Source organism: Streptomyces xiaopingdaonensis (assembly GCF_000262345.1).
Lineage (GTDB): Bacteria > Actinomycetota > Actinomycetes > Streptomycetales > Streptomycetaceae > Streptomyces > Streptomyces xiaopingdaonensis.
This window is the reverse complement of record NZ_AJTQ01000276.1, coordinates 1-90,606: the sequence shown is the minus strand read 5'-3', so window position 1 is coordinate 90,606 and position 90,606 is coordinate 1. Positions and strand designations below refer to the sequence as shown.

Sequence of the window (90,606 nt, the reverse complement as noted above, 5' to 3'; positions counted from 1 at the left end):
CTGCCGCAGACCGCGCCCCTTCGGGAGCGGCGGTTGCGGAGGGCCGGGTCGGCACGCGCTCCGGTTGTCAGTGGGCCGTGCAAGGCTGTCCGAGACCCACCACACGCAGCAACGGAGTTCAGGTATGACGACCCCTTCGCCCCTGACGGTCGCGGAATGGCGCGCGTTCCTCGACGAGTACAACGCCAGGAACATCGACTCGGACGAGGTCCGTGAGGCCATCGAGGAACACCGGATGGTCATCAGCCAGGAGCGGCTGGACGCCGGGTGGGCAGGCGCCGAACCGGCAGGTGAGGAAGCGATCGTGGCCGCAGAGGAGCGGCTCGGAGTGAGGCTTCCTCCCTCCTACCGCAACTTCCTCCAGGTCACCGACGGCTGGGAGAACCTGGGTCCCGTCGACCCGTTCCGGGTCGGGGAGATCGGCTGGTTCGCCGATCTGGCCGCCGACCTCATGCGCATATGGTCGGAAAGCGGCACGTTCGCCGAGTACTTCGCCATACTCAAGCGGTGCCTGCTGATTGCCGACGACAACGGCGGCAGCGGCTGCTACTGGCTGCTGCATGCCGACAGCGCCAGGGAGGACGGCGAGTGGACCGCGTACGAGTGGTGGCCGGGCGACGGGGACGACCCCGAGCCCTGTGACGACTTCGCCGCCATGGTGCGGCAAGCCGTGCAACCCTGAGGTTCCGTCCGGCTGATCATGGTCGGCGCCCGTACGGTCCGGCCGACTGCCTGGGGTGACCGCCCTGCGGGCGGGAGACACGGGCGCCCGGATCGACATCCCCCAACACCGCATGTGCCCAGGGTCCTGCAACGCGCCGCCTCACCAGGCGCGTCGACTCCTACGGCTTCGACCACACCGGCTCGACGCCGACCGCGCGGCACGCGGCGATGTAGAGGAGCAGCGGGTGGGTGTAGGGGACGGTGTCCTTCGGCAGGTGGAGCAGCCGCGGGAGGTCGCCGTCGCCGCGTCCGGGGGCGATGAGTGCGCCGACCGAATAGTCGGCGACGGGCCGCCAGTCGAGGCCTATCTCGGCCTGCGCGGGGACGAGCCACCACCATGTGCCGCGTTGGGCGTAGATGCAGCCGACGCGCGGGAGGCTGCGCCTGATGCGTTCGCCGTAGGCGGCGTCGACACCGACGGCGTCGTGTCCGAGCGGGGCGTTGAAGCCCTGGGGGACCGGTAGGCGCAGCGGTGCGGACTCGGTGCCGGCGCGGGGGCGGCGGTTTGCGCGCTCTTTGGAGAGCCGGGCGAGCAGGTCGAGCGGAAGTGTGTTCATCGACAACGTGCTTCTGCCGGAGGGCGGTTGACGGGACGCGCGGGCGACGCGGCGGCTGCCGCCGGGCCTCCCGTGCGGGGAGCTGGGCGCTTCACGGGCGGTCCCCGGGGCGTGTCAGGTGGGCCCACACCGACCATCCGCGCTCCTGGCCGCCGTCCTCTATCCCCCAGGCCGTGCTGAGCGCCTCGACGAGCATCAGCCCGCGTCCGTGCTCCTCCTCCGGTGCGAGGCGTCCCGGTTCGGGCGCGCCGCAGCCCTGCCCGCCGCGGACCCGTACCTGGAGCCGCTGCCGCTGCCGATCGTCGACGAGTTCGCAGAGCACGGTCGAACAGGCGCTGTGCACAACGGCGTTGGTGAAGAGCTCGGAGAGTATGAGGGCGGCGTTGTCCCTCGTCTCCTCCTGGACGCACCACGCCGCGAGACGACTTAACGTACGGTGCCGCGCCTCGGCGACGGAGGAGGCACAGGAGGGGAGTTCGAACGCCTCGCGACGCTGCTCCGCGTGTGCGTCGGCCTGCCGGCCGGCCGGCACGGCGGTGCTGCCGGAGTGGGGAAGCATGGTGTAACCGGGTGCCACGGCCGCGGGTCCTAACGGTGGGAGTGCCGGGGGCGGAGCGGGCTCGGACCGCACCGCAGTGGAGACGGTGGGGGCCGTCCGCACCCCGTCACTATCCCTGCGGTCAGGTTCAGTTGGCAAGGCCCACTGTGAAATTTTCAGAGTTACAGGTGCAGGGTGTTCGGTTCTCTGAGCGGCGTGGCACACTGCCGACATGAGCACGACGCAAGCGCCGCGGGAGGTTCCGGGTGAGTGAGCCCAGGTCCGCCCCTACGGTCGGCCAACTCGTCCTCGGTAGAAGGCTTCAGCAGTTGCGCGAGCGCGCCGGCCTGAAGCGGGAGGACGCCGCCCGGGTGCTCCACGTGGCCCCGGCGACCGTGCGGCGCATGGAGACGGCGGAGGTCTCGCTCAAGATTCCGTATGTCAAGGCGCTCCTGGAGACGTACGGCGTCCAAGACCCCGCCGACATCGAGGGGTTCGTCAGCCTCACCCAGGAGGCGAACCGACCGGGCTGGTGGCAGCGGTTCCACGACGTGCTCCCCGGCTGGTTCAGCGTCCATGTCAGCCTGGAGGGTGCGGCCAGTCTGCTCCGCGCCTATGAACCGCACTTCGTCCCCGGTCTGCTCCAGACCGAGGACTACGCCCGCGCCGTGCTGCGCAGCGGAGCCGTCGGCCAGACGAAGCCGGACGACATCGAGCGGTACGTGGCTCTCCGTATGGAGCGGCAGAACCTCCTCGCCGCCGAGGACGGGCCCCGGCTGTGGGTGCTGATGGACGAGACCGTGCTGCGCCGTCCGGCGGGCGGTCCGGGAGTGATGGCCGCCCAGGTCGAGCGCCTTCTGGAGGCCACGGAGAACCCCCGGATCACGTTGCAGATAGCCGAGTTCGCAGCGGGTCACCACCCGGGGACGTACGGGCCGTTCGTCCTCTTCCGCTTCGAACTGGCCGAACTCCCCGACATGGTGTACGTGGAGTACCTGACCGGCGCCGTCTACCTGGAGGAGCGGTCCGAAGTCGCATCCCACCTGGAAGTCCTGGACCGCATGTCGACCCAGGCTGCAACAGCACGACGCACAAGGGAAATCCTGGAGGATTTCCGCAAGGAGCTCTAATGGACGGCATATACAACGGCATGTGCGCCCGCGACCTCGGCAACGAGGGCTGGCGCAAGCCGTGGAGCGGCGGCAACGGCGGCAACTGCGTGGAGGCTATGAAGCTGCACGACGGCCGCGTCGCCCTGCGCCAGTCAACCGATCCCGAAGGCCCCGCCCTGATCTACACCCACGGTGAGATCACCGCCTTCCTCCAGGGAGCCAAGTCCGGTGAGGCGGACTTCCTGATCTCCTGAAGCGCCCCCGGGCGCCCGGCTGCCTCCCGGGCGCCCGGGCCTGCGACCGCACTGCGCGGCCACCCACCCCTGAGCTCTCCAGACCCCCGCCGCCGCGGGGAGCACACCACCGGAGCGACGCATGACCGCACAGGACGGGCGCGACGACCCCGCGGCCGCGCAGCATCAGGACGGCCCCACCGCCGCCGACTACACCATCGACACCAGCCGCCCGCACCCCGCGCGCGTCTACGACTGGCTCCTCGGCGGCCGCAGCAACCACCCGGCCGACGAGGAACTCGCCCGCCGCATGGTCGCGATCGACCCCCGGGTCGTCTCCAGCGTCCGGCTCAACCGCGCCTTCATGCACCGCGCCGTCCGATGGGCCGTCGGCAACGGGGTGCACCAGTTCCTCGACCTCGGCACCGGCATCCCGACGGAGCCCAACCTCCACCAGATCGCCCAGCGTGCCGAGCCGGCGAGCCGCGTCGTCTACGCGGACAACGACCCCATCGTCCTCGCGCACGCCGCGACGCTCCTGCGCAGCAGCCCCGAGGGCGTCACCGAGTACCTCCAGGCCGACGTCAGGGAGCCGGGGCCGATCCTCTCCCAGGCGCGGGAGTTCCTCGACTTCTCCCAACCCGTGGCGCTCTCCCTCCTCGCCTGCCTCCACTTCGTCCCCGACGAGGACGGCGCACACGAACTCGTCGCCAGGTACCGCGAGGCGCTCGCGCCCGGCAGTCTCCTCGTCCTCTCCCACGGAACCGGCGACTTCGCCCCCGAGGGCGCCGAACGCGCGCGGGACCACTACGGCGAGGGCGGCATCCGCCTCGCGCTGCGCAGCCGCGCCGAAATCCTCCGCTTCTTCGCCGGGACGGAGCTCGTCGACCCCGGGCTCGTCTCCGACCCGGCGTCCTGGCGACCCGAGTTGGGGGAGCCGTCCGGTACGGAAAAGGTCGCGGAGCACGGCTACGTCGGCGTCGCCCGCAAGCTCTGACGCGTCACCTCCGCAGGTAGTGGCCGGCCTCCCCGCCGCAGGGCGAACCCTCCCGGGCGGCGAGCGCGGCGACGGCCTGCTGAGCCGTGGCGACGTCGGCCGCGGCCCCCTCGGCCCCGGTGCGCGGCGGTACCCCGTCGACGGCCATCGCGTGGAAGGCGACCAACTCTTCCTCGAACGCCTCCGCGACGGAACGGAACTCCGCGCGGTGCTCCCCGCCGCCCACCGCGGAGGTCTCCGTCAGCACGGTCGGCGCGTTCATCAAGTAAGGGCTGGGGAAGGCGAGTTCGAGCGAGCCCTGCTCGTGGTGGACGCGGACGGTCTCGCGGTAGGCGGCGTGCTCGGGGAGGAAGTGCCAGCGCACCGCGTACCGTCCGCCGCTGGGGAGACGGCCGTCGAGCGCGAGTGAACCGGTGGCCTCGCCTTCGTCGGCCCAGGCGGCGGCGAACTCGACGCCCTCGGGGGGACCGTCGATCTGCCGGAGCAGCGAAAGCTCGTGGCAGACCGAGGAGTTGACGATGCCGTACAGGGCGCGCATCCGTTCGGACGCCAGGGGGCCCAGAGCTTCCTCGACGAGCGAGTCGTCCCGGCTGCGGAGCGCGCCCAGCTCTCCGTCGGGGACGTCTCCGCCGGTGCGCGGCAGCCGTGCGAACGCCAACTGGGCGCCGCTCGTGGGGTGCAGAACGCACACCTCGACCGAGCGAACGGCGCCGGGGCCGCCCGCGTCCTTGAGCAACTCGCTCAGGCGCACGGCGGCCGGGTCGTACTGCTTCATGTAGCCCACCATCAGCCGCGGCCCTTCCCCCGCCGCCCGCTCGGCGGAGGCGACCTCGCGCACTTCGGCCCTGGTGAAGGCGAGGGGCTTCTCGCAGAGCACCGGGTACCCGGCCCGGAGTACCGAAGCGGCGTCCGCGCCGTGCGAGCCGGAGGTGAGCAGGATCAGCGCGTCGAAGCCTCCGGCGGCGAGGAGTTGGGCGAGCGAGGTGTGGCGCCTGCCGGGCGGTACGCCGTGGCGGGTGCCGACGTCGTCGAGCGCGCTGCGGGAGAGGTCGCAGAGCGCGGAGACCTGGAAGAGGTCCCGCCGGCGCTCCAGCAGCGGCAGGTGTGCGGTGCGCGCTACGGCGCCGAGTCCGGCGACGGCCACCCGCAGCCGGGGGCGGCGCGGCCCCGCTGAGGAGGAGTCGGAGGGGGAGGGCGAGGCGGCAGGGTGCGGCATGCGGCGGTCCTTCCTGCTCCGGCCCGCGTCGGGGCCTGGCTGGCTCTCCAGGGTGCGTCAGCCGGGGATTGTTGATCAAGGGGTGGCCGCTCGGAGTCCGACCGGCTCGGGACGCGCCCCGTCCGACGACGTGCGTACGTGTCACGGTGGCGGGCCCGACGCCGTTGGCCCGTGCGGAAGTTGCTCACCGTCCGAGAGCGGCCGCCGTGCTCACCCGCAGAGCGCCACCGTCTCGCAGTCGTACCGCTCCAGCCGGTGCATCCCCTCGCCCGCGGGGAACACCGCGTGCCCCCGCCGGACGACCGTGCGCTCTCCGTCGGGGCGCACGAGGACGGTGTCTTCGGCGTCGAGTGCGGTCAACTCCCCGCCGTCGCGCAGGAGAAGAGGTCCGGCGAGGTCCCGGCTGACCGCCGTACGGCCTGCCGCAAGCGCCGCCAGCAGTGCCTCGGGGGTGTTCTCCTCGGCGAGTACCCAGGTCGTCGGCTGCCCGGGAGGGCGGCCCTCCTCGGGGCGGTGGAAGTCGCTGCCTCCCAGCGGCACGAGGGTCTCTCCGCCGAGCCAGGCGCCCGCCCACGCCAGCGGTGCCCCGTGCCGCCTGTCGAACCAGCTGTGGTGCCACACCTCGGCGTGGCGCGGCCTGCGTCCGGTGAACGGCAGCTCCCAGGCGCAGTCGGCGGCGAGCGGATGGTTGACGGAGAGGACGCCGCCCGCGGACTCCGCGTGCGCGAACCAACTGCCGGCGTCCGTGCGGAAGTCGACCCATCCGATGTCCCCGAACGCGTTGGCGTGGCCGAGGTCGGTGGTGACCTCCTGCCCGGGGAGGAGCGTGATGGACTGCCGCCGGGCCGCCTCCGGCAGGTGCGCGTGGTGGCTGACCGTGTTGTGGTCGGTGACGGCGAGGAAGTCGAGGCCGCGCGACGCGGCGAGCCGCGCGAGCTCGTCCACGCCGAGGGAGCCGTCGCTGTGCACGGTGTGCGCGTGCAGGTCCCCCGCGAACCAGCGTGCGCCCTCGCGCGCGGGGAGCCTCCGGCGCACCGGCCGGTCGCCGATCGGGAACGGGTCGGGCAACTCTTCTTCGGGCGGTGCCGGGGCGCTGCGCGAGAGGTCGACGCGCACCTCGAAAGGGAGCCCCTCGGGAGGGACCCGGTGGAGCCGCAGCAGCACCTGCCAGTCGCCTGCCAGTCGGCCCGGCAGGTAACCGGGGGTCGCCCACTCCTCGGAGACGGTGAACCCGTCGCGGGCACCGCCCGACCACCCGCGGAAGGCGCCTCCCGGCCCCAGCGCACCGAGATCGAGGACGCCCGCGCCCCGCGGGTGGTCGAGGCTGACCGTCAACGCCCCTGCCTGGCGCGGCACTTCGAAGGGAAGCGGGCGCAGGACGGAAGCGGCGCGCTCCTCCATCGTCCACACGCCGGAGTGCACCGCCCCCTTCACGCGGGCACCCTGCTCTCCTCGGCGCCGACGAGGACGCCGTCGCGGTAGAGCAGCGCCCGGTCGCTCCGAGGCGCGGCCCAGCCCGGCTCGCCGGGTGCGGGATCGTGGTCCTCGGAGACCACGACCTGCACCGTCCTGCCGCCGCACTCCATCGTCACCAACTGCGCGCTGCCGAGGTTCTCCACGACGGAGACCGTACCGGCGAGCGCGTCCGGCAACGGCGAAGCGGACCAGCGGAGGTATTCGGGCCGGATGCCGTAGACGAATCCTTCGCCGCCTTCCACCTGCCCCTGCGCACCGGACGGCAGGGGGAGGCGGCACTCGGCCGCGAGGACCGCGCCCTCGGAGAGTTCGGCCGGCAGCAGGTTCATCGGCGTCGACCCGATGAACGAGGCGACGAAGGTGCTCGTCGGCCGCCTGAAGACCTCGGCCGGGGTGCCGACCTGCCGTATGCGACCGTCCTCCATCACGGCGATCCGGTCGGCGAGTGCGAGGGCCTCCGCCTGGTCGTGGGTGACGAAGACGGTGGTCACGTCGAGTTCGCGCTGGAACTTCTTGAGGAAGGTGCGGGCCTCCAGGCGAAGCCGCGCGTCGAGGTTGGAGAGCGGTTCGTCGAGGAGGAGGACGTCGGGCCGTGCGGCGACGGCCCGCGCCAGGGCCGCGCGCTGCTGCTGCCCGCCGGAGAGCTGCGCGGGCCGGCGCGCCGCGAGCTCCTCGAGGCCCAGCTCCGCCGCCGTCCGGACGGCGCTCTCGCTCCGCTCGCGGCGGGCGACCTTGCGGAGCTTCAAGGGGTAGGCGATGTTCTCCTCGACCGTCATGTGGGGGAAGAGGGCGTAGTCCTGGAAGACCATGGCGAGTCCGCGCTCGCCCGGAGGCAGCGCGGTCACGTCCCGGCCGCCGACGCTGACGCTGCCCGCGTCCGGGGTCTCGAGCCCGGCGACGGTGCGCAGCAGCGTCGACTTGCCGCACCCCGAAGGGCCGAGCAGCGCGAAGAACTCCCCTTCCGCCACGTGGAGTTCGAGCGCGTCGAGAGCACGGACGCCCCCCGGGTAGACCTTGCCGATCCGGCTGAGTGCGATGTCGGGCATCAGGCCTTGATCCCTCCGTGGAAGCGGAATCCGTACCGGCGGCTGACGAAGAGGAACATCAGTACCACAGGCAGCGAGTACAGCAGCGAGAAGGTGGAGATGAGAGCGAGGTCCGGCTGTCCGCCCTCGGTGTAGAACGTGTACATCACCACGGCGGCCGGCGACTTGTCGGGCGAGCGCAGCAGCAGGAACGGAATGAGGAAGTTCCCCCACACCTGCGCCACCGTCCACACGCCGACGGTCGCCAGCCCCGGCCGCACCACGGGAACGACGACGTCCCGGAGGACCCGCAGCGGCGAGGCGCCGAAGACGCGCGCCGACTCCTCGTAGGAGCGCGGCACGGTGTCGGTGAAGTCCTTGAGGATGAAGATCGCGGCCGGCAGCAGCCCGCCGGAGAGGACGAGGATGACGCCCGAGTACGAGTCGACGAGGCCGAGTTCGCTGGCGAGCAGGAAGACGGGGACCATCGCCGCGGTGCCGGTGACGATCGACGAGAGCAGCAGCAGGAGGTAGAGCAGCCCGTCCCGCCCGGGGATGCGCACGCGGCTGAGCGCGTAGGCGGCGAGCGCGGAGAGCGTGACGACGACCACGGCGCTGCCGACCGCGAGAACCACGGACGACGCAAGGGAGTTGACGGCGTTGGGGTTCTCCCACAGCCGCCGGAAGTTCTCCAGGGTGAACTCCGGCAGCGAGGCGGTGACGCGCGGGTTGCGGTCGAAGGGTGCGCTCGCCAGCCACAGCATGGGCAGCGCGAAGAAGGCGAGCACCAGCGCGAGCAGGGTGTACCGCGCCACCCCGCGCAGCAGCGCGCCCACGGGCCCGCTCATGCGTCCACCTCCCGTTCGGCGCCCGCCTGCCGGGCGTGCGCGGGCGGTGCGTCGTCGACGCGTTCCTCCTTGCGCTTGCGGCCGAGCAGGCGCAGATACACGACGGCGACGACGAGGTTGATGAGGAGCATCAGGAACGACAGCGCGGCCCCGTAGCCGAGTTGGCCGCTGCCGAGCGCGGTCTGGTAGATGAAGACGGGGAGCGTCTCGCTGCGCCCGTCGGGTCCGCCCGCCGTGATGAGGAACGGCGTGAAGTCGTTGAACGTCCACAGGCTGATCAGCAGCAGGTTGGTGAGGACGTGCCCGCGGATGGCGGGGAAGACGACGTCGCGGAGCTGTTGCAGCGGGCCCGCTCCGGCGAGCCTCGCCGTCTCCAGGTGCGAGCGGGGGACGTTGCCGAGCGCGGCGCTGTAGAGCATCATCGAGAACGCCGTACCGCGCCAGATGTTGAAGACGATGAGCGAGAGCATCGGGTGGTCGAGGAGCCACGCCGCTCCCGGGGTGTGGAGGAGCGCGTTGAGGGTGCCGTCGTCGCGGTCGAGGTAGGCGATCCAGAGGAAGGCCACCACCGAACTCGGCAGTATCCACGCCAGCATCACCAGCGACTCGAGTACCGCACGCAGCGGGCCCGTTCGCTCGCGCATCCACCACGCGAGCGCGAATCCGCCGATCGCCTGCCCGAGCACGGCGGAGCCGACGACGAAGAGCAGCGTCAGCCAGAGGGAGTTGAGGAACCCGTCGTCGCCGAGCGCGTCGGTGAGGTTCTCCACGCCGACGAACTGCGGGTCGACGGCGGGGATTCCGGTGAGACGGTAGTCGGTGGAGCCGAGGTAGAGCGTCCAGAGCGCGGGCAGCACCAGGAAGAGCGCCACGACGAGCAGCCCGGGCGCCACGAAGGCGAGCGCACGGCGTGCCCCGAGCCCCGCGGCGTCCTGCTCGTGCGGCTTGCGTGCGGCGCGCGGTGCCGCGCCCTCCTCCGGTTCAGTCGACGATCCGGTCGCTGCCACCGAGCACCTCCTGGAGCCTCCTGCCGTAGGCCGCCGCCGCCCGCTTCGGCGCGGTGCCCGACACCACCTGCGCCGTCGCCTCCTGGAGCGCCGACGAGACCTCCGTGTACGCGGCGAGCGGCGGGCGGAAGACGGTCACGGCCATCGCGTCGTCGGCGGCGAACCGGAGCATCGGGTCCCGGTCGAGCACGGCGGCGTTGACGTCGTCCCGCTCGGTGATCTTGGCGGTGCCGTCGAGCTGGGCCCGCAGCGCGGCTGCCGAGTGGAGGGCGGTCAGCAGCTCGAACGCCTGCTGCGGGTGGCGCGTGTGCGGGTTGAGGACGTGCACGCCGCCGCCGGAGAGGCTGACGTGGTCACGGCCGCCGAGCGCCTCGCCCGGGGCGCGCGCGGGGAAGAGGGTGTAGCCGACTTCGCGGTCGCGGTGCGGCATGGGGCTCGTGCCGGTCCTCGGTGCCACCACGTCGCGCCAGAAGTAGTCGCCCTCCGCGAGGATGCCGAGCCTGCCGTCGGCGAAGGCGGCGAAGGACTTGTCGCGTCCCTTCGCCTCCTGCTGCAACTTCGGGTCGCCGAGGCCGCCGCGGTAGACGCGCCGGTAGAAGTCGAGGACCGCGCGGAGCGCCGGAGTGTCCCCGTACCAGCGGTCGCCCTTCGCGACGGCGCCGCCCGCACCGGTGAGCAGGGGGAGCACGCCCTGCATCGTCGTCGCCTCGCCCATCGGGGTACCGGCGTTGATCTGGAGCGGGACGACACCGGGGAGGCGCTTGAGGCGGCGGGCCGCGTCGAGGATCTCCGCCCAGCTACGCGGCTTCCACTCCTCCGGGAGGCCGGCCCTGCGGAAAAGCGGCTTGTGGTAGAAGAGCAACCGCGCGTCGGTGCCCGCCGGTATTCCGTACAGGCGGCCCTCGAAGCGGGCGAGCGCCTGCACCCGCCGGTCGATCTGCCGCCAGCCGGGCCACTCGGCGAAGTCACCGCCCACCACGTCGCGGAGCGGGCGTATGTACTCCGCCTCGGCGAACTCCCCGAGCCAGATGCCGTCGAGGGCCATGACGTCCGGTGCCGCACGGGCCTTCAGGTCGAGCGCGAGCTTCGTCTTGTACTGCTCGTCGTCGAGGCCGCTCGGCGCGAAGTCGACGCGTACGTCCACCCCTCGGGCGCGCTGCGCCCGGACGAAGCGGGGGATCACCCATTCCGAGATCCACTCCGCTTCTTCGGAGTTCTTGCCTCCGGATATCGCGTTGACCGCGACGGTCAACGCGATCCCGCCCGCGTCCTCCCGCGGGTCGAGCGGTGTGCCGCACCCGGTGAGGCCGACGGCGCCCGCACCGAGCACCGCGAGTGCGGTCCGTCTGGGAACGCCTGCCATGCGGAACCCCCTCTGCCGCCGGCCGGAGCCGGGCGTGACCGTGCGGTGCGGGTGGCGGAGCACACCCGGGCCGCGCGGGGCGCCCGAGCGTGACCGAAGGTTGGCATGATCCGCGGATGACGGGAAGACGTGGGCCGCACATTCGCCCCGAGGTGACGGCCCTGCCGAGGCGGCCGGCGCGGCAGGCGGCCGCGGACCGAAAGGGTTCCGTAACTCGCGTGTCTGCCGGGGCCATTGACGCTGTATCACACTGCTGCGCACCCTGAGGTCATGCCCCCCACACACAGATACATCACAGCAGCGGCAGCCGTCGCGATGGCCGGGTCGCTCCTCGCCGTCCCCGCGGTCGCCCAGGCGGACCCGGCTCCCTCGAGCAGCGAAGCGAGCGAATCCCCCCACGGCATCGCGCACTTCCAGTCCGAACGCGGGCTCGCCCCCACCGGACACCTCGACGGCCGCACCGCCGAGCACCTCGCCCGTGCCTCCGACGCCGAGCGCCGGGCGACCTTCCGCACCGCGGCCGACCTCGACGAGGAGCAGATGGCCAACGCGCGGACCGTGATCGGCGTCGGCAAGGGCGCCGACATCCCCGAACAGGGACAGGTCATCGCCCTGATGACGGCGATGCAGGAGAGCACCTTCATCAACTACCTGGAGCCCGTCGACCACGACTCCCTCGGGATCTTCCAGCAGCGCCCGAGCATGGGATGGGGGACGCCGGAGCAGATCACCGACGTTCCGACCTCCAGCAAGTCGTTCTACGGCGTCGCGCCGTTCGGCACCAACCCGGGACTGCTCCAGATCGACGGCTGGGAGACGATGCCTCCGGGCGACGCGGCCCAGGCCGTGCAGCGCTCGGCGTACCCGGACAGGTATGCGCAATGGGAGCAGTTCGCGCGGGACCTGCTCGCCCAGGAGGGGCCCGGGGTCGACCCCGTTCCGTAAGCCGCTTGGTCGGTTGACGCGCGTAGTTTCCTGGTTTGCGTTGCGAGTGGTGCAACTACCGTCGTTTCTACGCGTGTTGACCTTTCCGTTCGTGTCCACCCGGTGCGCCGGCGGTATCCCGCCGGCGCACCACTGCCTGGGCTTACACGCTCGTGACCGCAACTCACCGAACTCCCGGAGCGGTCCCTCCTCGAAGAGCGACCCGCAGGCGCGGCGATCACACGACCGAAGCCAGGGGCCCCGACCTCAGACGCGGATCACGATCTTCCCCCGCGTGTGCCCGCGCTCGCCGTACGTGTGCGCTTCTGCGGTCCGTTCGAGCGGGTAGGTGCGCTCGACACGCGGCGTGTACCGGCCTTGCCGACCGAGCTCACCTGCTTCGGCGAGGAGTGCCGAGTCGTTCTCCGCGTTGGCGAGGTGCACGCCCAGGCGGTGCGCGCCGGCGTGGTCGGCGATCGTCGACACGCGCGCAGGCTCGCCCACGATCGCGACGAGTTCGGCCAAGGACCCGGAGGCCGCGGTGTCGAGCGCGAGGTCGACACCGTCCGGAGCCAGAGCGGTGAGGCGCTCGGCGAGACCGGCGCCGTAGGTGGTGGGGACGGCTCCGAGGGAGGCGAGGAACTCGTGGTTGCGCTCGCCGGCGGTCCCGATCACGGTCGCGCCCCGCGCCACCGCGATCTCGACCGCAGCGCTGCCCACGCCTCCGGCGGCACCCTCGACGAGAAGGGTGCGCCCCCGCAGAGGGCCGAGCGCCTTCAATCCGCCCATCGCGGTCACGGACGCCAGGCCCGCACCGGCGGCCTCCTCGTCGGTCCACCCGGTGGGCGCCGGGGCCCAGGCCGAGAGCACGGCCAGCTCCGCCGTCGCGCCGGTGACCCCTCCCAGTCCGAAGACGCGGTCGCCGATGCTCACCCCCTGCACCCCCGCACCGGTCTCGTCGACCACGCCGACGGCATCACGTCCGGGGATCGCGGGCAGCTCCACGGGCAGTACCTCGCGCACCGCACCGGAACGCACCTTCCAGTCCACGGGGTTGACCGAGGCCGCCGCGACGCGGACGCGGATCTCGCCGGGCCCGGGACGCGGCTCCGGCACCTGCTCGACCACGAGGGTTCCGACGCCGCCGTACTCGTGATACCGGACTGCACGCATGACGTCCGCCTTTCCATGCGGCCTCAACCGCCGTTCGCAAGACTGGTGATCGCCGGTGAGCTGCCGGCGTGTGCCCGTTACGGTAAAAGCTGACGTTGGTGTCAGGTGCAAGTCGAGCTGGTCGACCGGCAGGAGGAGAGACCGATGCGCATCGGTGAGGTTGCCGACAAAGCGGGAGTGAGCGTTCGGGCGCTGCGCTACTACGAGGAACAGAACCTGCTGGAAGCGTCCCGCACCCCCGGCGGGCAGCGGCACTACCCCGGCACGGCCGTCGGCCGGGTCCGGCTGATCCAACAGCTCTACGCCGCGGGCCTCCCGAGCAGAGTGGTCCGCCAAGTGCTGCCGTGCGTCGACACGGGCGAAGCGCCCCCGGCGCTTCTGGGCCAGTTGGAGGCCGAGCGCGTCCGCGTCGACGAGCGGATCACCGATCTGCTCGCCGTCCGCGACCGCCTCGACGACGTCATCGCCCTCGCGCGCGACCCCGATGCCGACTGCTCCCACATGCAGTGACGACCAGTGGAGCAGGCGACGCTTGCTGCCCCGTCCCGCTCCGGCCGGCGGGCCCGTCCTGCGTCCCCTCCCCACACCCTCCGCCCGGCGCGCCGCCCGCCGTTTCAGGGGCCGGCGTGCCCCGCCGCCCCCGTTTCAGGCACACTTGCTGCCCGGGGAACCCGTCCCTCGCGGCGTCCGTTCCCCCGCAGACACGACAACCGACGAGGGGGCGGGGTGGCTTACCCATCGTCCGAGATCCTCCCGCTGTTGGAGCTCAGCGGCGTGAGCCGCGACTACGGGGGCCACCAGGCGCTGCGCAGCGTCGACCTCCGTGTCGCTTCCGGCGAGTCGGTGGCGCTCATGGGCGACAACGGCTCGGGGAAGTCCACCCTCATGCGGATCGCCGCCGGCCGCGACCGCCCCAGCACCGGCACCGCCGTCTTCGACGGGCTGCCCTTCACCGAGGACGACGCCAGCGTCCGGGCCCGCGTCGCCGTCGTCGGCGACCCCGTGAGCTGCTATCCGGACCTCACCGTCCGCCAGCACCTCCTCCTCGTGGCGCAGGCCCACGACGTGCCCGACGAGGAACGCGTCATCGCCGACGCGCTCGCCGAACAACGCCTCACCGCACACGCCGACGCGCTCCCCGATTCGCTCTCCTCCGGCCAGCGCCAGGCGATGCTCCTCGCTGCCGCTCTGCTGCGCCCTCGCGACCTGCTCCTCCTCGACGAGCCGGAGCAGCGCCTCGACCCCGCTGCCCGAGCCCGCCTCGCCGAGCGGCTCACCGCGGAACGCCGCGCCGGCACCGCGGTCCTCTTCGCCACCCACCACCGTCAACTCGCCGAGACAGCCGACCGGGTGCTCCTCCTCGCAGAAGGCTCCCCCGTGGCCCACGGTTCTCCCGACGAGGTCCTCGACGCGTGACGCAGTCCAGCAGCCACCACCCGGCGCGCCGTTGTGCCCCCGCCTCCGGGCCGTACCGTGCTCCCGTCTCGTACGGCGGGATCGTCGGCAGGGGACGGTGCCCCCCGGGCTCCCGCCGCCGGGGACGGCAGCGACGGCGTACGACCACCCGCCGCGCAGGGCAACTCCCTTGCCGACACCGGGTTCTCGGGCATCGGGCCCGAGCGGAACCCCCGTGCGCCGGCAGGTCGTCGACGCCGCTCGCCGCGACGACCGTGCGGCTGCGGCGCGGACTCCGGGTGCGCCCCGTCTGCGAACCAACCGACTGCCGGGACGACCGGCTCGGGACCGGCGGCATCGCAAAAACCGTTGAAAGACGCGCAGTTGCAGCAGACGGGGGAACAGCATCGTGACGTCACCGAGCGACCGGTCCGACCCCGGCCCGTTCCCCGGAGACGTGGGGGAGGTCCGTGAGGAGGGGGCCGCCGCTCGCGGGCACGGCAGCGACGGGGACCGTACGGCGGACGGCGAACCGGCCCACATATCCGTGGACGCTCCGGCCCGCTCCGTCGTGGGTGGAGCGGTCCGGGCGCGGGTTGCTTCCCACGAGACCGGGGAGTGCGCGGGAGTCCCGCACGTTGACGAACCGGGCGGCGCAGTGGACCGGTCGACGGGTGCTCCCTCCACCGACGTCGAGGCCGATGGTGAAGTACCGGCTGCCTCGCGCGCGCCCGAAGCCGGCGGCGGAGACGGCGCACGCGCCGAGGAACCGGCGCGCACACCGGGCGCAACGAGCGCGCACAGCTGCCCCGCCGTGTCCGACACGCACGAGAGCGCACCGCCCGCCTCGCCCGAGCCCCGCCCGGACGTCGACGGAGCGGCCGTCACGCACGCCGGCGCGCCCGACGGCGAGGACGCCGACGACCGGACGGCCGATCCGGTCGCCCACGACGAGACCGCCCCGGTCCTCGCCTGGCTCCGTACCCTCCGCGGCCGACGCCGCGCGCGCACCTCCGCGTACGTGGCGTACGTGGTCGTCCTCCTCCTCGCCGGCTGGTACGGGCTGTACGCGGCCGGCCTCGCGCTCCGACTCCAGGACGACTCACTCGCCCAACACGCCCCTCTGATCGGCGAGTTGCTGCCCTCCGGGCTCACCGCGGTCGGACTCGCCGCGTTCCTCCTCGCACTCGCGGACGGCGTCTGGCGGGGCCCGGTGGCCCTTCCGCGCCCCGACACCGACTGGCTGCTCGCCCTGCCCATCCGCCGGCGCCCCGTCCTCCTGCGCTGGCTCGGGCTCGCCGCCGCGGGATGGGCGCTCGCCGGTGCGCTCACCGGTCTCGCCGTCGCGCTCCTCGTCGCCTCCGCCGGGCTCGGCACTCCGAACGTGTTGACCGCCGCGGGGTCGGCCACCGGTGCCTGCACGGGCCTTCTCGCCGCGGCGGTGTCCGTCGCCGTGCAGCGCTCACCGCGTGCGCCGGAGCAACTGCACCGCCTCGGCCCGCTTCTCGTGCTCCCCTGCGCCCTCGTCTGCCTCCAGTTCACCGCCGCGTACGCCGGCCGCCGGCTTCCGCTCCTGGAACAGGTGGAGAGCTGGTCGGGCCCATGGGGCTGGGCGGGGCAGCCACTCCTCGCCGCCGCGGGCGTGGGCGGCCCCGGATGGCCGGTCGCCGCGGCGCTCCTCGTCGCGCTGACCGGCCTGGGCGTCGTCTACGCCGTGAAGGCGGTCGGCAACATCCCCGCAGCGAGGCTCCGTTCGGCGGCCCGGACCGGCGCGGGGCTCGCCGCTGCGTTCCTCGCCGCCGACGTGCGCGCCCTGCGTTCCACCCTTCCCGCCCCTCCGCGCGCCTCCCCGCGCGTCCGCGCCCGCGCCGCCCGCTTCCGCCCGCGCCGTCGCGCCCTCCTCGTGCTCTGGCGCGACGTCGTGGCCCTCGTCGCGGCGCCGCGCCGGCTCGCCGCGGCCGGGGTCCTCACCGTCCTCGCCGCCGCCGTGCTGTTCTCCGGCGCGCCCGCGGCCTCGTTCGCCGCCGCTCTCCTCGGCTACGCGGCCGCCGGCGCGCTGCTGGAACCCGCCCGTCTCGACGCCGACGACGTGCGCCGATACGCCTGGTCCAGGCGTCCGTTCGCGCGCACCGCACTCCACCACGGCGCGGTCCCGGCCGCCACGCTCCTCGTCCTGGGCACCGTCTGCGCCCTGCCCGCGACGCTCCACGGCGACGAGGGCGCGCTCCTCGCCGTCGCCGGCGCGGTCCCGGCACTGACCGCCGCGGCCCTCGCCGGCGCGTACCGCGGCCCCGTCCCCGTCCGCCTCCTGTTCGCCGGGGCCGCCCTTGCCGACTGGGGCCCCTTCTTGGCAGCCATCTGGCAGGCTCTGCCGCCGCTCGCCTGCGCGACGGGCCTCGTCCTCGTCGGACATGCGGGTCCGTCCCATCTGCCGGCGATCGTCAGGCTCGCTCTCGCCGCGCTCCTCGCCTGCGCCTTCGCGTACTGGGCCCGCAGACGCGCAAGAGCCCTAGTACGCCCCTGAGTTCGCCGAGGCGCCGGCGAACGGACGCGGCCGCTCGCCGCGTCAGCCGAACCGTCCCTGGATCGCCTTCCGTTCGACCGCGGTCACCTGATCGAAACCTTGAACGGGTGGTGCGCCAGGGGAGGTTGAGCCGACAATCTACGCGCGTATGCAACCGGGCGGCCGAGCAGTCGGACGCACCGCGAACAGCGCCTCCGCCCACCCACCGAGGGGATGACGTACATGACGCTCGACCGCAGATCCTTCCTCAACCGTTCGGCAGCGGCAGGAGCGGGCCTCGCGCTCACCGGGGCGGCCGCCGTCCCGGCGGCGGCGCAGCCCGCGGGAGGAACCGCCGCCGGTGGACGTCCGGGCCGCAAGCGGTACGCCTTCACCGTGATGGGCACGACGGATCTGCACGGCCACGTCTTCAACTGGGACTACGTCACCGACGACGAGTACGACGACGCCGACCACAACGACGTCGGCCTCGCAAAGGTCGCCACCCTCGTGGAGCAGGTCCGTGCGGAGAAAGGCAGGGCCAACACCCTCCTCATCGACGCGGGCGACACCATCCAAGGCACCCCGCTCGCCTACTACTTCGCCCGCATCGACCCCATCGACGCACCGGGCGGCCCCGTCCACCCGATGGCCGCCGCGATGAACGCCGTCGGCTACGACGCGGCAGCCCTCGGCAACCACGAGTTCAACTACGGCATCCCGCTCCTGCGCACCTTCGAGAAGCAGTGCGACTTCCCGCTCCTCGGCGCCAACGCCGTCGACGCGACCACCACCCGCCCGGCGTTCCCGCCCTACTACATGACGAAGCTGCGCCCGCCGCAGGGCCCGCCGGTCAAGGTCGCCGTCCTGGGGCTCACCAACCCCGGCATCGCCATCTGGGACAAGCCGCACGTCCAGGGGGAGTTGGACTTCCCCGGCCTGGAGGAGCAGGCGGCACACTGGGTGCCGCGGCTCCGGTCGATGGGCGCGGACGTCGTCCTCGTCTCCGCCCACTCCGGCACCGACGGTACGTCCTCCTACGGCGACCTCCTCCCGCACACGGAGAACGCGGCGGCCCTCGTCGCCGAGCAGGTTCCGGGGATCGACGCCATCCTCGTCGGCCACGCGCACACCGAGATCGAGGAGCAGGTCGTTCAGAACAAGCGGACCGGTGAGGGCGTCGTCCTCTCGGAGCCGCTGTGCTGGGGCCAGCGGCTCACCCTCTTCGACTTCGAGTTGGAGTTCTCGCGCGGCAGGTGGGAGGTGGTCACGGTGGGCTCGCGCATCCTCAACTCCCGTACGGCGGAGGAGGATTCGCGGGTCGCCGACCTCCTCTCCGGGCAGCACGAGAAGGTCGTGGAGTACGTCAACACGGTCATCGGCACCAGCACGGAGGAACTGCGCGCCGACGAGGCGCCGTACAAGGACACCCCGATCCTCGACTTCATCAACCGGGTCCAGACCGACACCGTCAGCGCGGCGCTCGCGGGCACCGACCACGCCGGACTGCCGCTCCTCTCGCAGGCGTCGCCGTTCGCCAGGTCCGCCGTGATCCCGCGGGGCGAGGTGACGATCCGCGAGATGTCGGGCCTCTACCCGTTCGACAACACCCTGGGAGCGAAGCTCCTCACCGGCGCTCAACTCCGCGAGTACCTGGAGTACTCGGCCGGGTACTTCGTGCGGACGGCGCCGGGCGACGACATCGACCCGGACGGGCTCACCAACGCCGAAGGCCGTCCCGACTACAACTACGACGCGCTCAGCGGCGTCACCTACACGATCGACATCGCACAACCGGCGGGCTCGCGCATCGCGGACCTCACCCACGACGGACAACCCGTCGCCGACGACGCGCAGTTCGTCCTCGCCGTCAACAACTACCGCTCCAGCGGCGGCGGCAACTTCCCCCACATCGCCGAGGCCGAGGAGGTGTGGGCCAACTCGGACGAGATCCGCAACACGATCGTCGAGTGGGTCGAGGAGCACGGAGCGATCGACCCCGCCGACTTCTACGAGGAGACGTGGCGGCTCACCCGGGACGGGGAGCCCGTCTTCTGAGACGGGCCGCACGGGTGCCGCCGCGGGGCCGGCGGCACCAACCGGGTGCCTCGACTCGGCGGTTCCCACGCGCACTTGGCGCGGTGCGCTACTGTCCGACGCGGCCGTCGATGCGCTCCCGGAGCAGATCGGCGTGGCCGTTGTGCCGCGCGTACTCCTCGATCATGTGGACGAGGACCTCGCGGAGGCTGATCTCCTCGCCGTCGACGTTGCCGCGGAGGCCGAGATCGGGGGCCGCCGCGACGAGCTGCTCGGCGAAGGCGCACTCCGCCCGCCAGACCGCCCAAGCCTCCTCCACCAGCGCGGAATCGGGGAGGGCCTCGTCGAAGTCGGCGTCCGGGGCCTCGGCGGTGACGTAGAGCCTGGGAAGGTCGAGCCGGTCCGACATCACGCGCCGGAACCAGGAGTGCTCGACCTTGGCCATGTGCCGTACGAGACCGAGCAGCGACAGGGTGGACGGTTCGACGGAGCGGCGCGCGAGCTGCTCCGCGTCGAGACCCGAGCACTTGATCTCCAGGGTGAGCCGCTGGTAGCGCAGGTACTCGCCGAGAGTGGCCCGCTCGTCCCCGAGGAGCGGAGCGGCCTCGCGCGGGTCCTCGGCGAGCGGAAGGAACACGTCGGCACGGTTGCTGGGGCTGGTCATGCGAGCATGATGGGCGGCCACGGGTTGAGGCGCACGTCGTTTTCCCCGGCACACCGGGGTGTTGGCGCCCCGCGGCGGAAGCCGCCCGGTGGCGGCGATCAGCGGCCCGACTCCCCGCCGTCCAGGTCCAGTTCGCACCAGACGGTCTTGCCGACGATCCGCGGCTCCGTCCGCCAGCGGTCGGCGAGCGCGTCCACGAGGAGGAGACCGCGCCCGAACTGCTCGTCGAAGGACGGGAATCGGGGGCGCGGCACGGCTTCGCTCCGCGCGTCCGAGACGGCGATCCGCAGACTGCGGTCACCGAGGCTGACCACGACCCGGAAGAGCCGCCCGCGAGGGGAGCCGTGCAGCACCGCGTTGGTGGCCAGCTCGGAGACCAACAACGCTGCTGTGTCCGCCAGTCGAGGGTGCCCCCAGTCGGCCACCAGCCGTGCGGTTCGGACGCGCGCGACGTGCACGGAGGAAGGAAGAGGTGTGTAGTCGAGCTGATCGCGGCGGAGCGGGTGACCGGAACCTGAGGGCGAGGGATGCATGGGGTGCCTCCGTGCGGAGTTGGTTGTGCACGAACCAGGGCATGACTGGCAACGCCGCACGCGGAGCGTTCCGCTGAGCAACCGGCGCAAAACAGAGCGTAGTTGGAGGAGTGCTAACCGTTCAAGACGACTCGGGGAAAATTCTCACCGGCTTTGCTCTCGAAGGCACACTGGAACGAGACTGGCGACCACGGACAAGGATGGTGAAGATGTCTCCAGGGAGCATGGAGAAGCCCGGCCGCGTGTCGACAGTGCTGGGGCGGCGGCTGGGCAGCGAATTGCTGAGACTGCGTCTTGCCGCCGAGTTGACGCAGGGACAGGCTGCCGCTGCGATCACCGCGTCGACTGCCAAAGTGGCCAAGATGGAGACCGGTTGGGTCCCGATGCGCGATCCCGACCTGCGCGAGCTGTGTGCTGCTTATGGAGTCGCCGACCCGACGATCATCGCGGACCTGCTGGAGATGGCCCGCGTCGACCGCGAGCGACGGAAGGCGAGGGGCTGGTGGGACGACGTGCCGGGCCTTGCCACGCACGTTACGGAGTACGCCTCGCTCGAGGATGCCTCTCGGTCCGTGCGCTCGTGGCAACTGACGTACATCCCAGGCTTGTTGCAGACGGAACGCTATGCCCGCGCCCTGCGCGAGGGTGCGGGCGGTGACGAGTCGGTCGTGACCGCCCGACTCGAACGGCAGCGGAAACTGCGGGACGCGACGTTCGTTCTCCGCGCCGCGGTGTACGAGGCGGCGCTGCGTCAGCGAGTGGGAGGCCGTGGCGTCATGGCCGAGCAGTTGCAGCAGCTCCAGGCGATGTCGCAACGGCCTCAAGTGTCGCTGTCGATCCTGCCGTTCGAGGTCGGAGCGGTGGAAGGACTGGAGTCGGCCTTCTCGATCCTCTCGTTCGCCGCTCCAGGGGCCATGGACGTCGTCTACATGGACGGCAGGCTCGGCGGGCGCTGGTTGGAGAACGACGCGGCCGCCACCGAGAGTGCAGAGTTGTTCGAGAGAATCGTCGCGCGCAGCCTCAATGCCGAGGAGGCCGCCGTCTTTATCGCACGGTTGCTGGAGGAGAACGAAAGATGACACTGCCCCGCTTCGAGTTCCGCAAGTCGAGCCGCAGCAATCCGACAGGCGAGTGCGTAGAGGTCGCCCTCAACGTCCCCGGCACGGTCGCCCTGCGGGACTCGAAGGCGGAGTCGGGACCGGTCGTGGTGTTCGGGGCCGGCGCCTGGGCGGGGTTCGTGCGGGAGTTGGCGCGGTAGGGCTCACGGGCGGTCGAGGGCGGGGAAGAATTGTCGGTGAACCCCAACCCCCTCGCATGATCTGGGGCTTCGCGGTGTGTCTCGGGAGAGCTGCGGGAGTAAACCGGGGCGGTCGTGCCGGGCGAGAGCGTCCCCGAAGCGGCCGCGGTGGTCGGTGACGCTGCACCACCGGGCGTCGAGTTCGTCGTGCGGGTCGCCGGTGGTGATCCGGCCGTCGCCGAAGCGGGCGGCCACGTCCGTCGCCTTGGGGTCGATTGCCGTGACGACGAAGGGCGCGAACGGCTGCTGGACGCAGTCGGGGAGGGTGCGTGTGTCGACAGCGGTGAAGTGGGAGCGTCGTAGTCGACGTGGTCGCCCGTGAGGAGGGCGCCCGTGCACACACAGGCTTCCGCGCACCGGGGCGGAAAATCTTCCGGGCAGCGATGATTTCCGGTGGCGGGCCCGGTCGGTACCGGACGAGTACAGGCACGCCGCCCGTTCACGGAGGCGGCGTTCGCCACGTCAACGAGAGACGAAGGGCAACTCGCATGAAGGCAGAGGCAGTTCAGGAGAACGTCACCGGCTTCGGCGTCGTCCTCGGCGCCACGCACCCGGAGCGGCTCGTCGAGTGGTACCGGGCGGCGCTGGAGCCGCTGGGCGCGCGGTGGGAGGGGCACATGCTGGCCGTGGGAGAGTCGATCATCGGCTTCGACGCCCGCGACGACGTCGCGGAGAAGGCCGCCGAACCCGGGAGGCACCTGATCAACATCCTCGTCCGCGACCTCCGCGCCACCGAGCAGCACCTCGGCTCCCTCGGGGTCACCTGGGTGCGGCCGGTCGAGGAGATGGGGGGCGGGTGGCTGGTCTGCACGGTCGCCGACCCGGTCGGCAACCACCTCCAGTTCCTCCAAGCCGCGCAAGGGGACTGACGGCGGGGCCGCCACCACCGAGTCTCGGCCGCGATCCGATCATCAGGGGGAGGTGAACCGCGCCTCGCTTCTCTGCCCATATAGACACCCGTCGAACTTGACACCCCCTTCGCCCCGCTGCAAGTATCCACCGCGAATCCGCCGCTCAGGGGCGTACCAACAGGCCCGTAGGGCGGCCGAGTTGGCCCCGGTGGCACCCTGCGAGTTGCCTGGGAGGGCCTGCGATGTCCACGGCCGTCGTCACCGGAGCCGGGAGCGGGATCGGTGCTGCCACCGCGCGCGCCCTTGCGAGCGAGGGGTACCGCACGCTTCTCGTCGGTCGCCGTGCCGCGCGTCTGGAGGGCGTCGCAGAGGAGATCCGCGCGGCGGGGGGCGAGGCCGGTGTGCATCCTCTCGACGTCACCGATCGCGAGGCCGTCGACGCCTTCGCCGGTGCGGTCGGGGAGTGCGCGGTGCTCGTCAACAACGCGGGCGGCGCCTTCGGCGCCGACTCCGTCGAGGAGGGCGACCCGGACGACTGGGCGAGGATGTACGACGTCAACGTCCTCGGCACCCTCCACGTCACGCAGGCGCTTCTCCCGAAGCTCAAGGCGAGCGGGGACGGTGTCCTCGTCGTCGTCTCCTCGACCGCCTCCTACGTCAACTACGAGGGAGGCGGCGGCTACAGCGCCGCCAAGCACGGCGCGCACGCCCTCACCGAGACGCTCCGCCTGGAGCTGTGCGGCGAGCCCGTACGCGTCGTCGAGATCGCGCCGGGCATGGTGCAGACGGACGAGTTCTCGCTCAACCGCTACAACGGCGACGAGGCGAAGGCCGCGCAGGTCTACGCCGGCGTCGACGCCCCTCTCACGGCGGAGGACGTCGCCGACACCATCGCCTGGTCGGTCACCCGGCCACCGCACGTCAACGTCGACCTGCTCGTCCTCCGCCCGCGCGCGCAGGCGGCGCAGCACAAGGTGGCGCGCGGCAACTCCTGACCGCCGCACGGATGTCACATCCCGCGGCGCCCTCCCGTCCTGATGGTGAAGGACCGGAGACAGGAGGAGACACCGTGCAACCTCAACCGCGTATCAAGAACCCCGCAGCCGTGCTCTCGGGCGCCTACCCGGCGATCCAGGAGCTTTTCCGGGCCAGCCGCCAGGAGGGGACGGCCTCGGCGACCGTCCTGGAGCTGGCCCATCTGCGCGCCAGCCAGGTCAACGGGTGCAGCTTCTGCGTCGACCTCGGCGCCCGCGAGATGAAGAAGGGCGGCGAGACCGACGAGCGGCTCTTCGCGGTCGCCGCCTGGCGCGAGGCCCCGTACTTCACCGAGGCCGAGCGCGCCGTGCTCGACCTCACCGAGTACACCACCCGCCTCGCCGACCACAGCGGCGAGGCGGTCCCCGACGCCGTCTGGGACGAGGCGGCCCGCCACTTCGACGAGAAGGAACTCGCCTCGATCGTGTTGACGATCGGCCTCACCAACCTCTTCAACCACGTCAACGCGGCCACTCGGCAGCCGGCGGGGGCGGCCTGGTAGACGCTGCGGGGGTCGTGCGCCGGGCCGCCCGGTGCACGACCCCGGGCGGCACGACGCCAACGCCCCGCCCGGCCCAGCCGGTTGGCCGCGCACCGTACCGCCGCCAAGCGCGCGTTCCTCCCTGGTCCAACCGGAGGGAGCCGTACCGCACCTGGTTTGCGCCACGGCCGTGCGCGGGTAGCGGCAGCCGAATGGATGCCCACGTCACGCTGCGGGTGGACGGCGAGGAACGCTCGTTGACCGTCGACACCCGCACGAGCCTGCTCGACGCCCTCCGCGACCGACTCGGCGTCACCTCCCCCAAGAAGGGCTGCGATCACGGCCAGTGCGGCTCGTGCACCGTGCTCCTCGACGGGCGACGTGTCGTCAGCTGCCTCGCCCTCACCGTCTCGCACGACGGAGCCGAGGTCACCACCGCCGCGGGACTGCCAGGTCCCGACGGCCGACTCCACCCGCTCCAACAGGCGTTCTGGGACCACGACGCCTTCCAGTGCGGCTACTGCACACCCGGCCAAATCTGCTCGGCCGCCGGCATGCTCGAGGAAGCGGACGCCGGCAGACCGAGCCACGCGACGGCCGACCTCGACCCCGCGGCCCGTACCCCGCTCACCGACGACGAGATCCGGGAGCGGATGAGCGGCAACATCTGCCGTTGCGGCGCGTACGTCAACATCGTCGCCGCGATCCGCGAAGTCGGCGACGTCAGCGAGGTGACCGAACGGTGAAACCCTTCGCCTACGAACGTGCAGGCTCCGTACGCGCCGCCGTCACCGCGGCCGTCGACGACCCGGGGGCCGTCTTCCTCGGCGGCGGCACCAACCTCGTCGACCACCTCCGGCTCGGCATCACCCACCCGGGGCGGCTCATCGACGTGAGCCGGCTGCCGCTGGAGGACGTCGAGGAACTGCCCGACGGCGGCCTGCGGATCGGTGCCACCCTCCGGAACAGCGATCTCGCCGCCCACCCTCTCGTCCGCACCCGCTTCCCCGTCCTCTCCCGTGCGCTGCTCGCCGGCGCCTCGGGACAGCTCCGCAACGCCGCCACCACGGCGGGCAACCTCCTCCAGCGCACCCGGTGCCGCTACTTCCAGGACCCCACCACCCCGTGCAACAAGCGCGATCCAGGCAGCGGTTGCTCAGCGCTCACCGGCTACACCCGGCAGCACGCGGTGTTCGGCGCCTCCGAGGAGTGCATCGCCGTGCACCCCTCCGACATGGCGGTGGCAGCCGCCGCGCTCGACGCCGTCGTCGTCACCACGGGCCCCGAGGGCGAGCGGCGCATCCCCGTCACCGAGCTGCTGCGGCTGCCGGGCGACGAGCCGCAGCGCGACAACACCCTGCTCCACGGGGAGCTCATCACGGCGCTCGAGGTGCCGCCCCTGCCGGCCGGGGCACGCTCGGGGTACCGGAAGGTGCGGGATCGCGCCTCGTTCGCGTTCGCGCTCGTCTCCGTCGCCGCCGTCGTCGAGACGGAGGGCGGCACGGTGCGGTGGGCGCGGATCGCGCTCGGCGGCGTGGCGCACAAGCCGTGGCGTGCGACCCGCGCGGAGGACGCGCTCGCCGGCGCGCCCGCGACGGAGGAGAGCTTCCGACGCGCCGCCGAGGCCGAACTCGCCGCCGCCGAGCCCCTCTCCGGCAACGCCTTCAAGGTGCCGATGGCCCGCAGAACGCTCACCGCCGTGCTGAGCGACCTGACCGCAGAGGAGCCGCAGTGACCGAGACCGAACAGCCGCCGCCCCTCGCCGCGCACGCCGTCGGCGTCCCCACCCGCAGGCTCGACGGACCCGCGAAGGTCAGCGGCACCGCCCCCTACGCGTGGGAGCACCGGCTTCCCGAACCGGTGTACGTCCACGCCGTCCAGGCCGGCATCGCGCGGGGGCGCATCGTCCGCGTCGACACCGCGGCGGCGGAGGCCGTCGACGGTGTGCTCACCGTCCTCTCCCACCGCACGGCCCCCCGCCTCGCCGACACCTCCGACCACGAACTCGCCATCCTCCAGGGCCCCGAGGTCGGGTTCCGCGGGCAGATCGTCGGCGCGGTGCTCGCCGAGACGCCGGAGGCCGCGCGGTACGCGGCGTCCCTCGTCCGGTTCGCGTACGAGGAGGAGCCGCACCACACCGAGCTGCGCGACGACAGCCCGGACACCTACACACCGGCGAAGGTCAACCCCTCGTTCCCCTCGGACACGGAGCAGGGCGACCCCGAGGCGGCCCTCAAGGAAGCCGCGTGCACGATCGACGCGACCTACCGAACCCCGATGCAGTTCAACAATCCGATGGAACCGCACACCACCGTCGCGATCTGGGAGGAGGGCGACCCGGAGGACCCGTCGGCCTCGCCGCTCCTCACCCTCTACGACTCGACGCAGGGCTCCCACACCGTACGCACGACGCTCGCCCCCGTCCTCGGCCTCGGCGCCGAACGCGTCCGGGTCATCTCACCGCACGTCGGCGGCGGGTTCGGTTCCAAGGGGATGCCGCACGCGCACGACGTCCTCGCCTGCCTCGCCGCCAAGGTGCTCCGCGGGAGGCCGGCGAAGCTCGCGCTCACCCGGCAGCAGCTCTTCTCCCTCGCCGGCCACCGCACCCCCACGGTGCAGCGCGTCCGGCTCGGCGCCGAGCCCGGCGGACAGCTCACGGCGATCAGCCACGAGGTGCTCGAACACACCTCCCGCGTCAAGGAGTTCGCCGAGCAGTCCGCCGTCGCGACGCGCATGATGTACGCCTCGCCGAACCGCCGGACCTCGCACCGGCTCGCGGCCCTCGACGTACCCGTCCCCTCGTGGATGCGGGCGCCGGGCGAGACGCCGGGGATGTACGCGGCCGAGGTCGCGATGGACGAACTCGCCGAGGCCCTCGGCCTCGACCCGATCGAGCTCCGCAAGCGCAACGACCCCACCCAGGAGCCCGAGACCGGCAAGCCCTGGTCGTCGCGGCACCTCGTCGAGTGCCTCACCACCGGTGCACGGCGCTTCGGTTGGGACCAGCGCACCGCACCGGGGGCACGACGCGAGGGGGAGTGGCTCGTCGGACTCGGCGTCGCTTCCTCGACGTACCCCGGCTACGCCATGCCCGGCTCCGAAGTGGAGATCGTCCACCGCGGCTCCTCGCGTTACACGGTGCGCATCGGCGCCGCCGACCTCGGCACCGGGACCTGGACGGTCCTCAGCCAGATCGCCGCCGACGGACTGGGCGTCGCAGCCGAGGACGTACGCATGGAGATCGGCGACACCGCCTACCCCATGGCCACGGTCGCCGGCGGCTCCTCCGGCGTCTCGTCCTGGGGCTCGTCGCTCCTCAACGCGGTGCGCGCGTTCCGCGACCAGTACGGGGACGAGCCCGAGGCGGGCGCCCGCGTCCGCGCGGGCTACCCGGAGAACCCCGCGCGCGAGCGGTACGCCGTGCACTCTTTCGGTGCGCACTTCGCCGAGGCACGGGTGAACGCGGTCACGGGAGAGGTGCGGGTGCCGCGGATGCTCGGCGTCTTCTCCGCCGGCCGGATCATCAACCCCCTTCTGGCGCGCAGCCAGTTCATCGGCGGCATGACGATGGGCCTCTCGATGGCGCTCCACGAGGAGGGCGTCTTCGACCACACCACGGGCCACGTCGTCAACCAGGACCTCGCCGACTACCACGTGCCCGTCTGCGCCGACATCGGCGACATCGAAGCCGCCTGGCTCGACGAGGAGGACTTCGTCTCCAACCCCATGGGCTCCCGCGGCATCGGCGAGATCGGCATCGTGGGGAGCCCCTCGGCCGTCGTCAACGCCGTCTACAACGCCACCGGAATCCGGGTGCGCGAACTACCGCTGACGCCGGACAAATTGCTCGGCGAGTAGGGCCCCGCACGCCGCTGCCCGCCGGTTGGGTAGCGGCGTGCGGGCTCTCGCGGGTCTCGGCGGGGGCGCTTGCGGGGTGCGGCGGACGCGGCGGCTTTGGGACCGGGTCGGAAGGCGGTCAGAAGTTGCGTGGCCGGCTCCGGAGGGCGCGTCGGCGGCCGAGCACGCCGGCGGAGTGCTCGATGCGGCGGTGGCTGAGGTGTGCGACGGGGCTGCCGCGGTGGGGACGGGGGCTGCCGGGAGGGCAAGCCGTCCGGGTTCTGCGGGAGGAGGGCGCTGCGGCGTGCGGGTACGAAACGTGCGGGCACGGTGTTGGTTCCGCAGGCGGGGCGCCACACTCCTCCCCTCGACATGACGCCGCACGTTCAGCGGCGTGAACGGCCGGCCCGAGCGCCGCACGAGCCGAGGCGGACGCGGTGGCCGCGCGCTCTGTTGGACGGCGCGTACGCCGGTGGTTCGGGCAGGTCAGAGCTCGACGGCCCATGCCAGGAAGTAGGCGGCGAAGAAGGCGACGAGCACGCCGAGGGCGACCACGGGCCAGACCGACCAGCCCTTGGCGGGGTTGTACGTCTCCTGCGGACCGGCCCAGGCCGTACCCGCCTCGGCGGGGGGCGTCTCGCCGGGCGGGACCGTGCCTCCGCTGTCGAGCCCGGGCGTGCGGTAGGGATCTGGGTCAGGGTTGGCTGTCGTCATGGGTTCCGGGTGAACCCGAGCCCGGGCGTTACACCTAGGTCGGCCCACTCTTCGGGGATGCACGAGTGCGCTGAAGGGAGCACCCTGGTGGGGCGTGTGCGCCCCTGGCGGTACGCCGGCGCACCGATCGCAGCACCGCGGCCGCACTCCGTGTGCGGCGGAGGAGAGAGGTGGTCCGGCATCACCGGTCTCATCGAGCCCTTGTACGGCGCGCCGTGCTGGGTGAACCTGGCGACCCGCGACCTTCCGGCGGCGCGGGAGTTCTACACGGCCGTCCTCGGCTGGACGTTCCGCAGCGCGTCGCACGAGGACAACTATCTGATCGCCTTCCTCGACGACACTCCGGTCGCCGGCCTCGTCGACGCGTCGGCCGCGATCGGCGGACCGCTCGCGTGGACGCCGTACTTCGCCGTCCCCGATCTGGGCAGCGCCGCAGGGAACGCGCAGGACCGGGGCGGGATGGTGGCGGTCGGTCCGCTCGGGGTCGCGCACGGCCGGGCGGCGATCGCCGCCGATCCGCAGGGGGCGCGTTTCGGAATGTGGCAGGGGCGTGCGCCGGCGAGCTGGCACCCGCGCCACGGGGGGCCTCCGGCCCGGCTCGACCTGCACACCAGGGACGCGTTCGCGGCGGCGATGTACTACGGGGAGCTCTTCGACTGGGAGAACGAGGACTCCGAGTGCTGCTCGGTCGAGTACGAGCAGGAGACCGTCGTGGTGCGCTCGTGCCGCCACGTCATCGGCACCCTCTACAGCGGCAGCGCCGAGCAGCCTCCCGACCCGCGCGTCACGACCTGGTGGGAAGTGACGTTCTACGTCGTCGACCCCGAGGCAGCCCGTTCCGCCGCCGGCGGCGCCGGCGCGCACAGCCCCGACCGCCTCCACCCCGACGCCGCGGACGTACGGCTCACCGACCCGAGCGGGGCCCCGTTCTCCGTGCGGAAGTTGCGCTGACCCGGCGCCGGGCGCGCACGGCGGAAGTGCGGGCGTGCGCCCATGAGCAGAGGGCGCCGACACCGAAACGCGAGCCGGCGCCCGGGGGCGCGTACCGCGCGGTCGGCGACGTGTGCCGGAAGGGCGCGGACTCGGTCCGCCTCCGGTGACCGGACGCCGCCCGTCCGCGCTCCGGCGCGCACCCCACCGTCCGCACGGGATGCGCGCGTCACGAGCGCGCAGGGACGGGAGCGCGCCGGCGCGCTCCCGTCGCCGGCCGCGTTCACTGCTGACCGGAACCGGGGCCCACCCACACCGTGGTGGCGTTGCAGAACTCCTTGATCCCGTGGCCGGCGAGTTCTCTCCCGTAACCGGAGCGCTTGACGCCGCCGAACGGGAGCGCGGGGTGCGAGGCGGTCATGCCGTTGAAGTAGATGCCTCCGGCCTCCAGGTCGCGGATGAACACGGCGCGCTCGTCCTCGTCCTGCGTCCAGACGTTCGAACTCAGGCCGAACGAGGTCGCGTTGGCGAGCCGGATGGCGGCACGGAGATCCGGGACGCGATAGACGGAGGCGACGGGGCCGAACGCCTCCTCGCGGTGGATGCGCATCTCCTCCGTGACACCGGTGAGGACGGTCGGGGCGTAGAACCAGCCACGGTCGAGCCCTTGCGGGCGCCGGCCACCGCACTCGACCCGGGCCCCCTTGCCGACCGCGTCGTCGACGATCCCCGCCAGGTCGTCGCGGGCCTGTTCGCTGGAGAGCGGCCCCACGTCGGTCGACTCGTCCATCGGGTCGCCCACGGTCAACTCGCTCATCTCCGCGGTGAACCGCTGGAGGAACACGTCGTGGACGTCGGCGTGGACGAGGAACCGCTTCGCGGCGATGCACGACTGCCCGTTGTTCTGCACACGCGCGGTCACCGCGATCCGCACGGCGGCGTCGAGGTCGCCCGAGGGCATCACGATGTACGGGTCGCTGCCGCCGAGTTCGAGCACCGTCTTCTTGACCTCGTCGCCCGCGACGGCGGCGACCGAGCGCCCCGCCCCCTCGCTGCCCGTGAGGGTGGCCGCGACGACACGCGGGTCCCGCAGCACCGCCTCGATACTGCTCGAGGAGACGAGCAGCGTCTGGAAGCAGCCCTCGGGGAAGCCCGCCCGGTGGAAGAGTTCCTCCAGGTAGAGGGCGGTCTGCGGGACGTTCGAGGCGTGCTTGAGGAGCGCGGTGTTCCCTGCCATCAGCGCCGGGGCCGCGAACCTGATCACCTGCCAGAGCGGGAAGTTCCACGGCATCACCGCCAGCACGGGACCGAGCGGACGGTAGACGACGCGTGCCGCGATGGCGCCGCTGTCCTCCACGTCGGCCCGGGAGGGGTGCTCGTCGCCGAGGAGCGCCTCGGCGTGCTGTGCGTACCAGCGCATCGCCTTGACGCACTTCGACGCCTCGGCGCGGGCGGCGCCGATCGTCTTTCCCATCTCGGTGGTGAGCATCCGGGCGGTCGACTCGTTCTCCTGCTCCAGCAAGTCCGCTGCCGCGCGCATGAGTTGGGACCGCTCGGCGAAGCCCCTCAGGCGGTACTCCTCGAAGGCGGACGCGGCGGCGGCGATCCTGCGCCCCGTCTCCTCGGGCGTGAGCGGGTCGTACGTCCTGAGCGTCTCGCCGGTTGCGGGGTTGACCGTCGCGATGGCCATGGTCCGGTTCTCCTTCGCGGTGCGTGCCCGCAGGGCGCTGCCGCGCTACCGCACGGCGGGCGTGCGACGGTGGCGCAGGGGGCGCGCGCGGGTCAGTCGTCGTAGCGGGTGGGCGGGTACGGACGGCGGTCGCGGCGGCTCCGGAGCTGATCGGGGTCGAGTTCCCCTTTTTTCAACTCCACCTCGACCTCCGTGCGTTCGTCCCGGTACTCCTGGGAATCGCGCAGACCGGCGTGCGCCTCCTCGCCCGGGCTGCGCTCCTCGTCGCCCGTCGCCGGCGGCACCTCTTCCGGGTCGTAGTCGTCCACGCCGCTCTCGACCCGCTCTGACTCCGTGAGCCTCGCCAGCTCGTCGTCGTCGGGGTGCGACGGCATGCCGGCGCCGGCGCGCGCACGGTTGTCGTGGGAGCGGTTCGGCTTGTGCTTGGACATCGTGGCTCCTCGGTTCGGAGGCGTTGCGCGCGCAGAGGCACGGCCGCCGCGGCGCTGCCCAACCCAAGGAACACCTCGGCGTTGCCCGCGGCAAAGCGGGCGGGGCCAACCGGGCGTCGGAGACGTTCGCGTGCGGCTCAGGCCGGCGTCGACCGGCTCCTCGTCCTCTCATGGCCGGGCTTCGAGCCCTTCGGGGGGTGCACGGCGCGCCCGAGACGCCGGCCGACGAGCAGGTAGCCGAGGAGCGCGCCGGCGCTGTTGAGGATCGCGTCGTCGACGTCGAAGGCGCGACCGGTGAGGAGGGTGCCCTGGACGAGTTCGACGAGCAGCATCATGGCGGCGGTGAGCAGCGAGACGCGCACGGCACCGCGGACACGCGGCGCCAACACCGGCAGGAGCAGCCCGAACGGGACGGCGAGGAGCAGGTTGCCGCCCAACTGCCGGAAGGCGTCGCGGGTTCGCGGCTGCCCGAGGTAGTCGCGGATCGAGTCGCCGGGGTGGAGGTTGTTGTGCGTGAGGGGTTCGGCGGCGTCGGAAGGCTGCAACGTGAGCCGGGAGAGCACCGCCGCGAAGGCGACCATCGCCGCGAACGCCGTCGCCACTGCGAGCAGCCGCAGGGCCCCCGCAGGGCGCGCCTGCCCCGTCCTCCGCCGTGCTTCTGCCTGCCGGGCATGGGCCCACCCCCGGTGCTCCGGTTCGCGGTGCGCCGACCGTCGTGTACGCCGTTTACCCGCGGCGGGGAGGCGCATGCGGCCGTTGTCGGCGTAGGCGTATGGGTGGAGATCGACGGAGACGGAGGTGGCGCCGGACACGGTGAGCCCGAACTCCGGTAGGTGCACCGCGGATTGGTCCCCGGACTCGCCCAGGTGCGGAAGCAGCCATCCGCCCATGCACGCGTCCACGAGGCACAACGTGCCGCTCTCCGCTGCGAGTCGGCGCTCTCGGGCGCGGGGTCGAGGACGTCGTGCGGATAGCTCGGCGCCGAGGCGGCGACGAGCACCGTCTCCGGGCCATGGCCGAGGTCGTCGCCAACGTGGCTCTCTCCGCCGCGGGTTGGTGGAGCGGCGGCTGCGCGGCCATCGGGGCCGTACACGCTGCACGCCGCGCTCACCATGGGGCGGGGTCGTCAGGCGTCGGCCGCTCTGGGCTCCAACTCGAAGGTGTCGGCGATGAGTTCGTACGAGCGCTGCCGGTCGGACGGGGAGGCGATGAGGTCCTGGAGGACGAAGCCGTCCGCGCCGACCTCCTCGGCCATCGCCTCCAGCATCTCCCGCAGCCGGGCGGGGGCCGCGGAGAACTGCCGAGGCCACTCGCCCGGGACGTACTCGGTCGGCTCGGGAACGCCGCCGAGCTCGGAGACGGCGGCTCCGGGAAGGGGCATGCCGTCGCCGAACTCGCCGCGGGAGAGGCGCTGGTAGAAGAGTTCGACGCTTGCCCGCAGGCGGGCCGCCGCCTCCTCGGTCTCCGCACAGGAGACGTTGATCCCCACCATGGCGCGCGGCGCCTGCAGGCCCGTGCGGAACGGCGAGGGCGTGAAGGCGCGACGGTAGGCGTCGAGCGCGGTCCTGACGGCGCGGGGGTTGATGAACGCGGCGAAGCAGTAGGGAAGTCCGAGCTCACCCGCGGCGGCGGCGCTCGACGGGGTGGAGCCGAGCACCCACGGCTCCGGGTTGCCCTGGACCCCCGGCATCACCGGTACGTCGGCGAAGGGGTGGCGGTCGGGCCAGGAGCCGTCGAACCAGGTGAGCACCTCGACGATCTGGCTGCCGTAGTCCTCGTACCTGGCCAGTTCGGAGCGTTCGCGCTGGAGGGCGAGATCGACCGCGGGCATGCCGTTGGCGCGTCCGATGCCGAGGTCGATGCGGCCGGGGAACATGCTGTGCAGCAGGCGGAACGTCTCTGCGATGCGGAAGGCGCTGTGATGGTTGAGGAGGACGGTGCCGGAGCCGACGCGGATGCCGGTGGTGAGCGAGGCGACGCGCGCGATCATGACCTCGGGGCTGCTGCTCGCGTTGAGCCGCCCGGCCCCGTGGTGCTCGGCCAGCCAGTACCGCGCGTACCCCAACCGGTCGGCGAGGACGGCGAGTTCGCCGGTGGCACGGAGCGCATCCACCGCCGTCCCGCCCTCGGTCACCTGCGAGGTGTCGACGATCGAAAGCTCCACTGCCCTCTGCCTCCCGTTCGAAGCGGAGCACCTGCTCCGGTGGGCGACGCTAGCACGCACGCCCGTTCGGTAGCGTGGACGGGTGCCCGCACCCTCGAAGAACACCGAAGCGCACGGCGGCTCCCGGCGCCCGGCGCCCCCGCACCGCAGCGACGCGGCGCGCAACCGCCGGCGACTCCTCACCGCAGCCGCCGAACTCCTCGCCGCCCACGGCACCGGCGTCGACGTGCGGGAGATAGCCCGGGCCGCGGGCGTCGGCATGGGCACCCTCTACCGCCACTTCCCCACCAAGGAGCAACTCCTCGACACCGCCCTGGAATCGGCGTTCGCCGAGTGGGCGGCGGAGGCACGTGCGGCCTTCACCGACGATCCGTGGGCCGACCTCGCCCGGTTCCTCGACGACGCCCTGGCCCGCCAGCACCGTCACCGCGGCCTCCTCGACGGTTACGCGGCCCCGTCGCCCGGGAGCCCCGTCGACGCGGGCACGGCACCGGGCCTCGAAGACGGCCCGCCCGCCGCCCACTGCCGGAACCTGCTGCGCCCCGTCGTGGCCGAACTCGTCGAGCGGGCCAAGGCGTCGGGGCGGCTCCGTCCCGACGCCGACGTCGACGACGTCTCGCACCTCCTGCTCTCCCTCGGCACGCTCACCCGGCTGGGGCCGGACGCCTGGCGGCGCCCGCTGCGGGTGGTGCTCGACGGGCTCGACGAGCGGAACCCGGACGGGCTTCCGCAACGGGGCGAGGGGAGTGGGGAGTTGGGCGGCTGAGGAGCGTCGCTCGCTGAGGACTTTCCTGTGCCGGGCGGCTTGCGGGTGAGCGAGACCCCGCCCACCTTTCGCCAAGTCGCTGCCGTTCGGGTCGGATGCACTCGGGCCACGCGGAGTGAGAGGGAGTGCCCTTCCACCGCCGTCGGCTATGGACGCCCCCGGCGCCTCTCATGCCCCGCGCCTCGAACTGACCCGGTGTTTCGTCGGCACAACAGCAACAGGCGTGAACGGAACTTCTCCGTAGTTGCGTTGGGCCCGTACTCTGCCGAGTGACCGGCGCGGACCACCGGTGCGCCGCCGTTCCCGCACGCGTCCGCTCCACGCCGACACCGACCCCGGCACGCGGCGACGCACGCGTCAACCTGACGCACGCATGACGGACGCGCCTGATCCACTGAGGACTGGCGGGAACGTGACTGTGGGCCGGGACCGTCACGCCGTGACCGAGCGGTCGGCTCTCCCGGTATGCTCCACAAGTGGCTTCACGTAGTGAAGGTGCGACCCCGAGGTAACGGCCACCCGGGATCGCACCGTCGAGACCCTTACCCTCAGTAAGGGATGCAAACCAACGGTATCAGGATGTCCGCCGAGGATGCCGGGTCCGGGAGATGTACCACCTTTGCCCACTTTCTCTTGCAGGTTCAAGTCATGCAGGGGCAACGAAGGGCGGTGCAGGTGCAACCACCGTGCTCGTCGCGCGGAAGCAGCAAATCACAGCCGCCCGTGCGGCGCACGGAGTTAGATCAACAACTTCGGTCACACGCCCAAGAGTTGACAGCGAGAGCTCGGCCTTCGGTACCGTAAGGTCCGAGCAGTCGCCGCGTCAGACCCCGCTGGACCCCAGCGAATCGGCCACTCGCGCCATGTCCGCCTCGATCTCGGCGACCTGGGTGCTCGACCCGATCTCGAACGCGAGGTCGCGCGCCTCCTCGAGGTGGCTGCGTGCGCGCGCTCCGAGGCCGGCGGCCGACTCGGCGGTGCCCAGGCGGTGGAGTGCCTCGGCCTCTTCGTTCCGCACGTGGAGCCGGTGTGCGAGAGCCCGGACCGCCTCGAAGTGGTCGACCGCCTCTTGAGGGCGGTCCGTGAGCAGGAGGGACCTGCCGATGCCGAGCTGCGCGATGATCTCCGTCCGGCGGTCGCCCACGCGCCGTAGGACGGGCAACGCGGCGCGGTAGAGCTCGTCGGCCTCCTCCAACCGCCCGGACTCCAGGCACAGGTTACCGAGGTTCGTCTTCAACACCGCGGACTTGCCGGGGTTTTGTACGGCGGCGGGTCGCTCCATCGCCTCGCGGTAGTGCTCTTCGGCCTGCGCGAAGTTCCCCGACTTCCGCTCCACCTCCGAGAGGTTGTTGAGTGCGGCGAATTCTCCGCGATTGTCATGTACGCCCCTGAAACGGGCGAGAGCTGCCAGGAAGTAGGTCCGTGCCTCTCCTGGGCGGCCGAGGGCCAGGCTCAGCATGCCCAACATGTTGAGGCTGCGGGCCTGTTGGAGTGGATCGTCCTCGCGCATACGGACGCGCAGAACAGCCTGTTGATTCTCGGCAGCCGACTGGTACTCGGCGGTGTGCCAGAAGGTGATGGAGAGTTGGTGCAGTGCTTCGACCTCCACGCCGCGCGTGGTCTGCGGGTGCTGACGGGCGAGGCGGAGTGCCTCTCGCGCCGCGTTGGCGGCCTCCTCGTAGTGGGATGTCTCGTTCTCGAAGGCGGCGAGGTCCAGCAGGGCGAAAGCTCGGAGTGCGTCGTCGCCGGTTCTGCGCCAGTGGCTCACTGCCCGGGACAGCGTCGCGCCCGCCCAGATCAGGTCCTCGCTGCTGTGGAGGGAATCCGCCAGCGTGTGCGTGAGAACGGCGAACTCGTGGTGCTGGTCCGTGTTCCACAGGTGCTCGAGGACCGCCGACAGATTCGGCCTTTCGAGGCGGAGCCAGTCCTCGCATGCTCCCTCCGCCGTCGGTGGGGCGGATTTCTCCGCCGTGAATCGTGCACGGTGTGGGAAGCTCCGACGGTCCGCTGCGTCGGCGTGAGCCGTGTAGTGCACCACGAGGCGGTGCAGGGCCGCGCTGTTCTCTTCGTCCTTCTCGGCGCCGAGGGCCCTGGCGTACTCGCGCAGCAGGTCGTGAAAGCGATAACGGTGTGGGGAGGGCTCCGTGAGCAGGTGCGAGGTGAGCAACTCTTCGAGCACCCGCTCGGTGGCGCGTATGGAAAGGCCCGTGAGGGCGGCGGCGGCCTCGTCGTCGAACTCCGAACCCGGGTGGAGGGCGAGGCGCCGGAAGGCCAGCTGCTGCGTAGCGGTGAGGGACCGGTAGCTGACCGCGAAGACGGTGGACAACTCGCGTTCGGCGTCGTGCAGTTCGGGCAGGCGCGAGTCGCTCCGGTGCAGGAGGCGAAGGAGGTCGGAGGGCGTCCACGACGGTCTGGCGAGGAGACGGTTGGCAGCGATGTCGAGAGCCAGTGGGAGCCTCCCGCAGGTGCGCGCCAGCTCCACCGCCTCGCGCCGTTCGGGGACGCGGTCACCGAGGAACTTCGTCAGCAGGGCGACGGCGTCGTCCTCGGAGAGCTCGTCGAGGGCGAGGGCGCGCACCCCGGAAAGCCCCGTGAGCCGGCACCTGCTGGTGATCAACACGAGGGCGGGGGAGGACGACCCGGGAAGGAGCGGACGCAGCTGCTCGGTGCCTGCGGCATCGTCGAGCACGGCCACGAACCTTCTGTCCTGCACAGTCGTCCGCCATAGCGCTACGAGGGCCTCGAGTTCCGTGGGGAGCACGGCGGGGCCGACGCCCAGGAGGTGGAGCAGCTCGGTCAGGCTCTCGACGGGCGTCATCGGGGCGCGTTCGGAAGAGTTGCCGCGCAGGTCGACGAAGAGCCTTCCTTCCGGGAAACTCTCCCGCAACAGGTGTGCGACGTGCACGGCGAGTGCGGTCTTCCCCGACCCGGGCATGCCCGTGATCGTCGCCACGCCGCTCGGTCCGCCGGAGTGCGCGTGCGCCGAGGTGAGTCGCAGCACCTCCTCCTCGCGTCCCGTCCAGAGGGCGTCGGGTGGCAGGTTGTCGGGGCCCGGAGCGCGCGGCGAACTCCTCTCCGAAACAGGAAAGTTGAGAAGAAGGCCGGCGGGTGTGCCGTTGAGGATTCCCTCGTGCACGCGACGCAGCTCCGCGCCAGGGGAGCGGCCTGCGACGGCGTGCAGTCGCTTGGTGGTGCGTTGCAGCAGGTGGCTGGCCTCCTCTGTGCGGCCCGCACCGTGCAGCGCCAGCGCGTACTGGCACGTCAACTCCTCGTTTTCCGGCGGCTGTTCCACCATGGGCCGGAGGGCGGTGACGGCTTCCGCGTAGCGCCGCTGGCGTAGGGCCGTCCGCGTGCGCAACAGCACGGCGGCGAGCCTGTGTTCGCCGACCTCCTTGCGGATCTCTTCCGGCCAGGCGCCCGCCAGCCCGGAGAGGGGATCACCCGTCCACAGGGAGGTCGCGGTGTCGAAAAGGGACAGGCCCTCGGCTGTGCTGCCCGCCTCGACGAGACCGCGTGCGCGGTCGAGCAGACCGAGGTAGCGCTTCACATCCACGGCTTCGGGGTCGACGCGGAAGATGTAGTTGCCGTTTTTGCGGACGAGCCACTCGTGCGCGTCCGCTATCCCGAGTTCCTTCATCCTGGACCGAATGCGGGAGGCATACACCTGGAGGTCCTTCCGCGGGTCCTGGGGGAGTTCGCCCTCTCCCCACAGGCGATCGACGAGTCTGTCGTCGCTCACCGCGCGTCCGGCCGACCATGCCAGGGAGGCGAGGACCAACCGCTCCTTGGTGGAACCGAGTTCGGCGGTACGGCCGTCCGCGCTCAGTTCGACCGTGCCCAGTAGCTGTATCCATAGCTCCACCAGCGACCTCCCGCCGGTTCGGGATGTGCAGCAAGCGGAGCCCCTCCGGGGCTCTCGACGGTCAGGTCACTGTTCTCCGCCCAGTGACCTGACGAGCATGCAATTCTTATGTGGATGAACGATTGTGGTCGAGAATTGACCGACTGGGTAGAGGATGAGGCTTAGCGGGTACTCGGCCTGTGATGTTCCGGGTACGCCAGCCGACACTCGTCCGGCCGGCCGAGGGGGCGTGAGCTGAAGCGTGCGGGACAAGAGTGGCCTCGAGAGCCGGTTGCGCAAAGCCCTCTTCCACGCGTCGATCGACCCCGGAGCGTGGGCGGAGCTGGAGCGGCGGCTTCGGGAGCGCGCCGCGAGCACCGGCTCCGTGGTCGATGACGACCCTTTGTGTGCACCTTGGTACCTCCGGGCGTCGACACGTGAAGAAGGGGCAAGGGCAGCAGCGGAGTTGGCGCGTCTGGCAGCGGCGGACGACGGCATCCGGCGCCTGGTGGAAAGGTGGCTCGGCGGTGTGGAGAGCGACGATCGACGCGTTGACGCAGCCCCAACGGACGCCGTCAATACCGTCTCGGGCGCCGACCGCATCGCAGGACCGGTCGTACAGGCCGCCGGCGATATCTCCGGCGGTGTGCACTTCCACTTGGCAGGTGGCACGGATCGGACCGACTCGCCGAACCAACTCCCGGCCCCACGGGGTCACTTCGTCGACCGGGCGCAGGACGAGCTGACACTCGACGCCTTTCGCGAGGAGGGAAGGCAGCAGGCGCAGACGATCGTGGTCACCGGGCTCGCCGGAGTGGGAAAGACGGCACTCACCGTCCGTTGGCTCCAGGAGCACCGGGCCGAGTTCCCCGATGGCCTGCTCCACGCCGACCTCAAAGGACACGCGAGCGGCACCGGACCGCGCAGCCCCGGCAGCGTCCTCGACCACTTGCTGCGCTCGATGGGCGTGACCGACCCGCCTGCCCACGACGACGAACGCGCGCTGCTGTGGCGGTCGTCCACGCAACGGCTGCGCCTTGCCGTACTGGCGGACGACGCGTTGAGCGCCGCGCAGGTACGCCCGCTGCTCCCCACCGGCGCCGGAAGCCTGCTCGTCGCGACGAGCAGGAACAACCTGAGCGGACTGTTGGTGGACGGCGCTCGACTGCACCGACTCGGTCCCCTCGACGACACGGCCTCGCTGGCGCTGCTCGCTTCCGGCGCGGGCTCGCGCATCGGCGAGGACCCCGAGGGAGCGCGGCAGGTCGTACGCCTCTGCGCGCGTCTGCCTCTGGCGCTTTGCCTTGCGTCGGCCCAACTCGCCGTGCGCCCGCGCCGCCCCGTTGGAGCGCTCGCCACCGCGCTCGCCGCAGGTAAAGGGCCGTTGCACACCCTGCGGGTGGACGGCGAGCCGACGGTCGGTGCTGCATTGGAGGAGAGTTACCGGGCACTGCCGGACGATGTCGCCCGTGCCTACCGGCAACTCGGCCTGCTCCCCGCGACGTCTTACGACCGCACGTTGCTCGACGCCGTCCTGGGCGTCGAGCGCACCGAACGCGCGGTGCGGACACTGGAGGAGAGCAACCTGTTGGAGGACGACGGACCGGAAGGGCACCGGTTCCACGATCTGGTGCAGGCGCACGCACGCCAGCGCGGTGAGGCGGAGGAAAGCCCCGAGTCCGAGGCGGAGACGGTAGGACGTTACGTCGACTGGTGCCTGGTGAACGCGACGGCGGCAGAAGCGGTGCTCACCCCGAGCCATTGCAGAATCAGCCGCACCTACTGCCAACCCGCGCCGCCGGCCATCGTGTTCGCCGGGCAGGCGGAAGCCCTCGAATGGCTCGCAGGCCACCGGTACGAGTTGGAAGCGGCCGTGCGGTACTGCGCCACCGAAGGGTGGGACCGGGCGTGCTGGCAGCTGGTGGACGCCATGTGGCCGCTCTTCCTGCGGCTGCGTCCGACCGAGTGGTGGGTCGAGGCACACGAACTGGGCTGGGCCGCGGCTCGGAGGGTTGGGGCCACCTTGGGCGAGTCGCGCATGCTGACGTCGGGGGCGGCGGGCCTGCGCAATGCGGGCCGCCATCGCGAGGCGGGCGAGTGGTTCGGGGCGGCGCTGCGCCAGGCGGTGCGCGACGGCGATGTCCGACAGCAGTCGCAGGCGCTCAACGGTTTGGGCAACGCGCACCTCGCCCTGGGCGAACTTCCCGCGGCACAAGACCACTTCACTCGGGCACTGGCGTTGCGGCAGGACATCGGATACCGACGCGGGGTGGCTCTCTCCCGGGTGTGCCTGGGGAAGACCGCCCTCGGAGCAGGCGACCCGGAGAGCGCCGTGGACCACCTCCGCCGGGCACGCTCAGAGCTGCTGGAGGAGGCCGACGCGTACGACGCGGCACGGGCGCAGGCGTTCCTGGGCCGTGCCCTGCACGAGGCCGGTCGCCACAAGGCGGGGGACGAGCAACTCCGGCATGCGGCGGCGGAGTTCGACGCCGCCGGCGCAGCCCACTGGTACGCCCGCGCCTGGGAGTTCCTGGCAGACGGCGCACGTAGCGGCGGCGAGCGCACCGAGGCACGCCGCCGCTACGCCCGGGCACGGACGCTCTACGAGCCGCTCAGTCCCGCGGACGTCGGACGCATCGAGGAGCAGATGCGCCACCTGTGAAAGGAGCGCCCGTGCGCCTCGTCCCTTGCTGCCCCCTGCGAGGAACTGCCCCAGGGGAAGCGGACATCGACGCCGACTCGATGCAGCAGGCCGAGGGAGGCCCCCGCCACGAGCCAGGCATGGACAAAAGAGCCCAGGACGGCTGCGTGCGGCGGGCCCACGGCCTCCAGTCCACCGCCTCCGCGCACGCGCACAGCCGTCCGCCCTTCGGCGTTGCCGGCGGCGGCGACGAGGCAGCCCGGGTATCGCCGCAGCCACAGTTCCGCGCGAGCGCCGAGACGGGCGTGGGAGGGGCTCAAGATGGCGCTCAACACGTCTGCGCAGCAGGCGAGTTCGGGCTCTCCCTCGACCGCGTGCAGGTGCACTTCACTGCCCCGCCGTATCGTGTCGACGGCAGGTGCGCGGACTTCCGCCGACCTTGCCCCGAAGGGCTGTGCGACGAGCGTGGTCCGGAACGTGGCGCTCCCACCGGCGACGTCGGTCCAGGACACCCGGACGAGGCCCGCACGCCTTGCCGTCGTGAGCCCGGCGCCCGTCATGACCATCCACCCTGCCATGCGACGCTCTCCAGCGCCGGCGGGTCCGGCAGCGGAGGTACCGGAGGCGGACAGGCCGGTTCTCCGAGGCCCAGCATCCGGTAGATCAGTGCGCGCATGCGCTGATGGAAGCCACCGGGTACCGACGTCAGCGCCTCGGCGACCAGGCGGTACTGCCCGGGCCGGAAGTTCTCGACCGTGTACCTCACCTGCTCGCGAAGCGGCCGCAGCGGAGTAAGGCTCGGGGCACCGCTCGCCAGCAGCGCGGCCGGTGACCCGCCCACGATCTCGCGGTGTGGTACGTGCGTCAGCAGGACGGGGACGTCGGCGGACGCGGCGTACGCGGTCAACGACCCGTGGTCGCCGACGAGCAGGTCAGAGGCGAGGAGGAGCGCCTCCCAGTCCGTCTCGGGCGGCAGGAGCGCGACGCCGTGCCGTACGCACTCCTCCAGCCAGGAGCGGACGTGCCAACTTCCGTGCGCAGCCCAGACGTTGGGATGCAGCAGCACGGCGACCCGGTGTCCTTCCGTCGCGAGCTGCTTCAGCAGTTGCGGAAGGAGGGCGTGGAGACCGCCGAAGAAGGACGTGCGTCCCCAGGTCGAGCTGAAGAGCAGGAGGCTCTCGTCGTCGGAGACCCCGAGCGCCCGGCGGAACCTGCTTCGACCGGCCGAGTGCGCCGTGAGGCGGTCGATGCTGGGGTCCCCCACCACCTCGGCGACGGGAACCGCCTCCGGGCAACTCCGTCGGAGTTCCTCCAAGTCTCGCTGGTGTGAGAGCGCGACGGACGCCGGGAGCAACCGGCCGCCGCGCATGAGGCGGCTCCGGCTGAGCATCCCCGGCGGCCTGCGCCCCGGCGCCTCGGCGCCCGGCACCTCCACCCCGGTACGCAGCGGTTTGCTGTGCCCGGCGCCGTGCGCGAGCCGGAGCAGCGGTGCCTTGATCTGCTCGGTGCCTCGGGTGCCCGCCGCGACCGCGAGGTCGAAAGGTGCCTGGACCGCCTCGTGCCACGGCAGCAGCGGGAGCCCGAGGCGCCGCAGGTACCTCTTGGTGCCTTCCCCGAACGGGTGGGGCGGAACGGTGAACGAGACCTGGACTCGGAGGTCCCCGCGAAGGAGAGGGGAGATCTCGCGCATCCGCTTGGCATACGTCATCGTGGACGCGACGACGAGAACGTGCTTGCACACCGGTACGGTGAGTAACTGTCCACGTTGGACCGAGGCTGGTGTGAAATGCCTGCCTGGTGCAGACATGTGTCCCCCTGAGAAGCTCGGTTGTCTGTCTTCTCAGGTCTTGCCCGACGGGCCCGGCAGAGGCGTTGCAGTCGGCCTGCAGAGACCTTGCACAGTCACGCCGCGGTCCGCACGTCCTCCGCGATCTCCTTGCTGAGCGCCGAGCGGACGAGGGCGGCGGCGAGGCGGACGGTGGTCTCGGGGTCGCCGCCTGCCAGGTCCGCGAGGTGGGAGGGGGAGCGGGGGAGGTCCAGGCGTGCCGCGCCGTCGAGGGTCTTGCGGTCGAGGTAGGGGGAGAACTCGGGCCAGACGCCCTGGACTTCGCGGAGGAAGATGTCGGCGCCGACGGGGCCGATGCCGGGGAAGTCGGTGAGGAGTGCCCGTGCTTCGGAGGTGTTGCCGTCGGCCCGGTGGCGGAGGCGGCGCAGGTCGCCGTGGTACTCGTCGAGGAGCAAGCGGGCCGCGTTGCCGAGGGTGGTGGCGGTCGACTCGTCGTAGCGGCGGTAGTGGCCCTCGACGAGAGCGTCGACCCGCTGCTGCCACGTGGCGTCGCACATGCGGCGGGGACCGGTCATCCCCGCGTGGCTGATCGCCGCGGCGGCCGCGATGGCGACCCCGGAGGTGATCGGGGCGCTGAGCAGCGTGGAGAGGACGAGGAGGCGGTAGAGGGGGGAAGGTGTGTCGCGGAGGGTGATGTCCGCTTCCTCCGCGTACGTCGTGCCGTGCCGCTCCAGGAGCGTCCGTACGGTGGCCGCTTCTCGGTTGCGTGCCATGGCCAGCCTCGCAATCCGGCCCGCGTCCCCGCAGCCGTTCCCCGGGTCGACGCGCGGCCTGCGGGCCGGGTTCCCTGCGTTGCGCGGGGAATGCGTCTCGCCGATGCCGGTGGCGCCGGAGGTGGAGGCCGAAGGCGGGGACGGCCTCGCCCGCGGCGGACCTCACAACCGCGGCGGCACCTGGAGCCGGCAGATCCACGGGTGCGCGCCGTGGGTGCGTGTCAGGGCGTCGACGAGCCAGAGGCGCCGGCGGTCGGTGAGCGCGGGCAGGACGGCGGCGAGGTCCTCCTCGTCCTTCGGGCGTGCGTCCTTCGCCTTGTAGTAGAGCTGGACTTCGGGCGCGAGGTAGGGGATCCCCTCGGGGGAGAGCGCGCCGAGCTCGGTGAGTGACCTGCGTACGGTGGCGTCGCGGCGGGAGTACCACTCCTCGCCGTCCGACTCGTCGACCATCAGCTGGATGCGCCAGGGGGTGTAGGGGCCGGGCCGGCACCACACGTCGTGCACTCCGGGGGGCAGCGGTTCGCCCGTGAGCCAGGGGCGCAGGCTGCCGGGCGGGTCCGCGGCCCACCACTCCCAGCCGGTGAGGGCGTGCTGGGCTCGCAGGTGGTCGCGTCTGAGGAGCAGGACGTCGATGTCCACGTGGCTGCGCACCCGCCGACCCAGCGCGAGTTCGATCGCGAATCCGCCCGCGATCCACCACGGGGCGTCGAGGTCGCCGAAGAGTTCGGCCACGTCGGTGGGTTGGGCCGGCTCCCACCTTCCGAAGGGGGCGCGGGTCTCGGTCATGCCCGCCATTGTGCGGGGTGGCGCGGTCGACCGGCGCCGGGCGCGGACGGCCGGCGGGTCGCCGTGTCCTCAGCCGGCGCGTGCGGGGAAGCGGCGGACGTACCGGTGCTGCCACGGCGTCTCGACCGCTCGGCGGTGGTAGTGGCGGCGGACGTGGCCGACGGCCTCCTCGGGCGGAATGCCGTCGAGAACGGCGAGGCAGGCGAGGGCCGTGCCCGTCCGGCCTCGGCCGCCGCCGCAGGCGACCTCGACGCGTCCGCCGGCGCAACGCTCCCACGCGTCACGGAACGCGTCCTCCGCCTCGGCGCGGTCGGACGGCAGCCGGAAGTCCGGCCAGCGGAGCCAGCGCGCCTCCCAGGCGAAGGCGGGCGGCGGGCTGCCGAGGAGGTACAGCCCGAAGTCGGGGCGTGCGCCCTCGGGTTCGGAGTGTCTCAGCCCCCTGCCGCGGAGGAGCCGGCCGGAGGGGAGGCGCAGGATGCCCGGCGCCTCGGGGTCCCAGGTGTCCATGGTGCGAGGCTACGTCGCACGCGGCGACGTGCGCGCCCCGGCCGCTGTTCCGGTGCGGCCGGGGCGGGTATCGGCGGGTCAGCGCCGCGTCGTCGTCATTCGTCGCACCGGAGCGTTCCGTTGTGCACGCCGTCGATGAGCGCTTCGTGCGCCTCCCTGAGACGGTCGGTGTCGGCCTTGTTCACCTTCCGGTCGTAGGTGAGGATGCCGTTCAACTCCCCTTCCAGGTCGGTGATCTGCGTGTAGACGGCACCGCTGCTGCCGCGGCACGCGGCGAGTTGCTCGACCTCGCGCAGCCGGGCGAGGTACTCGTCGGTGTACTTCTCCTTCTCGACACCCACGTAGGTGTGCCGCACGGGCCAACTGTGCCCCGGCACCGCGAGGCCGAGCCCTCCGTACTCGCCGCTGACGAGGGCGCGTCGGCCGTCCGCGTCCGGGAGTTCGGCCTCCGGGTAGCCGTGCGCGTCGGAGATGTCGCCGTTGCCACCGTCGACGGCGCCGCAGCAGTTGTGCCCGCTCATGTTGTTGACGAGGCGAGTGGGGTCCAGCTCCTTGGCGAGGTCGGCGATACGGGCCTGGTCGTACTGGCCCCAACCCTCGTTGAACGTCACCCACATCACGATCGAGGGGTGGCTGTCGTGCTGCGCGATCATCGCCTTCAGCTCCTCCTCGAACTGCGCGCGGGCCGCGTCGTCGGGCTCGTGCGGCATCGACGGCATGTCCTGCCAGACGAGCAGTCCCAGCCGGTCGGCGTGGTAGAACCAGCGGTCTGGCTCCACCTTGATGTGCTTGCGCACCGAGTTGAAGCCCATGTCCTTGTGGGCCTCGAGGTCGTAGGCGAGAGCCTCGTCGGTCGGCGGGGTGTGGAGGCCGTCGGGCCAGTAGCCCTGGTCGAGCGTGGCCATCGAGAAGACGGGCGCGTCGTTGAGCACCATGCGCTGCTCCCCGTCGACCTCCTTCACCTCGATCGTGCGCATCCCGAAGTAGCTCTCCACCCGGTCGGCGCCCTCCCCCTCGCCGACGGTGACGCGGAGCGTGTACAGGTGCGGGTCGTCGGGGGACCAGAGGCGGGGCTCGGGTACGGGCACCGCGAACGGGTCGCTGCCCGAGCCGGTGGCGCGGCCGACCTCCTCGTCGCCTTCGTAGGCGACCGCGGTCACGGGGACGCCGTCGCCGACGCCGCGTGCCGCGACGGTGACCTGCTCCTCGTCGACGTCGGGCGTGGTCTTCACGTCGGTGGTGTGCTCCTCGGCGACGGGCTCCATCCAGACCGTCTGCCAGATCCCGGAGGACGGCGTGTACCAGATGCCCTCGGGCGAGACGCGCTGCTTGCCGGCCGGCGGGTTCTCGCCGCCGTCCTTGTCGGCCGGGTCGTAGACGCCGACGACGAGTTCCTGCGTGCCGCCCTCGCGGAGCGCGTCCGTGACGTCGGCGGTGAACCTGTCGTAGCCGCCCTTGTGCCGGGCGACGCGTTCGCCGTTGACGTAGACGACCGCCTGCCAGTCGACGGCGTCGAAGTTGAGGCGGAGCCGCTTGCCCGAGCCGACCTCCCAGCCCTCCGGGACCTCGAACGAGCGCTTGTACCACATGCGTTCCTCGTGGCGCTCGACACCGGAGAGCTGCGACTCGACGGGGTAGGGGACGAGGATCTCCTCGTCGAGTTCGTTCTCCGGACCGACCGGCGGCTCCTCGCCCGCCTCGGCGCCGGCGAACTGCCAGGTGCCGTTGAGGTTGCGCCACTCGTCGCGCTTGAGCTGCGGGCGCGGGTACTCGGGGAGCGCGTTGTCCGGGCCGACCTCGTCGGCCCAGTCGGTCCGCAGTTGGTGGGTCGAGTTGTTGGCGCCCGAGGTCCAGAACGCGGAGACGGGTTCGCCGTCGGCTCCGGTGAGGCCGCCCTCGCCGTCGTACTTCACGTCGGCCGTGCCGCCCTGGCCCACCACGGGCTCGTCGAGCGCGACGAGGAGTTTCGTCGGTTCCTCCGGGTCCGAACTCGCTTCGCCCAGCGGCCAGTCGGTGCCGCCGATCTCGGCCGAGAAGTGCTCGGCGAACTCGGGGCCCGGCGCCTCGACGCCCTGCGGGAACCCCAACTCCAGTATCTTTCCCGACTCTTGGACCTGCACCTCGGTGGGTCCGTCGTAGGCGAAGCCCTCGGGCACGGTGAGCGCGGACTGGGGCACGGCGGTCTGCTCTTCGCCCGGCTGCGTCCAGTCGAGGTGGAGGTTGGCGCCGCCCACCTGGTTGAAGTACTCGACCTTGAGTTCGTGCTCCTGGCCGGCGCGCAACTCGACCGGTTCGGAGGTCTGTTCCTCGTCCCAGTCGGGCACCCAGTGGTCGATCGCCAACTCGTCGTCGATCCACAGCCGGAAGCCGTTGTCGCCCGTGAGGTGGAAAGTGTGGGCGCCGGTCTTCTCCGGGGCGAGGGTGCCGGTCCAGCGGACGCTCGTGTGGTCGGAGCGCCCGGCGCGCTCGGTGAGGCGCGGGACGAGGTCGGCGAAGTCCAGGGAAGGGTCGAAGGCGGTGGTGCGGAGTTCGCCGAAGTCGAAGGCGTCGGGCTCCGATTGGGTCCAGTACTCGGCCTTCAGACCGTGGGCGGCGGGAGGCGAATCCTTCGGACGCTGCTCGGCGGCGGAGGATGCGGGGCCTGTGCCGAGCGCGAGGGCGAGGAGTGCGAGGACGGTGGTGACAGCCGCCGTCCAGGTACGTGCGCGTCTCACGGTACCTCCGAGGGGAGGGGGGGAGTCGGGCGGTCGCAGTGCTGCCCCGGGTGCGGTCCGTCTCGTATAACGTGAGAAAAACAGGGGCAGTTGGCATCTCAGCACGCCTCCCGTGCCGTGTCCAGGTCCATGACAACAGGGGGAGGGGTCCGGGTGAGCGTGGGTCTCAAGGACGTCGCGGCGCGCGCCGGTGTGTCGATCAAGACGGTTTCCAACGTGGTCAACAACCGTCTCCACGTCACGCCCGCCACCCGCGAAAGGGTCCAGCAGGCCATCGACGACCTCGGCTACCGCCCCAACGTCACCGCCCGCCACCTGCGCAAGGGCCGCACCGGCATCCTCGCCCTCGCGGTACCGGAGCTCGGCAACCCGTACTTCGCCGAGCTCGCCGGCGCCGTGATCGACGCGGCGGCGGAGCACGACTACACCGTCCTCCTCGACCACACCCAGGGCTGCAGGGAGCGCGAACTCCTCGTCACCCGCGGCTTCCGCGCCAGGGTGATCGACGGCCTCATCCTCAACCCGCTGGAACTGGAGCCCGAGGACCTCGCCCAGCGTACGGAAAAAGCACCCCTGGTGCTCATCGGCGAACGCCGCTACGACCTCCCCTACGACCACGTCGCCATCGACAACATCGCAGCGGCCCGCGCCGCCGTACGCCACCTCCTCGACCTCGGCCGCCGGCGCATCGCCTTCCTCGGCGCCCGCGACGACCGCCCGAGCCGGCCCGCGCACCTTCGACTCCTCGGCTGGCGTGCGGAGTTGGCGGATTCGGGAGTGCCGGCCGACGACGCGTTGATCGGCGCCGTCGAGGGCTGGGACAGGGCGGACGGAGCCGCGGCGATGGCGGCGCTCCTCGACGCGGGGCGGACGCCGGACGCCGTCTTCGCCTACAACGACCTCGTCGCCATCGGGGCGATGCGGGTGATGGCCGAGCGGGGGCTGCGGGTGCCGGAGGACGTCGCGGTCGTCGGCTTCGACGGCCTGACCGAAGGGCGCTACGGCGCGGTCACGTTGACCACCGTCGCGCCGGACAAGCAGGCGATAGCCAGGTTGGCGGTCGGCTCGCTCGTCGACCGGATCGCGCAGGCCGACGTGCCCGCGAGCGGCGCCGCAGGCCCCGGTGGCTCGCGGCTGCTCCAGCCCGGCTTCACCCTCGTGGAGCGGGAGAGCACCCGCGGGGCCGCGGCCGACTAGCCGACCGGGTGACGTCGATGCGCACTGTCCAACGATGTACGCGGCACGCTCCGGCGGCTCAGACCCGCCTGGGGCGGCCGAAGCGGACGCGAACCCCCGGGGAGTGGAGGACGCTCACGGGCTCGCCCGCCGGCTCGGGCAGCCCGGCCGCCCTGAGCAGGTCGCCCTCGCACCGCGACAGCTCCGCACGGTGCAGCCGCCAGCGCGGGTGCGTGGTCGGCAGGCGTGCCGTACGCCCGAACACCCTGCTGTGCAACGCCCAGCGCGCCGTCAGGAAGTGCTCCAACTCGCCCGGCTCGTCCAGCGGTTCGCCGATCCGCACCTCGATCCTGCTCCGCACGCCGCGCCGGGGCGCCCGGCGCGCCAAGGTGTAGGCGACCCTGTCGCGCTCCCTCTCGACCGCCATCCGGGACCAGGAGTACGGCAGCCCGAAGGAGAGCCGGCCCAGCGCAGCGGGGACCAGGCGGGCGGCGTCGAGGGAGCGGAAGACCACCCCGCGGCGGCCCTGCGCATCGACGGAGTACAGCCGCACGTTGGTCTCGGCGAAGCTTCCGAGGTACGGCACCCCCGGCAGCCGCAGCGGCCCCGTACCGTGCATGCGGAACGCGACGAGCCCGACGTGCGCGCTGCCGTCGAAGGTGTCGGGGACGATCCCGGCCGGCAGGAGCGGCGCGACGTCCCCGGGGCCGACCTGCCAGTGGACGAAGGTGAGGTCGAGCCACGACTGGGTGAGCAGCGGCCTGTCGACGCGTTCCGGCGGATGCGGCGTCACGGTTTCCGTGGTCATGGAGCGGCCTCTCGATCCGCGGCCGGCGCTTCGTACGCGGTCGGCGCGGGCGGCGGTCAGTGGTGGAAGCTCGGCTGCGCGAGCGCGTCGGTGCGGCCGCTCCGGAGCCGCTCGACGGCCTGCCGGAGGTCCCGCGCGAGCAGCAGCACGGTGTCGTGCGCCGTCCCGTGGCGGACGAGCACCCGCTGCACCACGGTGCCGTCCCGGTGCGCGGGCAGCGGGTACGCCGGGACCTGCCAGCCGCGCAGCCGCAGTTGCTCGGAGACGTCGTAGAGGGTGAAGCCGGCCGAGTCGGGTTCGCTGAGGCGCCAGGTGACCGCGGGCAGGGCGGTGGAGCCGTCGTGGAGGAGGGTGAACGGGCCCATGGTGCGGACCTGTTCGGCGAGCGCCCGCGCGCTGTCGGCGCACTGGGTGAGCACCTTCCGGTAGCCCTCCCGGCCGAGCCGCAGCAAGGTGTAGTACTGCGCGACGATTTCTCCGCCCGGCCGGGAGAAGTTGAGCGCGAAGGTCGGCATGTCGCCGCCGAGGTAGTCGACGCGGAAGACGAGGTCCTCGGGGAGCAGCTCGGCCCTGCGCCACACGACCCACCCCACGCCGAGCGGCGCCATGCCGTACTTGTGCCCCGACGCGTTGATCGAGGCGACCCGCTTCACGCGGAAGTCCCACACCAGGTCGGGGTCGCGGAACGGTGCGACGAAGCCGCCGCTCGCCGCGTCGACGTGGAGGGGGACGTCGAGCCCGGTGTCGCGCTCGATCGCGTCGAGCGCGTCGGCGATCTCCGCGACGGGCTCGTAGTCGCAGGTGAAGGTGATCCCCAGGATCGCCACGACACCGATGGTGTTCTCGTCGACGTACCCCCGGAGCTGGTGCGCGCGGAGCCCGGTGGCGTCCGGCTCCAGCGGCACCTGCCGGAGCTCCACGTCGAAGTAGCGCGCGAACTTCTCCCAGCACACCTGCACGGGGCCGCAGACGAGGTTCGGGCGGTCGGCCGGCTTCCCCTCGGCCCGACGCCGCTGCCGCCAGCGCCACTTGAGCGCCAGCCCGCCGAGCATCGCCGCCTCGCTGGAGCCCGTCGTGGAGCAGCCCATCGTGGACTCGCCCGCCGGGCTGTGCCACAGGTCGGCGAGGAGGTGGACGCAGCGGGACTCGATCTCCGCGGTCTGCGGGTACTCGTCCTTGTCGATCATGTTCTTGTCGATGCACTCGCCCATGAGGCGGTGCACCTCGGGCTCGGACCACGTCGTGCAGAAGGTGGCGAGGTTCTGCGCGGAGTTCCCGTCGAGCGCCAGCTCGTCCCGGACGAGGGAGTAGACGGCGGCGGGGAAGGAGCTGTGCTCGGGCATCCGGAACTTCGGCAGCGCGCGGTCGCTGAGGGACATGCCGTAGATGTCGTCGAATGCTTCGTCCCGATCGCAGGTCACGTGGTGCAGCGCCATCCCAGGCTCCTTCCGGACTCCGCAACGACGCTAGGCAGCCGCCGCACGCGGCGCACCCGCAGCGCGCCAACCGGGTAGCGGCGCCCGCAGGCGGCGGCCACGTTTGCACCGGCTGCGACGGGCAACCCGCCGGGACGTGCCTCGACACGTGCAGCCCGTGACCGCCCGAGGTGCGGACGGGGTGCACGCGCGGAAAGGGAGGACGCCATGAGCGAGCAGGGCTCGGACAAGACCAGCCAGCTCCGCGACGACCAGTACAAGCGGGAACTCCGCAACGAGATGCAGGCGAACCGCTCGACGCGGATGCAGGAGGAGCGCGAGCCGGAGCCCTCGGGCGAGGACCAGCCGGACGCCGACCAGGTGCCCAACGCCATCCGCACCGGCGGTGCGCCTCCCGGCATGACGCCCGAGGACGTCGCCGTCCGCTACGACCTCGCCCGCTTTCTCGGCACGGGCGCCTACCCGGCCGACCGCGAGCAGCTCCTCGGCACGCTCCGCGGCAACCACGCCCCCGACGCGCTGCTGGAGTTCGCCGCGCAGTTGCCCGTCGGGCGTACGTACCGCAACACCCAGGAGGTGGCGGAGGCGCTCGGCCTCGGCGTGGAGGAGCACCGCACCTGAGCCGCGTGCAGTCTTGCGTGTCCGGTGGGACGAGGCAGAGACCGTGACCCGACTGCGCGATGTTGTCCGCGCATTGCCGGTCTCCGAGGGCGAACTCTCCTTCGACGCCTCGTCGGCGCCGGCCTCGCCGCTGGGACTCTTCACCGAGTGGCTCCACGCGGCAGTCGACGCCGGCGTCGAGGAGCCGCACGCCATGACGCTCGCCACGGCCGGCCCGAAGACAGGCCGTCGAGCCGGGAGTTGATCCTCGCGGACGCCGACGAGGAGGGTCGGCAGTTCGCCACCTCGGCGCGCAGGCCCAAGGTCGACGGCCGCCCCTTCGCCGCGCTCTCCTGTCACCGGCTCCGACTCGCCCGACACGTGCGCCTGCGCGGCCCCGTGGCCTCTGCCGGCGCCGAACGGAGTGCGCGGACCAGCCGCGGGCGCAACGACGGAACCCGCGCCGAGGCGCTGCTGGGCCGCCAGCCGCACGCCCTCACCTCGGAGGCCCCGGACCCCGTCCCCCCGACCGGACCCTCCGCACGCTGCGTCCGGAAACGGTGGAGTTCTGCCAGGGCGACCGGGAGCGCCGCCGCACCCGTGCTCCGCCAGCGCCGGAGCACGGGTGGCAGTGGGGGCCGCGGGCTGCTCCGGGCGTAGTCCGCGGCTGCGTGCCGCGCCGTGCTCGGAGCCGTTCGCCGACGAAGCGAAACGCGCCGCGGCCCGGCGCCGCGCGGCGTGTTCTCGCCCTGGTGCGACACGGGAGCAGCGACTAGCGTCCCCCGTCACGTCCGGTGTCGCACGGGTGGCCGCCCTCACGTCGGTCCCCTTCCGCCACACCGCGACCTCTGCAGTGCACGTGTCATGAGAACGCACCCCCACCCTGGAGTCGCTATGCCACGGCACCATCGCACCGGCAGGTCTCTGCTCACCCTCGGCGCGGCCGCGGCCCTCGTCGCCGCGGGCTTCACGGCGCAGGCCCAACCGGCCGCCGCTGACGTACCGTTGGACTCCCTGAACGCCACGGCGACGGAGGCCGCCTCGGGCCTCGACTTCCCGACGGCGCTCACGGGAGCCGGCGACGGCAGCGGAGACCTCCTCGTCACCGAGAAGAAGGGAACGGTCCGCAGCTACCACCCCGACACCGGACTCGCCGAGCAACCCCTCCTGGACATCAGCGACTTGGTCACCTCAGAGAGCAGCGAACGGGGCCTCCTCGGCGTCGCCACGGGCCCCGACTTCGCCGAGACCCACGAGGTCTACGTCGCCTACACGGCCGTCGAGGACGGCGCCGTCACCCTCGCCAGGCACGGACTCGACGACGACAGCCACGAGGTGCTGCTCCAGCACGAGCACCTCGCCGCCAACCACAACGGCGGCCAACTCGCCTTCGACAGCGCAGGGTTGCTCTACTGGGGCATCGGCGACGGCGGCATGGCCGGCGACCCGGACGACAACGCGCAGTCCACCGACACGCTCCTCGGCAAGATCCTGCGCATCGACCCCTCGCAGCAGTGCGGCGAGCAGCCCTACTGCGTGCCGGAGGGCAACCCCTTCGTCGACGACTCCGAGGCCCGCTCGGAGATCTGGACGTACGGCCTGCGGAACCCATGGAAGTTCTCCCTCGACGCAGCGGACGACTCGCTGTGGATCGGCGACGTCGGGCAGAACGCCTGGGAGGAGGTCGACCACCTCGCCGCGGACCAGGCGGGCGCGAACCTCGGCTGGTCCTGCTACGAGGGCACCGAGGTCTACGACGAGACGCGCTGCCGCGACGGCGAGGAGTACGTCGACCCCGTCTTCACCTACGCCACCAACGAGGACGGCTGCGCCGTCATCGGCGGCCACGTCTACCGCGGCGAGCAGTACGCGGACCTCGCCGACGGCGTCTACCTCGCCACCGACTACTGCTCGGCCACGGCCTTCGCCGTCCGCGAGACCTCCGAGGGGTACGAGAGCGCCACGATCGGCGAACTGCCCGAATCCCCCACGGCGTTGGGCACCTCCGAAGACGGGGAGCAGTACGTCGTCACCGAGTCCGGCGGGCTCTACGCCGTCGGCTTCGAGGAGGCGGGCACCGAAGGCTGAGCCGCCGCCCCGGCCACCGCACGGCCGGGCGGCGGGGAACGTGCGGTGGTACTCGCACCACCGCGCGGCGTCCGGCCCCACCCCTAGGGGTGGGGCCGGCACCAGCTCCACAAGGCATGGTCACACCATCGCAGCGGGCACCCCGGCCGGCCGAGAGTGGAAGCCTCCACGATACTTCCACCAGGGGAGAGCCCATGAGCGACGGTGCCGAGCTGCGCCCTTCCGCACACCCGTGCCCGGACCCGCGGGCGGCCCACGGCCCGACGCGTCTCGCGCTCGCCGCGCCGGTCGCGGCGCTGCTCCTGATGGGCGCGCTCCATCTGCACCCCGGGTACTCGCCGCTCCACGACGTCCTCAGCAGCTATGCGCTCACCCCGGTCACGGCCGGCTTCTTCACGGCCGCCGTCCTCGCCATGGCGGTCGCCGTCGGGGCGCTCGACGCCTCGCTGGCGCGGCTGCTGCCGGCGGCGCGCACGCCGCTCCTCCACGCCGCGCTCGCGGTGAGCGTCGCCGCCTTCACCGCCACCGCGCTCTTCCCCACCGACCCCGAAACCCCGCACACGGCGACGGGGTTCATCCACAGGTACGCGGCCGGCACCGCCTTCGCCGCCCTCGCGGTGGCCGGGGCGCTGCTCGCTCGGCGGTTGCGCGGAACGGGCGGGTGGGAGCACACCGGGCGGCGCCTCACCGGGTGGGCGGTCGTCACCTGGCTGGGTATCGCGGTCTTCGCCGTCGCCCACGTGCGGGTGCTCTGGCCCGCCTCGGCGGCGGCCGAGGTGCTCTCCTGGTTCCCCGAGCGCGGCATCGTCCAACGCCTCCTCCTCTGCGCGCAGATCGCCCTGCTCCTCGCCGTCGCCCGGCCGCTGCACACGGCGGCGCGGCCGCTCCCGTCGCGCGTGCCGCAACCGGTCGCCGCCCGCGTCGAGTTGGAGGGCGTCGAGGCCGGACGCCCCCTGACGCCCGCGTAGCGGGGCCGGCGGGGACCGGTCGTCAGGGCCGGAAGTCCCGCTCCGCCTCGACGGCGACCTCCAGTACCAACGGGCCGGCACGCCCGGCGAGTTCGGGAACGCAGGCGTCCAACTCGCGCTCCAGCGCCTCGTGTTCCCCGACACGGCGGGCCTCGCACCCCAGCGAGCGGGCGAGGCCGGCGACGTCCACGCCGTGGAGCGAGGGCCACGGCGGTTCGCCTCCCTCGCGCTCGGCGAGCCGGTCGAGCACCCGGTAGCCGCCGTTGGCGAGGACGACGACGAGGACGCCGACCCCGTAGTGCGCGGCGGTCCACAGTGCCTGGATCTGGTAGAGCGAGGAGCCGTCCCCGACGACGGCGACGACGGGACGCCGCGGCGCCCCCATCCGCACGCCGACCGCGGCGGGAAGCGCGAAGCCCAGGCCGCCCATCGCCGCGCTGAGGAAGCCGAACGGGGCGCGCGCCGGTACGCGGGCGTGGAGTTCGGGGCGGTCGGAAGGCGCCTCCTCGACGAGCACCGTCTCCGCGGGCAGCCGTTCCGCCAGTGCCGAGAGCACGTGCCGGGCGTGCAGGGGGTGCCCTTCGAGGGGCGGCGGGGGCGGCGCGGGGCGTGCGGCCGTACGCGGCAACGGGCCCGTACGCGCCGGGAGTTCGGCGGCGAGCGCGGCGGTGAACTCCGAGAGCGGGGCGAGGTAGGCGACCGCGGCGGGGGAGCGTCGGGCCTCGGCCAAGTCGTCCGTGACGAGGGCCAGACGCGTGCCCGGAGGCGCCAACGCCCCGTCCTCGTAGGGGTATTGGCGTACCAACGGAGCGCCCACCGCGACGACGAGGTCGTACGCGGCGAGCACCTCGCGCAGCCGGCCGCGGTCGGCGGGGAGGTGCCCGGCGAAGCACGGGTGGTCCTGCGGGAACCCGGCGCGGGCGCCGAACGGCTCCTGGAGGACGGGGCATCCGAGTCGCTCCGCCACCTCCACGAGCGCCGCCCACGTCTCGGAACGGTCCGCGCCCGCGCCCACGAGCAGCGCGGGCGAGTCCGCACGTGCGAGCATCGCCGCCAACTCGGCGGCGGCCGAGGCGTCCGCGTCGACGGCGGTGCGCAGCACGGCGGGGGAGGGGAGCGGCAGCTCCTCGGCCGGCTCGGCCCAGTCGCCCGAGGGGACGACGACGAGCGCGGGGCCCCGCCCGACCCGCGCCGTGTGCGCGGCGCGCGCGAGCGCCCCCGGTACGTCCTGCGCCCTCGGCGGAGTCTCCACGCCCAGCGGGTACTCACCCGCGAGGCCCTCCAACTTGCCCGCAAGGAACGGCTCCTGGGCGAGGTGCCGCCGGTCCTGCTGCCCCACGACGGCGACGACGGGCGCCCGGTTGACCCGCGCCGTGGCGAGCGCCCCCACCGCGTTGCCGAGCCCTGCCGTCGTGTGCAGCAGCGCGAGCGCCGGCTCGTCCCGCACGAGGGCCCAGCCGGTGGCGGCGCCCACCACCGAGCCCTCGTGGAGCGCCAGTACGAGCTGGAGGTCGGGCGGCAGGTCCGTGAGGAGCGGTACCTCGGTCGAGCCCGGGTTGCCGAAGAGCGTGGTCATGCCGTGCTGCCGCAGGACGTCGAAGGCGGCGTCGCGAACGCTGCGCAAGGGTGCTCCCCTCGGTCGTCGTCGGGTGCCCGCTCGGCGGGCCTCGGTCAGGCCGCCCCCTCCACGGGGGCGCTGCTCGGATGGGGGCGGTGCGCGCGGACGAAGCCGAGCAGGCAGAAGCAGCAGGCGACGAGCCCCGCGTCCAGCCACAGTGCGGCCGACCAGTTCCCGGTCGCGTCCCGCAGGGCTCCGCCGACGGCGGGCGCGAGGACGGCGCCCGTCTCGCCGACGAGGTTCTCCATGCCGAAGGCGGAGCCCCGCAGCCGCGGCGTCGCGAGTTCCGCGGTCCAGGCGTGGCCGACGGGCTGGAGCGCGTTGAAGAACAGGCTCGCGAAGAAGAGGAGCAGCCCCATCACCCACAGGGAGGGCGCGGCCGCGACCGAGACGTACCAGGCGAACGCCACGGTGAGCACGGCCTGGGAGCCGGTGCAGGCGAGCATCACGGTCTTGCGTGTCCAACCGAGGCGCAGCGTGCGGTCGGAGAGCCAGCCGCCGACGGGGAAGCCGAGGATTCCGGCGCCGGCGTTGAACCCCGCGGTGAGCGCGGCGCTCATGAACGAGGAGTGCGCGGCGCCCGTCACGATCGAGACCGACCAGAAGCTGAAGAACCACAGGTTCCACAGAATCGCGATGTTGGCGAGGTAGAGCAGGAAGAGGTCCCGGTTGTACAGGACGGGCCGCAGTTCGGTCCCCTTCCGCACCAGCACCGCGAGGACGAGCACCACGGCCAGCGCCACTTCGAGGAGCGCGATCCACAGGTCGCTCAGCCCCGCGCGCTCCCCGAGCAGGTAGACGGCCATGATCAGTGCCAGCGAGACCGCGCTGACAGCGCCGAGCCGCAGCGTCGCGCCGCCCAGCGCCGCCCAGCGCAGGTGCGCGCGGAACCGCGCCGCGAGCAGCGCGGCGGCCGCGAGGGTGGCGGTCCCCAGCACCCAGAAGGCCATCCGCCACGCCTCCTCGTCGGCGAGCACCTGCTTTCCGAGGTTGACGAAGTGCGGGGTGAAGACGGTGGCGATCGTGATCCCGAAGGCGAGCCCGGTGATCACCACGCCCATCCCCAGGCTGCGTTCGCGCTCGGGCGTGACGGTCACCACGAGCGTCCGGTCGTTGGAGAAGAACGCGCCCTCGCCGAGCCCGGTGACGACCCGCAGCACGATGAAGGCGACGAGCCCGCCCATGAACCCGGTGAGCAGCGTCGTGACGCCCGCCCAGACGAGGCTGACGACGATGAGCGTGTGGTGCCCGAAGCGGTCGCCGAGGTAGCCGCCGGGGAACTGCGTGAGCATGTAGCCGGCGAAGAAGAGCCCGCCTATGAGGCCGCCCAGCGCGTGCGGATGCTCGGCCTCCGCGAGGAAGCCGACGTCGTTGTTGATCATCCAGGTGACGACGGGCCCGGTCACGGCCCGGTCCGCGGCGCTCACCGTCCACCCGAGGAGGAGCAGCAGCCAGACCGTGCGCCACGGCTTGCCGCGGCGTCCTTCGGCGGGGGCGGTTCCGGAAGCGGGGCGCGGGGCGCCTGCTGGCACGTCCTGCATGGCGGTCTCCGGTCGAGCGGCTGGTGGTCTCGTGGAGCGGTCCGTGCGTCACTGCGGACGGCGCGCGCCCGCCGTACGTCGTGCGCCGCTGTGGGGCAAGGACGTCCTGGGGGACGGAAAGCGGCTCCGTCGTGCGGGAGTTGCGTCGACGCTGCGAAGACTCAAGCAGAACCGGTCATGGGTCGGAACGCCTTCGCTACGGTTTCTGCCATGCGGAACAAGGGAGTTGACGCCTACGGTTCCCGGTCCGTCGCCAACGCCCTGCGCGTGCTGGTGCTGTTGGGCGCACGCCGGCCCGTGCGCCTCACCGACGTCAGCGCGCACCTCGGCGTCGCGCCCTCCACGGCGCACCGGCTCCTCGCGACGCTCCGGACGCACGGTTTCGCCGAACAGGAGCCGGGAGGCCGCCGCTACCGCGCGGGGCCCGCCCTCCTCGCCCTCGCCCGCGGCGAGTTCGACGAGCGGAGCCTGCTCCGCGCCGCACGCGCCGAGCTCGACCGGCTGCGCGACGAGAGCGGCGAGACCGCCAACCTCCTGACGCTCGACGGTCCCGACGCCTTCTTCCTCGACGGCGCCGAGGCCCGCCACACCCTCCGCGTCGCCCCCCGCACGGGCGACCACGTCCCGGCCTACGGCACGGCAGGCGGCAAGGTGCTCCTCGCCCAACTCCCCGCCGAGGTGGTGCGGATGCGCTACCCGGACGGCCTGCGCCCCCTCACCCCGCTCACCCGCGCCGACCTGCCGGCGCTCCTGCGCGACCTCGCCGCCTGCCGCCGCGCGGGCCACGCACTCAACCTCGGCGAAAGCGTCCTCGACGTCCACGCCGTCGCCGTCGCCGTTCCCGCCCCCGACGGCCCGTCGACGGCCTCCCTCACGGTCTCCGCCCCCTCCACCCGCCTCACCCGCGCCCGGGCGCTCGCCCTCGTACCGCTGCTCAGAGAGCGCGCTTCGGCGCTCGCCGCCCGGCTGTGACCGGCGCCTACGCCAGTGCTTCGAGGGCGACTTCGGCCGCGTCGGCCACGAGTGCGTCGTCGTGCTCCGCGTTCTTCGTGTCGCGCTTGGAGAGGACGGCGAGGACGATCGGGTCGCTCTTCGGCGGCCAGACGACGGCGATGTCGTTGCGGGTGCCGTACCCCCCGTTGCCGGTCTTGTCGCCGACCTTCCAGCCCTTGGGCGCACCGGCGCGGATGAGGTCGTCCCCCGTGGTGTTGCGCTTGAGCCAGTCGGTGAGCATCGTCCGCTTCTTCGCCGGCAGTGTGTTCTGGACGGCGTACGTGCGCAGGCTGTCGGCGAGCGCACGCGGCGTGCTGGTGTCCCGCACGTCGCCGGGTTCGGCGGCGCTCATGTCGGTCTCGTACCTGTCGATGTGGGTGACGCGGTTGCCGCTCGCCCGCAGCGCCTTCTGGAGCTCGGCGGGCCCGCCGAGGTGCCGGACGAGGAGGTTGGCGGCACCGTTGTCGCTGTGGCGGACAGCCGCGTCGCACAGTTCGCGCAGCGTCATACCGTCCGAGGCGTGCCGCTCGGTGATCGGCGAGTACTCGGGGAGGTCCTTCTTCGTGTACTCCACGCGCTCGTCCAGGTCGGCGGCCGACGTCTGCTCCAGGATGACGCCGGCGAGCAGCGCCTTGAAGGTGGAGGCGTGGGCGAACCGCGTGTCGGGGCGGTGGGCGATCTCCTTCCCGCTCCCCGTGTCGAGCGCGTAGACGCCCAGCTTCGCATCGAACTTGCGCTCCAGCGCGGCGAATTCACGCTTCGGCTGGTGGCCGGCGGTCGCGGAAGCGCCGGGGGAGGAGTCGTTCCCGGTGTCCTCGGTCCCGCAGGCCGCGAGAGGGAGCGCAAGCAGCGGGACGAGAGCGGCCAGTGCCGCGCGGCGGGGGAGGGAGGGGGTCATCGGGCAGCCTTCCGTGGACGGTCGGGTCTCGGCGCCCGGGGACGGGCGCACGGAGAGAGAAGAGCAGGACGACGGCCGTCATGTCCAAGACCAATATGGGAAGCCGATTGATAAGACCGCGATATGGTTGCTGGTCGTGGACTTGATACGGCACCTGAGATGCTTCGTGGCTGTGGCGGAGGAGTCACACTTCGGCCGCGCCGCCGAGCGTCTCGGCATGGCGCAGCCGCCCCTGTCGCAGCGGATACAGCGGCTGGAGCGGGAGTGGGGCGTCCGCCTCTTCGAGCGCACCAGCCGCCGCGTCTCGATCACCAAGGGCGGCACGCTCCTTCTGGAGGAGGCGCGTCAACTCCTTGCGCAGACCGAGGCGTTGACGGCCACGGCGAGCCGCCTCAGCGACGGCCGCAGCGGCCTCCTGCGCGCCGCCCTCCCGCCCGACATCGCGGGCGAGACGATCGCGGTGCTCCTCGACGGCCTCCGCGAACGCACCCCCGACGTCGAGTTGGAGCTGCACGAGCTCTCCACGGCCGAGCAGCTCCTCCGCCTCGCCTCGCACGAGCTGGACGTCGCCGTCCTCCACCATCCCTGCGACGTCGCCGGCTTGGAGCTCGCCCCCGTCCTCCGCCACGAACTCGGCGTCGTGCTGCCCCGCGACGCCGCGACCGCCGACCTGGAGACGGTCCCGCTCGCGGCGCTCTCCGGGCACGACCTCATCCTCTTCCCCCGCGCCCTCGCGCCGGCCGTCCACGACGAGATCCTCACCACCTGCGCCCGCCACGGCTACACCCCGCCCGCCGTCCGCAACGGCCACGGCCCCAGCTTCACCCGCGGGCTCCTCCTCTCCTCCCGCGCCGTCGCCTTCGCCCCGCTCGGCGCCCACCCGGGCCGCGACCCGGACCTGACCTGGCGCCCGCTGACCGGAGCCCCGCTCGCCTGGCGCCACTCGGCGGCCTGGCCACGGGGGCGGGGCGACGCCGCCGTACGGGCCTTCGCCGAGACCGTCACCGAAGCCCTCGGCCGCACGGCGGCCGGGCCCGACCTGCCCGCCGGGCCGCTCCACCTGCGCCCGTCGTCCGAGTACTGGATATGACCACGAACCCGCACCGCACCCGCATCGAGGCCGCCTTCGCCGAGGCCGGCGTCACCGGCTGGCTGCACGCGCGCGACATCGACTCCGGCGCCCAGGTCGACGCCGGAGCCGACCAGTCCGTCGTCACCGCGAGCGTCCACAAGCTCTGCCTGCTCGTCGCGCTCCACCGGGAGGCCGAGGCCGGACGCCTCGACCTCACCGAGCGGACGCGCTGCCCGCCGACCGGCCGCACCCCGGGGCCCACCGGTCTCGCCGCCATGCTCGACGAGGCCGTCCTCTCCCTGCGGGACGCCGCTTACCTGATGGTCTCCGTCAGCGACAACACGGCAGCCGACCTCCTCCTGGCGCGGGTCGGCCTCGACGCCGTCAACGCGACCACGCGCGAGTTGGGCCTCACCCGCACCCGCGCCCTCCACACCTTCGCGGAGTTCCTCGCCGCCCTCCGGGCCGACGTCGGCCCCGAGGGCCCCAGCGCCCTCGTCGACCCGCAGGTCGTCGCACGGCTCCGCGCCCTCGACCCGCGGCGCAGCAACCACAGCACGCCCAGGGAGATGACGCGCCTCCTCGCCTCCGTCTGGCGGGACGAGGCGGTCGACCCGGCACACTGCGCGGCGATGCGCAGGCTCCTCGGACTCCAGGTGTGGCCGCATCGGATGGCGTCTGGATTCCCCTTCGACGACGTGCACGTCGCGGGGAAGACGGGGAGCGCGCCGACGCTCCGCAACGAGGTCGGCGTCGTCGAGTACCCCGACGGCGGACGGTACGCGGTCGCCGTCTTCACCCGCGCGGGCAGCCCGGCGGCCGCCCTGCCCGCCGCCGACGCCGTCATCGGGACGGCCGCCCGCCTCGCCGTCGAGGCGCTGCGCTCCCGCTAGCGCGTCACCGCAGGAGCAGCCCGAGCAGCGCCATGCCGGCGACCGTGCAGGCGACGTAGTCGCCGACGTGTCCCGAGTGGAGGCGGCGGAGCGGCCGGGCCCAGGCGGCGCGGCGGGTGCCCGCGGTGATCCGCGGCGCGGTGCGCGCGAGCACGAGCGCGAGGAGCGTCGCCAGAAGGTCCAACAGGACGCCGCTCACCCTCCAGCTCGGCGCCGCGGACGCGGGCGGCGTCTCCGGGGAGCCGAACACCGCTGCGAGGTAGGCGGAGTGGTCCGAGAGCCCGTCGGCGGCGTGCGCCAGGTGCGGCCAGAGCGCGGGGACGCACCCGACGGCGAGCCCTCCGGCGAGGAGCGCGGTGGTGGCGACCAGCATGCTGTCGGGCGCGCGCGTCACGGGCCCCGCCGTCTCGGGCTCCTCGCCGGAACCGGTCGTCTCCGGCTCCCCCTCCTGCTCGGGCCCGGACGCGGTGTCGTGCCCGTCCGAGGTGCCGAACTCGTCCGCTCCTCGACGTTCCGAGGCGCCCGGCCGCTGCTCCTTGCCCTCGCCGCGCACCGCGGCCCGCGGCGCGAAGTGCGGCGGCCCCGCGGGCGGTTGACCGGCGCCGAGGAAGACGCCCGCCGCCGTCCGCAGGACCGCGGCTCCCGTGACCGCGGAGACGGCGACGAAGAGCACCGTCGCGCCCGGCCCCGCCGCCTCCTCGCAGAGCGCCTTGCCGAGCGCGGTGCCGAACGGCGGCAGCCCGGCGAGCGCCAGCCCGCCGAGCGCGAAGAGCACGCCGACGAACCGGAGTTCGCGCCCGCGCCCGTGCAGCTCCCGCTCGTCCACGCTGCCGAACCGGTCGAGGAGGACGCCCACGCACCCGAAGAGCGCGGCCTTCACTCCGGCGTGCGCGACGAGGTAGACGCCGACGCCCGTGGCCGCCTCCGGCGTGAGCGCGGAGAGCGCGGTGAGGAAGAGCCCGGTGTGCGCGATCGTGGAGAAGGCGAGGAGGCGCTTCAGGTGCCGCTGCTGCCAGCACATCACGGCGCCGAGGACGGCCGTCGACACGCCCTGCACGAGCAGCACCCAGTGCGCGTCCGCGGCGGACACCCCGCCCGGCCCGGCGAACGTCGCCCAGTACAGCCGGGCGATCCCGTAGACGCCGAGCTCCACCATGACCCCGGACAGCAGCATGCACACCGGCGTCGGCGCGACGGAGTGCGCGTCGGGCAGCCAGAAGTGGAAGGGCACGGCCGCCGCCTTGACGAGCAGACCCGTCGCGACGAGCGCGAACCCGGTGGTGACGAGCGCGTCGCCGCCGCCGGCCGCCGCGTCGAGAGCGGCGCCGATCTGCGCGAACCCGAGCTCGCCCGTGCGGGCGTAGAGGAGGCCGATGCCCAGCAGAGTGGCGTACCCGCCGAGGGAGTTGACGAAGCCGAAGGTGAGCGCGCCCTGTACCGCGCGGGCCTCCTCGACGCGGTAGCCGGTGAGCGCGTACGCGATGACGCCCATCAGCTCGAAGAAGACGAACGCGTTGAAGAGGTCCCCCGTGAGCACGAACCCGCACATGCCGGCCTGGAAGAGCAGCAGCAGCGCGGGGAAGGCGCCGGCCTGCCCCGGCGGCGGCTCGTCGAAGAACCTCCGCGAGTACACGAGCGCCGCGGTGACGAGCGCCGAGATCAGCGCGGCGAGCCCGAGTCCGGCGCCGTCGCCGACGAGCACGATGCCGACCCCCGAGCCGCCCTCGGGACGCCAGCCGGCGACCCACTCGACGGGCCCCGGCTCCCCGCGCGCGCCCACGAGTTCGACCACGGCGAGGGCGCCCGTCCCGCCGGAGACGAGGAGCCCGAACACGTCGGCCGTGTACCGCGGCAGCCAGCGTCCCGCACCGACGAGCAGCGCGGCTCCCAGCAGCGGAACGGCGACGAGCAGCGGCAGGACCCGCTCGGCCGTCACCCGCGCAACTCCCGCAGCTCGTCGGGGTCGACAGTGCCGTGCCGCTTGGCGATCTGCACGACGAGCGCGAGGAGCAGAGCCGTCACCGTCGCGCCGACGACGACGTCGGTGAGGGTGAGCGCCTGCACCACCGGGTCGACGACGGGGCGTGCGCCGGGCGGCACGTCGGAGAAGACGGGCGCCGTGCCGCCGCTTCGGTAGCCGACGGCGAGCAGCAGCACGTACGTCGAGGACTGGCAGACCGCCAGGGCGCCCACCGCGTGGATCAGGTTGCGGCTGGTGGCGAGGGCGTAGCAGCCGACGAGGAAGAGCCAGCCGGCGCAGAAGAAGGGGAGGAGGTTCACGGTGCGGGTCTCTCGGTGGAACAACGGGCGCTGTGCGTACGGCGGTTGAGCGGGTCTCTCCCGCCGGCGTATGCGCCCCCGCTCCGTGCGCCGCCCGTTCACCGGTGCTCCCCGTCCCGCGGCACCAGCTCCAGCGCCTGGTCGAGGAACTGGGCGAGGAGCACCACCGCGGCGGCGGCGACCTCGATCCCGATCGCCGCGTTGAGGAGCGGGACGATGCCGCCTGAGGCGAGCGTGTTGAAGGTGCCCAGCGGCAGCACGTTGCCGAGGAAGGAGGCGCCCGCGACGAGCACGGCGAGGCCGAGCAGCAGGTAGGCGGCGTCCCCGAAGGCGTCGGCGAGCGCGAAGACGGGGACGGGGCGGAGCCGCTCCAGCGCGCGGTAGTCGACGGCGACGTAGAGCAGGTGGAGCGCCGTCGCGACGACGAGCCCGCCCTGGAAGCCGCCGCCCGGGCTGAGTTGGCCGTGCGCCACGACGTAGAGGCCGACGAGGAGCGTCAGCGGCAGTGAGACGAGCGCGTAGCCGCGGACCGTCGGCGCGACCACGGCAGGCTCGGGCGGCACCCGGCGCTCGTCCTTGGCCTGCCGCAGCACGACGACGGTGCCGAGCACGGCGCCGAAGAGGATCGCCTGCTCCCCGAGGGTGTCGAAGGAGCGCTGGTCGAAGTTGACGGAGGAGACGACGTTCGCCGTGTGCCGGTGCAGCGCCGCGGCGACCGCCCTGGCGCCGTACGGGTGGTGGGAGCCGCCGAACTCCGGGAGCCGCCGGAAGGCGCCGGCGAACAGCACGGCGACGCCCGCGCACCCGACCCCCAGCACCCACAGGCGTACCGCCTTGTTCACCCCTCCTCACCCCGTCCGTCCGCGGGCGACTCCTCGCGCGGCCTGCGGCGCACCTTGCGGACCGAGAGCAGCACCATCAGCGGCGTCAGCACGGTGCCGACGGCGAGTTGGGAGAGGGCGACGTCCGGGGCCTGGAGGAGCGTGAAGAGCAGGGCGAGCGCCAGCCCGAGGACGGAGAGGACCAGCGCCTGGTGCACGGGCTCGCGCGAGAGCGCGGCTGCCGTGCCCGCGGCGGTGGCGAGCAACAAGCCGATGAGCACAGGGAGTTCAGCCACCCGAGCCCTCCCCTGCCGCGGTGCGCGGCGCCTTCGCGAGCGCGCGCCCGCACACGGCGCTCCCCGCCACCAGCAGCGCCCCGATCACCAGCACTTTCACCGTCGTACGCCCCGGCGCCACGGCGAAGCAGACCGGCACCACGACGGGCGGCACCACCGCGACGCTCGCCCACGAGGCGCCGCGCGCCAGCCCCGGCCAGGGCGTGCCCCGCGGCAGGTCCTCCGCGAGCAGCCGTTCGTAGACGAGGGTGCCGGCAGGCCCGAGCACGGCGAGGACGAGCGCGGTGTCGAGGTAGGCGGGCCTGTCGTAGCCGGGCGAGGCGAGCAGCAGGACGAGGGCGGCGAGGACCGTCGCCACGTTCTGCGCGAGCAGCCTGCTGCGCACCGGACCGACGACGGCGCCGCAGAGCGCCGGGCCGAGCCCGAGTACGAGCAGGAGGCAGGCCGCCGCGAGCCAGCCGTTCACCGGCCACCGCTTCCCGGGCGCCTCGCCGACGTGCGCCGCGCCGCGCACCCGGCGCCCGCAGCGACCACCGCGGCGCACCCCCCGACGAGCACCTCCAGGCCGTCGACCTGTCCCACCAGCACGAGCCACAGCCCGATGAGCCCCGCCCACCAACCTGCCGGCTCCGCGGCCGCGGCGAGCCTGCGGCGATCCATGTCCGCCTCCCGTCAGACACGGGCGCCCGGGGGCGCCACCCGTACGTACGGGGATCACCTTGGCACTGCACGCCGGCGAACCGGCGGCGCACGCGCCCGGCGGAACGGCGCCCTACGCCTGCCCGTCCGGCTGCTCGCGCACCACGTCCCGCGGCCGTTTGTCGTCGCGCAGCCCCAAGTACCGCGGGTGGCGCAGGAATCCGTCCCTCGTCCACTCGGTGAACCCGACCTGTGCGACGAGTTCGGGGCGCACCCAGTGCACCCCGCGCTCCCGTACCGGGTCCGCGAAGGGCGAGCGGGCGCGCTCCAGCGCGTCGAGCCGGGCGCGCAGCTCGCGCAGGACGCGGTCGCTGTACCCGGTGCCGACCTTGCCCGCGTACCGCAACTTTGTGCCCTCGTAGTAGCCGACGAGCAGCGCGCCGAAGCCGGAGCGGCTCCCGGCCGGTTCGGTGAAGCCGCCGACGACCGTCTCCTGTCCCCGCTCGCACTTGAGCTTCAGCCAGTCCGAGGAGCGCCTCCCGAGGTAGCGGCCGTCTGCCCGCTTGGCGATCAGCCCCTCCCAGCCGCGGTCGCACGCCTCCCGCAGACACGCGGTGTTGCGGTGCGTGGTGAAGCGGAGCGGGGAGTCGAAGTCGAGGGCGCGGCGCAGCAGGGACTTGCGGGTGCGCAGCGGGAGTTGCGTCAGGTCGGCGCCGTCGAGCCGCAGCAGGTCGAAGAGGAAGTAGGTGACGGCGACGCCGCTGGTGCGCGCCTGCCAGGCGCGGGTGAGCTGCATCCGCTGCTGGAGCCGGGAGAAGTCGGTGCGCCCGTGCGAGAAGGCGACCACCTCGCCGTCGACGGTGAAGTCCGCGCACTCCTGCGCCTGGAGCGCCTCCAGCACCTCCGGGTACGTCTCGTCGAGCCGCTTCCCCGTCCGCGACAGGAGGCGGACGCGGCCGGAGTCGCGGACGGCGAGCAGGCGCACCCCGTCGAGTTTCCGCTCGAAGAGCCATGCGTCGTCGAACTCGCGCCGGTCGCTGAGCTGCGCGCGCATCGGCTCGGCCGCGAGGCGCTCGCCCGGCGGGGCCTCGCGCAGCAGCCGGCGTTCCTCCTCGGGCAGCGTCTCCAGCAGTCCGCTCATCTCGCCTCCAGCCGGACGCCCGGGCGTGCGCCGGGGCGCACTCTCCACTCTCGCGCGCATCCCGGCGCTGTGCAGCGGGGACTCATCCCCGGGAGGGCCGTGTGTAATCGGAGCGAGACGGGCCACCCGGTGCGGGGGATGCCGCGGCACCCCCTGCCCGCACACGCCGGCTGCCGACTAGGAGGCACCAGTGAAAGCTGTTGTGTACCAGGAGCCGTTCGACGTCGCCGTCGAAGAGGTCGAGGACGCCAGGATCGAGGATCCGACCGATGTCGTGATCAGGGTGACCACCTCCGCGATCTGCGGGTCCGACCTGCACATGTACGAAGGGCGGACCGGCGCGGAGCCGGGCATCGTCTTCGGCCACGAGAACATGGGGATCGTCGAGGAGGTGGGCTCCGGGGTCGCCAGCGTCCACGAGGGGGACCGGGTCGTCCTCCCGTTCAACGTCGCGTGCGGCTTCTGCCGCAACTGCCTCGCCGGGAACACGGCGTTCTGCCTCACCGTCAACCCCGGGTTCGCGGGCGGCGCCTACGGCTACGTCTCGATGGGCCCCTACCGCGGCGGTCAGGCCGAGTACCTGAGGGTGCCGTTCGCCGACTTCAACTGCCTCGTGCTCCCCCCTGGCGAGGAGCACGAGGACGACTTCGCGCTCCTCGCGGACATCTTCCCGACGGGCTACCACGCCACCGAACTCGCGGCGGTCTCGCCAGGCGAGTCCGTCTGCGTCTACGGAGCGGGGCCCGTCGGCCTGATGGCCGCGTACTCCGCGCTGCTGCGCGGCGCCTCGCGCGTCTTCGTCGTCGACAAGCAGCCCGACCGGCTGCGGCTCGCCGAGCGTATCGGCGCCGTGCCCGTCGACTTCAGCGGCGGCGACCCCGCCGAGCAGATCAGGGAGCAGACCGGAGGCGAGGGCACGGACAAGGGCATCGACGCGGTCGGCTACCAGGCGACGGCGGCCGAGGGCGACGAGCAGCCCGCCATCGTGCTCAACGGGCTCGTCGAGTCGGTCCGCGCCACCGGCACGCTCGGCGTCGTCGGCCTCTACCTGTCGTCCGACCCCGGCGGGCCGACGGAGAGCGCCCAGCAGGGCGAACTCCTCTTCAAGGTCGGCCGGTTCTTCGAGAAGGGCCTCCGGATGGGAACGGGCCAGGCGAACGTGAAGCGGTACAACAGGCAGCTCCGCGACATGATCATCGCGGGCCGCGCCGAGCCGAGCTTCGTCGTCTCCCAGCGCGTCCCCCTCACCGAAGCCCCCGACGCCTACCGCCGCTTCGACCGGCGCGAGGACGGCTGGACGAAGGTGCTCCTCAAGCCCGGCGCCTGAGGACGTACGCACGACGCCGCGGAGGACGCACCTCCGCGGCGTCGTGCGTCCCGGCCGGCCGGGTCAGAAGCTGTACTTCCCGTGCCGGAGCGGCTCCCCCGGCTCGGCCGCGCGCTCCGGTGAGGCGGCGGAGCCGTGCGCCGAGGACTCGGGGCGGTCCGGCTGCTCGGCCTCCGGGTCGCCGCCGCTCGGCCGGGCGCCCGCGTCGAGCTCGCGGAGCCGCGCGGTGAGGAACGCCTCGACCTGCGGCCTCGCCGCGTGCTCGCGCTCGTGGTCGAGCAGCCGCTGCACATCGCGGCGTTCGAGCGGGCGGATGCGGTACTCGATGCTGGCGGCGGGGAGCTGGTCGTAGTCGGGCAGGGGCAGCGGGTCTTCGGACATCTGCGGCGCCTCCTAGCGCGGCTGCGGCCCCCCTCCTCGCTACGGTGTCGCCTCCGCGGCGCCCGCGCCAACGGACCGCCTGCGTACGGGGCCGCACCACCGCGCGGTGCCCTCACTCCGGCTGACAGTGCGGGCACCACACGGTGGTGCGACCCGCGACGCGGCCCTCGCGCAGCCGGGTGCCGCACCGCGGGCACGTCGCGTCGGAGTCGCCACGCCGACCGGTGAGCCACCCCTCGGCGGCGGGCACGCGGCCGGTCGGCAGCGACTCCGAAAGGGTGCGCCGCATCGTGGTGCGGAGGTCGGCGAGGGCGTCCTCGTCGAGCTCGGCCGTGGGACGGCCCGGTGCGAGGCGGGCGCGCCAGAGGACCTCGTCGGCGAGGAGATTGCCGAGCCCCGCGACGACGGACTGGTCCATCAGCGCCGACTTGAGACCGCCCCGCCTCCCCGCGAGCGCCGCCACGAAGTCGCCGCGGCTCACCTTCAGCGCGTCGGGGCCCTGGTCGCGCAGTTCGGGCGCGGAATCCGGCTCGTCGTAGAGCCACATGCCCTTGAGCTTCCGCTGGTCGCGGAAGCGGAGTTCGCGGTGGCGTCCGAGCGCGAAGACGACCCGGTCGTGCGGATGGAGCTCCTCCTCAGGGGAGCAGCAGCGCAGCTCGCCCGTCATGCCGAAGTGGAGGAGGAGCGTCGGCCCGCCGGTGTGCGCGAGCAGCCACTTGCCGCGCCGCTCGGCGCGGGTGAAGCGCCTTCCGACGAGCCTGCCGCTGAGCTCCTGCAGCGTGACACCGTGGACGACGCCCGCGTCGTGCACGTCGACGCGGTCGATGGTGCGGTGGGTTGCGCAGTCGCGCAGTACCGTGCGGTCGGCTTCGACGTCGGGGAGTTCGGGCACGGGGCACCTCCGTACGCGTCCGCGGCCCGACCCCGTCGGGACGCTCTCACCGGCTGCGGGTTCCGGGGCCCTGCGCGCGCCAAACGCCGCGCGGGGCCGCCGGTGGAGTGCGGAACCGCGCGCTCAGTTTGCGGGCCGCGCTCGTGCGGCAACCGAGGCGTATGCGCATTCCCCTCCGCACCCGGCACACCGACCCCTCCGCGCGCACCGCGACCGCGGACGACGTGCTCGCCCCGCTGCCCCGGGCGCTCGACGCGCTCGGCCGGGTCCGTGCGCTCGACACCGTCGCCAACCCGCTCCGGCAGGCCGTCCGCGCCGTGCCCCTCGGCGCCGCCCGCGACCTGCTGCGCGGCCACCCCTTCGGCCACCCGCTCCACCCCGCGCTCGTCCACTTCCCCGTCGGCGCCTGGCTCTCCACCGGCGTCCTCGACCTGCTCCCGGGCACGAGGCGGGCCGCCACCACGCTCACCGGAACCGGCGTCCTCGCCGCGGGGCCCGCGGCGCTCGCCGGCTGGGTGGACTGGAGCGAGCAGCACCCGCCGCAGTCGCGTACCGGCCTCGTCCACGCCGCCTGCAACTACCTTGCGCTCGGCCTCTACACGGCGTCCTTCACCGCCCGCGTACGCGGACGCCAGGGGCGCGGGCGCACGCTCGGGTACGCGGGGCTCCTCACGGCCGGCGCCGGCGCGCTCCTCGGCGGTCACATGGCGTACCGGCAGGCGACCGGCACCAACAAGGCCGAACCCGTCCCGTACGTCGCGGAGTCGGGCTGGCACGCGCTCGGACGCCTCGACGGCTTCCCCCTGCGCACCCCCGTCCACCGGATGCTCGGCGAGGTCCCCGTCCTCGTCTTCCGCACGGACGAGGGCGCGCACGTCCTCGCCGACCGGTGCAGCCACGCCTCCGGCCCGCTCTCCCAGGGCACCGTCGAGGACGGCTGCGTGCGATGCCCCTGGCACGGGAGCTCCTTCCGCCTGAGCGACGGGCACAACGTCTCGGGACCGGCGATCGCGCCCCAGCCGTCCTTCGAGACGCAGGTGGAGGACGGCGTCCTCGCCGTGCGGCTAGCCTCGGGGTGAGCGAGTTAGAGCGTTGCGGGCACGGGAACCCGGGCGGACGTCCACCCGTGTCGTGAGGAAGGCAGGCCGCCATGGCGCGCCCGATCTGGAGCGGTGTCGTCACCTTCGGGCTGGTCACCGTGCCCGTGCAGCTCTTCACCGCGACCGACAGCCACACGATCCCGTTCCGCCAGTTGACGCGCGGGAGCGGCGACCGGGTCCGGCAGCGGCGCGTCAACGAGCGCACCGGGAAGGACGTCGACTACCGGGACATCGTCAAGGGGTACGACGCGGACGGCGAGTACGTCGTCGTCGAGCCGAAGGAGCTCGACGAGATCGCGCCGCGCAAGTCGAAGGCGATCGAGATCAGCGGGTTCGTCGGCGTCGACGAGGTGGCTCCCGTCTACTTCGACCGCACCTACTATCTCGCGCCCAAGGGCGAACAGTACGCGAAGGTCTACGAGTTGCTCCGCTCCGCGCTCGCCGACACCTCGCGGATGGGCATCGCCACCTTCGTGATGCGCAGCAAGGAGTACCTCGTGGCGCTCCGCCCGCAGGACGACGTACTGGTCCTCCAGACGCTCCACTGGGCCGACGAAGTGCGCGACCCGGCGCAGGAGTTGCCCGCTCTGCCGAAGCGCAGGGCCGACAAGGGCAAGGAGTTGCAGACCGCGGAGCAGCTCGTCGACGCGCTGGCCGTCCCCTGGCGGCCCGAGGACTACCGGGACACCTACGCCGAACGCGTCGGGGAGCTGGTCGAGGCGAAGCGGAAAGGCGAGGAGTTCGTCGTCGAGGAGAAGGCTCCGCAGGCGAGCAACGTCGTCGACCTCACGGCCGACCTGCAACGCAGCCTCGACCAGGCGAAGGGCAAGGACGGCGCCGGGTCCGGGCGCTCCGGGCGCGGGCGGAAAGGTGGACGGCGCTCGCAGCGCACGGATCTCTCCGGCCTCAGCAAGGACGAGCTGTACCGGCGGGCGACCGAGGAGGACGTACAGGGGCGTTCGAAGATGACGCGGGAGCAGCTCGTCGACGCGCTCGGCGGCACGGGACAGGAGCGGCACGCCGCGTGAGGACGCCCGGCGCGGCCGGTTTGGGCCGCGGCCTCCCGTGCAACCCGCGAGAGGAGGTGCACACCCCAGACGGCACCGAGGAGGCAGACGATGTCTGACAACGATCTGACCGGCCACCGAGTCCTGGCCATCGTCTCCAACTACGGAGTCGAGCAGGACGAACTGGTCGTGCCCGTGCAGCACTTCAGGGACAGGGGCGCCGAGGTCGACGTCGCCGCCGTCTCCGCCGACCCCGTCCAGACGCTCGTCGGCGACAAGGAGAACGGCCAGCGGGTCGAGCCCGATCTCACCCTGGAGGAGGTCGATCCGGCCTCCTACGACCTGCTCCACGTCTCGGGCGGCACACTCAACGCGGACAGTCTCCGGCTCAACGACACCGCCGTGGAGGTGCTGCGCTCCTTCACGCGCTCCGGGAGTCCGGTCGCCGCGATCTGCCACGGTCCCTGGCTGCTCGTCGAGGGCGCCGAGGTGGGCGGAAAGACGCTCACCTCCTACCCGTCGCTGGAGACGGACATCCGCAACGCAGGCGGCAGTTGGGTGGACCAGTCGGTCTCACGGGACGACGCGGGCGGCTGGACCCTCGTCACCTCCCGTACGCCCAACGACCTCAGCGACTACCTCACCGAGGCCGACTCTGCGCTCGTGGAGACACCCGCCCGCACGTGACCGACCCCGCCGCGGGCGCCGGACCCTGGCCGGTGCCCGCGGCGGTCCCCTTCGCTCACCAGAGCATGCGGACGTCCTCGGCCCACCCCAACAAGCCGTCCACCGCGACGTGTTCACCGTCCTCGGTGCGGATGCGGCCGTCGTAGCGTCCGAACGACTGGTCGGTGCGGTTGGCCAGGAGGCCGGCGTCCGTCCGTGCGCGGCGGGTGTGGAAGGGCGTGAAGACGAGGTCGACGTGGTCGCCCCCGCGGTCGCGTACCGCCCAGGGAGCCCGCTCGTCGTCGGGCGAGTACGTCCACTCCAACTCCTCGCCCAGCTTGGTGAGTCGGCCGTCGACGCAGAGCGCGTTCTCGGTGGCCCCCGTGCCGCGGGTCCACTTGCCGCCGAGTTGCAGCCCCACCGTGCGCCCGTCCGAACGGCCCGACGCGGAGCCCCAGTTCCACCGCACCGAGCGGGGCCAGCGGCCGCGTCCGTGGTCGAGGGTGCCCCAGGCGTCGTCGAAACGAAGCACTTCGGACCCGACGCGCACTCCGCCCGACGCGGGCCGCGCCGTCTGCTTGGAGGTGTACTGGAACCGGCGCTCGCTCCACGGCACGACGACGGAGAGCGTCTCGTGCCCGGCGGGCAGCGCGACGTGCACGTCGACTTCGACCGGTAGCCGCTCCGGCGAGAGGCAGCGCGCCCGCAGCCGCGTGCCGCCCTCCTCGTGCCGTATCTCGACCCGCACCTGCCCGCGGACGGGGGCGCTCCGGGCCGACCACCACCGGCGGTACCCCCGGCGCGCCCGCGACGGCGTCCGGCAGGCGCACGCCGAGCCCGCAGGGGAGGACGGCGGTGCGCTCGAACTCGCGTCCGCCGGGGCCGAGTTCGAGGAAGTACACCGAGTGGAGCGCGAGGTAGTCGAGGTCGCTGACGGTCACCGCCACCAGGTGCGTGGGCGAGGTGACGCACCAGTACTCCCACCGCTTGGTCCGCCCCCAGCCCGGGATGCGGGTCCGGTGGACGGGCTGCCGCGACCAGCCGACGGCGTCCGGCGCGAGCGTACCGTCCGGCAGGCACAGGTCCACGGGGGCCGAGATCTCGAGTTCGTGTGTCGGCATGAGGGGACGATAGCGCGGGCCGGGCGGCCGACTTCCCGGCGCCGACCGGCCTCGTCACGCCCGTACTTGGGCTGTGCACCTGAGCCGGACGCCGAGACCCCGCCCCTCCTGGGCCGGACGGCCTCCCTGTGCGACCGGGCGGCGCGAACCCGTCGCCGGACCAACCTCCCCGCGGCGGCGGGGAGTTCGGGCCCGGCGGCGGCTCCGTGCGGAGTGCTCAGACGCTGGCGGCCTGGAACATCCAGTGCTGCTTCTCCAGTTCGGCCGTCGCCGCGATGAAGATGTCCTGGCTCACCGGGTCCGGCGCGTCCGTGGCCTCGATCCGCTCCCGCATCCGGCCGATCACCGTCCCGAGGGCCGAGACGAGGAGCGAGACCGCGTCCGCGTCCTTGATCCAGCCCGACGGCACCTTCTCCAGACCGCTGCTCTGCGCGACCGTCTCCGGGCGTCCGTCCGGCGGAACACCGAGCGTCGAGGCCCGCTCGGCGACCGTGTCCGTGTACTCCCGAGCCGTCGCGACGACCTCGTCGAGCTGGAGGTGGACCGAACGGAAGCTCGGCCCCACGACGTTCCAGTGCACCTGCTTCGCCACGAGCGACAGGTCGACGAGATCGACGAGTGCACCTTGCAGCGCTCCACCCACGACCTCGAGATCGGCCTCGGAGAGTGGGCTCGTCACCGTGTTCGACACAGTTGCCTCCGTAACCGGATCGACTTACGCGTGTTCCCTTCCAGGGTAGAGGGGAGCGTGTGTTTCGCCGCGGCGGGAGTTGCGGGGCTAGGGGGACGCACGCCGGGACCCGCTGTCGGTCCGCGGCGGCCAGCCGCACGGTGTCCGGAGCGGGGCGCTCCACCACCACGCGCGGGCGGCGTGCCGGACCGCGTCGGCCGCCAGGCTCCGTCGCGGCCAGGGTGCTGTCGTCGGCCGATCTTCCCAGCCCCGCGCGGTACAGCTCGTGGACGTGACGCACCCAAGGTCCGAGCCCCGTACGCGTCCTGGGGTTACCGGAAGATCGGCGACGACCAGCCGTTCCCGGACTCCCCGGTCTTCGGCGTGCTGCACGTGGACCTGCCGCTTACCTGAGGCTGCTCGCCGCCTCCGGCCGGTGCGCGGTCCGGATGCACGCGAGCCCGTCGTCCGCCCCAACCGGCGTACTCCGACGGACAGTTCCGCCCTCATCCGACTCGGCACCGACCGCGAGGCACCGAACGGGCGAAACCCACAACACATCGAGCGGGCTGCCGTGTTCGATCTGCGCGGGGCTCCGCCTTCCGCGCCGTCGCTGCGAGACGTGGGGGAGCCCGGCAGGCGTACCAGCCGCCGCCCCGCGACTGGCCGACCGATCCGCCGGCGCCGACCGCCCGCCTACGGCCTCACAAGGGACAGCAGCGGACACACGATCTCGGGAACCCCTGCGCCGCGGCGGACGGCCCCACGCCCGACGGCCCCGCACGCATCGAGGGCGCGACCTTCCGTGCAACGCCAAAGGCCCCTTGTGAAGATCACAAGAGGCCTTTGACCAGTGTCGGGACGGCGGGATTTGAACCCACGACCCCTTGACCCCCAGTCAAGTGCGCTACCAAACTGCGCCACGTCCCGGTGCTGCTTGAGCGGTTCGGGGCTTCCCGCCCCGCTCGCGCACAAAGAACACTACAGCACTTCAGGGGGTGCTCGCTCACCCCCCTCGGGATCGGACGGCCGCCGAGCCGGAGGCCCGCAGACCCCCGACGGTGGTCCATCGACACGAGGCGACGCCCGCCCCGCACCGTAGGCCGCCTGGACTTTTGCCGGCCGTCTCACCTGTGCGGCCAACACCGGGCCGTGCAAGCCGAGTCGGCCGACGGGCGGCTCCCTCCGTGCATCGCGCTGGGCGTCTCGTTCTTCCATGCCGTATCGCTCACCGAGGCCCGCTCCTGCCACTCGCCGATGCACATAGCACCCGAACGGTTACAAAGGGTTCACGAAAGCTAACCGGCAACCGCCACCCGGCGACGACGTGCCGGCCCGGAACCCGGATCACATCTGCACGGACGAGACGCTCTCCACGAGTTCGCGCAGCACGCGGACGAGTCCCTGCCCGAGGTCGGTCGGTGCGAGGAGAAGTCCGAGCAGCAGGACGAGGACGACGGTGAGCTTCTCGTCGGAGCGGCTCCTCGCCTCCACGCGCCGCCGCAGTCGCAGCACGACGACGAGCGCCAGCAGTACCGCCATGTTGATGGTGAGCAACCGTCCCCCTCGAATTCGCCTCGCCCGATTCGGCTCTACTCGTTCTTTCCAGAGCGGGGAAACCCCTCAACCGTGCCGCCGATGTCGCCGATCTGTTCGGAGAAAAGCGGGGGAAGCCGAACTCCGGTAGGGGGCGCGAGGATTGCGGCCGCTCTTCGGCGCCCGGTGCGCGACCGTGCGGATAGGGGCGGTTAGGGGCTGCTTGCGCGGGGACGGGAGCGGGAGCATCGCCAAGGCGGCTGTTCGGTCCCTGCCGCGCTGTCGCGGGCCGGTACCCGGACATCCGCCACCGGATGCATCCGGCGCAATTCCCGGTGCCGACGCCTAGGAGCGAGAACACCCCATGCATCTTCTCGTCGACGGAATCCAGCATCGGGTGACCGGTGAAATCCTCGTGCCGCACTCGAAATACCACGCGCACCGGGCGCTGGTCCTCGCCTCCCTCGCGGACGGCGAAAGCCGCATCCACGGGCTCACCGACGCGCGCCACGTCGACTACACCGTGCGGCTGCTCCGCGGGCTCGGTGTGCCGATCACCAGGAGCGGCGACACGTTCCTGGTACGGGGCCTCGGCGGACGGTACCGGCCGAGGCGGGCCACGCTCTCGGCCGGCAGCTCGGGCACCACCCTTTACTTCATGGCCGGGCTCGCCTCCCTCTCGGACCGGGACGTCTCGCTCACGGGACAGCGGTACTTCAGGCGCCGTCCCGTGGGCCCGCTGCTGCGGGCGCTGGAGCGACTGGGCGTCGCGCTCCGAGCGACCGACGACTGCCCTCCTGTCCACATCCGCGCCGGACGGCCGGCCGGGGGGAGGGTGACCCTTCCCGGGACCCTGTCGCAGTGGGTCTCCGGCGTGCTGCTGCTCGCGCCGTTCGCCGCGGGACCCACGGTCGTCGAGGTGGAGGGGGAGCTCAACGAGCGCACCTACCTGGAGCTGACCGTGGCGATGATGCGGCGGTTCGGCCTGGAGGTGACCGTCTCGCCGGACTGGCGGCGCTTCACGCTGCCCCCGGGCCAGAAGGCGCGGCCGACGGAATTGACGCTGCCGCCCGACGTCGGCTCGGCCGCCTTCGGCATCGCCGCGGCCGCGCTCCACCCCTCCGACGTCCTGCTCCGCGGCCTCACCGGCCTGGAGGGCGGACCCGCCGACCACCCCGAGTTCCACTTCCTCGACGTCGCACGGGCCATGGGCGTACCGATGGAGGCGGCGGCCGGGGGCGTCCGCATCAGGCAGGACGCACCGCTGCTCAAGGCCGTCGACGTCGACTGCGGCGACGTCCCCGACATGCTGCCGATCCTCTCGGTGCTCGGTACCTTCGCGCAGGGCGAGTCCGTCTTCCGGAACGTCGGGCACACCCGGCTCAAGGAGTCCGACCGTGCGGCGGCGGTCCTCCAGCTCAACTCCATGGGCGGCGACCTGGCGCTCACCGGCGACGTGCTGCGGGTGAACGGTGTCGAAGGGCTCGCAGGCGCGGGGCTCTCCACCTACAACGACCACCGGGTCCTGATGTCGCTGGCCGTGGCGGCCTCGCGGGCGCAGGGCCGCTCCGCCCTCACCTTTCCCCACGCGTACCGCATCTCTTACCCGGGTTTCCTCACCGCGATGAACGCCGTGGGCGTGCCCATGACGGTGGCGGACGGCCCTGCCGGGCGGCCCCGCCGCGGGACGGGGCGCCCGGACGCCGCCGCCCGGACGACGCTGCCCCAGTGGCTGGCCCGGCATGCCGCGGCCCGGCCGGGTGCGCCGGCTGTCGTGGACGTCGCCGAGGACGGCCGGCACGTGATCACCTGGCGGTCGCTCGCGGAGCGGGTCGACCGGGCGGCCTCGCTGCTGCTGCGGCTGGGGGTGCGCCCGGGCGAGCACGTCGTCTACCAACTGCCGAACCGCTCCGAGTTCGTGGTGCTCTCCCTCGCGACGCTGCGGATCGGCGCGGTCTGCTGCCCCGTCATGCCGTTCTTCAGGGAACGCGAACTCGGCTTCGTGCTGCGCAGGTCGGCGGCGCGCGTGCTGGTCGTCGTCGACCGGCACCGCTCCCGCAGCCCCGCGGACGAGGCACTCGCTCTCGCGGCCCACCAGGAGGCGCCGGGGCGGCTGCGCCACGTCGTGGTGGTGCCCCGCTCGGGCGGCCGGAGCCGGCTCCCGCAGAGCTCGGCCGACGGCGTCACCGTCCACGACTGGGCGGCGGCCCCGGCGGCGACGGAGGCGGACCGCGCGGCGCTCGACGCCGTCGGGCCCGAGGCGGGTGCGGCGGCCCAGCTCCTCTTCACCTCGGGTACGACCGGCGAGCCCAAGGGCGTGACGCAGACGTCGGCGACCTTGGTGAAGGCCGTGACCATGGAGGTCGCGCACCTCGGCCTCGGCGAGAGGGACACCGTCTGGGTGCCGTCGCCGCTCGCCCACCAGACGGGGTTCCTCTACGGGATGGTGCTGGCCACCGTGCTCGGAGTGCCGCAGATCCTCCAGGCCGAGTGGGACGCGGAGCGCGCCCTCGCGTCGCTCAACGACCACCGGGCGACCTTCGTCCAGGCCGCGACGCCCTTCCTCGCCGACCTGCTGCGGGCGGTCGAGGAGGGCGGCGAACCCCCGCGCCATCTGCGGATCTTCGTAGCCACGGGTGCGACCGTGCCGCGCGCCCTCGCCGAGCGGGCCGACCGGGTCCTCGGCGCGAAGGTCTGCGGCGCCTTCGGCACCACCGAGACCTGTCTCGCCGCGCTCTCCGCACCTGCCGACCCGCCCGCACAGCGCCGGGGCACCGACGGGCGCGCACTGGACGGTGTCCGCCTGCGCGTCGCGGACGACCGGGGGAACGTCCTACCGCCGGGATGCGAGGGCAACTTCGAACTGAGCTCGCCGACCGTCTTCGACGGCTACCTCGGCCGCCCCGACCTGACGGCGGAGGCGTTCACGCCGGACGGCTGGTACCGCACCGGGGATCTCGCCGTGCTCGACGAGGCGGGCTTCGTGCGGATCACCGGGCGGGAGAAGGACGTGATCAACCGCGGCGGAGAGAAGGTCCCGGTCGCCGAGGTGGAGCAACTGCTCTTCGCCCACCCCTCGGTCGCGGACGTGGCGGTCGTCGCGATGCCGGACGACCGCCTCGGCGAGCGCGCTTGCGCGTTCGTCGTGCCGGCGGGCGGCGCGCGGTTCACCTTCGCCGACATGCGCCGCCACCTGGACGCGCACCAGGTCGCGAAGCAGTACTGGCCGGAGCGGCTCGAACACCTCGCGGTGCTGCCCCGCAACCCGGTGGGGAAAGTGCGCAAGTTCGTCCTGCGGGAGAAGGCAAGGGAGCTGCGCCCGCAGGACGGGGACGGGGCGTGACCCGGAGCGCGTGGGGCGCCGCGAGCGCTGCCCCGGTCGTTCCCCGTTCGGGGCGGTAGACCTGACCCGGCGGCGCACGAGTTGACGCCGCCCCGCAAAGGGGGCGCCGCGCCGGGCCCGGTGAGGGCCCGGCCGGCTCAGGCGTGGGCGCCGAGCACCTCGAAGACCGAGGAGAAGCGGTCCTCGAGGTCCTGGCGGTGCCGGACCCGCAACTTCCGGTAGATCCGCGTCAGGTGCTGCTCGACCGTGCTGGGCGTGATGAAGAGCCTCGTGGAGATCTCCCGGTTGGTGTGGCCCCGGATCGCCAGGACGGCGACGCGCCGCTCGGCCGAGCTGAGCTTGCCCAACTCGCCGCCGTACGCGGGCGGTACGTCGTCGCGGGCGGTACCGGCTGCCGTGCCGGCGGCGATGAGTCGCTGGAGGCGGCCCGCGTCGCACTGCTGCGCCATGCGCTGGGCGCGCCTGATCGTCGCACGGGCGGGGCCCAGGCACGCGCTCTCCCGGTAGGCCGCCGCCAACTCGACGAGTGTGTAGGCGTGTTGGAGGCGGCTGCCGCACCGCTCGAGCTGGTCGGCGGACGCCTTGAGGAGGGAGACCCGCCGGTCCTCCACGTCGGCCTTGGCGAGCAGGCGCAGCGTCGTGCCCTGGACGGACGTCTCCTCCTCGGGGAGCAGTCCGAGCTGTTCCTGGAGGAGTCCGCGGGCGCTCTCGACGTCGCCGACCTGCAGGTACGCCTCGGCCAGGTCGCAGCGCCAGGGCACCACCGCGGGCAGGTCCGAGGCGAGGTACGCGGACATGTCGCGGCAGTTCTCGAAGTCGGCGACGGCCGCGTGGAGTCGGCCGACCGCAAGGTGGTGCCGTCCGCGGGCGCGTACGTAGAGCAGTCCGCCCACGCCGCGGAAGACCGCGGGCGGTACGGGACGGTCCAGCACCTCGGCCGCCTCCTCGTACCGCCCCGACTCGGTCAGCGCCTCGACGAGGACGGCGGCGAGCGACCCGACGCCCGAGCCCCACTCCTGCCAAGGCTTGTGCGCCAGCGCCTCCTGGAGGTGGCGGCGTGTGCCGGTGAGGTCGCCCAGGGCCAGGGCGATCCGCGCCTGGACGGCGGCGAGCAGGGACCTCCACAGCGGCGAAGGGAAGCCGTCGAGCGCCGCGGAGAGCGAGGTGCACCATTTCCGGGCGAGCGGGAGGGAGTTGACGGCGTCCAGCACCCAGCAGGCGAAGAGGAAGGGCTCCACCTCGGAGGTCCTGATCCGGATGCCTTCGAGGAGCTGCTCGGCCGCGAAGACGACCCCGGCCCTGTCCCCTTGGTCGAGGAGATCGGGGATCTTGTGCAGGACGGTGGGCAGCCACGAATGGTTGCCGATCACCAGGCACCGGCCGGCGCCGGCCGGTGCCCCGGAACCGTGCTGATCGCCGCGGGGTGTGCGGGGCGGGACGCCGTGCCAGACGCCGTGGAGCACCTCCGCCAGGGTCACCTCGACCTCGTCCTCCGGACCCTGGGGCTCCTCGCGCAGCGCGGAGAGCAACTCCCAGGCGCGGTCCGGGTATCCGTGGAGCATCATCGCGCGGACGAGGAGTGCTGCGTCGGCCGGCCGCAGCACGCCCTGGCGCGCCGCACCGCTCAGCGAGGGCACCAGGGAGGAGACCAGCACCGGGTTGGTCAGCCATTCGCTGCGCAGCAGGAGCATCTCCGCCGCCGCGCGCTCCTCCGTCGTGACCGCCGACGCCTGGACGAGCCGCAGGAGGGCGCCCGCCACCTCGCCGCGGCCCTCTTCCACGGCGCGGCCGACGACCTCCATCACCAGCGGCAGGTCCCACGGCGGGCCGATCTTCCCCGCGGCCTCCAGCTTGCGCGCCACGTGGCGCACCGGTGCGCCGTCGTCGAACAGGACGCGTGCCGCGGCGAGTTGGACGTCAGCGGCTTCGGTGAAGTCCGGGTCGTCGAGCAGGGCCCTGGCTATGTGCTGCCGCAAGCGCGTCCCGTGCGTCATGCCGAGTTCGCCGAGCGTGCGGAGAACCCGGTCGGCGAGCCCCGTGTCGCCGTCGAGCAGCCTGCTCAACCGCTGGGTGGTGCAGAGCGGGCCGAGCACCGCGACCGCCCGGGCGCCCCGGCCGAACCCCGGGGTGTCGCTGCCGTCGATCAGCAGGCGGACGGTGTCGTAGAAGTCGGCGTCGACGGTGAGCGTGCTTCTGCCCTGCTCCACCGAAGCCAGGTACTTCCCCACGAGGAGCCCGGAGAGCGGAATGTTGCCCCCGCCGACGTCGTGCACTTCGGTGGCGATCCGCTGCGCGGCCCTCCGTGCGGCGGGTTCGCGGACGTGGGCGACGCGTTCGGCGATCCAGCTCGCCAGCGCCTCGCGCGTCAGCAGGCTCAGCCGGACGAGGCGCGTGTGCGGCAGGCGCAGGAGGTCGGTACGGAAGTCGGTGCAGTGCGGGGAGGCTTGGCCGGTCCGCTCGCTCAGGACCAGCCTGATGCGCGTTCCCTGGAGGCGCCGCGCGAGGAAGCGGAGGAACCCTTGCGTCGGGCGGTCGACGAAGTTGATGTCGTCGACCGAGACGAGCAGCCGGTGCGTCGCGTCGGCGGAGACGAGCCGGTGGTACGTGCACTCCTGGAGGTCGGTGAGGAGTCCCGGGGGAACCGCAGCGGGTTCCTGCCGGTCGGCGGCCGCGCTCGGTGGCTCGTCCAACTGGCCCAGGAGTTGGCGCAGTACGCCGAAGGCGACCTGCTGCTCGCTCGGCCAGCCCGTCACGCTCAGAACCCGCGCCCCGGACTCGGCGGCCGACTCGTTGACGGCGTGGAGGAGGGTGGTCTTCCCCGACCGCTTCGGCCCCCGGACGAGAATGATGCCGCTCTCGTCGTGCCGGCTCTCGAAGCCCGGGATGAGCACATGGGGCGGCAGTACCTGCTCAGCGGACGGTGTCACCGCGGCGGGACTCCTCTCGCAACGGGCGGCGTTCCGACCGCCCCGTGGATTCGCGGAAATGTCGTGTCGGGCGAGAAGGCGGAACCTCGGTCCCGCGATGGTTTTCCGGGTGGTGGTGCGGGGCTCCCACTCGCCACTGCTCACCGAGGCCTGCCCCGCATTCACCCGGACTGCGTTCCATATTCTTGCAACCCTGGCATCCCACGAAACCCCGCCGAGTTGCCGCACGAGTCGGCACGGAGATTTTCGGACTTCTCCGTGAGTGCGCCGGTGCCCACGGGGGCGCGAGAGCACTGGCCGGGGGATAGCTGTAGGTTCACGCAGCAACGGTGCGGTGGCGCCTGATTTCGCTCACCTGTCGGGTCGGTGTTCGTAACGGGTGTGCAATTCGAGCCGCCCGCAACGCCGTTGGAAGGCGAGCAGGAGGAATGCGGCGTGCGGGTTTCGGCCCGATCCCTGCGCGAGGAGGAATCAAAGGAGCCTTCGAGGCGTCCACCGTGTTCGTGAAGAGAGCGCCGGGCGCCCGTGCGGCGCGTACGCCACGCCCCGGCAACGGACCGTACGGCGCCTCCAGCGATCCCTCTCCGCTCAGACGCTCCGAGCCCCGGCGCCCGTGCGGAAGCGGTTGATCGCCGAAAGGTGCCGTTCCCGCAACCGTTCGTCGCGGACGCCGAGCCCTTCCCCCGGCGCCAGGCACAGCACGCCCACCTTGCCGGCGTGCCGGTTCCGGTGGACGTCCTCCGTCGCCCGGCCCACGGCGGAGAGCGGGTAGACGGCCGACAGGGTCGGGTGGACCATCCCCCTGGAGACGAGTCGGTTCGCCTCCCACGCCTCGCGGTAGTTGGCGAAGTGGCTGCCGACGATCCGCTTGAGGGACATCCACAGGTAGCGGTTGTCGTACTCGTGCCGGTAGCCGGAGGTGGAGGCGCAGGTGACCACGGTGCCGCCGCGGCGGGTGACGAAGACGCTCGCCCCGAAGGTCTCCCTGCCGGGGTGCTCGAGGACGATGTCCGGGTCGTCGCCGCCCGTCAGTTGGCGGATGTGCGCACCGAAGCGCTTCCACTCCCCGGGGTCCGGCGTCGTCCCGTCCTTCCAGAACCGGTAGCCCTCCTGCTGCCGGTCGATCACCAGTCCGGCGCCCAGCGAGCGCACCAACTCGGCCTTGTGTTCCCCGGACACGACGCAGACAGGGACGGCGCCCCCGTTGAGGGCGAGCTGCGTGGCGTACGAGCCCAGACCGCCGGCGGCACCCCAGACGAGGACGGTGTCCCCCTGCTTCATCCGGGCGCCGTTGCGGGATACGAGCTGCCGGTAGGCGGTCGAGTTGACGAGGCCGGAGGCCGCGGCCTCCTCCCAGGTGAGGTGCGCCGGCATGGGCATGAGCTGATCGCCCTTGACGAGGGAGAGTTCGGCGAGGCCGCCGAAGTTGGTCTCGAAGCCCCAGATGCGCTGCTCCGGGTCGAGCATGGTGTCGTCGTGCCCGTCGGGGGAGCGCAGTTCGACGGAGAGGCAGTGCGCCACCACCCGGTCTCCCGGCTTCCACCGCCGCACGCCAGGACCGGTCCGCAGCACGACGCCGGCGAGGTCCGAGCCGAGCACGTGGTACGGCCGGTCGTGCCGGGCCGCCAGGGGGGCGTCCGAACGTCCGTACCGCTCGAGGAAGGTGAAGGTGGGGACCGGCTCGAAGAGGGAGCTCCACACGGTGTTGTAGTTGACGGCGCTGGCCATCACCGCGACGAGAGCCTCCTCGGGACCCGGCTCGGGGGTGGGGACCTCGCAGACGTGGAGGGATTTCGACGGCGCCTTGTCCCGCGTCGCGAGCCCCTCGAACATCCCCGTGTCCTCCCGGCGGATCACGGCGCCCCGGTAGGACTCGGGGACGGGCAGCGCGGCGAATGCCGCGCCGTCCGCGTCGTCCGACAGGGCAGCGCTGACGATCTCCCGCATGTGGTGTCCTCCGAGGGGCGCGGTTGCTGGGGCGTCAAGGGGCGGTGCCGGCACGGGGCTTGGCGGGTCACTGTGTGCGGAGGCGTGGCCCCGGCCGCTCTTCCGACTCGGCGGCGATCACCCGGTGGCCGGCGCGTGCGGCGAGCCCCGCGAGCGCCGATCCCGTGGCGCCGGGCCGATTACCGCGAGGGCGGAGAAGCGCGACGAGGGTGAGCGCTCACGACGCTACGGTGCGGGCCCGCAGGGGCAGAACCCCTATCGCCCCCTCTGGCCCCGGCCGCCGTCCGCTAGGGCGCCGGCCCCGGCGGCCCCCGGCAAGTCCCGGTCGCCGACGGCAGCGCCGTGCCAAGCTGCTGGAGACAGCAGCCGGTAGGGGGTGGAACCGGTGCCGCGCCGGTGCCATTCTTCGGCGTGCCCCGGAGGCGGGTCTCGTCGGCGGCGGGAGCCGGCCGCGCCCCGGGGCGTCGACCGACGGCGGAAAGGTGCAGGGTGAAGTCGAAAGACACGTCCGACCGTTGGATTCAGCGCTGCTCGCCCGGGCCGCCGGGCGCGACGCGGCTCGTCCTCTTTCCCCACGCGGGTGGCTCGGCCAGCTACTACCGCCCGTTCTGCCTCTCCCTCGGCGACCGCCTCGACGTGTGCGCGCTCCAGTACCCGGGCCGCCAGGACCGGCACACCGAGCCCTGTGTGACCGATCTGCACCGTCTCGCCGACCTCGTCTTCGCGCGGTTGCGGACGATGGCCGAGCGGCCTCTCGCCTTCCTCGGCCACAGCATGGGCGCCCTCCTCGCCTACGAGGTGACGCGCCGCTTCGAGCGGGAGCTGGGTACCTCACCGGTCCGCCTCTTCGTCTCGGGGCGCCGTGCTCCGTCCTGCCCGAGGACGGAGCACGTGGACCTGACCGGTGACGACGGACTGCTCTCCGAGGTCCGGGAGTTGAGCGGCACCGATCCGCAGGTACTCGGCGACGAGGAGATGCGCAAGCTGATCCTCCAACCGCTGCGCGCCGACTACCAGGCGCTCCAGTCCTACCGTTTCGTACCGGAACCACCGGTCGGCTGCCCGGTCACGGCCCTCTCCGGCACCTCGGACCCCCGTACGCACGAGGACGAGGCGGCGGCCTGGCGGGAGCACACGACGGGCGAGTTCGACATGCGGCTCTTTCCCGGCGGGCACTTCTTCCTCAGTGAACGCGTCGAGGACGTGGCCGCCTTCGTCGCCCGGCGGCTCTCCGCCGTCCCTCAGTCCGGTTGAGGGCTGACGCCCGGTGCCTCGTGGCCCGGCTCGGCAGCTCTCGGCGTCCGCCGCCGGGAGAGGCACCGCACGAGGAGGGCGACGAGTACCAGGCACGTGCCCGCGCCGATCGCCGCGGCGGGCCCAGCGGCGTCCAGCAGCACGCCGGTGAGCATCATGCTGACGGCGGAGCCGCCCGTCGTCGCCGTCTGCAACCAGCCGAACGCTTCCGTCCTGCGGGAAGCCGGGGCCGCGTCGGCGACCTGCGTGTTGTTGGCGGCGAGGTTCGGACTGATCACCAGGCCCCCGACGAAGAGCACCAGCGCGACCACGACGACGGGGGTCGACCCGCGGGCCGGGGGCAGCACCGCGGCGAGGGCGGCCATGCCCGCCGCCAATGCCAGCAGCAGTGCCGTGTGGTTCACCCTCCGGGTGGTGGCGCCGAGCACCAGCCCGCCCGCCAGCGAACCGACCGTCCAGACGGCGATGAGCACCCCGCTGAGCCCGACGCTCCCGGAGCCGGTGCTGTACGCCACCACGGAGAGGTTGATCGTGAAGACGGAACCCATCACGCACATGGCGACGACGAGGACGGAGAGCAGCCCCGGCTCCGTCGGCAGCAGCCGCCTGCGTCCGACCGCGGCGGTCTCCGCCTCCTCCGTGCTCCGCAGCGGTACGCCGGCGAGGCCGGAGCGGCGGTACGCCAGTGCGAACACCGCTGATCCGCAGAGGGCGAGCAGGGCACAGACGCCGACCGACCACGCCGGGTCGTACGCCGCCGTCAGCGACGCCAGCAAGGGGCCCACGGTCGCGACGGCGTCCTGCCCCACGGCCTCCAGCGTGTAGATGCTCGCCCGCTGGTCCTCCCGCACCAGCAACGGCCAGGCCGCGCGGCTGACTTGGGGGATCGGCGAGGTGCTGCACCCGGTCAGGGCCGCGACGAGCACGGCGAGCGGCCAGCCGGCCGGCGGCAGGAAGACCGTGAGGGCGGTGAGCAGGCCCAGGCCGAGTGCGAAACCGAGCCCTGTGAGCATCACCAGCCGGGGCACCGAGCCGCGGTCCGCCGCGCGCCCCCGGTACGGCGCCGAGAGCGCCTGGGCCACGGCCTGCACTCCGATGACCACCCCGACCTGGCCGAACGAGCCGGTCCAGCGGGAGAGGAGCACCGTCGAGGCGATCGGCAACGCCATCACGCTCAGCCTGCTCATCAAGGAGCAGGCGAAGAGGGAGGGAAGGTGGGGAACAGCGAAAAGGGAGCGATAGGCGTTGAGCACGCGCCGCCACTTTCTCTCACCCGGGCCCCGTGGGGGCCGGCGTCACCGAATGCGCCGTCGCGGCGGCGCGCATCTCGTCCCCCGGCGGGAGCCTCTCACATTCCGCTCTCCCGCCGGGCCCGTCAACCGGGCGGAAATCAGGGTTTCTTCACGTCCCACGCCACAGGGAGCTCCTTCACGCCGTACGCCACTGAGTCGTCCTTGAAACGGACGTCCTCCGGTGCGATCGCCGGGCGCAGCGTGGGGAATCGGGCGAACAGAAGACTGAAGGAGACGCGGAGTTCGACCCGGGCGAGCTGCTGTGCGATGCACTGGTGGATTCCGTGGCCGAAGGTCAGGTGGTGCACGTCTTTCCGGTTCAGGTCGAGTACGTCGGGCTCCGGATAGCGGTCCGGGTCCCGGTTCGCCGAGACCATCGATCCCTTGACGGTCTCTCCAGGCTTGATGAGGTGCCCGGCGAAGTCGACCTCTTCCGTCGCCGTGCGGATGAACTCCAGGTGCACGATGGAGAGATAGCGCAGCAGTTCCTCCACCGCGTTGTCGATGAGGGACGGGTCCGCCTTGAGCTTGGCCAGCTCCCGCGGGTGCCGGAGCAGCGCGTAGGCGCCGATGCTGAGCATGTTGGAGGTCGACTCGTGCCCGGCGATCAGCAGCAGGACGCTGATCCCGATGATCTCCTCCCGCGTCAGCCGCTCTTCGGGCGGTGCGTGGAGGAGGCCGCTGATGATGTCGTCCTGCGGGTCTTCCGCCTTCTCGTGCACCAGGGCGGTGATGAAGGCGAAGAGCTTCTCCTTCGCGCGGTGGACCTCGTCCAGGGGCAGGTCCACGTTGAGGACGGTCTGCGCCCACTTCTGGAAGTCGTGGCGGTCGCGGGTCGGGACCCCGAGGAGGTCGCAGATCACGAGGGAGGGCACCGGCAGCGCGAACGTCTCCACGAGGTCGACGCCGGGCCCTGCCGCCGCCATCTCGTCGAGCTGCCCGTTGACGTACTCGACGATCCTCGGTTCGAGCTGCCGCACCCTGCGCACGGTGAACTGGCCGGCGAGCAGCCGGCGGTACCGCGTGTGTTCGGGCGGGTCCATGCTCACCATCGCCCCGGCCGGCAACTTCGGCTTCTCGTGCGTGTGCCGGGTGCGTGCGGCGCGGTTCCGGTTGGAGCTGAACCGGGTGTCGAGGAGGAAGGCGCGTACGTCGTCGAACCTGGTGAGCAGCCAGCCCTCGTTGCCGTCGGCGAACCGTACGCGGCTCACGGGTTCCTCTTCGCGGAGGCGCTTGTAGCCGTCGGGCGGGTCGAGGGGGCAGCTGCGGCTGAGGGGCAGACCTGGTGTTTCCGACAGCGATTCCGACACGTCTTCTCCCTTTTCCCTGTGTTCGGTCGGGGTGATGGTCCGAGTCGGCCGCTGCTTGTGCGCAACGGGGACCCGCGGGTTTCCGGAATGTTTTTCCGGCTCATGCTGATCGGCATGCGAATGGTGATTCTGGGGGCATCGACGCCCCTCGGCGGCGCGTTGGTCACCGCGTGCGCCGGTGGAGGCGACCAGGCGGTCGCCCTGGTGCGTGCGCCCCAACACGTCGAACGGCTGCGCACGTTGGGCGCGGAACCGGTGCTCGTCGGACCCGACGAGTCTCCCCGCGCGGTACGGGCGGCCCTCATGGGCGCGCTGCGCCGGGCCGAAGCCCTCGTACTCGCGGCGGGGACCGGCGGCGCCGCCGGCCGCGGCCCGGCCGCGCTCTTCGCCGCCGCGGGCGAGCGGGCCGGGGTGCGCAGGTACCTCATGGTCAGCAACTGGCACGGGGCCGAGGACCTGCCCTGGTCCGGGGAGGAGAAGGCCGCCTACCTCGGGGCGAAGAGAGCGGCCGAGGACGATCTGCGCGCCCGTGACCTGGACTGGACGATCCTGCGCACCGGGCGGCTCACGGACGGGCCCGCCGGCGGACGGGTGCGGCTCCGTACCGCTCCCGACGGCGTCGCCCCTGCCGGCGCGATCGGCCGGGCCGACGTGGCGGCGGCCGTGCTCGCGCTGCTGCGTCGTTCCGCCGCTATCGGGCTGGCGCTTGAACTGACGTCGGGAGCGGAGTCGTTGGAGGAGGCGGTGCGGAATGTGTTCGGGCCTGCGGACACCTGACGCATTTGCTTGCCTTTCGCGCGGGAAGGCGGCGGCCCCTCGAAAACGCGGTGCGCTTTCCCGTGAACTTTCGTATTGCATCGCAGAGTTGCCGCGGCTACGTTCAGAGAATGCGCATCGAAGTTGACCGTGAGAAATGCACGTCCAGTGGAACCTGTGCGATGTACTTTCCCGAATTGTTCGACCAGGACGAAGCTGACGGTCGGGTTCGGCTCATCGAGGAACATCCTTCCGAAGGACAGGAGGCCGGGGCGAGGGAGGCGGTGCTGCGCTGCCCGACGGGCGCCATCACGGTGCCGGAGTCCTCCGGCCGAGCAGGCACCGCGGGGCTCGACTCCGGGCAGCAGTAGGCAACGTGGCACCGGGGGCACTGCCAGCTTGGCCGAGCGGGCCCGTCACGCGGCAACCCCTAGCCCCCCCTACGCCCCCGCGCGGGCGGGACGAGGGGCCCGCCGGCCGGTGACAGGGGGGTTGAGGGGGAGAGCAGGGACCGGCGGCGCTCGCAGAATGAGCGGAGGTGGGCGCTGCCCGGTGACTTCCCCTCCCAAGGAGCCCGAACTACCCATGTCCGAGAGCGAAGAGAAGTTCCGTACCTACCTCAAGAAGGTCACCACCGATCTACGGCGGACCCGGCGCCGGCTCCAGGAGGTGCTCGAGGCGGCGAGCGAACCGATCGCCCTCGTCGGCATCGGCTGCCGCTTCGCCGGCGGTGTCGCGTCCCCCGGCGACCTGTGGGGGCTGGTGGCCGGCGGAGGCGACGCGATCGGTCCGCTGCCCTCCGACCGCGGCTGGGACGTCGACGCGCTCTACGATCCGGACCCCGACAGGCCGGGCACCAGCTACGTCCGCTCCGGCTACTTCCTCCGCGACGCGACCGCGTTCGACGCCGGCTTCTTCGGGATCTCCCCGCGGGAGGCCACGGCGATGGACCCGCAGCAGCGGCTGCTGCTGGAGACCTCCTGGGAGGCGGCCGAGCACGCCGGACTCGACCCGCGCTCGCTCCGCGGAACCAGGACGGGCGTCTTCGTCGGCACGGCCGCGCAGAACTACGGGGTCGGCGCGGAACACGACCCGAGCGAGGTGGAGGGCTACCTCGCCACGGGCACCTCGACCAGCGTGGCCTCGGGCCGGATCTCCTACCTGCTCGGCCTCGAAGGCCCCGCGATGACGGTGGACACCGCGTGCTCCTCGTCCCTCGTCTCCCTGCACCTCGCCGTCCAGGCGCTGCGCCGCGGCGAGTGCGACCTCGCCTTCTGCGGCGGCGCCACCGTCGTTCCGGTGCCGGGGGCGCTGGTGGAGTTCAGCCGTCAGCGCGGACTCTCCCCGACGGGCCGCTGCCGCGCCTTCGCCGAGGATGCCGACGGGTTCGGCATGGGCGAGGGCGTCGGCATGCTGCTGGTGCGGCGGCTCTCGGACGCCGGGCGAGCGGGGCAGCGGGTGCTGGCGGTGGTACGCGGCTCGGCGGTCAACCAGGACGGAGCCTCCAACGGGCTGACCGCGCCGAGCGGCGCGGCCCAACAGCGGGTGATCCGCGCCGCCTTGGCCGACGCGGGCCTCACGCCCGACCAGGTCGACGCGGTGGAGGCGCACGGCACGGGCACACGTCTCGGCGACCCCATCGAGGCCCGCGCCCTGCTGGCGACGTACGGCGAGGACCGGCCCGGCGCCCGGCCGCTGTGGCTCGGCTCGGTGAAGTCGAACCTCGGCCACGCCCAGGCGGCGGCGGGGGTCGCCGGCGTGATCAAGACGGTGCTGGCGATGCGGCACGGCGTCCTGCCCCGCACGCTCCACGTCGACGCGCCGACGCCCGAGGTCGACTGGTCCTCGGGCGCCGTCCGCCTCCTCGACGAGCCACGCGACTGGCGGACGGACGGCCTGCGGCGCGCGGCCGTCTCGTCGTTCGGCATGAGCGGAACCAACGCGCACGTGATCCTGGAGGAGGCACCTCGGGAGCCGGACGCGTCGGCGGTCGCCGAAGGGGACTCCTCGGTGTCCCCCGTCCCCTGGCCGGTGTCGGGCCGCGGCACCGGCGGGTTGCGGGCCCAGGCGGAGCGGCTGGCCGACGCGGTGGCGAGCCGGGGCGAGGTTGCCGACGCCGCGCAGGTGGCGGAGGCGCTGGCCACCGGACGCGCACCGCTGAGCGAGCGGGCGCTGGCCGTCGGAGAGACGGTGCCCGCACTCCTCGCCGGGCTGCGCTCGGTCGCGGACGCGTCCGCCGCC

General features: G+C 72.6%; 80 protein-coding genes, 1 tRNA gene and 1 pseudogene. 37 read left to right on the top strand and 45 right to left on the bottom strand.

Going from position 1 to position 90,606, the window contains the following annotated elements; all coding sequences use genetic code 11:
* The first annotated feature begins 124 nt into the window (after positions 1 to 124).
* Positions 125 to 682, top strand: coding sequence for an SMI1/KNR4 family protein (locus UWG_RS0122130; RefSeq protein WP_016909390.1), 558 nt, complete (start codon positions 125 to 127; stop codon positions 680 to 682).
* 160 nt (positions 683 to 842) lie between these two features.
* On the opposite strand, the gene UWG_RS0122125 is transcribed toward UWG_RS0122130, so the two are convergent.
* Both UWG_RS0122125 and UWG_RS0122120 read right to left on the bottom strand, forming a co-directional pair.
* Positions 843 to 1,280 (bottom strand): hypothetical protein, encoded by a 438-nt coding sequence (locus tag UWG_RS0122125; RefSeq protein WP_016909389.1) that lies wholly within the window; start codon positions 1,278 to 1,280, stop codon positions 843 to 845.
* 91 nt (positions 1,281 to 1,371) lie between these two features.
* A complete protein-coding gene (locus tag UWG_RS0122120; RefSeq protein ID WP_016909388.1) occupies positions 1,372 to 1,857 on the bottom strand; it encodes an ATP-binding protein in 486 nt (161 codons plus the stop codon).
* 227 nt (positions 1,858 to 2,084) lie between these two features.
* Between UWG_RS0122120 and UWG_RS0122115 the strand changes: the two genes are divergently transcribed.
* From UWG_RS0122115 to UWG_RS0122105, 3 genes are all read left to right on the top strand, one after another.
* Positions 2,085 to 2,948 carry a helix-turn-helix domain-containing protein gene (locus UWG_RS0122115; protein WP_029391673.1) on the top strand — a complete coding sequence of 288 codons (864 nt, stop codon included), beginning with the start codon at positions 2,085 to 2,087 and terminating at the stop codon, positions 2,946 to 2,948.
* Entirely contained in the window at positions 2,948 to 3,184 is a 237-nt protein-coding gene (locus UWG_RS0122110; protein WP_016909386.1) for a DUF397 domain-containing protein, read from the top strand. Before UWG_RS0122115 ends, UWG_RS0122110 begins: the two co-directional genes overlap by 1 nt.
* A gap of 121 nt (positions 3,185 to 3,305) precedes the next feature.
* A complete protein-coding gene (locus tag UWG_RS0122105) occupies positions 3,306 to 4,160 on the top strand; it encodes an SAM-dependent methyltransferase (RefSeq protein WP_016909385.1) in 855 nt (284 codons plus the stop codon).
* A 4-nt stretch (positions 4,161 to 4,164) separates the two neighbouring features.
* On the opposite strand, the gene UWG_RS0122100 is transcribed toward UWG_RS0122105, so the two are convergent.
* The 6 genes from UWG_RS0122100 to UWG_RS0122075 all read right to left on the bottom strand — a co-directional run bounded on the left by UWG_RS0122100 (position 4,165) and on the right by UWG_RS0122075 (position 11,095).
* On the bottom strand, positions 4,165 to 5,376 hold the full coding sequence (locus tag UWG_RS0122100; protein ID WP_016909384.1) for a Gfo/Idh/MocA family protein: 1,212 nt from the start codon (positions 5,374 to 5,376) through the stop codon (positions 4,165 to 4,167).
* A 210-nt stretch (positions 5,377 to 5,586) separates the two neighbouring features.
* Positions 5,587 to 6,810, bottom strand: coding sequence for a PHP domain-containing protein (locus tag UWG_RS0122095; protein ID WP_016909383.1), 1,224 nt, complete (start codon positions 6,808 to 6,810; stop codon positions 5,587 to 5,589).
* Positions 6,807 to 7,898: an ABC transporter ATP-binding protein gene (locus UWG_RS0122090; RefSeq protein ID WP_016909382.1), complete on the bottom strand. Its 1,092-nt coding sequence runs from the start codon at positions 7,896 to 7,898 to the stop codon at positions 6,807 to 6,809. Before UWG_RS0122090 ends, UWG_RS0122095 begins: the two co-directional genes overlap by 4 nt.
* A complete protein-coding gene (locus tag UWG_RS0122085) occupies positions 7,898 to 8,725 on the bottom strand; it encodes a carbohydrate ABC transporter permease (RefSeq protein ID WP_016909381.1) in 828 nt (275 codons plus the stop codon). The genes UWG_RS0122090 and UWG_RS0122085 overlap by 1 nt, the downstream gene beginning before the upstream one ends.
* A complete protein-coding gene (locus tag UWG_RS0122080; RefSeq protein ID WP_016909380.1) occupies positions 8,722 to 9,732 on the bottom strand; it encodes a carbohydrate ABC transporter permease in 1,011 nt (336 codons plus the stop codon). Before UWG_RS0122080 ends, UWG_RS0122085 begins: the two co-directional genes overlap by 4 nt.
* Entirely contained in the window at positions 9,707 to 11,095 is a 1,389-nt protein-coding gene (locus UWG_RS0122075; RefSeq protein ID WP_016909379.1) for an extracellular solute-binding protein, read from the bottom strand. Before UWG_RS0122075 ends, UWG_RS0122080 begins: the two co-directional genes overlap by 26 nt.
* A gap of 315 nt (positions 11,096 to 11,410) precedes the next feature.
* Here UWG_RS0122075 and UWG_RS0122070 point away from each other — a divergent pair, with 315 nt between their 5' ends.
* The gene (locus tag UWG_RS0122070; RefSeq protein WP_016909378.1) at positions 11,411 to 12,040 is read left to right on the top strand and encodes a hypothetical protein; all 630 of its coding nucleotides are present in this window, start codon (positions 11,411 to 11,413) and stop codon (positions 12,038 to 12,040) included.
* A 246-nt stretch (positions 12,041 to 12,286) separates the two neighbouring features.
* Here UWG_RS0122070 and UWG_RS0122065 read toward each other — a convergent pair whose 3' ends face one another.
* Positions 12,287 to 13,192: an NADP-dependent oxidoreductase gene (locus tag UWG_RS0122065; RefSeq protein WP_016909377.1), complete on the bottom strand. Its 906-nt coding sequence runs from the start codon at positions 13,190 to 13,192 to the stop codon at positions 12,287 to 12,289.
* A gap of 144 nt (positions 13,193 to 13,336) precedes the next feature.
* Between UWG_RS0122065 and UWG_RS0122060 the strand changes: the two genes are divergently transcribed.
* From UWG_RS0122060 to UWG_RS0122045, 4 genes are all read left to right on the top strand, one after another.
* Positions 13,337 to 13,702 (top strand): MerR family transcriptional regulator, encoded by a 366-nt coding sequence (locus UWG_RS0122060; RefSeq protein ID WP_029391671.1) that lies wholly within the window; start codon positions 13,337 to 13,339, stop codon positions 13,700 to 13,702.
* A gap of 216 nt (positions 13,703 to 13,918) precedes the next feature.
* Positions 13,919 to 14,608 (top strand): ATP-binding cassette domain-containing protein, encoded by a 690-nt coding sequence (locus tag UWG_RS0122055; RefSeq protein ID WP_016909375.1) that lies wholly within the window; start codon positions 13,919 to 13,921, stop codon positions 14,606 to 14,608.
* Between the two features lie 793 nt (positions 14,609 to 15,401).
* Positions 15,402 to 17,111, top strand: a complete 1,710-nt coding sequence (locus tag UWG_RS0122050; RefSeq protein WP_016909373.1) for a DUF6297 family protein — start codon at positions 15,402 to 15,404, stop codon at positions 17,109 to 17,111.
* A gap of 222 nt (positions 17,112 to 17,333) precedes the next feature.
* The gene (locus tag UWG_RS0122045) at positions 17,334 to 19,148 is read left to right on the top strand and encodes a bifunctional metallophosphatase/5'-nucleotidase (protein WP_029391669.1); all 1,815 of its coding nucleotides are present in this window, start codon (positions 17,334 to 17,336) and stop codon (positions 19,146 to 19,148) included.
* Between the two features lie 88 nt (positions 19,149 to 19,236).
* On the opposite strand, the gene UWG_RS0122040 is transcribed toward UWG_RS0122045, so the two are convergent.
* Both UWG_RS0122040 and UWG_RS0122035 read right to left on the bottom strand, forming a co-directional pair.
* A complete protein-coding gene (locus UWG_RS0122040) occupies positions 19,237 to 19,791 on the bottom strand; it encodes a DinB family protein (RefSeq protein WP_016909371.1) in 555 nt (184 codons plus the stop codon).
* Between the two features lie 98 nt (positions 19,792 to 19,889).
* Complete coding sequence (locus UWG_RS0122035; RefSeq protein ID WP_016909370.1) at positions 19,890 to 20,324, bottom strand: ATP-binding protein; 435 nt, start codon at positions 20,322 to 20,324, stop codon at positions 19,890 to 19,892.
* Between the two features lie 224 nt (positions 20,325 to 20,548).
* Between UWG_RS0122035 and UWG_RS0122030 the strand changes: the two genes are divergently transcribed.
* From UWG_RS0122030 to UWG_RS0121995, 8 genes are all read left to right on the top strand, one after another.
* Positions 20,549 to 21,403: a DUF5753 domain-containing protein gene (locus UWG_RS0122030; protein ID WP_237720221.1), complete on the top strand. Its 855-nt coding sequence runs from the start codon at positions 20,549 to 20,551 to the stop codon at positions 21,401 to 21,403.
* Positions 21,400 to 21,582, top strand: coding sequence for a DUF397 domain-containing protein (locus UWG_RS0122025; protein WP_016909368.1), 183 nt, complete (start codon positions 21,400 to 21,402; stop codon positions 21,580 to 21,582). The genes UWG_RS0122030 and UWG_RS0122025 overlap by 4 nt, the downstream gene beginning before the upstream one ends.
* A 527-nt stretch (positions 21,583 to 22,109) precedes the next feature.
* A complete protein-coding gene (locus UWG_RS0122020; RefSeq protein WP_016909367.1) occupies positions 22,110 to 22,490 on the top strand; it encodes a VOC family protein in 381 nt (126 codons plus the stop codon).
* Between the two features lie 224 nt (positions 22,491 to 22,714).
* Positions 22,715 to 23,467: an SDR family oxidoreductase gene (locus UWG_RS0122015; RefSeq protein ID WP_016909366.1), complete on the top strand. Its 753-nt coding sequence runs from the start codon at positions 22,715 to 22,717 to the stop codon at positions 23,465 to 23,467.
* A gap of 74 nt (positions 23,468 to 23,541) precedes the next feature.
* Positions 23,542 to 24,009, top strand: a complete 468-nt coding sequence (locus tag UWG_RS0122010) for a carboxymuconolactone decarboxylase family protein (protein WP_016909365.1) — start codon at positions 23,542 to 23,544, stop codon at positions 24,007 to 24,009.
* A gap of 191 nt (positions 24,010 to 24,200) precedes the next feature.
* A complete protein-coding gene (locus UWG_RS0122005; RefSeq protein WP_016909364.1) occupies positions 24,201 to 24,734 on the top strand; it encodes a 2Fe-2S iron-sulfur cluster-binding protein in 534 nt (177 codons plus the stop codon).
* Positions 24,731 to 25,723, top strand: a complete 993-nt coding sequence (locus UWG_RS0122000) for an FAD binding domain-containing protein (RefSeq protein WP_016909363.1) — start codon at positions 24,731 to 24,733, stop codon at positions 25,721 to 25,723. Before UWG_RS0122005 ends, UWG_RS0122000 begins: the two co-directional genes overlap by 4 nt.
* A complete protein-coding gene (locus tag UWG_RS0121995; protein WP_016909362.1) occupies positions 25,720 to 27,846 on the top strand; it encodes a xanthine dehydrogenase family protein molybdopterin-binding subunit in 2,127 nt (708 codons plus the stop codon). The genes UWG_RS0122000 and UWG_RS0121995 overlap by 4 nt, the downstream gene beginning before the upstream one ends.
* 465 nt (positions 27,847 to 28,311) lie before the next feature.
* On the opposite strand, the gene UWG_RS30725 is transcribed toward UWG_RS0121995, so the two are convergent.
* A complete protein-coding gene (locus UWG_RS30725) occupies positions 28,312 to 28,539 on the bottom strand; it encodes a DUF6480 family protein (RefSeq protein WP_016909361.1) in 228 nt (75 codons plus the stop codon).
* Positions 28,540 to 28,740: 201 nt separating this feature from the next.
* On the opposite strand from UWG_RS30725, the gene UWG_RS0121990 reads away from it, so the two are divergent.
* Positions 28,741 to 29,490 (top strand): VOC family protein, encoded by a 750-nt coding sequence (locus UWG_RS0121990; RefSeq protein ID WP_157838582.1) that lies wholly within the window; start codon positions 28,741 to 28,743, stop codon positions 29,488 to 29,490.
* Positions 29,491 to 29,752: 262 nt separating this feature from the next.
* Here the strand turns inward: UWG_RS0121990 and UWG_RS0121980 are convergent, their stop codons facing one another.
* From UWG_RS0121980 to UWG_RS0121965, 4 genes are all read right to left on the bottom strand, one after another.
* Positions 29,753 to 31,159: an NADP-dependent succinic semialdehyde dehydrogenase gene (locus UWG_RS0121980; protein ID WP_016909359.1), complete on the bottom strand. Its 1,407-nt coding sequence runs from the start codon at positions 31,157 to 31,159 to the stop codon at positions 29,753 to 29,755.
* Positions 31,160 to 31,251: 92 nt separating this feature from the next.
* Positions 31,252 to 31,590: a hypothetical protein gene (locus UWG_RS0121975; RefSeq protein WP_016909358.1), complete on the bottom strand. Its 339-nt coding sequence runs from the start codon at positions 31,588 to 31,590 to the stop codon at positions 31,252 to 31,254.
* 137 nt (positions 31,591 to 31,727) lie between these two features.
* A complete protein-coding gene (locus UWG_RS30720; protein ID WP_337459939.1) occupies positions 31,728 to 32,480 on the bottom strand; it encodes a VanZ family protein in 753 nt (250 codons plus the stop codon).
* Positions 32,481 to 32,716: 236 nt separating this feature from the next.
* The gene (locus UWG_RS0121965; RefSeq protein WP_016909356.1) at positions 32,717 to 33,754 is read right to left on the bottom strand and encodes an LLM class flavin-dependent oxidoreductase; all 1,038 of its coding nucleotides are present in this window, start codon (positions 33,752 to 33,754) and stop codon (positions 32,717 to 32,719) included.
* Between the two features lie 82 nt (positions 33,755 to 33,836).
* Here UWG_RS0121965 and UWG_RS0121960 point away from each other — a divergent pair, with 82 nt between their 5' ends.
* Positions 33,837 to 34,520 (top strand): TetR/AcrR family transcriptional regulator, encoded by a 684-nt coding sequence (locus tag UWG_RS0121960; protein WP_016909355.1) that lies wholly within the window; start codon positions 33,837 to 33,839, stop codon positions 34,518 to 34,520.
* A gap of 823 nt (positions 34,521 to 35,343) precedes the next feature.
* On the opposite strand, the gene UWG_RS0121955 is transcribed toward UWG_RS0121960, so the two are convergent.
* Positions 35,344 to 38,382, bottom strand: a complete 3,039-nt coding sequence (locus tag UWG_RS0121955) for an AfsR/SARP family transcriptional regulator (protein WP_016909354.1) — start codon at positions 38,380 to 38,382, stop codon at positions 35,344 to 35,346.
* 445 nt (positions 38,383 to 38,827) lie between these two features.
* On the opposite strand from UWG_RS0121955, the gene UWG_RS0121950 reads away from it, so the two are divergent.
* Positions 38,828 to 41,023 (top strand): tetratricopeptide repeat protein, encoded by a 2,196-nt coding sequence (locus UWG_RS0121950; protein WP_016909353.1) that lies wholly within the window; start codon positions 38,828 to 38,830, stop codon positions 41,021 to 41,023.
* On the opposite strand, the gene UWG_RS0121945 is transcribed toward UWG_RS0121950, so the two are convergent.
* From UWG_RS0121945 to UWG_RS0121920, 6 genes are all read right to left on the bottom strand, one after another.
* Positions 40,963 to 41,580, bottom strand: coding sequence for a hypothetical protein (locus UWG_RS0121945; protein ID WP_029391666.1), 618 nt, complete (start codon positions 41,578 to 41,580; stop codon positions 40,963 to 40,965). The two genes, UWG_RS0121950 and UWG_RS0121945, sit on opposite strands and share 61 nt — an antisense overlap.
* The gene (locus tag UWG_RS0121940; protein WP_016909352.1) at positions 41,559 to 42,743 is read right to left on the bottom strand and encodes a hypothetical protein; all 1,185 of its coding nucleotides are present in this window, start codon (positions 42,741 to 42,743) and stop codon (positions 41,559 to 41,561) included. The genes UWG_RS0121945 and UWG_RS0121940 overlap by 22 nt, the downstream gene beginning before the upstream one ends.
* 161 nt (positions 42,744 to 42,904) lie before the next feature.
* Positions 42,905 to 43,561, bottom strand: coding sequence for an HhH-GDP family DNA glycosylase (locus tag UWG_RS0121935; protein ID WP_016909351.1), 657 nt, complete (start codon positions 43,559 to 43,561; stop codon positions 42,905 to 42,907).
* A 162-nt stretch (positions 43,562 to 43,723) separates the two neighbouring features.
* Positions 43,724 to 44,347: a nucleotidyltransferase domain-containing protein gene (locus tag UWG_RS0121930; RefSeq protein WP_029391665.1), complete on the bottom strand. Its 624-nt coding sequence runs from the start codon at positions 44,345 to 44,347 to the stop codon at positions 43,724 to 43,726.
* Positions 44,348 to 44,416: 69 nt separating this feature from the next.
* The gene (locus UWG_RS0121925) at positions 44,417 to 44,854 is read right to left on the bottom strand and encodes a protein-tyrosine phosphatase family protein (RefSeq protein WP_016909349.1); all 438 of its coding nucleotides are present in this window, start codon (positions 44,852 to 44,854) and stop codon (positions 44,417 to 44,419) included.
* A 95-nt stretch (positions 44,855 to 44,949) separates the two neighbouring features.
* Positions 44,950 to 47,568: a glycoside hydrolase family 2 gene (locus UWG_RS0121920; RefSeq protein ID WP_016909348.1), complete on the bottom strand. Its 2,619-nt coding sequence runs from the start codon at positions 47,566 to 47,568 to the stop codon at positions 44,950 to 44,952.
* A 153-nt stretch (positions 47,569 to 47,721) separates the two neighbouring features.
* Here UWG_RS0121920 and UWG_RS0121915 point away from each other — a divergent pair, with 153 nt between their 5' ends.
* Positions 47,722 to 48,765 carry a LacI family DNA-binding transcriptional regulator gene (locus UWG_RS0121915; RefSeq protein ID WP_016909347.1) on the top strand — a complete coding sequence of 348 codons (1,044 nt, stop codon included), beginning with the start codon at positions 47,722 to 47,724 and terminating at the stop codon, positions 48,763 to 48,765.
* 58 nt (positions 48,766 to 48,823) lie between these two features.
* Here UWG_RS0121915 and UWG_RS0121910 read toward each other — a convergent pair whose 3' ends face one another.
* Together UWG_RS0121910 and gad are read right to left on the bottom strand one after the other, a co-directional pair.
* A complete protein-coding gene (locus UWG_RS0121910; protein ID WP_016909346.1) occupies positions 48,824 to 49,552 on the bottom strand; it encodes a YqjF family protein in 729 nt (242 codons plus the stop codon).
* 56 nt (positions 49,553 to 49,608) lie between these two features.
* Positions 49,609 to 50,988 carry a glutamate decarboxylase gene (gad, locus tag UWG_RS0121905; protein WP_016909345.1) on the bottom strand — a complete coding sequence of 460 codons (1,380 nt, stop codon included), beginning with the start codon at positions 50,986 to 50,988 and terminating at the stop codon, positions 49,609 to 49,611.
* A 207-nt stretch (positions 50,989 to 51,195) separates the two neighbouring features.
* Between gad and UWG_RS0121900 the strand changes: the two genes are divergently transcribed.
* The 4 genes from UWG_RS0121900 to UWG_RS0121885 all read left to right on the top strand — a co-directional run bounded on the left by UWG_RS0121900 (position 51,196) and on the right by UWG_RS0121885 (position 54,644).
* Positions 51,196 to 51,609: a DUF2795 domain-containing protein gene (locus UWG_RS0121900; RefSeq protein ID WP_016909344.1), complete on the top strand. Its 414-nt coding sequence runs from the start codon at positions 51,196 to 51,198 to the stop codon at positions 51,607 to 51,609.
* A gap of 43 nt (positions 51,610 to 51,652) precedes the next feature.
* Positions 51,653 to 51,853: a hypothetical protein gene (locus UWG_RS33470; RefSeq protein ID WP_202800760.1), complete on the top strand. Its 201-nt coding sequence runs from the start codon at positions 51,653 to 51,655 to the stop codon at positions 51,851 to 51,853.
* Between the two features lie 629 nt (positions 51,854 to 52,482).
* The gene (locus UWG_RS0121890; RefSeq protein ID WP_016909342.1) at positions 52,483 to 53,676 is read left to right on the top strand and encodes a PQQ-dependent sugar dehydrogenase; all 1,194 of its coding nucleotides are present in this window, start codon (positions 52,483 to 52,485) and stop codon (positions 53,674 to 53,676) included.
* A gap of 194 nt (positions 53,677 to 53,870) precedes the next feature.
* A complete protein-coding gene (locus tag UWG_RS0121885) occupies positions 53,871 to 54,644 on the top strand; it encodes a DUF998 domain-containing protein (protein ID WP_016909341.1) in 774 nt (257 codons plus the stop codon).
* 22 nt (positions 54,645 to 54,666) lie between these two features.
* Here UWG_RS0121885 and UWG_RS0121880 read toward each other — a convergent pair whose 3' ends face one another.
* Both UWG_RS0121880 and UWG_RS0121875 read right to left on the bottom strand, forming a co-directional pair.
* A complete protein-coding gene (locus tag UWG_RS0121880; protein WP_016909340.1) occupies positions 54,667 to 56,268 on the bottom strand; it encodes a thiamine pyrophosphate-dependent enzyme in 1,602 nt (533 codons plus the stop codon).
* Between the two features lie 47 nt (positions 56,269 to 56,315).
* Positions 56,316 to 57,803 carry an MFS transporter gene (locus tag UWG_RS0121875; protein WP_016909339.1) on the bottom strand — a complete coding sequence of 496 codons (1,488 nt, stop codon included), beginning with the start codon at positions 57,801 to 57,803 and terminating at the stop codon, positions 56,316 to 56,318.
* Between the two features lie 210 nt (positions 57,804 to 58,013).
* Here UWG_RS0121875 and UWG_RS0121870 point away from each other — a divergent pair, with 210 nt between their 5' ends.
* Entirely contained in the window at positions 58,014 to 58,775 is a 762-nt protein-coding gene (locus UWG_RS0121870) for an IclR family transcriptional regulator (RefSeq protein ID WP_016909338.1), read from the top strand.
* Between the two features lie 7 nt (positions 58,776 to 58,782).
* On the opposite strand, the gene bla is transcribed toward UWG_RS0121870, so the two are convergent.
* On the bottom strand, positions 58,783 to 59,694 hold the full coding sequence (gene bla / locus UWG_RS0121865) for a class A beta-lactamase (protein WP_016909337.1): 912 nt from the start codon (positions 59,692 to 59,694) through the stop codon (positions 58,783 to 58,785).
* A 136-nt stretch (positions 59,695 to 59,830) separates the two neighbouring features.
* On the opposite strand from bla, the gene UWG_RS0121860 reads away from it, so the two are divergent.
* Together UWG_RS0121860 and UWG_RS0121855 are read left to right on the top strand one after the other, a co-directional pair.
* The gene (locus tag UWG_RS0121860) at positions 59,831 to 60,784 is read left to right on the top strand and encodes a LysR family transcriptional regulator (protein WP_078495703.1); all 954 of its coding nucleotides are present in this window, start codon (positions 59,831 to 59,833) and stop codon (positions 60,782 to 60,784) included.
* Complete coding sequence (locus tag UWG_RS0121855; protein ID WP_016909335.1) at positions 60,781 to 61,659, top strand: serine hydrolase; 879 nt, start codon at positions 60,781 to 60,783, stop codon at positions 61,657 to 61,659. Before UWG_RS0121860 ends, UWG_RS0121855 begins: the two co-directional genes overlap by 4 nt.
* A 4-nt stretch (positions 61,660 to 61,663) precedes the next feature.
* Here the strand turns inward: UWG_RS0121855 and UWG_RS0121850 are convergent, their stop codons facing one another.
* The 7 genes from UWG_RS0121850 to ligD all read right to left on the bottom strand — a co-directional run bounded on the left by UWG_RS0121850 (position 61,664) and on the right by ligD (position 66,836).
* Positions 61,664 to 63,595, bottom strand: coding sequence for a complex I subunit 5 family protein (locus UWG_RS0121850; RefSeq protein ID WP_016909334.1), 1,932 nt, complete (start codon positions 63,593 to 63,595; stop codon positions 61,664 to 61,666).
* Positions 63,592 to 63,939 (bottom strand): sodium:proton antiporter, encoded by a 348-nt coding sequence (locus UWG_RS0121845; protein WP_029391663.1) that lies wholly within the window; start codon positions 63,937 to 63,939, stop codon positions 63,592 to 63,594. The genes UWG_RS0121850 and UWG_RS0121845 overlap by 4 nt, the downstream gene beginning before the upstream one ends.
* Positions 63,940 to 64,037: 98 nt before the next feature.
* On the bottom strand, positions 64,038 to 64,781 hold the full coding sequence (locus UWG_RS0121840) for an MnhB domain-containing protein (protein WP_016909332.1): 744 nt from the start codon (positions 64,779 to 64,781) through the stop codon (positions 64,038 to 64,040).
* Positions 64,778 to 65,056 carry a DUF4040 domain-containing protein gene (locus UWG_RS0121835; RefSeq protein ID WP_016909331.1) on the bottom strand — a complete coding sequence of 93 codons (279 nt, stop codon included), beginning with the start codon at positions 65,054 to 65,056 and terminating at the stop codon, positions 64,778 to 64,780. The genes UWG_RS0121840 and UWG_RS0121835 overlap by 4 nt, the downstream gene beginning before the upstream one ends.
* Positions 65,049 to 65,522 carry an MrpF/PhaF family protein gene (locus UWG_RS0121830; protein ID WP_029391662.1) on the bottom strand — a complete coding sequence of 158 codons (474 nt, stop codon included), beginning with the start codon at positions 65,520 to 65,522 and terminating at the stop codon, positions 65,049 to 65,051. Before UWG_RS0121830 ends, UWG_RS0121835 begins: the two co-directional genes overlap by 8 nt.
* A complete protein-coding gene (locus tag UWG_RS0121825) occupies positions 65,519 to 65,716 on the bottom strand; it encodes a hypothetical protein (RefSeq protein WP_016909329.1) in 198 nt (65 codons plus the stop codon). The genes UWG_RS0121830 and UWG_RS0121825 overlap by 4 nt, the downstream gene beginning before the upstream one ends.
* A 112-nt stretch (positions 65,717 to 65,828) precedes the next feature.
* Entirely contained in the window at positions 65,829 to 66,836 is a 1,008-nt protein-coding gene (gene ligD / locus UWG_RS0121820; RefSeq protein ID WP_016909328.1) for a non-homologous end-joining DNA ligase, read from the bottom strand.
* 190 nt (positions 66,837 to 67,026) lie between these two features.
* Here ligD and UWG_RS0121815 point away from each other — a divergent pair, with 190 nt between their 5' ends.
* Positions 67,027 to 68,163 carry a glutathione-independent formaldehyde dehydrogenase gene (locus tag UWG_RS0121815; protein WP_029391661.1) on the top strand — a complete coding sequence of 379 codons (1,137 nt, stop codon included), beginning with the start codon at positions 67,027 to 67,029 and terminating at the stop codon, positions 68,161 to 68,163.
* 63 nt (positions 68,164 to 68,226) lie between these two features.
* On the opposite strand, the gene UWG_RS0121810 is transcribed toward UWG_RS0121815, so the two are convergent.
* Both UWG_RS0121810 and UWG_RS0121805 read right to left on the bottom strand, forming a co-directional pair.
* A complete protein-coding gene (locus UWG_RS0121810) occupies positions 68,227 to 68,544 on the bottom strand; it encodes a DUF8129 domain-containing protein (protein WP_016909326.1) in 318 nt (105 codons plus the stop codon).
* A 112-nt stretch (positions 68,545 to 68,656) separates the two neighbouring features.
* The gene (locus UWG_RS0121805) at positions 68,657 to 69,436 is read right to left on the bottom strand and encodes an Fpg/Nei family DNA glycosylase (protein ID WP_016909325.1); all 780 of its coding nucleotides are present in this window, start codon (positions 69,434 to 69,436) and stop codon (positions 68,657 to 68,659) included.
* 161 nt (positions 69,437 to 69,597) lie between these two features.
* On the opposite strand from UWG_RS0121805, the gene UWG_RS0121800 reads away from it, so the two are divergent.
* From UWG_RS0121800 to UWG_RS0121790, 3 genes are all read left to right on the top strand, one after another.
* Positions 69,598 to 70,515, top strand: coding sequence for a Rieske (2Fe-2S) protein (locus UWG_RS0121800; protein WP_016909324.1), 918 nt, complete (start codon positions 69,598 to 69,600; stop codon positions 70,513 to 70,515).
* 71 nt (positions 70,516 to 70,586) lie between these two features.
* Complete coding sequence (gene ku / locus UWG_RS0121795; protein ID WP_016909323.1) at positions 70,587 to 71,564, top strand: non-homologous end joining protein Ku; 978 nt, start codon at positions 70,587 to 70,589, stop codon at positions 71,562 to 71,564.
* Positions 71,565 to 71,654: 90 nt separating this feature from the next.
* Positions 71,655 to 72,230 carry a DJ-1/PfpI/YhbO family deglycase/protease gene (locus UWG_RS0121790; protein WP_016909322.1) on the top strand — a complete coding sequence of 192 codons (576 nt, stop codon included), beginning with the start codon at positions 71,655 to 71,657 and terminating at the stop codon, positions 72,228 to 72,230.
* Between the two features lie 55 nt (positions 72,231 to 72,285).
* On the opposite strand, the pseudogene UWG_RS34125 reads toward UWG_RS0121790, so the two are convergent.
* The 4 genes and pseudogenes from UWG_RS34125 to UWG_RS0121770 all read right to left on the bottom strand — a co-directional run bounded on the left by UWG_RS34125 (position 72,286) and on the right by UWG_RS0121770 (position 75,557).
* Positions 72,286 to 73,330 (bottom strand): annotated as a pseudogene (locus tag UWG_RS34125) (DUF2804 domain-containing protein).
* 217 nt (positions 73,331 to 73,547) lie between these two features.
* On the bottom strand, positions 73,548 to 74,021 hold the full coding sequence (locus UWG_RS0121780) for a Dps family protein (protein ID WP_016909320.1): 474 nt from the start codon (positions 74,019 to 74,021) through the stop codon (positions 73,548 to 73,550).
* 835 nt (positions 74,022 to 74,856) lie between these two features.
* A tRNA-Pro gene (locus UWG_RS0121775) sits at positions 74,857 to 74,930 on the bottom strand.
* A gap of 417 nt (positions 74,931 to 75,347) precedes the next feature.
* A complete protein-coding gene (locus tag UWG_RS0121770; protein WP_016909319.1) occupies positions 75,348 to 75,557 on the bottom strand; it encodes a hypothetical protein in 210 nt (69 codons plus the stop codon).
* Positions 75,558 to 75,900: 343 nt separating this feature from the next.
* On the opposite strand from UWG_RS0121770, the gene aroA reads away from it, so the two are divergent.
* Positions 75,901 to 78,879, top strand: coding sequence for a 3-phosphoshikimate 1-carboxyvinyltransferase (gene aroA, locus UWG_RS0121765; RefSeq protein ID WP_016909318.1), 2,979 nt, complete (start codon positions 75,901 to 75,903; stop codon positions 78,877 to 78,879).
* 137 nt (positions 78,880 to 79,016) lie between these two features.
* Here the strand turns inward: aroA and UWG_RS0121760 are convergent, their stop codons facing one another.
* Complete coding sequence (locus UWG_RS0121760; RefSeq protein ID WP_237720219.1) at positions 79,017 to 81,806, bottom strand: LuxR family transcriptional regulator; 2,790 nt, start codon at positions 81,804 to 81,806, stop codon at positions 79,017 to 79,019.
* A gap of 588 nt (positions 81,807 to 82,394) precedes the next feature.
* Positions 82,395 to 83,753 (bottom strand): crotonyl-CoA carboxylase/reductase, encoded by a 1,359-nt coding sequence (gene ccrA, locus UWG_RS0121755; RefSeq protein WP_016909316.1) that lies wholly within the window; start codon positions 83,751 to 83,753, stop codon positions 82,395 to 82,397.
* Positions 83,754 to 84,242: 489 nt separating this feature from the next.
* Here ccrA and UWG_RS0121750 point away from each other — a divergent pair, with 489 nt between their 5' ends.
* Positions 84,243 to 85,007 carry a thioesterase II family protein gene (locus UWG_RS0121750; protein ID WP_016909315.1) on the top strand — a complete coding sequence of 255 codons (765 nt, stop codon included), beginning with the start codon at positions 84,243 to 84,245 and terminating at the stop codon, positions 85,005 to 85,007.
* Here the strand turns inward: UWG_RS0121750 and UWG_RS0121745 are convergent.
* The gene (locus tag UWG_RS0121745) at positions 84,995 to 86,194 is read right to left on the bottom strand and encodes an MFS transporter (protein ID WP_237720218.1); all 1,200 of its coding nucleotides are present in this window, start codon (positions 86,192 to 86,194) and stop codon (positions 84,995 to 84,997) included. The genes UWG_RS0121750 and UWG_RS0121745 overlap by 13 nt on opposite strands.
* Before the next feature lie 203 nt (positions 86,195 to 86,397).
* A complete protein-coding gene (locus tag UWG_RS0121740; protein ID WP_016909313.1) occupies positions 86,398 to 87,609 on the bottom strand; it encodes a cytochrome P450 in 1,212 nt (403 codons plus the stop codon).
* 114 nt (positions 87,610 to 87,723) lie between these two features.
* Between UWG_RS0121740 and UWG_RS0121735 the strand changes: the two genes are divergently transcribed.
* From UWG_RS0121735 to UWG_RS0121725, 3 genes are all read left to right on the top strand, one after another.
* Positions 87,724 to 88,386: an SDR family oxidoreductase gene (locus UWG_RS0121735; RefSeq protein ID WP_033196293.1), complete on the top strand. Its 663-nt coding sequence runs from the start codon at positions 87,724 to 87,726 to the stop codon at positions 88,384 to 88,386.
* 110 nt (positions 88,387 to 88,496) lie between these two features.
* Positions 88,497 to 88,736 carry a ferredoxin gene (locus UWG_RS30705; protein WP_050988633.1) on the top strand — a complete coding sequence of 80 codons (240 nt, stop codon included), beginning with the start codon at positions 88,497 to 88,499 and terminating at the stop codon, positions 88,734 to 88,736.
* 214 nt (positions 88,737 to 88,950) lie between these two features.
* Positions 88,951 to 90,606: type I polyketide synthase (locus UWG_RS0121725; RefSeq protein ID WP_016909310.1), on the top strand; the 1,656-nt coding region annotated here is incomplete at its 3' end.

Coding starts and splice junctions, on each gene's coding strand:
- UWG_RS0122130 (WP_016909390.1), top strand. CDS start 125: ATGACGACCCCTTCGCCCCTGACGGTCGCGGAATGGCGCGCGTTCCTC.
- UWG_RS0122125 (WP_016909389.1), bottom strand. CDS start 1,280: ATGAACACACTTCCGCTCGACCTGCTCGCCCGGCTCTCCAAAGAGCGC.
- UWG_RS0122110 (WP_016909386.1), top strand. CDS start 2,948: ATGGACGGCATATACAACGGCATGTGCGCCCGCGACCTCGGCAACGAG.
- UWG_RS0122105 (WP_016909385.1), top strand. CDS start 3,306: ATGACCGCACAGGACGGGCGCGACGACCCCGCGGCCGCGCAGCATCAG.
- UWG_RS0122100 (WP_016909384.1), bottom strand. CDS start 5,376: ATGCCGCACCCTGCCGCCTCGCCCTCCCCCTCCGACTCCTCCTCAGCG.
- UWG_RS0122090 (WP_016909382.1), bottom strand. CDS start 7,898: ATGCCCGACATCGCACTCAGCCGGATCGGCAAGGTCTACCCGGGGGGC.
- UWG_RS0122085 (WP_016909381.1), bottom strand. CDS start 8,725: ATGAGCGGGCCCGTGGGCGCGCTGCTGCGCGGGGTGGCGCGGTACACC.
- UWG_RS0122075 (WP_016909379.1), bottom strand. CDS start 11,095: ATGGCAGGCGTTCCCAGACGGACCGCACTCGCGGTGCTCGGTGCGGGC.
- UWG_RS0122070 (WP_016909378.1), top strand. CDS start 11,411: ATGGCCGGGTCGCTCCTCGCCGTCCCCGCGGTCGCCCAGGCGGACCCG.
- UWG_RS0122065 (WP_016909377.1), bottom strand. CDS start 13,192: ATGCGTGCAGTCCGGTATCACGAGTACGGCGGCGTCGGAACCCTCGTG.
- UWG_RS0122060 (WP_029391671.1), top strand. CDS start 13,337: ATGCGCATCGGTGAGGTTGCCGACAAAGCGGGAGTGAGCGTTCGGGCG.
- UWG_RS0122045 (WP_029391669.1), top strand. CDS start 17,334: ATGACGCTCGACCGCAGATCCTTCCTCAACCGTTCGGCAGCGGCAGGA.
- UWG_RS0122040 (WP_016909371.1), bottom strand. CDS start 19,791: ATGACCAGCCCCAGCAACCGTGCCGACGTGTTCCTTCCGCTCGCCGAG.
- UWG_RS0122035 (WP_016909370.1), bottom strand. CDS start 20,324: ATGCATCCCTCGCCCTCAGGTTCCGGTCACCCGCTCCGCCGCGATCAG.
- UWG_RS0122030 (WP_237720221.1), top strand. CDS start 20,549: ATGGAGAAGCCCGGCCGCGTGTCGACAGTGCTGGGGCGGCGGCTGGGC.
- UWG_RS0122025 (WP_016909368.1), top strand. CDS start 21,400: ATGACACTGCCCCGCTTCGAGTTCCGCAAGTCGAGCCGCAGCAATCCG.
- UWG_RS0122020 (WP_016909367.1), top strand. CDS start 22,110: ATGAAGGCAGAGGCAGTTCAGGAGAACGTCACCGGCTTCGGCGTCGTC.
- UWG_RS0122015 (WP_016909366.1), top strand. CDS start 22,715: ATGTCCACGGCCGTCGTCACCGGAGCCGGGAGCGGGATCGGTGCTGCC.
- UWG_RS0122005 (WP_016909364.1), top strand. CDS start 24,201: ATGGATGCCCACGTCACGCTGCGGGTGGACGGCGAGGAACGCTCGTTG.
- UWG_RS30725 (WP_016909361.1), bottom strand. CDS start 28,539: ATGACGACAGCCAACCCTGACCCAGATCCCTACCGCACGCCCGGGCTC.
- UWG_RS0121980 (WP_016909359.1), bottom strand. CDS start 31,159: ATGGCCATCGCGACGGTCAACCCCGCAACCGGCGAGACGCTCAGGACG.
- UWG_RS0121975 (WP_016909358.1), bottom strand. CDS start 31,590: ATGTCCAAGCACAAGCCGAACCGCTCCCACGACAACCGTGCGCGCGCC.
- UWG_RS30720 (WP_337459939.1), bottom strand. CDS start 32,480: ATGGGCGGATGGCTGCTTCCGCACCTGGGCGAGTCCGGGGACCAATCC.
- UWG_RS0121945 (WP_029391666.1), bottom strand. CDS start 41,580: ATGGCAGGGTGGATGGTCATGACGGGCGCCGGGCTCACGACGGCAAGG.
- UWG_RS0121935 (WP_016909351.1), bottom strand. CDS start 43,561: ATGGCACGCAACCGAGAAGCGGCCACCGTACGGACGCTCCTGGAGCGG.
- UWG_RS0121930 (WP_029391665.1), bottom strand. CDS start 44,347: ATGACCGAGACCCGCGCCCCCTTCGGAAGGTGGGAGCCGGCCCAACCC.
- UWG_RS0121925 (WP_016909349.1), bottom strand. CDS start 44,854: ATGGACACCTGGGACCCCGAGGCGCCGGGCATCCTGCGCCTCCCCTCC.
- UWG_RS0121910 (WP_016909346.1), bottom strand. CDS start 49,552: ATGACCACGGAAACCGTGACGCCGCATCCGCCGGAACGCGTCGACAGG.
- gad (WP_016909345.1), bottom strand. CDS start 50,988: ATGGCGCTGCACCACGTGACCTGCGATCGGGACGAAGCATTCGACGAC.
- UWG_RS0121900 (WP_016909344.1), top strand. CDS start 51,196: ATGAGCGAGCAGGGCTCGGACAAGACCAGCCAGCTCCGCGACGACCAG.
- UWG_RS0121890 (WP_016909342.1), top strand. CDS start 52,483: ATGCCACGGCACCATCGCACCGGCAGGTCTCTGCTCACCCTCGGCGCG.
- UWG_RS0121885 (WP_016909341.1), top strand. CDS start 53,871: ATGAGCGACGGTGCCGAGCTGCGCCCTTCCGCACACCCGTGCCCGGAC.
- UWG_RS0121875 (WP_016909339.1), bottom strand. CDS start 57,803: ATGCAGGACGTGCCAGCAGGCGCCCCGCGCCCCGCTTCCGGAACCGCC.
- UWG_RS0121870 (WP_016909338.1), top strand. CDS start 58,014: ATGCGGAACAAGGGAGTTGACGCCTACGGTTCCCGGTCCGTCGCCAAC.
- bla (WP_016909337.1), bottom strand. CDS start 59,694: ATGACCCCCTCCCTCCCCCGCCGCGCGGCACTGGCCGCTCTCGTCCCG.
- UWG_RS0121855 (WP_016909335.1), top strand. CDS start 60,781: ATGACCACGAACCCGCACCGCACCCGCATCGAGGCCGCCTTCGCCGAG.
- UWG_RS0121825 (WP_016909329.1), bottom strand. CDS start 65,716: ATGGATCGCCGCAGGCTCGCCGCGGCCGCGGAGCCGGCAGGTTGGTGG.
- ligD (WP_016909328.1), bottom strand. CDS start 66,836: ATGAGCGGACTGCTGGAGACGCTGCCCGAGGAGGAACGCCGGCTGCTG.
- UWG_RS0121810 (WP_016909326.1), bottom strand. CDS start 68,544: ATGTCCGAAGACCCGCTGCCCCTGCCCGACTACGACCAGCTCCCCGCC.
- UWG_RS0121800 (WP_016909324.1), top strand. CDS start 69,598: ATGCGCATTCCCCTCCGCACCCGGCACACCGACCCCTCCGCGCGCACC.
- ku (WP_016909323.1), top strand. CDS start 70,587: ATGGCGCGCCCGATCTGGAGCGGTGTCGTCACCTTCGGGCTGGTCACC.
- UWG_RS0121790 (WP_016909322.1), top strand. CDS start 71,655: ATGTCTGACAACGATCTGACCGGCCACCGAGTCCTGGCCATCGTCTCC.
- aroA (WP_016909318.1), top strand. CDS start 75,901: ATGCATCTTCTCGTCGACGGAATCCAGCATCGGGTGACCGGTGAAATC.
- ccrA (WP_016909316.1), bottom strand. CDS start 83,753: ATGCGGGAGATCGTCAGCGCTGCCCTGTCGGACGACGCGGACGGCGCG.
- UWG_RS0121745 (WP_237720218.1), bottom strand. CDS start 86,194: ATGAGCAGGCTGAGCGTGATGGCGTTGCCGATCGCCTCGACGGTGCTC.
- UWG_RS0121735 (WP_033196293.1), top strand. CDS start 87,724: ATGCGAATGGTGATTCTGGGGGCATCGACGCCCCTCGGCGGCGCGTTG.
- UWG_RS30705 (WP_050988633.1), top strand. CDS start 88,497: ATGCGCATCGAAGTTGACCGTGAGAAATGCACGTCCAGTGGAACCTGT.